Here is a 96,519-nt window from a genome sequence, read left to right on the forward strand (position 1 = left end):
CACCATGCTTGCCGACCCCTCGGGCGACTGGATCGAGGTCCTGGGCACGGCCTTCGATGCGCCGCAGGTCGGCTTCCACCGCCGCTCGCGCCGGTTCTCGGCGCTGGTCGTGGATGGGGTGGTGGAAATCTGGCACGAGGAGGCGGGCCCCGGCGTCTGCGAAGCCACCGCCGGCGAGGCGATGCTGACCGCCATGGGCTGACCTGTCGGCCCGCAAGCGGCTGCCGTTCTGGCCCGGCCGGTTGGCCGGGTTCGGGCATGGGCCGACGCCCTAGGCCGGCCCGTTGGAGTGGCCGGGGCGCTGCACCTGGCACAGGCACTGTATCTCCTGCGCCAGGTCCCGCTGCACCTCGGCCGCCCCGGCGTACCGGTCGATCACTGCGGCCATGTCGGTGTCGAGCCGCGTGAGCCCGCCCGCGTCATGCGTGGTCAGCCGCAGGTCCACGACGTTGTAGACGTTGCGCCAGTCGGGGTGATGATTCCGCTTCTCGGCCAGCAGGGCCACCCGGCTCATGAAGGCCCAGGCCTCGGAGAAGCTGCGGAACTTCCAGATCTTGCGCAGCGCGTCCGTGTCCGGGTCCGCGCCCCATCCGGCCTCGCCCAGGGGCGGGAGCAGCTCCTGACGCTCCGCCTCGCTCAGGAGGTCAGGCATTCTCGGCCTTCTTCTCGGCCAAGAGCCTGTCGTCGATCTCTGCGGCCCGCCGCAAGGCCGGACGCTCCTTGATCCGGTCCCAGTAGGTGACAAAGGCCGGCTCCGATGGCACCGAGCCGAACATCAGCCCCCAGCCGATCTGCGCGCCGACATAGGCGTCCACGACCGTGAAGCGGTCGTCGCAAAAGTAGCTTCGCCCATCCAGATGCCCGACCAGCGTCGCAATCACGTCGTCGAAGCAGCCATATCCGATCATGCCGCGCCGCTCGCCCGGCACCTCGAAGCCCAGGGCCCGGTTCGTCACCGCGTATTCCAGCGGCCCCGCCCCGAAGTACATCCAGCGATAGAAGCCTGCCCGATCCTCCGGCATTAGGTTCGCTTGCGGAAAAGCCTCGGCCAGATAGGACAGGATCGCGGGCACCTCGGTCACCACGGTCCCGTCATGGACCAGCGTCGGCACCTTGCCCATCGGGTTGATCGCCCGGTACTCCGGCGCCTTCATCATCGGGCCATAGTCGAGGATGCGGGCCTCGTAGGGCTCGCCCACCTCCTCCAGCATCCAGCGGGCCATGCGGCCCCGCGACATCGGGTTGGTGTAAAGCGTCAGAGCCATAGGTCAGTCCTGTTCGACATGGGCCTCGCGCCGGAACGGGCCCAAGGCCGTGAGCACCTCGATCTCTTCTCCCACGGCCTCCCGCTCCCGGTCCAGGAAATCCGCGATGGCGGCGCGGAACCGCTCGTCCCCGATCCAGTGGAGCGAATGGCACATCACCGGCTTATAACCGCGGGCGATCTTGTGCTCCCCTTGCGCGCCCGCCTCCACGCGGGACAGACCGTGCGCCAAGGCCCAATCGATGGCCTGATAATAGCAAAGCTCGAAATGCATCATCGGGATATGCTCGGTCGCGCCCCAGTAGCGGCCGAACAGCGTGTCCCGGCCCACGAAGTTCCAGGCCCCCGCCACGGGCCGGTCGTTCCGCGTCGCGAAGAACAGGAGGCAGTCGTCGCGCAGCCGCTCGGCCGCCAGGTCGAAGAAGCTGCGGGTCAGGTAGGGGCTGCCCCATTTCCTCGCGCCGGTGTCTTGGTAGAACCGCCACATCGCATCCCAATGGCGCTTCTCGATGGCCTCGCCGGTCAGGGCGACGATCTCGCCCCCAAAGCCCTGCGCCTCGGCCCGTTCCTTGCGGATGGTCTTGCGCTTGCGGGACGACAGGGCCCCGAGGAACCCATCGAAGCTGCCATAGCCCTCATCCTCCCAGTGATACTGCTGGGACGCGCGGGGCAGGAGGCCCATGGCTTCCCCGGCCTCGGCTTCCTGCTCGGTGCAGAAGGTGACATGGACCGAGGACAGGTGGTTGTCGGCTGCGATCTTGACCGCGGCCTGCACCAGACCCGCCCGGCCCGCCATCTCGTGACCCGGGCGGCACAGGAAGCGCCGGCCGGTCACCGGCGTGAAGGGAACCGCCATCTGCAGCTTGGGGTAGTAGCTCCCGCCCGCCCGCTCCCAGGCATTGGCCCAGGACCAGTCGAAGATGTATTCCCCTTGGCTATGGCTCTTGGCGTAGAGCGGGGCCACTGCGATGGTCTCGCCTCCCATCTGGACCGACAGGTGCCGGGGCTGCCACCCCGACCTGCCCCCGACACTGCGGCTGTCCTCCAGCGCCAGAAGGAACCGATGTGTGGTGAACGGGTCCAGCGGCCGCCCGCCATCCGCCGCCTCGGGGCAGGCGCAGGCGTCCCAGACCTCGGGCGCGATCTCGGCGATGCGGTCATGGACGCTGACTTCCAGCGTCGTCACGCGAGATAACCTTCGAAGGTCACGTTGTCCGCCAGGGCTCGCGCTTCCCGCTCCGCCTCGGCGGACCGGATCGTCCAGCACAACACCGCCGCACCGCCCGCCTTCAGCTCGCCGATCCGCGCCCGCCCCAGATCGCGGTATTGATGGCTGACAAAGCAGGCCCCCGCCGTCTCGTAGTCCGGGATCTCCCGCAGGCGCGCGCAGACCTCCTCGGGAAGCCCGGGCCAATCCTTCGGATCGTAGGCCTCGGTCGTGAGCCCGCGGGGCCTGTCGGGCGCCAGATGGCGCAGCGCGATCACTGAATGCGGGTTGAAGGACATCAGCGCCGCCGGTCCCTCGTAGCCGTGCAGGGCCCGTGCGGTCGCTTCCTCCAGTTGCCCGTCCACCGGACCCAGCACGCCGGTCTGGTCCTTGACCTCGATGAGCAGCGGCACCCGGCCCGCGACCAGTCTCAGGACCTCGGCCAGCGTCGGGATGCCCTCCTCGCCATGGTGCAAGGTCAGACGGCCCAACTCCTCGGCCGTGCGGTCCTTGACCAGCCCCTCCACCCCGGTGAGCCGCAGGAGCGCCTCGTCGTGGAAGACCATCGGCACCCCGTCGGCCGACCGCTGGAGGTCAAACTCGATGCCATAACCGGCCTCAACGGCGGCGCGGATGGCCGCGCGGCTGTTCTCGGGGCGGCTGCCCTGAATGTCGTGCAGCGCCCGATGCGCGATCGGCCGTGCGAGAAATGCATGTGGCAGCGTCATCGCAGAAGGAACACCCCTTCCACCTCGACCGCCGCGCCAAGCGGCAGGGCCACGACACCGACGGCCGAACGGGCGTGCCGGCCTGCGTCGCCCAGCACCGCGACCATTAGTTCGGAGGCGCCGTTGATCACCTTGGGCTGGTCGAAGAACCCTGGCGCGGAGGCCACGAAGCCCGTCAGCTTGACCACCTGCACCAGCCGGCCCCATTCGCCCCCGCAGGCAGCCCGAGCTTGGGCCAGAAGATGCAGCGCGCAGGACTGCGCCGCGCGCGCGCCGCTTTCGACGTCCATGTCCTGACCCAGCGTGCCCTGGATGACGCCGCCGCCGTCGCGTGCGATTTGCCCCGAGACATGGAGCAGGTCGCCGGCCCGGACGAAAGGCACATAGGCGGCCAGTGGCGCGGCGGGTTCAGGTAGGTCCAGCCCCAATCCACGCAGCCGCTCCTCTACATCGATCATGGTGGTCCCCCTGCCTGTCCGGCGGGCAAGCTAGCCCGGGGCAGGGGGCCCGTCCATCACGTCTCGTCCATCAGGTCTCGCGGAAGGACTTGGCGAAGTAGTCGGTCAGCGGCTTCGTGAGGAAGGACAGGGGCGTGCGCTCCCCCGTCCGGATGAAGGCCTCGACGGGCATGCCGGGAATGAGGCTAAGGCCCTCGGGGAGCTTGGCCATCTCGCCTTCTTCGATCGTCACCTCGGCGCGATAGTAGGACATGCGCGAGTTCTGGTCCTGGAAGGCGTCCGCCGAGACGGACATGACCCGTGCCTTGAGCTCGGGTGTCTCGCGCTGGTTAAAGGCCGAGAAGCGGAGAGTCACCTCTTGGCCGACATGAACCTCATCGACGTGGATGGGCTCGACCTGGGCAGAGATGACCAGAGGACGATCCTGCGGCACGAGATAAAGGAGCGGATCGGCCGGACGGATCACCGACCGAGGCGCAAACACGGCAAGCCCGTAGACGATCCCCGACACCGGAGCCCGGATGTCGAGCCGGTCCAGCCGGGTCAGCAGGGCCATGCGCTTCTCGGACAGTTCAATCTGGTTGAAGCCCAGATCGCGGAGCGCCGAGGAGGCTTCCTCGCGCCCTTGCGACTCGATGCGGAGGATCTGGATCTCGATCTCCGTGATCCTGCCCTCGGCCTGTGCAACAGAGGCCGTCAGCTCACCCTGCCGGCCCATGAGGTTGGCCTGCTCGCGTTCAAGCTCCAGCAAGCGCCCAGCTTGAGCAAGGCCTCGATCAAAGAGCGACCGCTGGCTGGTCAGCTCCCGCTCGATCAGCTCAAGCTGAGTCGCGGTGGCGGCCTGTTGCGCCTTGATCCCTTCGATCTGGTCGGCGGTCTGGTCGCGCTGGCGGGCCAACTGTTCGGCCTCGCGCTCGGCCGTTTCCTTGCGGGCCCGGAACAGCCGCTCGGAGCCCTGCATGAGCTCGGCCGCGACAGGGTTCTTGGAATCGCGGAGGAGAGGATTGAATACGAGCTGGTCGTGCTCGCCTTCCTCAGCCTCGAAGCGGGCGCGGCGGGCCAGGATCTCGAGCAGCTGGCCTTCGGTGACCGCGAGGTCGCTCCGGAGCTGTTCCGCGTCCAAGCGGATGAGCAGGTCGCCCTGCTCGACGCGCTGGCCTTCTTCGACCTCGATGGAGGCCACGACGCCGCCGTCCGGGTGCTGGACGACCTGCCGGTTCTGAGCGACCTCGACCCGGCCATGGGCGATGACCGCCCCGGTGATGTGCGTCGTGGCCCCCCAGGCCCCGAACCCGCCGACGAGGAGGGCGAGGACAAGGCTTCCGGTCAGGAGCGGGGAGCGCGCCGACCAGCGGGCATCGGTGGCGGCGCTCATGTCACGCCTCCCGCCGGGCCTTGGGCCGCGATCTGACGATGGTTGGCGACCATTTCGCGAAGGATCTCCTCTTTGGGGCCGAAGGCGCGGCGCGCCCCGCCCTCGATCATCAGGAGCAGGTCGCATTCCTGGATCGCGGCCGGACGGTGGGCCATGATCAGGATTGCGGCGCCCCGCTCCTTGAGGGTCTTGATGGCGGCGTTGAGCGCAAGAGAGCCATCGTTGTCGAGGTTCGAGTTGGGCTCGTCGAGCACCACGATCACCGGATCGCCGTATAGCGCGCGCGCCAGGCCGATCCTCTGGATCTGTCCGCCCGAGAGCCGTCCGCCGTTCGCGGTCACCCGCGTGTCGTAGCCATCGGGCAGGCGCAGGATCATCTCATGCGCCGCAGCGGCCTGCGCGGCGCGGACCACTTCGGCGTCGTCGGGGGCCGTCGACAGACGAGCGATGTTTTCCTTGATGGTCCCATCGAACAGGGACACGCGCTGCGGCAGGTACCCCACGTACTTGCCCAGGACGTCCGGGTCGTACTGGTCCAGCGCCGCGCCATCCAGCCGGATCTTGCCGCCGGCGACGCGCCAGGTGCCAGTGATCGCACGCGCCAAGGTGGACTTGCCCGCGCCGGACGTGCCGATCACCCCCACGGCCTGACCGGGCTCGACCTTGAAGGACACCATCCGCAGGGTGGCCTGCTGTTCACCGGGAGGGATGACGGTGACCTGCTCCAGTTCGAGCCGCCCTTTGGGGCGCGGCAGGGCAGTGCGCTTGTATTCTTCGGGCACCTCGCCCAGAAGGACGGACAGGTTGCGCCAGCCCTCCCGTCCGCGCTGAATGATTGCCCACTGGCCCACGATCATCTCGATGGGCGACAAGGCGCGGCCCAGCAGGATGGAACTCGCAATCATCACGCCGCCGGTCGCCCAGCCTTCGAGCACGAGAAAGGCCCCCAGGCCCAGCATCGCCGACTGGAGGAAGATCCGTACGGCCTTGATGATCGCCGCATAGCTGCCGCCCGCGTCCTGCGCCGCGATCGAGGCATCGAGCGAGCGGCCCCGGGCCTGCTGCCAGCGGTTGAAGGCCGCGTCGCGCATGCCGAGCGACTGAATCGTTTCGCCCTCGCTGCGAACCTGCGCGCCCATGGACTCGGCTGCCATCGTGGTCTGGGCAGCGACTTCCAAGGGGCGGCGCGTGGACGCTTGGTTGGCCAGCGCCAGCACGATCAGCACCGCCGCGCCACCCAGCCCGAGATAGCCCAGCCAGGGATGGAAGATGAAGATGCCTGCAAAGAAGATGGGCGCGAACGGCAAGTCGAACATCGCCATCATCGCCGGCGAGGTCAGGGCCTTCTGCACGCCTTCAAGATCGCGCAGGCCCGACTGGGCCTCGCGCTGGGCGCGGGCGAGGGAAGGCGCCCGCAAGGCCGCGGAAAAGACGCGCCGGTCGAGGCGGGCCTGGAACCGCGCGCCGATCCGCCCCATGACCCGGCCCCGGACATAGTCCAGCACGCCCATGCAGGCATAAAGGAAGGCCATCAGCACCGACAACGCTACCAAAGTCTCGAAGGAGCGGGAACCCAGGACCCGGTCATACACGTTCATCATGTAGAGCGGGCTGGTGAGCATCAGCATGTTCACGAAGAAGCTGAAGATCGCCACGGACCAGTAAAGCCATCGGCTTTCCGCTCGCGCTGCCCTGAGTTCAGCCGCGCCTCGCGCGGCAGCGTCGTCCTTGGCCATGTTCCCCTCAACCACCCGCGCAGTTTCAACGCAGGGTTCAATCGTGATGCCTCGGGGGGTTCCGCCCGTTGCGTGGCGCCCGCTATACCAGAGACTGACCCTGTCGTAAGCCCCGAGTAGTCAATGAACCGCCTGCTTCAAGTTTTCGTGCTTTCGCTTCTGGCGGCATGCTCCGCCGCGCCACCCAAGGGCGGGATCAACGATCCCTACGAAGGCCTGAACCGCCGGGTTCATGCCCTCAACAAGGCTGTGGACCAAGCCGTGCTGCGGCCCCTCGGCCGAACGGCATCCGGCGCTCCGGACGGTTCGCTCCAGCCGGTCGTCAACTTCTCCAACAATGCAGGACTGCCCGGGACGGTGGTCAACAACCTGCTTCAGGGGAATATCGATGGCGCGGCGCGGAATACCCTGCGCTTCGTCGTCAATACGACAGTGGGCGTGCTGGGGCTGGCCGACCCTGCGGGAGCCATCGGGCTTCGGGAGGTCGAGACCGACTTCGGCGCTACCCTGGCCGTTTGGGGCGTGCCCGAGGGAGCTTATCTTGAATTGCCGGGCTTTGGGCCCTCGACCGAGCGGGATGCCGCCGGCCGGGTGGTGGACTTTGTCATCGACCCCCTCGACCGGCTCGACGGCGTGGCCGAGTCCGTCCGGGAACTGTCCTTCCCCGCCAAGGTGGCCGAGCAGGTCGTCGAGCGTGGGCAGTTCGGCAGCACCTTCGACGAGATCCTGTACGACAGCGCGGACAGCTATGCCCAGGCGCGTTTGATCTATCTTCAGAATCGCCGCTACGAGTTGGGCGAGGCTCCCTCGGCCGCTGACGAGGACTATTACTTCAATCCCTACGAGGATCAGCAATGACCGTCTCGATCACCCGTCGCGCCCTGCTCGGGCATGGGGCCGCGCTGGCCCTGGTCATCGGCGCAGCGCCCCGCGCCATGGCCCAGGATCTTGCGACGTCGCGCGCGCTTGTGGATCGGCTGGTGGCGGAGGTGAACGCCGTGATTGCCAGCGGCGCGGCCGAGAATGCCATGATCGGGCAGTTCGCCCAGATATTCCAAGCCTACGCCGACGCGCCCACGATCGCCCGTTACTCTCTGGGCGCGGATGCCCGGGCCGCGACCCCCGACCAGCTGGCCCGCTACACCCAGGCCTTCTCGAACTACGTTGCTCGCAAGTACGGCTCGCGGTTCCGCGAATTCATCGGCGGCGACATCGTCGTGGAGGACGCCCGCGCCGTGCCCAACGGCGTGGAGGTCCAGACCACCGCCGTCTTCGTGAACGAGGCTCCCTTCCGGGTCGATTTCTGGGTGTCGACGGCGACGGGCTCCCCGAAGTTCTTCAACATCATCATCGAGGGCGTGAACATGCTCCTGTCCGAGCGGACCGAAGTGCAGGCCATGCTCGACCAGCGGGGCGGCGACCTGGAACGTCTCATCGCGGACCTGTCCCGGATGTAGGGCCGGGCTGGCGCGGCCCGCCAGATGCCCCATATCCCACGGCAGGTGACCCGAGCCGTTCCATGCCCGTTCGTGTCCTTGCGCTGGGAGCCCTGATCGCGCCGCAACTTGCGGCTGCGCTGCCCTGGGATGGACGTTACCGCCTCTCGGCCGAAGCCAACTGTTCGGACGAGGCGGGGGTGCTCCGCATCGCCGAGGGGGTGCTTCACGGCGTAGAGTCCACGTGCCGGATGACGGACCCGGTGGACGTGCTCGACCTCGATGCGACCCTCTATGTCATGGAATGCAGCGGCGAGGGCGAGACCTGGACCGAGCGCGCCATGCTGATGGATGCGGCCGAGGGCGACGGAATCTACCTGATGTGGCGGGGCTACGCCTTCCGGTATGATCGTTGTCCCGCCTCGGACGAAAAGGCCTCAGCGGAGGAGGCGCCCGGAGACGCCTCCGACTGACCTACTGCCCCGACAGGATCGACAGCAGCGCATCGAGCACCGCATCCTGCTCCTGCTGCTCGCCGGCAGGGGCCGGGGTTCCGAAGGCCGCGGCCAGCGCTGCGTCCGTCGCCGGATCGCCGGTAGGCGCGAATGGCTCGCCCGAACCGTCGGCCAGAAGGCCGTTCGGATCGACGAATCCCCCACCACCTCCGGCAGGAGGCGCCATGGGCAGGGGCCGGGGCGTCTCGCCCTCCAGCACCCGGGTCATCGTCTCGCGCCAGATGTCGGCCGGAAGGCCCCCGCCGGTCACCCCCTTGAGCGGCGTGTTGTCGTCGTAGCCCATCCAGACGCCCGTCACGTAATCGGCCGAAAAGCCGATGAACCACGCGTCTCGCGCGGCTTGGGTCGTGCCCGTCTTGCCCGCGATCTGCCAGCCGGGGATGCGGGCCCGCTGGCCGGTCCCATCCTCGACCACGCGCCACATCATCCAGGTGAGCTCGCGCGCCGCCGTTTCCTGGATCACCCGCTCGCGGATGCCGCCACCCTGGCCCATGAGCGGCGTCTCCTCGCCATGAAGCGTGAGGTCCAGAAGGCCGTAGGGCGTCACCGCCGACCCGCCGTTCAGGATGCCGGCATAGGCCCCCGTCATCTCCAGCAGAGTCGATTCGGAGGCACCCAGCGCCAGCGCCGGGCCAAGCGCGAGGTCGCCTTCGATCCCGAACTGCGCCGCAACGTTGCGGACGCTTTCGCGGCCCACCTGTTCGGACAGGCGGACGGCGGGAATGTTACGGCTTTCGGCCATGGCCTGGGTCAGGGTGATCGTGCCCTTGAACTGATGGTCGTAGTTGTCGGGGCACCAGTTGCCCGAGCCCGCGATCGACAGGCACATCGACGTGTCGGAGATCAGGTCCAGAGGATGCATCCCGAGATCGAGAGCCGCCGCATAGACGAAGGGCTTGAAGCTCGACCCGGTCTGCCGAAGGGCCATGGTGGCCCGGTTGAACTGGCCCGCACCCGCCTCGCGCCCGCCGACCATGCCGCGCACCGCCCCGTCCGAACTCATTACGACGATGGCCGCCTCGGCCTTGCTGCCGGCCCGCACCTGGGACTCGAACACATCGGCCAGCGCCTCCTCGGCAGCCCGCTGAATACGCGGGTCGAGGGTGGTGCGGATGGTCACGTCCTCGGTCGTGTCGCGGGTGAAGAACTCGGGCCCCGAGTCCATCACCCAGTCGGCAAAGGCTCCGCCCGAACGGGCCGCTGCGGCGGGCGACAACTGCGCCGGATTCGCGCGGGCTTCCTCGGCCTGCGCAGCATCGAGATAGCCCTGATCTTCCATCAGGCCGATCACGACATTGGCGCGGTCGCGGGCCCGGTCGAGGCTGTTGGTGGGCGCATAGGTCGTGGGGGCCTTGAGCAGCCCCGCCAGCATCGCCGCCTCGGCGGGAGTGACATCCTTGGCCGACACGCCGAAATAGCGCTGCGCCGCAGCCTCGAAGCCCCGCGTGCCCGCGCCCAGATAGGCGCGGTTGAGATAGATGGTCAGGATCTCGTCCTTGGAATAGCGCAACTCCATGGCCATCGCGTAGACGGCCTCCTGCGCCTTGCGCGCCAGCGTCGTCCGACGGCAGTCGGCCTCGTAGGCGGCTTCGTCCTCCCATTCGTCCGGGTCGAAGGGTAGCCCGAGGCATAGAAGCTTGGCCGTCTGCTGCGTGATCGTCGAGCCGCCGTTCCCGGACAAGGGGCCGCGCCCCTCGCTTAGGTTGATGCGCATGGCGCTCGCGATGCCCTGGGGGTCGATGCCGAAATGCCAGCGGAAACGCCGGTCCTCGGTGGCCACGACGGCGTTGACCAGATGGGGGGAAACGTCGTCCGTGGTGATCATCCCGCCGAACTGGTCGCCCCGCCAAGCAAACGGCTCTCCCGACCGGTCCAGAAGCGTGACGGAGCCGCGTGCCCGGCCGTCCACCAAGGCGCTGACCTGGGGCAGCCTTGCGGCATCATAGGCAACCGCGATCCCCAGGACGATGGCGCTCACCGCTCCAAGGCGCCAGCCCACGGCCCAGAGCGCGCGGACGACCAGCCACAAGGCTCCGCCCAAAAGGTCCAGAGCCCAGCGGATCGGGCCCCGCCTGCGCCGAGGTGCGGCGGGCGGCGCCTTCTTCCTGGCCCGCGTGCGCTCTTCTTGGGTCGGCGCGCCGCCATACCGCCGTTCCGCCACCAGCGGCGTCTTGCCTGAACCTTGTCTGCCCATGCGCCTCCGGCCGACTGGAGCGGCCACCCTCGTTTTGAGCAGCGACCATAACCCGGAACGGACTGGGTGTCGAAGGGGGGTAGCGTGCTCACCGCGACGTGATCATCCCTCAGATGCACATAAATCGTGCATCGCGCACAAAATGTGCGTTTCTGGACCGGTACTCGCAGAGGTCGCCATTCCGGTTCCGGGCCTGTCCTTGCTCCCGAAGCCCTGCGACGGTCTTGGTTCCCTTGAGCGGACATACGCAAGGGAACAGGGACGTGAAACTCATCATCGCGACCATCAAGCCGTTCAAGCTCGAGGAGGTGCGCGAGGCACTGACCACCGTGGGCGTGCGCGGGATGATGGTGACGGAGATCAAGGGATTCGGAGCTCAGTCGGGCCACACCGAAATCTACCGGGGGGCCGAGTACGCCGTCGCCTTCGTGCCCAAGGTCAAGCTCGAGATCGTGGTGCCCGACGTGCTGGTGGATCAGGTCACGTCCACCATCGCGCGCACCGCACGCACCGACAAGATCGGCGACGGCAAGATCTTCGTGGTCGACGTGGAGGCCGCCCTGCGCGTCCGCACGGGCGAGCTCAACGAGGACGCCCTCTGAGGGGCATGAGGTCAGGGAAAAAGGGACAATGACGAATCTGAAGACATTTTCCGGCCTTGCGGCCCTGGGCGCGGCCCTCGCCGCAGCCCCCGCCTGGGCTCAGGAGGCGGCCGACGCGTCCGCAACGGCGATCGCGCCCTATACCTACGAACAGATCGTGGAAAAGGGCGACGTGGCCTGGATGACGATGGCCACCGTGCTGGTGCTCCTGATGATCGTCCCGGGCCTTGCGCTGTTCTACGGTGGCCTTGTGCGCACCAAGAACATGCTGTCCGTACTCACCCAAGTCTTCGCCATCACAGCTGTGGTCTCGATCCTGTGGGTCACCTACGGCTATTCGATGGCCTTCACGGACGGCGGTGCCTGGAACAGCTTCGTGGGCGGGTTCAGCAAGGCCTTCCTGCGGGGCGTGGACGCGACCACGGTAGTCGCCACCTTCACGAACGGCATCTACCTGCCGGAGTTCACCTTTGTCGCGTTCCAGATGACCTTTGCCTGCATCACGCCGGCGCTAATCGTCGGGGCGTTCGCCGAACGGATCAAGTTCTCTTCGCTGCTGGTCTTCATCATCCTTTGGGTGACCTTCATCTACTTCCCCATGGCCCACATGGTCTGGTGGTGGGGCGGCCCGGACTTCCTGGCCGAGCAGCAGACCGCCCTGCTGATCGCCCAGGCTGCTGGCGACACCGCCGCTGCCGATACCGCCGCGGCGAACCTTGCCGCGAACGGCCTCTTGTGGAACTGGGGCGCGCTCGATTTCGCGGGCGGCACCGTGGTCCACATCAACGCGGGCGTTGCCGGTCTCGTGGGCTGCCTCATGCTCGGGCGCCGGGTGGGTTACGGCCGCGAGAACTTCGCCCCCCATTCGCTTACCATGACCATGATCGGCGCGGCGCTGCTGTGGGTGGGCTGGTTCGGCTTCAACGCCGGCTCCAACCTCGAAGCGAACTCGATCACCTCGCTGGCCGTCATCAACACCTTCGTTGCGGCGGCGGCAGCCGGCGTGGCCTGGATGTTCGCGGAATGGTTCCTCAAGGGCCATCCCTCGCTCCTGGGCCTCGTCTCGGGCGTGGTCGCGGGCCTTGTCGCGGTGACCCCGGCCGCAGGCTTTGCCGGGCCGATGGGCTCCATCGTCCTCGGGATCGTCGCGAGCCTCGTGTGCTTCTTCTTCGTGGCCTACCTCAAGGCGGCTCTCCGTCTGGACGACAGCCTCGACGTCTTCGGCATCCACGGGATCGGCGGCATCGTGGGTGCGCTGGCGACCGGGATCCTCGTGAACCCGGCCCTGGGCGGCGCAGGCATCCCCGACTACCTGAGCGTCCCCGGCACGCTGCAGGTCGGAGCTTACGACTTCGGCTTCATGATCACGGCGCAGCTCAAGGCGGTGCTCTTCACCCTGGCCTTCTCGGGCATTGGTTCCTTCATCTTGTTCAAACTGGTGGACATGCTGATGGGCCTGCGGGTGCGCGAGGACGTGGAGCGCGAGGGGCTCGACCTCGCCGAGCATGGAGAGCCCGCCTACAACATGTGACCTCCTGGTCCGGCGGGCGGAGTCCTCCCCTCCGCCCCCAGTCCAGGACTGGCGGCCCGCGCGTCTCCTCCCGCGCGGGCCGTCTCGTTCTCGGGGCATCAAAAAGGGGGCCGGTTGGCCCCCTTCGTCTTAGCGACCATCCCCGACGGTCAGAGACCCGCCGCCACCATGGCCTGCGCCAGGATGGGCATGGTCCGGGCGTTCAGCCCCGCCACGTTGATGCGACTGTCGCCCACCATGTAGATCCCGTGGTCCCGCCGCATGGCCTCGACCTGCTCTGGGCTTGCCCCCAGTCGCGAGAACATCCCCTTGTGCCGGGTCAGGAAGTCGAACCGGTCCGAATTGGTGAGCCTACGCAGCTCGGCCGCGAGCCCCTCGCGCAGGGTCAGCATCCCGGTCCGGATCTCCTCCAACTCGGCTTCCCAGTCGGCCCGCAGACCTTCGTCGCCCAGGATGGTGGACACGATCCGTGCCCCGTGATCGGGCGGAAAGGAGAAGTTCTGCCGGTTCAGGTGCGCGAGGTTGCCTTGCGCCACCTTGGCCGTGGCCTCGTCCCCGGCGACGGCCATCAGCAGGCCCGTCCGCTCCCGGTAGATGCCGAAGTTCTTGGAGCAGGACGCCGCGATCAGGCACTCGCCCGATCCGGCGATCATCCGCGTGGCGGCCGCGTCCAGCTCAAGGCTATCCCCGAAGCCCAGATAGGCCAGGTCGATGAAGGGCAGGGCGCCCCGGCTGCGCAGGAGGTCGGCCACCTTGCTCCAGGTTGCGGGATCGGGGTCGGCGCCGGTCGGGTTGTGGCAGCAGCCGTGGAGAAGCACCGCATCTCCGGCCTGCACGCCGCCCAGGTCCGCCAGCATCCCGTCGGCATCCACGGCCAGCGTGGCCTCGTCGAAGTAGCGGTAGCCCCGCACCGTCATGCCCAGATGCCTGAGGATCGACAGGTGGTTGGGCCAGGTGGGCTCGGGCACCCAGACGGTCGCGCCGGGGCTCATCATCCGGATGAGCTCAAAGCCCTGCCGCACGGCGCCCGTCCCGCCCGGCGTCGCCACAGCCGCCACTTGGGCACGCGGCACGGAGGGACCGAGGATCAGCGGCACCAGCGCGTCGGCAAAGGCCGGATCGCCCGCCAGCGCGGTGTAGGTCTTGGTCGTCTCGCCGTCCCAGATGCGTTTCTCGGCTTCGCGAACGGCGCGCATGACCGGGGTGCGTCCCTCGGCGTCCTTGTAGACCCCGACGCCCAAGTCGATCTTCTCGGGCCGGGGATCGGCGCGGAAGGCGGCCATCAGGCTCAGGATCTTGTCGGCGGGCTGGTCCTTCAACTGGTCGAGCATGGGGAGTCCTTCAGGAAGAGGATTCGACAGGCAGCTCGTCCCGCGCACCCCACTCGGCCCAGGAGCCGTCATAAAGCGCATGGGACCGCCCCAGCCGTTCGAGGGCGAGCGACAGGATCGCGGCAGTCACGCCCGATCCGCAGGTGGTGATCACGGGCCGGTCCGGGTCTACGCCTGCAGCCTCCAAGGTCCCGGCTAGCGCCTCGCGGGACTTCATCGTGCCGTCAGGATCGAGGACCGAGGCAAAGGGCAGGTTCAGGGCACCCGGCATGTGGCCCGCGCGCAGGCCGGGGCGCGGCTCGGGCGCAGTTCCCTGAAAGCGAGGGGCAGGGCGGGCATCGAGGACGGTCGCCGATCCGTCGCGCAGCGTCGCTGCCACGTCCTCAGCCGCGCGGACCAGAGTCGCGTCCGGCCTGAGGGGAGCCGGAACGACGGCCACCGGACGGGGCTCACCGCTCTCGACGGGGCGTCCTTCGGCGCGCCACTTGGGCAAGCCGCCATCCAGGACGGCCACCGTCGGGTGGCCCATCAGACGGAACGTCCACCAGGCGCGGGGGGCCGAGAAGATCCCGAGGCTATCATAGACCACGACCTGCATGTCCGGCTCGATGCCCTGATCGCCCATCCAGGCCGAGAACGCCTCCGGTGGCGGCGCCATATGGGGCAGGGGGCTGTCCCTGTCCGACAGGGCGTCGATGTCGAAGCGACGAGCGCCCGGAATATGGCCGTCGCGGAACTCTGTCCCGGCATCACGGGCCGAGGTGGGCAGGTGCCAGGACGCGTCGAGAACGACGAGATCACGTTGGCCCAGCCGTTCCGCCAGCCAATCGGTCGAGACCAGGGTTCTCGGGTCATCGCGCATGGCGCGCTCCGTAAGGGCAGGCCGCCCCCAGCGCAAGCCGGGGATGCCCCCGCATTCCAAAGGCCGAGCGGGCGCGGCCCGCGCGCCTCAGTAGCCTTGCTTGAGGAGGCGGCCCTTCTGGCGGTTCCAGTCGCGCTCGGCCTCGGCAGCGCGCTTGTCGTGCAGCTTCTTGCCTTTGGCGACGCCGATCTTCAGCTTCACCCGCCCCTTGTCATCGAAATACATCGATAGCGGCACGATGGTCATCCCTTCGCGCGCCGTCGCGGACCAGAGCCGGGCCAATTCCTTTTTCTTGACCAGCAGCTTGCGCCGACGCCGCTCCTCATGGCCCCAGGTCTTGGCGGGGTCGTAGGGGGCGATGTAGGCGTTGGTCAGCCACAGTTCCCCGTTCTCGACGCTCGCGTAGCTTTCCGCGATGTTCGACTGCCCGATCCGCAGCGACTTGACCTCGGAGCCCATGAGGATGATCCCCGCCTCGAGATCGTCCTCGATGGCGAAGTCGAACCGCGCGCGGCGGTTTTCCGAGATGAGCTTGCGGTTGGGATTCTTTTCCTGGGCCATGATCCGCCCGAGATAGGTTCTCGGATGCCCCCTGTCCATGAGGAGCCCCGATGGTCGTGCCGATTCTCTCCAACGATGCCGCACGGAAGCTCTTCCTGGCGCGGCACGGCCTGCTGGACCGGCCCCGCGCGCAGGATCTGACGCGGCTTCTCGATGGCCTCGGCTTCGTGCAGGTCGACTCGGTCCTGACGCTCGCCCGCGCCCACGACATGATCCTGTGGAGCCGGCACCCCGGCTACCGCCCGCCTGACCTCCAGGCCCTGGTTCAGGAGCGCAGGGCGTTCGAGCATTGGACTCATGACGCCGCCGTGATTCCGGTGGAATTCTGGCCGCACTGGCGGCACCGCTTCGACCGGGATCGCCAGCGGCTCGATAGGCGGTGGGAGGCGTGGCATGGCCCCGACTTTCGCGCGCAGCTCGATCGCACGTTGCGTCACATCACGGACAACGGCCCCGTGCGCAGCGGCGATCTGGCGGACGGCCCCCGGCGGGAGCCTGGGTGGTGGAACTGGCATCCGTCCAAGGTGGCGCTGGAATATCTCTGGCGTGTGGGCGAGCTGTCGGTGGCACGGCGCGACGCCTTCCAGAAGGTCTATGACCTGACCGAGCGGGTCATCCCCGAGGCCGCACGGGCGCACCGGCCGGATCTGGCCGCAACCATCGACTGGGCCGCCTGCGCCGCACTGGACCGACTGGGCTTCGCCACGCCGGGCGAAATCGCGGCCTTCTGGGACCTGCTCACACCCGCCGAGGCACAGGCCTGGGCCAAAGGGGCGCTGGAGCGGCGCGAGGTGGAGGAGATCCGGGTCGAAGGAGCCGACGGGAGTCTTCGCCGCGTCCTTGCCCGGCCCCGCGCGCTAGAACAGGCGGCGGCCCTGACCAATCCCGGCGATCGTCTGCGGATCCTGTCGCCCTTCGATCCCGCACTGCGGGACCGGGCCCGCGCCGAGCGGCTGTTCGGCTTTCGATATCGGATCGAGATCTTCGTGCCGGCAGCCAAACGGACCTATGGCTATTACGTCTTCCCGCTTCTTGAAGGAACGCGGCTCGTGGGCCGCGCGGACCTCGATTCGCGGGGCGGAGCCCTGACGCTGCGCGCGCTCTGGCCCGAGGCGGGCGTCCGATGGGGCAAGGAGCGGACCCGGCGCCTGATGGCCGAACTGGAGCGGGTTGCGCGCTTCTCGGATGTGGCCCGGATCGACCTGCGGGATGGCTGGCTGCGTCAGGCGCCCTGATACCAGGCCCGGATTGCCGCCCGCTCCTCCTCGGAGATGTCGGACAGGTTGCCGGGCGGCATGGCGTGGCTGACGCCCGCCTGAAGGTAGATGGCCCGCGCCAATCGCGCGATCTGCGCCTCGGTTTCCAGCATCACGCCCTTGGGGGGCCAGTAGAGCCCGCTCCAGCCCGGCTCGGCCGCGTGGCACATGGAGCAGCGCCCGATGACGATGTCATGCACCTCGTCGAACCCCGCGGCCTGGGCGTAGCGCAGCTCATGGGGGGTGGAGGCCTCGGCCGTCTCCTCGTCGTAGGAGAAGGCCTGCGTGGCGGACAGCCAGACGATCACCAGGAAGATGATCGCCGTCGCAGCCCAGGTCCAGTGCGGGCTCCCCTGGCGGGCATGGCGCGTGTTGAACCAGTGCCGGATCGTTACCCCCAGCAGGAACACGAGGCTCGCGATGATCCAGGTGTTCTGCCCCGCAAAGGCCAGCGGGTAATGGTTCGACAGCATCAGGAAGATGACCGGCAGCGTCAGGTAGTTGTTGTGGGTGCTGCGCTGCTTGGCGATCTTGCCGTATTTCGGGTCCGGCTTCCGCCCCGCCTTGAGGTCCGCCACCACGATCCGCTGGTTCGGCATGATGGTGAAGAACACGTTCCCCGTCATGATCGTCGCCGTGAACGCGCCCAGATGCAGGAGCGCCGCCCGGCCCGAGAAGACGTGGGTGTAGAGCAGCGACATCAGCACGATGATCCCGAACAGGGCCACCATCAGCCGGACCGGCTCGTCCCCGAAGCGGGTCCGGCAGAGCTGGTCATAGGCCACCCAGCCGAAGGCCAGCGAGGCCGCCGAGATGAGCGCACCCTGCCACACCGGGATGTCGAGGACGCGCGGATCGATCAGGTAAAGCTCGCCGCCGAGCCAGTACACGAGCACGAGGAGCGAGAAGCCCGAAAGCCAGGTCGAATAGCTTTCCCATTTGAACCAGACGAGATCGTCAGGAAGCGACTTGGGCGCCACGAGGTACTTCTGGATGTTGTAGAACCCGCCGCCATGGACCTGCCATTCCTCCCCGTCCGCGCCGGTGGACAGGTTGCGGTCACGGTGCAGGCCGAGGTCGAGCGCGATGAAATAGAAGCTCGACCCGATCCAAGCGACGGCGGTGATGACATGGAGCCAGCGGACCGCGAACTCGGCCCAATGCTCGATAACGGCGAGGTCGTACATCTCAGGACCCCCGATAGGTCGAATAGCCGAAGGGGGAAAGCAGCAGCGGCACGTGGTAGTGCCCTGCCTCCATGCCGAAGCGAATCGGGATCTCGTCGAGGAAGGCTGGGTCGCTGAGCCGCGCGCCCGTGCCCCGCAGATAGTCGCCCGCGTGAAAGGTCAGCTCGTAGAGCCCGGGCGCGAACCGTTCCCTTGGCAGGATCGGTCCATCGGTCCGTCCGTCGGCGTTGGTCACCACCTCGGCCAGCCGTTCGCGCGAGGGGCCTGCGACCCGGTCGAGCGTGATCCGCAGTCCTGCCGCCGGCACGCCCCGCGCCGTATCGAGCACATGCGTGGTCAGAAATCCCTCAACCATCCCGGTCCCCCGTTTGGTCCCTTTTGGGTCGGGCCCGCCCCGCTTGCAACCCCGCCCGGCCCGTGCCTACAGATCGTTGAACAGGAGAGCCCGATGCCCGATCGTTATCCCCGCGACATGCGCGGTTATGCAGCGACCCCGCCCGAGGCGAACTGGCCCGGCGACGCCCGCGTGGCCGTCAGTCTCGTGCTCAACTACGAGGAAGGGGGCGAGAACTCGGTCCTCCATGGCGACGCCGCCTCCGAAGCATTCCTGAGCGACATCGCCGGGGCGTCCATGTGGCCGGGGATGCGGCACTGGAACATGGAGTCCATCTACGAATACGGCGCGCGTGCCGGGTTCTGGCGGCTCCACCGGATGCTCCGCGGCCTGCCCGTGACGATCTACGGCGTGGCCACCGCCTTGGCGCGCTCCCCTGAACAGGTCGCCGCCATGAAGCAGGCCGGTTGGGAGATCGCCTCGCATGGCCTGAAATGGGTCGAGCACAAGGACATGCCCGAGGAGGTCGAACGAGCCCAGATCGCCGAGGCGATCCGCCTGCATGCGGAGGTGGTCGGGGAGCCCCCGCGCGGCTGGTACACGGGCCGCTGCAGCGCCAACACCGTGCGCCTCACGGCCGAGACCGGGCAGTTCGACTGGATATCCGACACCTATGACGACGACCTCCCCTATTGGCTGGAGGTCGGGTCGCGCGATCAGCTCGTGATCCCCTACACCCTCGAGGCCAACGACATGCGCTTTGCCGTGTCGCCCGGCTGGGTGACGGGACGCGATTTCGGCGACTACCTTTGCGACACCTTCGACACGCTGCATGCCGAAGGGGGGCGGATGTTCTCGGTCGGGCTCCACTGCCGCCTCGTCGGCCGTCCCGGCAAGGCGTCGGGGCTCCAGCAGTTCCTGACCCACGCCCGGCAGAAGGGCGGCGCTTGGTTCGCCACCCGTGGCCAGATCGCCGCCCACTGGGCCGCCCACCACCCGCACCAGCGGCGCGAGCGCCCGTCCGAGATGCATCGCAAGGCGTTCGTCCAGGCGTTCGGCGGCATCGTGGAGCATTCCCCCTGGGTGGCCGAGCGGGCCTGGGACCTGGAACTCGGCCCCGCCCATGACAGCGCCACAGGCCTTGCCAACGCGCTGGCCCGCATCCTCCGCACCGCCTCCGAGGAGGAAAGGCTCGGCGTCCTGCAAGCCCACCCCGATCTCGCGGGAAAGCTCGCCGCCGCCAAGCGGCTCACCGGCGATTCGACCGCCGAGCAGGCCAGCGCGGGCCTCGATGCCCTGACCGACGAGGAGCGCGAGCGCTTCACCGCCCTGAACTCCGCCTATGTGGAGCGTCACGGCTTCCCGTTCATCATCGCGGTGCGCGATCACACCAAGGCCGGAATTCTCCAGCACTTCGAACGACGCCTCCACAATGATCGCGCCACCGAGTTCGCCGAGGCCCTGCGCCAGGTCGAACGCATCGCCGAACTTCGCCTGAAAGCCATCCTCCCATGACCTATGCCTTCCCGCCCGGCGGCCTGCCCGACCAGTCCCAAGACCCTGCCACCAACCGCGCCGTCTTCACCACGGCCTATGCCTTCATCCCCGCCGCCGTGCAGCGCGACATCGTCACGAGTTTCTTCCCCGGCTGGGACGGCACCCGTGCCTGGATCCTGGCCCGCCCACTGTCAGGCTTCGCCGAGACCTTCGCCCAATACGCCATGGAGGTGCAGCCCGGCGGCGGCAGCGACACGCCCGAGCCTGACCAAGGCGCCGAGGGGGTGATCCTGATTGCCGAGGGCACGGGTTGCCTTCGGATCGGCGGAGCCGACCACAACCTCGGACCGGGGGGCTACGCCTATCTCCCTGCCGGGGAAGCCTGGAGCCTGAGGGCCACATCGCTCCTGCGCTTCCACTGGGTCCGCCGCCGTTTCGTGCCTGCCCAAGGCGTTCCCGCGCCCGAGGCTTTCGTGACCTCGGACCAGGACACGCCGGTCCGCTGGATGCCCAACACCGACCTTTGGGGCACGACCCGCTTCGTGGACCCAGAGGACCTGCGCCACGACATGCACGTCAACATCGTGACCTTCCAGCCCGGCGGCCGCATCCCCTTCGCCGAGACGCACGTCATGGAACACGGGCTTTACGTGCTGGAAGGGACCGCGCGCTACCTCCTCAACACCGACTGGGTGGAGGTCGGCCCCGGCGATTTCATGTGGCTCCGCGCCTTCTGTCCGCAGGCCTGCGTGGTGACCGGGGAGGGGCCGTTCCGCTACCTGCTCTACAAGGACGTGAACCGTCACCCGGCGCTGGTGCTCTGACCAGATGTCCGAGATCCAGATCGAGCCACTGACCCCGGACGCCTTCGCCCCCTTCGGCGATGTGCTGGACGCCTCGGGCGCGCCCGACCGGCTCATCAACCAGGGCCTTTGCGGGCGCTACCACGACCGGGCCCGGCTCGACTTCGGAGGGGGGCAGGCCGGGATCAGCATCTTCCACGCCGAGCCCCGGTCGCTGCCCTACAGGCTGGACCTGGTCGAGCGGCACCCGCTCGGCTCCCAGACCTTCCTGCCGATGACCCAGCACCCCTTCCTGGTAATCGTCGCAGAGGGCCGGGACAGAACGCCGGGCCGCGTCCGCGCCTTCGTGACCGCGCCGGGGCAGGGGATCAACCTGCACCGTGGCACTTGGCACGGCGTCCTGACACCGCTCCATGCGCCGGGCCTGTTCGCCGTGGTGGACCGGATCGGGGAAGGCCAGAATCTTGAGGAGCACTGGCTGCCCGAGCCGCTGACCATCCGGGCCTAGCCCCAGGTCGGGAAGAACCGGCCGCCGGGCGAGCCGGTGAAGATCTCCGCGCCGGCGGCGGTGATGCCGACCGAATGCTCGAACTGCGCGGAGAGCGACTTGTCCCGCGTCACGGCGGTCCAGTCATCGGCCAACACCTTGGTCTCGGGGCGGCCGAGGTTCACCATGGGTTCGATGGTGAAGAACATGCCCTCCTCCAGCCGCGGCCCGGTGCCGGGGCGGCCGTAGTGCAGCACGTTCGGGGGTGCATGGAACACCCGGCCCAGCCCGTGCCCGCAGAAATCGCGGACCACGGACATGCGGTTGGCCTCCACATGCGCCTGGATGGCCGCGCCGATGTCGCCAAAGGTCGCGCCCGGCCGCGCCGCCTCGATCCCCAACATGAGCGCGTCATGCGTGACCTGCATGAGCCGTTCGGATTTGCGCGATGGCGCGCCCGCCACGTACATGCGGCTCGTGTCGCCGTACCAGCCGTCCAGGATGACTGTGACGTCGATGTTCAGGACGTCGCCGTCCTTGAGCACCTTGTCACCCGGGATGCCATGGCAGACCACGTGGTTCACGCTGATGCAGGACGCGTGCTGATAACCCTTGTAGCCGATGGTCGCGGACACCGCGCCCCGCGCCTCGACCATGGCGGTGATGAGGCGGTCGATCTCGCCCGTGGTCTGGCCGGGAAACACATGGGGCCCGATGTCGTCGAGGATCTCGGCCGCCACGCGCCCGGCAGCCCGCATGCCGGCGAAGTCCGCCGCCTCGTGGATGCGGATCCCGTCGCGCGTGAGTCGGCCCCTGCGTTCGTCCACTGCTCGCATCCTTCCATGCATGCCGGGGAAATAGACATAACCACCCGGGAGTTCCAGACGCCGAGGCTGGATCGACCGGGGGCGGCAGCCTATACCTTGGCCCCAGCACATATGCGAGGGCATTCATGAACCCCACGGCCGCGATCCTCGTCATCGGGGACGAGATCCTTTCGGGCCGCACCCGCGACTCCAACCTGCACTTCCTGGCGCAGGAACTGGCGCGCGTCGGCATCGACCTGCAGGAAGCGCGCGTGGTGCCGGACCGCCATCCGGTCATCGTCCAGGCGGTGCGCGACCTGTCGGGGGCCTGCGATCACGTCTTCACGAGCGGAGGCATCGGTCCCACCCACGACGACATCACCGCCGACGCGGTGGCCGAGGCCATGGGCGTGCCGCTGGGCGTCCGCGACGACGCCCGTGCGATCCTCCAGGCCCACTACGAGCGCATGGGTGTGGAGATGAACGAAGCGCGCCTGCGCATGGCACGCATCCCCGAAGGCGCCATCCTGATTGACAACCCGGTCAGCTCCGCACCCGGCTTCTCGGTCCGCAACGTCCATGTGATGGCGGGCGTCCCGCGCATCTTCGAGGCCATGGTGGCGGGCCTGCTGCCCCGCCTGACCGGGGGCACGCCGCTCCTGTCCCAGAGCTACCGAATCCTCAGGGGCGAGGGGGAGATCGCGGGGCCGCTCGCGGATCTGGCCGCCAGCTATCCCGACCTGTCCATGGGCTCCTATCCGTTTCAGCAGAACGGGGCATTCGGAGCCAACATCGTGATCCGGGGCAGCGATAGCACCCGCCTCCACGAGGCCATGACTCGGCTTGCGGCCATCTTTCCGGAATGAGGCCGTCGCTGCGGCTCGTGGCGACGCTTGTGCTGCTGGCCCCGCAGGCCTTGGCGTTGACACTGGATCTTCCCGCCGCGGCGACCCTCGCCCTCGAGGACAGCCAGCCTCTTGCGAGCCACGGTCTGGCCACCGGTCCATGGGCGGACGGCTTCGTGCCCGAGCGCATCATCGAGGGGGCGGTGACGCGCCAGGTCTGGCAAACAGGCTCGTCCGGCCGCACGACGCTCCAGATCATCGATCCCTTGCGGGTGCAGCTAGCCGCCCAGGGATTCCAGACCCTGCTGGACTGCGAAGGGGACGATTGCGGCGGCTTCGATTTTCGGCGCGCCATCAAGGTTCTGCCGCCTCCGGCGATGTTCGTGGACCTCGTGGATTTCCGCTATGTGTCCGCCGTGTCGGAGAATGAAGGGCTCAGTCTCCTGGTCAGCCGCAGCGAAGAGCGGGGCTTCATCCAGATCATTCGCGTGGTGCTGGACGGGAACGGCGCGGAACCTCCGAAGTCGGACGTGACCGCGGGTGCCCCGACCGCGCCGCCCACAAAGGGCGATTTGGCGGAGGGATTGGGGGCCCGGCTCGAGGCTGAGGGGCGCGTGGCGCTCGATGGTCTTCGCTTCGCGACGGGTTCCGCGGAGCTGGCCGCGGGTGGTGACGCAGAACTGGCGGCGCTTGGGGCGTATCTGTCAGGCGATCCCGGGCGGCGGGTCGCCTTGGTGGGTCATACCGACGCGCAAGGTTCCCTGGATAGCAACGTCGCACTGTCCCGGCAGCGGGCACAGGCCGTCGTCGACCGGCTCGTCACGACCTTTGGCGTCGCGCCCGCCCAGATCCAAGCCGAAGGCATGGGGTGGCTTGCGCCTCGGGCCACCAATCTCACCCCAGATGGCCGCGAGGCCAACCGGCGCGTGGAGGCCGTTGTCCTTCCCCGATAGCGCCAGGCCGGATCGGTCCGGAGGATTGGGACAGCGAGTCCTGGGCCGTCGTTCCCGACAGAGCGGTGGAAAGGCTCGTCCCGTTGGGCCGGCGGGCCCAGGCATCGGGCATCCGGAACCCTTCGGAGGTCAGGCTGCCGCTACGTTGTCGTCCCCACCCGACCATATCTCGACCCGAGCGCGGCCTTCGGCCTTGGCACGGTAAAGCGCGGCGTCGGCTTGTGCCATCAGTCGGTCGAGCGACATCCCGGACCTTCCGGCTGCAGCGCCAATAGAAAGCGTGACGGACAGGGTTCCATCCCAGTCCCCGGCCACCGGGATGGGGCAGCACAGGCGCGTGCCGAAACGGCCCACATCGTCCAGGGTCGCATCGGGTAGGAAGGCCGCGAACTCCTCGCCGCCCAGGCGGCCCAGGATGTCGTGAGCGCGCAAAGTGCCGCGGAGGTGAGCGCCGATGGCGATCAGGCAGGCGTCGCCGACGCTGTGCCCCCATTGGTCGTTGATGCGCTTGAAGTGATCCGCGTCGAGCAGCAGCAGCAGCCCCGCGCCGTCACCAGCTAGGGCGGCCTGCGTCCGGGCAAGGAAGTCGCGCCGGTTGGGAAGGCCGGTCAGCATGTCGGTGGTGGCCAGGATCGACAGCGTGTCCTGGAGCCGGCGTTGATGGAACAGCGCGCCCATGATGAGCACGGTGAAGGGCAGCGCGATGGCGGTGGTGAGCGCGATTTCCGTGTGCACCACCGGAGGGGGTTGTCCTGCGGCGGTCCTCACGGCGAAGTCCAACGCATTGACCAGAACAAGGAAGCCAAGGGATTTCAGGACCGCGCTCGACAACGAGCGTGGCGCTACGATCCCGACTAGCCTGGCCATCCAATCCCGTTCCACGGGCCAAAGGTGCGGCGGAACGGATTAAGGAGTAATGACCCAGCGGCAGCTACCTTCGCATAATTAGAGGTGTCCGCGGCTCACCAGTTGTCGGGACCCCGATCGGCGAAAGCATCGACCAGGAAGTCGATGAAGGCCCGCACCTTGGGCTGGGTGAAGCGGCCTGGCGGATAGACGGCGTAGATGCCTTGCACCTCGACGGGAAGGCCGGGAATAGCTTCCTCCACAAGACCCTTGGCCATGGCGTCCGCATACAGGAACGCGGGCAGGTAGGCGATGCCCAACCCGGACACGCAGGCGTTCAGCAGCGATTGCCCGTCGTTGACGGTCAGCCAGCCCGCCGTCCGCACCTGCCGCTTCTCGCCCGAGGGTGCGGTGATCTTCCAGACGGCCGAGTTCGCCTGATTGGAGTAGTGCAGGAGCTTGTGCTCGTTCAGGTCGTCGATCTTGTCGGGTCGGCCGTACTGGGCAAAGTAGCCGGGCGAGGCGATCATCCGCCGGGTCGTTTCGGCCAGCTTGCGGGCCCGCAGGGTCGAATCCTCTAGGTCGCCGATCCGAACCGCCATGTCGAAGCCTTCGGAGATGAGCTCCACATAGCGGTTGTTGAGGACCATGTTGACGGTGATGTCGGGATAAGACTGGAGAAACTCGCCGAGCACGGGGCTCAGGTGGTTCACGCCGAAGTCGGTGGCGACCGAGATCCGCAGGAGTCCCGAGGGCGCGGTCTGCATGGAGGTGACGAGCGCGTCAGCTTCGCCCGCATCGTTGAGTACCCGGCGCGCGCGGTCGTAATAGGCCAGCCCGATCTCGGTCGGGGAAACGCGCCGCGTCGTGCGGTTGAGCAGGCGGGCCCCCAGCCGCGCCTCGAGCGCAGAGACATGCTTGGAAACGGCGGACTTGGAAATCCCCATCTTCTTGGCGGCATCCGTGAAGCCTCCCTGGTCCACAACCGTGGCAAAGGCCTCCATCTCGGTCAGGCGGTCCATGGTCGCTCCCTACAGGTCCGGCGGTGAGCGCAGGTATTGACGACGAATCCGGCACAATTGGGACTCCGGGCAGACAAATCCGGGGATTTCCATGGCATTGGCAAGAGCGCCGGAAACGGGACGTTCCGCGCCAGACCTCGTTCGGGCCCGTTACAATCCCGCGGCGAGGCGGGTTCCCTGGTCGATGGCCCGCTTGGCATCAAGCTCGGCCGCCGCATCGGCGCCGCCGATGACGTGCACGGCGTGGCCCTGGGCGATGAGGTCGTCCGCCAGCCCCCTCTCGCTTTCCTGACCCGCGCAAAGGATGATCGTGTCGGCCGGGATGAGGATGGCCTCCGCCTCCTCTCCGAGACGGGTCCAAAGGCCGTCCGTCGTGATGCGCTCGTAGCTGGCCCCTCCGACCATGCGCACGCCCTTCATCTGCAGCGACGCGCGGTGGATCCACCCGGTCGTCCGTCCCAGCCTGCGTCCTGGCCGCTCGGCCTTGCGTTGGAGAAGCGTGACCTCCCGCAGCGGCTGATCGGGGCGGGGGCCGGCCTGGGCCAGCCCGCCGGCCGTGAATGCAGGATCGCCCACGCCCCATTCAGCCAGCCACGCCGGGAGGTTCAGAGTGGGGCTCTGGCCCGTCACCAGGAATTCGGACACGTCGAAGCCGATGCCTCCCGCGCCGATCACGGCCACGCGGGGACCCGCAACGACGCGACCGGTAAGGATGTCGGCATAGCTTGCCACATGCGGCAGGTCCTGACCTGGGATCATGGGGCTGCGGGGCCGGACGCCGGTGGCCACGATAACCTCGTCGAAGCCGATCAGGTCGACTGTGGACGGCGCCACGCCGAGCTGCAGGTCGATCCGGCGCTTGGCCAGCATGGTTTCGAACCAGCCGATGAGGGGGCCGAACTCCTCCTTGCCAGGCACGGCCGAGGCAAGGTTCAGCTGGCCGCCAATCCGGGCGCCGCGTTCGAAGATCGTCACGGCATGGCCCCGCTCGGCCGCCGTCAGGGCCGCAGCCAGCCCCGCCGGGCCCGACCCGACCACCGCGACGCGCTTGGGGTGGGCGGCGGGAACCACCACAAGCTCCGTCTCGTGGGCGGCCCGCGGGTTCACGAGGCAGGTCGCCACCTTGGCCGAGAAGGTGTGGTCGAGGCAGGCCTGGTTGCAGGCGATGCAGGGGGCGATCTCGGCGGCGCGGCCTTGCGCGGCCTTGGCGACGAAGTCGGCATCCGCGAGGAAGGGCCGCGCCAGGCTCACAAGGTCGGCGTCGCCCCGCGCCAGGATCGCCTCGGCCGTTTCGGGCGTGTTGATGCGGTTCGAGGCGATCACGGGAATCGTCACCTCCTGCCGCAGCCGCGCTGTGAGCCAGGTCCAGGCGCCCCGCGGGACCGAGGTCGCGATGGTCGGCACCCGCGCCTCGTGCCAGCCGATCCCAGAGTTGAGCGCGTCCGCGCCCGCCGCCTGGACCGCACGGGCGAGCGTCGCGACCTCCTCCCAAGACTGACCGCCCTCCACGAGGTCGATGAGCGAGATACGGTAGATCAGCGCCTTGTCGGGCCCGAGGGCGGCGCGGACCCTCCGCACCACGTCCAGGGGAAAGCGCATCCGGTTTTCGAGCGATCCGCCCCAGTCGTCGGTGCGGCGATTGGTGCGGGGCGCGAGGAACTGGTTGAGGAGGTAACCCTCGGAGCCCATGACCTCTACGCCGTCGTAGCCGGCTTCCACGGCCCGCCGGGCGGCGCTGGCGATGGTGGCGGCCTGAGTCTCGATGCCAGCAGGATCGAGTTCCTTGGGGGCGAAGGGGCTGATGGGTGATTTCAGGGGCGAGGGCGCGACGCATTCGGGCCCGTAGGCGTAGCGGCCCGCATGCAGGATCTGCATGACGATCCGCCCGCCGGCCGCATGGACCGCTTCGGTCACGCGGCGGTGGTTGACGATGTCACGTTCGGTGAACAGCCCCGCCGCGCCCGGAAAGACCCCGCCCTCGCGATTGGGAGCCATGCCGCCCGTCACGATGAGCCCCGCCGAGGCGCGGGCGGTATAAAAGGCCGCGACCCGGTCCCAGTCCCCCAACTCCTCCAGCCCCGTGTGCATGGAGCCCATGATGACGCGGTTCGGCAAGGCGACCGCGCCAAGCCGGATGGGAGCGAGAAGACGGGGATACGGGCTCATGCCGCCGTTATGCCGCGCGAAGCGGGGCGGATCACGCAGGACGCCGCGTCAGCGCCCGAGCCCGAGGCGTCCGGCAGCCCAAGGATGCCGGACAATGGGACCCTTACTGGTCCATGTAGACGTGCCGCTCGGCCTGGGCGCCCGGATGGGTGACGGCACCGTGGCGGGCACTGCCGACGAGCTTGGCGAACTTCCAGAGTGCGCCCGTGGCGTACTGCGTCTCGCGCGGGCCGGCCCAGGCGGCGCGACGGGCTGCCAACTCCTCGTCCGATAGGGCCACCGACAACTCGCCCGTCAGCGCGTTCAGTGTGATGACGTCGCCGTTCCGAAGAAGCGCAATGGGACCGCCATGCGCCGCCTCGGGGCCGACATGGCCCACGCAGAAGCCGCGCGTGGCCCCCGAGAAGCGCCCATCGGTGATAAGAGCGACCTTCTTGCCCATGCCCTGGCCCGACAGAGCGGCGGTCGTGGCCAGCATCTCGCGCATGCCGGGGCCTCCGGCCGGCCCTTCGTTGCGGATGACGATGACCTCGCCTTCCCGGTACTCGCGCGCCTTGACGGCGGCGAAGGCGTCCTCCTCGCAGTCGAAGACGCGGGCGGGGCCGGTGAAGACCTGCTCGGCCTCGCTCATGCCGGCCACCTTCACGATGGCGCCGTCGGGCGCGAGATTGCCCCTGAGCCCCACGACGCCGCCGGTGCGGGTCAGGGGGGTCGTCACCGGGTAGATCACGCGGCCATCAGCCTCGGCCCGGATGTCGTCCAGCTCCTCGCCTAGAGTCCGGCCCGACGCGGTGATGCAGTCCTCGTGCAGGAGGCCCGCCTTTTGCAACTCCTTCATGACCACGGGCACGCCGCCGACCTCGTGGAGGTCTTTGGCGACGTAGCGGCCGCCCGGGCGCAGGTCGACGAAGTAGGGCGTGTCGCGCATGATGTCGGTCACGTCGAACAGGTCGAAATCGATCCCGGCCTCGTGGGCGATGGCGGGAAGGTGCAGCGCGCCGTTGGTCGAGCCGCCGGTGCAGGCCACCACGCGAGCCGCGTTCTCCAGCGATTTGCGGGTGACGATGTCACGGGCGCGGATGTTCTTCTCGATCAGGTGCATGACCGCGACGCCCGACGCCTCGCAGAACTGGTCGCGGGATTCGTAGGGGGCGGGGGCGCTAGAGGAGTTGAGCAGCGCGAGGCCGATCGCCTCGGACACGCAGGCCATCGTGTTGGCGGTGTACTGCGCGCCGCAGGCCCCCGAGGAAGGGCAGGCCACCCGTTCGAGGATCTCCAGCTCCGCATCGGACATGTTGCCGGCCTGATGCCGGCCCACGGCCTCGAACACGTCCTGCACGGTCACGTCCTGGCCATTGAGCCGCCCTGGCAGGATAGACCCGCCATAGATGAACACGGACGGCACGTTGAGCCGAACCATCGCCATCATCATGCCCGGCAGCGACTTGTCGCAACCCGCAAGGCCCACGATGGCGTCGTAGCAATGGCCGCGCATCGTCAGTTCCACGGTGTCGGCGATGGCCTCGCGGGAGGCGAGCGAGGAGCGCATCCCCTCGTGGCCCATGGCGATGCCGTCCGTGACGGTGATGGTCGTGAACTCGCGGGGGGTGCCGCCGCCCTTCTTGACGCCGTGCTTCACGACCTGTGCCTGCCGATTCAGGGCGATGTTGCAGGGCGCGGCCTCGTTCCAGCAGGTGGCGACGCCGACCCAGGGCTGGTGGATCTCCTCCTCGGTGATCCCCATGGCGTAGAAGTAGCTCCGGTGCGGAGCGCGGGCCGGGCCTTCGGTGACATGGCGGCTGGGCAGCCGCGACTTGTCGAAGCGCGTGTTGATCGTCATGGGATCCCCCTCGGTTCGGGCCAAGGGGATACGACGCCAGGGGCCATGCGTCCAGATGCCCGCAGGCTGGCCCCAGCTCGGCCGCCGTTCCATTCCTGGGGTGTGCAAGGCAGGGCCAAACGGCGCAGGACGGTCCCGCCGATTGCATTCGCGGTCCCCCCGGCTTATCTCCCCTCGCCAAAGGCTCGGAGGGCGCGCGCATGAACTGGATCTCCAACTACGTCCGCCCGCGGATCAATTCGATCTTCTCGCGCCGCGAGGTGCCCGAGAATCTCTGGTCCAAGTGCGACGAATGCGGGCAGATGCTGTTCCACCGCGAACTGGCCGAGAACCTGAACGTCTGCCCCAATTGCGGGCACCACATGGCGATCAAGCCGCGCGAACGGTTCGCGGCTTTCTTTGACGGCGGCATCTTCACCGAGGTTCGGGTGCCCGAGCCGATCCAGGACCCGTTGCAGTTCCGCGACCAGAAGAAATACGTGGACCGCATCAAGGAGGCCCGCAGGACCACCGGCGAGAAGGAAGCCATGCTCGTGGCCGAGGGCGAGGTCGGGCGCACCCCGATCATCGCCGTGGCGCAGGACTTCTCCTACATGGCAGGGTCCATGGGGATGTATGTTGGCAACGCCATCATCGCCGCCGCCGAACGGGCGGTGGAGCTGAGGCGGCCCTTGGTGCTGTTCTCGGCCGCCGGGGGCGCGCGGATGCAGGAAGGTATCCTGTCGCTGATGCAGATGCCGCGCACCACGGTCGCAGTGCAGATGCTGAAGGAAGCGGGGCTGCCCTACATCGTGGTGCTGACGCATCCGACCACGGGCGGCGTTACGGCCTCTTACGCCATGCTGGGCGACGTCCAGATCGCCGAGCCCGGCGCGCTGATCTGCTTCGCTGGCCCCCGCGTGATCGAGCAGACGATCCGCGAGACGCTGCCTGAAGGGTTCCAGCGGGCCGAATACCTGCTCGACCACGGGATGCTCGACCGGGTGACGCCGCGTGGCAAGCTCAAGGACGAGATCGTGACGATTCTGCGGATGCTCCTGCGTGAGCCCCCAGCCGTCATGGCCGACCTGCCTCCGCCCGCGCAGGTGGCATCGGTCATCGAAGCGCCGGCCGCCGCTGCGGAATGAGCGGCCCCCAAGGGTCTGACATGCTTTTGGAGCGGATGACCCGGCTCCATCCAAAGATTATCGACCTGACGCTGGCGCGCGTCGAACGACTGTGCGCCGCGCTGGGCCACCCGGAGCGCCGCCTTCCGCCCGTGATCCACGTGGCCGGGACAAACGGCAAGGGCTCCACGCAGGCGATGATCCGGGCCGGGCTGGAGGCGACGGGCGCCAGGGTCCACGCCTACACCTCGCCGCACCTCGCGTGGTTCCACGAGCGCATCCGGCTGGCCGGGGAACTGATCGACGAGGACCACCTGATGGCGGTCCTTGACCGCTGCATGGAGGCCAACGGCGAGGAGCCGATCACCTTCTTCGAGATCACCACCGCCGCCGCCTTTCTCGCCTTCTCCGAGACGTCCGCCGACTGGACGCTGCTCGAGGTGGGCCTGGGCGGACGGCTCGATGCCACCAACGTGGTCGAGCAGCCCCGGCTGACGGTGATCACGCCCGTGGACCTCGACCATCAGCAATATCTGGGCGATACCCTTGCCAAGATCGCGGGCGAGAAGGCGGGGATCATCAAGCGCGGCGTACCGGTCGTGGTGGCCCGCCAGCACCCCGAGGCGCTGGACGTCATCGAGGAGAAGGCCGCGCGCCTGGGCGCGCCGGTCCTGGCCTTTGGGCAGCACTGGCATTGCGGCGTGGAGCGGGGGCGGCTCGTCTATCAGGACGAGCGGGGGCTGCTGGACCTGCCGCTGCCGAACCTTCCGGGGCCGCACCAGATCGTCAACGCGGGCGCGGCACTTGCGGCGATGCGGACGCTTGGGCTGGATGACGACGCCTGCGAGGCGGGCGTGACCCGCGCCGAGTGGCCTGCGCGCATGCAGCGGCTGCGGGGCCTTCTGGCCGAGATGGTCGGGCCCGGGGAGCTTTGGCTCGATGGCGGCCACAACCCGGCGGCGGGCGAGGCGATCGCGGCAACGCTGCGGGCCATGCCCCCGGTGCGCACCCATCTCGTGTGCGGGATGCTGAACACCAAGGACGTCGCGGGTTTCATGCGCCCCCTGGCCGGGGTGGCGGAGCGGCTTTGGGCCGTGTCGATTCCCGGCGAGGCGAACACGCTGCTCGCCGAGGACACGGCACGCCACGCGCGTGAGGCCGGGCTGCAGGCGGACATGGCCGAGGGCGTACCCGAAGCAATCGCTGCGGCGACCGGGATGGGTGCTCACCGAATCCTGATCTGCGGGTCGCTGTATCTGGCAGGGCACGTGCTACGACAGGGCGCATGATCCGTACCGCCCTCCTCCTGGCCCTTTGGGCCCAGCCGTCCCATGCTGCGCTTGTCCACTTCTGCTGGGCCGGGTCGAACGGCTACACCATGACCGGCTCCATGGAGTTCCCCGACGACCTCGCGCAGGCCGATCTCATCACCGAACAGGATGTCACGCGCTTCCGCATCGCGGGATTCCAGAACGGTGCGCTGATCGGTACGTGGGACATGAGCACCCGCGAACCCGACGACACCTGGTATCTCCGCTACTTCCCGCGCCTCATGCAGTTCCCCACGAACAGCGAGGTGCCGGGTCTCTTCGACCAGGGCTGGAACGCGGACGGGACGGCCATGGACTGCGACGAGGGCGAGTTCGGCTTCAACGCCGGGAACTATGCGCAGGACTTCTGCCTGTCGGGTGTCTGGATCGAGGAGTCGGGGGTCGAGCCGCAGAAGCCCTTCATCGCCCAGACCACCGCGCCGACCGACCCCGCCTGCGCGGGGCCGGCGCTGCTGAGCAAGCGGCGACGGTAGGGGGAGCGGGGATCTTCAGCCCCGCTCCGACGCCATCAGGCCGCCTCGGGCAACGCCCGGGCCGCCAGCACCGACTCCTCCAGGATGCCCATCGCCTCGGCAAAGACGTCGTCCGGGATGGTGATCGGAGCCAGGAAGCGGATAACGTTGCCATAGACCCCGCAGGTCAGCAGGATCAGGCCGCGTTTCAACGCCTCAGTCCGCACGCGGTTGGTGAAATCGGCATCCGGCGTGTGGGTGCCGGGCAAGGTGAACTCCGCCGCGACCATGAACCCCGGCCCACGGACCTCAGCGATCTCGGGCACGCGGTCGCGCAGGGACTCGAGGTGCTGGCGCAGGCGCGATCCCAGGACGTTGGCCCGGTTGCAAAGGTCCTCCTCCTCGATCACGTCGAGGACGGCGTGAGCCGCCGCGATCCCCAGCGGGTTGCCGCCATAGGTGCCCCCAAGGCCGCCGGGGTTGGCCGCGTCCACGATGGAGGCGCGGCCGGTCACCGCCGCGATGGGCAGGCCGCCCCCCAGCCCCTTGGCCATGCAGACGAGGTCCGGGGCCACGTCGTAATGCTCCATGGCGAAAAGCTTGCCGGTGCGGGCGAAGCCGGTCTGCACCTCGTCCGCGATGAGCACGATGCCGTGGTCGTCGCAAAGCTGGCGCAGGCCGCGCATCAGCTCGGCCGGCGCGGGGTAGAAACCACCCTCGCCCTGCACGGGCTCGAGGATGATCGCGGCGACGCGGGCGGGGTCGAGGTCGGCCTTGAACAGGGCCTTGATGCCGGCCAGCGCATCGTCGGCGGTGGTTCCATGCAGCGCAACGGGGAAGGGCACGTGGTACACGTCAGGCATCATCGCGCCGAAGCCCGCCTTGTAGGGCTGGACCTTGCCGGTCAGCGACATGCCCATGAATGTCCGGCCGTGGAAGCCGCCGCCGAAAGCGATCACGGCGCTGCGGCCCGTGGCGTAGCGCGCGATCTTGACCGCGTTCTCCACGGCCTCGGCGCCGGTGGTGACGAACAGGGTGCGCTTCTCGAAGTCGCCGGGCACGAGGGCATTCAGCCGCTCGCCCAAGCGGATGTAGTTCTCGTAAGGCAGCACTTGGTGGCAGGTGTGAGTGAAGCTGTCCAACTGCGCATGGACGGCCGCCATGACCTTGGGATGACGATGGCCCGTGTTCACTACGGCGATGCCGGCTGCAAAGTCGATGTAGCGGTTGCCCTCGACGTCCCAGACCTCGGCGTTCTCCGCCTTGTCGACATAGATCTGGGTCTGCATCCCCACGCCCCGCGCGATGGCGGTCTTGCGGCGCTCGGCGATCTCGGCGTTCTGCATGGGAATGGGCTCCTTGGGTTGGCGGACCGGTTATAGCTTGGTGGCCGAGGGCTCCGCCACCCCCTGACCTTCGGTCACGCGGCCCCAGTCGGCTGCCTGCATCTCCATGAGGCGGCTTGCGGTGCGGGCGAACTCGAAGCTGCCCTCGCCTTCGACGTACAGCCTGTCCGGTGAAGCCGCGGCAGAGGCGAACAGCGTCACCCGCGCCTCGTAGAGCGCGTCGATGAGGGTTACGAACCGGCGGGCCTGATTGAAATTCTCGGAGGACAGGCGTGGGATCTCGTCGATGAGCAGCACGCGGACTGTCCCGGCCAGGGCGAGATAATCGGCGGGCCCCAAGGGGCGGCCGCAGAGATCGTAGAAGCTCGCGCGCGCCGATCCGTTGTGGAAGGCGGGGATCTCCACGTCGCGGCCATAGACGCGGAGCGTGGCGGGCTTGGCCTGACCATGGGCCAGGTCGGCCCAAAGGGCGTTCATGGCGGCGCGCGTCTCGGCGTTCACGGGGCAGAAGTAGCGCTGCGAACCGACCAAGCGGCCCTGGCGGTGATCGGTGGGCGAGGCGAGTTCCACCACCTCGCAGTTCTGCTCGATCATGGTGATGAAGGGCAAGAACAGCGCGCGGTTCAGGCCGTCCTTGTAAAGGTCCGAGGGCGGCCGGTTCGATGTGGTGAGCAGCGTCACCCCCTGGGACCAGAGGCGCTGGAACAGCCGGCCCAGGATCATCGCGTCAGCGATGTCGGTGACCTGCATCTCGTCCAAGGCGAGCAGCCGCGCCTCGACCGCGATCTCATCGGCCACGGGAAGGATGGCGTCCTCGGCCCCGGTTGCACGGACGCGGGCCAGCGCGGCCTGCACCCATTGCATGAAGGCGTGGAAATGCTGGCGGCGGGTTGGAACCTTACTGCCCAGCGCATCGAGGAAGAGGTCCATCAGCATGGACTTGCCCCGGCCGACCCCGCCCCAAAGGTAAAGACCGCGCACCGGCTGGGGCTTGCGGAACAGGCCCCGGCGCGGAGGATCCTCGATCTCGGCCTGCAGTCGGTCGAGATAGGGCAAGAGCGCCCGCTGGGCGCTGTCGGGCTTGAGCCGTCCCTCGCGGGCGCGGCTGTCGTAAAGGCTGGCGACATCCATGGCCGGGGGGCCTACTGCCTGGGACTGGGGAAGGGAAGACTCAGCCCCGCAGGAGCGCGAGGGCATCGGCCGCGATCCGACGCTCCTCCTCGGCTCGAAGGACATGCACGGGAACCCGGCCCGCCCAGGCGAGCCCTTCGGTGATCCTGTCCCGGACGAGAGCCGAGTTCTCACCGATCCCGCCGGTGAAGGCCAGCGCATCGAGGCCGCCCATCGCGGCGATGGCCGATCCTGCGTGGCGGATGGCCCAATGGCAGAACAGGTCCACGGCAAAATGCGCCTCCGCGTCGTCGCGGGCCAGGATGGCCGCCATGTCCGAGGTCCCCGTCAGAGCGGCAAGGCCGCTGTTCCGGTTGAGCAGTCGGGCGGCCTCCTCCACCCCGTGCAGCTGCGCAATTTCCAGCACCGCCATGCCGTCGATGCTGCCCGACCGCGTGCCCATGACGAGGCCATCGAGGGGGGAATATCCCATGGAGGTCGCAACCGACCGCCCATCAAGGATCGCACAAAGGGAGGCACCATTGCCCAGGTGGAGCGCGAGGAGACGAGGGGGCAGGGGGTCGAGCCGTTCGACTAGGCTTTGGTAGCTGATCCCGTGAAAGCCGTAACGGCGAATGCCCCGGTCGCGCAATTCGCGCGGGATGGCATAGGCCGTTGCCACCTCGGGGTTCGTGGCGTGGAACGCGGTATCGAAGCTGGCGAACTGCGGCAGGTCCGGAACGAGCCGTTCCAGCGCCCGAATGCCCGCGAGGTTCCCGGGATTGTGCAGCGGCGCCAGGGGGACGCAGGCTTCGATGTCAGCCATGACATCGGGCGTCAGGCGAGTCGCGGCGGTGAGCCGCGCGCCACCGTGCACCACGCGATGGGCGGCTGCGCGAAAGCTTTCGGGCGGGTGGTCCTCTCCTCGCAGCACGGCGAGGAGGATGCCCAAGGCGGCGGCATGGTCCGAGGCGCGCACGGGCTGGCGGAAGGACCCGAGGGTGAGTTCGCCCACGGCTCCGATCTCGGTGACGGCTCCCTTGAGCACCTCCTGCAGGTCGTCGTCGAACAGCGCGACCTTGACCGAGGAGGATCCGGCGTTGACGACCAGGATCATGCGGCGACCGCGCGTCTGGACCGTGCATCCGCGGCGAGGATGGCCCCCAAGGCGGCCGAGGCGATGCGGTCGGGGGCGCCCTGCCCGCGCGAGGTGAGAAGGATGGGCACACGTGCGCCCATCACCACGCCCGCCGCGCAGGCTGCCATGCCCAGCGACATCAGCTTGAAGAGCGCGTTGCCGGCGTTGATCTCGGGGACGAGGATGATGTCGGCGCGGCCCGCGACCTGGGACTCCACGCCTTTGATGGCTGCGGCCCGGCGCGACAGGATCAGGTCGAGCGCGAGCGGCCCTTCGACCACGGCCTGTTTCAGAGCGCCCTTGGCCCAGGCGGCGATTGCGGCGGCCTCTCCCGTGCAGGCGATGGTCGGGGTCACATCCTCGGACGGGGCCAGGATGCCGGCACGGGGCCGTTCCACCCCCACGAGCCCCGCGAGCCTGACGGCGTGCGCAAGGCAGGCCTGCCGGGTCGCGAGGTCCGGCCTGACGTTGAGAGCGGCATCCGTCAGGAACAGCGGCCTGTCGGAGTCCGGCATGGTGATATGGAAGACATGGCCGCAAGTCGCGCCCTTGTCCCGCAGCCCCATCGAGGATGGCAAAAGGCCCTTGAGAAAGGTCGAGGTGTGGATCTGTCCCTTCATGATCGCGTCGGTCTCGCCCGCGACCGCAAGGGCGGCGGCGCGAGGCGCGGCGCTGTCACCGGGCGCGGCAATCAGGCGGAACGGTCTGATGTCCCAGCCGATCGTCTCGGCGGCGGCGTGGATCTTGATCGGCTCGCCCAAAAGGATCGGCTCGGCCAAGCCCGCCTCGCATGCTTCGCGCAGTCCTTCGAGCGGCGTAGGCGCTCCGGCGTTGACAAGGGCCACGCGCGGAGGCGGCGCACCCCGTGCCTGCCTAAGGAGGGTGTCGGGCGCATGGGGCGTCCTGTTGGACAGAAAGGGATGGTCGTCGATCAGCGACATGGAAGTCTCCCGGCGGGTCGGGCCAGAGCTAGAGCGCGGCGCGGAGCAGGCCAAGCGTCGCCAGGCCCATGAGCGTCAGGATAGCGAAGCGGCGGAACTCCTCGGGCGGGGCGGCCAGAAAGCGGCGGGAGCCGAGATGCAGTCCCAGGAGCATGAGCGGTAGTCCCAGCGCCGTCAGCGCAAAGGTGGAGCGATCGATCAGGCCCTGCCAAGCCATCACCGGAAAGGTGTAAAGGTCGAGAAGCGCGAAGTAGGCGACCAGCGTGGCGCGGAAGGCGGCCGCCGGGATCGGCTGGGCGGCAAAGAAGGCGGCCACCGGCAGCCCGCCCACCGCCGCGCCGTTCGCAAGGCCGGACACCAGGCCCACCCCCAGGTGCGGCGCCGTCCCGGCCGGCCGGTCGAGCCGCCAGCCGCGCAGCATCACCGCCCCCATGAGAAGCACCCAGCCCGCCACAACCGCGCGGGCCAGATCCGGCCCCATGGCCGCGACCGCGCGCACCCCCAGCGGCACCCCCACCAGGCAACCCGCGAACAACAGGCCGACGCGGCGCACATCGATGGAGCCGCGGATGCTGGCCCATTGCGGGGCCGTCAGCACGAGGTCGCAAAGCAGAACCGCCGGCACCAAAGACACCGGGTCCATGGCGAGGGCTGCGCCCGAAATCACCAGGGCCGAGAAGCCAAAGCCCGAATAGCCGCGCACGACGGCCGCGCCAAAGACTACCAGCGCGAGCCAGCCCCAGCCGATGGGCCCGAGGTCGGGTAGCATTCTCAGACCGCCATGTCGGCGGCATCGATCCCTGCAATAGCGACAGGCTTCTTCATCGCGTCGCGGCGGAAGGGTTCGCCCAGTTCCTGGTTGATGAGGGCTTCGATCAGGGTAGTCCGGCCGTGCTCCATCTGGTCGCGGATGGCGGTGCGAAGGACCTCTGTCAACTCATCCATGGTCCGGGCCACCACGCCTTGGAGGCCGCAGGCTTGGGCGATGCCGGCGTAGGACACGCGGTCGCTCAGCTCCGTGCCGACGAAGTTGTCGTCGTACCAGAGGGTGGAGTTCCGCTTTTCCGCCCCCCACTGGTAGTTGCGAAAGACGACCATGGTGATGGCGGGCCATTCGGGGCGGCCGATGGCGGTCAGTTCGTTGACCGCGATGCCGAAGGCGCCGTCGCCCGCGAAGCCCACGACGGGCACGTCGGGCCGCCCGATCTTGGCGCCGACGATAGCGGGAAGGCCGTAGCCGCAGGGGCCGAAGAGGCCGGGGGCGAGGTACTTCCGACCTTCCTCGAAGCTCGGGTAGGCGTTGCCGATGGCGCAGTTGTTGCCAATGTCGGAGGAAATGATGGCCTCGCGCGGGAGCGCGGCCTGAATCGCGCGCCACGCCATGCGGGGGCTCATCCAGTCGGGCTTGGCCGCACGGGCGCGGGCGTTCCAGCTGGTGCCGGGGTCGTCGTCCTCGTGGTCCATGGAGGCAAGCTGCTGGGCCCAGGCGGACTTGACCTGCGCAATGCGCCCCAAGCGGTCGCGGTCGGGCTCCCGCTCCGGCAGGCGCTGCAACAGGCCCTCGGCGACGAGACCCGCGTCGCCGACGATGCCCACGCTGACCTGCTTGGTCAGGCCGATGCGGGACGGGTTCATGTCCACCTGGATGATGGCCGCGTTCTTGGGCCAGTAGTCGATGCCGTAGCCGGGCAGCGTCGAGAAGGGATTGAGGCGGGTGCCGAGGGCGAGGACGACGTCGGCCTCGGCGATCAACTCCATGGCGGCCTTGGAGCCGTTGTAGCCGAGCGGGCCCGCGAAGAGGGGGTGCGAGCCGGGGAAGGCGTCGTTGTGCTGGTAGCCGACGCAGACCGGCGCCGAGAGACGTTCCGCGAGCCGTGCGGTGGCGGGAATGGCGTTCGACAGCACCACGCCCGCGCCGTTCAGGATCACGGGGCGCTTTGCGGAGGCGAGGAGGCTGGCGGCTTCGTCGAGGGCCTGCGCGCCGCCCGAAGGCCGCTCGAAGTCAAGGATCGGCGGCAGGGTCACGTCGATCTCGCGGCTCCAGAAGTCGCGGGGGATGTTGATCTGGGCGGGGGCGGAGTGGCGCCTGGCGTTCTGGATGACTCGGGCCAGCACCTCGGCGATCCGGGCGGGGTCGCGGACCTCCTCCTGGTAGGCGACCATGTCGCGGAAGAGAGCCATCTGCTCCACCTCCTGGAAACCGCCCTGGCCGATGGTGCGGTTCGCGGCCTGCGGCGTCACCACGAGGAGCGGCGTGTGGTTCCAGTAGGCGGTCTTCACGGCGGTCACGAGGTTGGTGATGCCGGGGCCGTTCTGGGCGATCATCAAGCTCATCCGGCCCGAGGCGCGGGTGTAGCCGTCGGCCATCATCCCGCCCGATCCTTCGTGCGCGCAGTCCCAGAAGCGGATGCCGGCGCGCGGGAACAAATCCGAGATAGGCATGAAGGCCGAGCCGATGATCCCGAAGGCTTCGCGGATGCCGTGGGCCTGGAGGGTCTTGACGAAGGCTTCTTCGGTGGTGAGGCGCATGGGGGTCCCTTGGATCGTTGCACGGGACCATAGACGAGCCGTCCGGCCCGTTGCCAGAGGGAGCGCGCCGGACGCCTTTCCCTTCCGGGACCGTCAGCCGACCCGCATGGACCGGCTGACAGATGTCTTGGCTATGCCGGGGGCAGCCTGCCCTCTCCCCAGGTCAGGCCGATCCCACCACCTTCGTGATCGCCGCGTCCACCGCAGCCACCACCTGATCCAGATCGTCCGGCGTCGCGATCAGCGCGGGCGCGAAGAGCAGGGTGTTGTTGAACCCCGGCATGGAGCGGTTGGACGCGCCGATGATGACGCCTTGGGCCATGCAGTCGACGACGATGGCCTGGACCTTCTTCTCCTCCAAGGGCTCGCGCGTGGCGCGGTCGGCCACCAGCTCGGCCCCCTGGAACAGGCCCATGCCGCGCACCTCGCCAATGACGGCGTGCTTGTCCATCAGCTCGTGCAGCTTGCCCGACAGGTAGTCGCCCATGCGGGCGGAGTTGCCGAGAAGATCCTCTTCCTCGGTGATCGACAAAACCTCCAGCGCTGCCGCCGGGCCCGCCGTGCAGCCGCCGAAAGTCGAGATGTCGCGGAAGTAGCCGAGCTTGTCCGTGTCGTCCTTGAACATCTCGAACACACTCTCGGTCGTGACGCAGCAGGAGATGGCGGCATAGCCCGAGGCCACGCCCTTGGCCATGGTCACGATGTCGGGCTGGATGCCGAACTGCTGGTAGCCGAACCAGGTGCCGGTGCGGCCAAAGCCGCAGACGACCTCGTCGATGTGGAGGAGGATGTCGTACTTGCGGCACAACTCCTGCACGCGTTCCCAGTAGCCCTTGGGCGGGACGATGATGCCGCCACCCGCCGTGATGGGTTCGAGGCAGAGGCAGCCGATGGTGTCGGGGCCTTCGCGGAGGATCACCTCCTCGATCTGGGCGGCGGCGCGTTCGCCGTAGCCTTCGCCCGCGAGATCCCCGGCGCGGTATTCGAGGCAATGGGGCACCTGCACGAAGCCCGGGGCGAAGGGCCCGTACTGGGCGTTCCGCTCCTGCTGGCCGCCGGCGGACAGGGCGGCGAGCGTTGTGCCGTGGTAGTCGCGGTCGCGGTAGAGGATCTTGTACTTCTTGCCGCCGTGATGCTTGTGGGCGATCTGGCGGATCATCTTCCAGGCCTTCTCGTTGGCCTCTGAGCCGCTGTTCGCGTAATAAACGCGGCTCAGGCCCGGCATCTTTTCGATCAGGCGCTCCGCGAACAGCGCGCCGGGGATAGTGCCCGAGGCGCCGGCGAAGAAGCACATCTTCATGATCTGGTCGCGCACGGCGTTGGCGATGCGTTCGCGCCCATAGCCCACGTTCACCGTCCAGACGCCCCCGGACACGGCGTCCACATGCTCCTTGCCCTTGATGTCCCAGACGCGCAGGCCGCGGCCTTCGACGATGATGCGGGGGTCCACCGTCTCGAAGGGCTTGTGCTGGATCAGGTGGTGCCAGACATGGGCCCGGTCGGCCTCGATGACGGCGCGGGGGTCGTTGCTGCGGTCGTAGAGCGTGTCCATCGGGCGGCCTCTGGGAAATGGCGTGATCCCGGGCATCCTGCCTGCGCGGCAGGCGGCCTTCAACCCCGGGGTGGCTTGCCTCTAGTATCACGAGCGGGTTTGTCGTCTTTTTTCGCGAAAGGGGCTTTTCGACCCAGGGGAAACCGTGCTGATCTCCGCCCGGCTGACAGGCCCAACGCAGGGAGACGGGAATGACGAAGGGATCGACGCTGACTGGGCTGCTTCTTGGCGCCGCGGTGCTGGCGGGGCCGGCGGCGGCGCAGGAGGACGGGATCACTGTGGGATATTTTCTGGAATGGCCGATGCCGTTCCAATTCGCCAAGGCGCAGGGCCTGTACGAGGAGCGGCTGGGCGTACCGGTCGAATGGGTGACCTTCGACACCGGGACGGCGATGTCGGCGGCGATGGCTTCGGGCGACGTGGACATCTCGGTCAGCCAGGGCGTGCCGCCCTTTGTCGTGGCCACTTCGGCGGGCCAGGACCTTGTGGCGCTGGACATCGCGGTCTCCTATTCCGACAACGACAACTGCGTCGTTCAGCAGGCGCTGGAGATCGACAAGGCCAACGCCGGGGCCGAACTGCCGGGCAAGCGCGTGGGCGTGCCGCTGGGCACCGCGCCTTATTACGGTTTCCTGCGGCAGATGGAGCATTTCGGGGTCGACGTGGCCTCGCTCGAGGTGGTGGACATGGCGCCGGCGGACGGGGCTGCAGCCTTTGCGCAGGGGGCCATCGACGTGTTCTGCGGCTGGGGCGGGCATCTGCGGACGGCGATGGAAACCGGGAACGTCCTGCTCACCGGCACCGAGAAGGAGGAGCTTGGCATTCTGGTCTTCGACGTGACCTCCGCGCCGCGCAGCTTCGTGCAGGAGAACCCGGACCTTGTGGAGAGCTTCCTGGCCGTCACCCACGAGATGAACGACCGCTGGAACGCGGGCGGGGCCGAGGCCGAGGCGATGATCCCGGTGATCGCGCAGGAGTCCGGCATGGACGAAACCGCGACCCGCGAGACGCTGGCCTCCTTCGTGTTCCCGGGCTCGGACGAGCAACTGACGGCGAAGTGGCTGGGCGGCGGCATCCAGGACTACATGACGGGCGTGGCGGGCGTCTTCGTGGCCGCGGGGAACATCCCGGCGGCGCTGGACAGCTATGCCGACACTGTCGAGCCCGGCCCGCTGACCGCGGCGGTCGCCCAGTGAGGCCAAGGCCGGGCCGCGCCCGTCAGGCCGTTCCCCGCCCATGAGCCATCTGGTCATCAAGGATCTTTCCATGCGGTTCCGTCCCCCCGGGGGCGGGACCGTGGAAGCCCTGCGCGACATCAACCTGTCTCTGGATCGGGGTGAGCTGCTGTCCGTCCTGGGCCCCTCGGGCTGCGGAAAGACCACCCTCCTCAACATCGTGGCGGGGTTCCTGGCGCCCAGCGCGGGTCGTGTCACGCTGGATGGGCACGAGGTCCACGGGCCGGGGCCAGAGCGGGGCATGGTCTTCCAGCAAGGCGCGCTGTTCGAATGGATGAGCGTGCGCGACAACGTGGGCTTCGGTCCCCGCATGAAGGGGATGGCGCGCCGCGAACGGGCCGAGGTGGTGGACCACCTGCTGGAGACCGTCGGGCTTGGCGGCTTTGGCGAGAAAGCGGTGTACGAATTGTCGGGGGGCATGCAGCAGCGCGTGGCTCTGGCCCGGTGCCTGGCCAACGACCCGGAGGTGATCCTGATGGACGAGCCGCTGGGCGCCCTTGATGCCCTGACCCGCGAGAAGATGCAGAGTCTGGTTCTGAAGCTCTGGCGCGAGACCGGCAAGACGATCGTGCTGATCACCCATTCGGTCGAGGAAGCACTGCTCCTGGGGGCGAGGCTCGTCGTCATGGCTCCGAGGCCGGGGCGGGTCCATCGCGACTACCGGCTGCCCTTTGCCGAAGCGGGCGCGGCGCAGGATCTTCGGGCCGTCAAGCGCGATCCGGCCTTTGCCGATCGGCGCGAGGAGATCCTGTCCATGATCTGGGACATGGAGGAAGAGATCATGGGACGCGCGCCCGCCGGGGCTGTTCCGGCGTGAGCGGCTTGTGGAGCGAGGTCGGGGGCGTCCTTGGGGCGGCCGCCAAGGCGCTGCCCTGGATAGCCGCCTATGTGGGGCTGATCCTGCTGCTGCTCGGGCTGTGGCGTGGGCTCCAGCGGCTGCTCGGGCGCCGGACGCGCGACGCGATGCGGCGCACGGTGGCCTTTGGCGATGCCGGCGCGGTGCGCTCGAGCGGGGTGGCGTCAGTCCTGTCGATCGCGGCAATTTTTTTGCTGTGGGCGGCGTTCACCGGCTCTGCCCTGGTGCCGTCCTGGCTTCGCGCGCCGGGACCGTTCCTGGGAAGGGGCGGCTTCACCTATGAAGCCGAGGCCCCGGACGGAACCCGCGACGAGGCGCAGGTGACTGTGGTGGTCCATGCGGGTGGCGAGGAGCCGGACGCGCCCGCGATCTCGCCCGGTGAGGGCTGGGCCAAGGACGATGCGGCGCTGGTGCAGGCCGCCCGCGCGGTCCTTGTGCAGGCACAGGACAACGACGAGGTGACCGGCGACGACGGCGCGCGGGTCGTGGCTGTCAACGGCACGGCGCTTGAGCCGGGCGGGCCGGGGCTCGTCCTGGACTGGGGCAAGGTGAACCTGACGGCGCGCGGCACGCTCAATGTCGCGCCCGACCCGGGCTGGCGCATGGAGCCCCTGTGGCTGCCACCGCCCGAGGCGGTCGTCCAGAGACTGTCCGAGATCGCGCGGGGCGGCTACCGCGACGCGTCGCTTTGGGAGCATCTGGGCTATTCGCTGTTCCGCGTTGTCACCGGCTTCCTGCTCGGGGCTCTGGTCGGCGTGCCGCTGGGCTATGCCATGGGCCTGTCCGGGTGGTTCCGGGGCTGGTTCGACCCGATCGTGGAGTTCATGCGGCCGGTGCCTCCGTTGGCGCTGATCCCGCTGGTCATCATCTGGGCCGGCATCGGTGAGACCGGAAAGATCGTGCTGCTGTTCCTGGCCTCGCTGTGGATCATGGCCATTGCGGCGCGGTCGGGCGTGTCGGGGGTGCGGCTCAGCAAGGTCCATGCGGCCTACAGCCTGGGCGCTTCCAAGGCGCAGGTACTGCGGCACGTGATCGTGCCGAACTCCCTGCCCGACATCTTCACCGGGGCGCGGGTCGCCATGGGCGTCTGCTGGGGCACCGTGGTCGCGGCCGAGCTGGTCGCGGCGAACCAGGGGGCGGGGATGATGATCATGGCCGCGTCCAAGTTTCAGCAGACCGACATCGTCATCCTGGGGATCGTGCTGATCGGGGTGATCGGCTTCGTGATCGACCTGTTCATGCGCTGGGGCGAACGGGTGCTGGTGCCCTGGAAGGGAAGGGCCTAGCCCGTCTGCGCCTGGACGAGGTCGCGCAGCCGCTCCGCCGCGGGCGTGAGGCGCGCGCCTCGCAGGGTCATCAATCCATAGGCCGGCACCACGAACCCTAGGTCGATGGGCAGCACCACGAGCCCCCCTTCGGGCCCCGAGGCGAAGCGCCGCGACACTGCATCTGCAAGCGGGGCGATGGCGTTGGACTCGCGCAGCATGGCCAAGGTCAGCAGAAAGGATGAGGTCGAGAGCCGTCCCGGAGGCGGGGGCAGGCCCAGGGCGGCCAGACGCTCCAGAACCGTGCGGCGCAGGAGTGTTCCCGGCTCGGGCAGGACCCAGTCGTAGGCGAGCAGGTCCTCGGGCGTGATCACCGCCCTGCGGGCGAGCGCATGGCCGGGCCGCACCACCAGGCTCACCGGCTCCTCGCCCATAGCAGTCAGGTCGAACAGGGTAGGCTCGCGGCCTTCGGGCAGGCGGGCCAGGGCAAAATCCAGACGACCCGCCAGAAGGAGGTCGCCCAGGGGGTCCGACGGCGCCACGACGACGTCGGCGGTCACGTTGGGTAGGGCGACCCGCGCCGCCCGAAGGGCCGGCAGCACTCGGTCCAGCGCGGGACCGGTCACCGCCCCTAGGCGCACATGGCCGGACAGGCCGCGCCCCATCTCGGACATCTCGCGTTCCGCGGCCCCCAGTTCGGCCAAGGCGCGGACCGCCCGGCGCGCCAAGATGTCGCCCTCGGGGGTCAGGACGATGCCGCGGCCCGCTCTGGTGTGTGCGGGCCGGCCGATGATCTCCTCGATCTCCCCCAGGAGGCGCGAGGCCGCGGGCTGGGTGATGCCGACGCGGGCGGCCGCCACGCCGATGGCGCAAGTCTCTCCCAACGCTGCCATCAGCCTGAGATGGGCAAGCTTGAGGCCACGACGGAACAAAGATCCGTTAGCATTAACAGTCGTTTGCATTCATACCAGTTTTGTCATGTGGTGTCGCAATATTGCGCTTTGACCTGCCGGGCAAGCCTCGCCATGGTGCCCGGCAGCCAGGGCCCCCGACGAAGGACCCAAGGCGTTTCGCTGCGTTCGCGCGATGGGGCGCGGCGCACTGGGAGGGAACCAATGAAGATCGTCTCCGCGGCTCTTGCCGCCGCTACCCTTGCCGTGGGGTTCGCTGCCCCCGTCTTTGCCCAGGACAAGGGCACCATCGGCATCGCGATGCCGACCCAATCCTCAGCCCGCTGGATCTCGGACGGCAACTCCATGGTGGAGCAGTTCGAGGCGGCTGGCTACGACACCGTTCTTCAGTACGCCGAAGACGACATCCCGACGCAGCTGTCGCAGATCGAGAACATGATCTCGCAGGGCGTCGATGCCCTTGTGGTCGCGGCCATCGACGGGACTACCCTGTCGTCGGCTCTGGAAAACGCCGCCGCCGCCGAGATCCCGGTCATCGCCTACGACCGCCTGATCCGCGACAGCGCGAACGTGAGCTACTACGCCACCTTCGACAACTTCCAGGTGGGCGTGCTGCAGGCCAACAGCCTCGTGGCCTGCCTCAACGACCGCTTCGCGGACCAGAAGCCCTGGAACGTCGAGCTGTTCGGCGGCTCTCCGGACGACAACAACGCCTTCTTCTTCTATGACGGCGCCATGTCGGTCCTCCAGCCGATGATCGACGCCGGCGATGTCGTCGTTCCGTCGGGCCAGATGGGCATGGACGTGGTCGGCACCCTGCGCTGGGATCCCGCCACCGCGCAGTCTCGCATGGACAACCTCCTGTCCGCCAACTATGGCGACAAGTCGCTGCATGGCGTGCTGTCCCCCTATGACGGGTTGTCGATCGGCATCCTGTCGTCGGTCAAGGGCGTGGGCTACGGCTCGGGCGACATGGCGATGCCCTGCGTCACCGGCCAGGACGCCGAGGTTCCCTCGGTCAAATCCATCATCGCGGGCGAGCAGAACTCGACCGTGTTCAAGGACACCCGCGAACTCGCTCGCGTGACCGTGGGCATGGTGGACGCCGTCCTGCAAGGCGGCGAGCCCGAGATCAACGACACGGAGACCTACGACAACGGCGTCAAGGTCGTGCCGTCTTACCTTCTGGTCCCGGTGCCGGTGGACGCTTCGAACTACGAGGAAACCCTCGTGGGCTCGGGCTACTACGCGGCCGAAGACCTGCAGTGATCTGAACCATCCGGGGGCGCCTGCGGGTCCGCGGGCGCCCCCATTCTCTTTCGCGAAAGGACGCGAGCCATGACCGTCCTCCTCGAGATGCAGGGCATCTCCAAGACATTTCCGGGCGTGCGCGCCCTCGACAACGTGACGGTCCAGGTCCGCGAAGGCGAGATCCACGCCATCTGCGGCGAGAACGGCGCGGGCAAGTCCACGCTGATGAAGGTGTTGTCGGGCGTCTATCCCCACGGGTCCTACGAAGGGACGATCCTGTTCGCCGGACAGGAGGCGCGCTTCCGCGGCATCCACGACAGCGAAGCCGCGGGCATCGTCATCATCCACCAGGAGCTGGCCCTGGTGCCGCTCCTCAGCATCGCCGAGAACATCTTCCTGGGGAACGAGCGGGCCAAGGGGGGCGTCATCGACTGGCGCGAGACCTACCGCCGGACCGAGGCGCTGCTGGCCAAGGTCGGCCTGACCGAAGCCCCCACCAAACCCGTGGGCGACCTGGGCGTGGGTAAGCAGCAGCTCGTGGAGATCGCCAAGGCGCTGTCCAAGAACGTGCGCCTTCTGATCCTCGACGAGCCCACGGCGGCGCTTCAGGAGAACGACAGCCAGAAGCTTCTGAACCTCCTCTTGGAGCTCAAGGCGCAGGGCGTCACCTCCATCATCATCTCGCACAAGCTCAACGAGGTGCGGCGTGTGGCGGACCGGGTGACGGTGATCCGCGACGGCTCGACCGTGTCCACCCTCGACGCCCATGCAGGGCAAGTCTCCGAGGAGCGGATCATCCGCGACATGGTGGGCCGCGACTTGGCGCACCGCTATCCCGAGCGGGTCCGCAACCCGCGCGAGGTGCTCATGGAGGTGTCCGGTTGGTCCGCCAAGCACCCCGAGCACATGGACCGCGACTTCATCCGCAACATCGGCTTCAACGTCCGCAAGGGCGAGATCGTCGGCATCGCCGGGCTCATGGGATCGGGGCGGACCGAGTTCGCCATGTCGCTCTTTGGCCGGAGCTGGGGCAAGGACATCCGGGGCCGGGTCCGTCTTGGCGGGCAGGAGGCGGATGTCTCGACCGTGCCCAAGGCCATCGAGGCGGGGCTTGCCTATGTGACCGAGGACCGCAAGGCCCTGGGTCTCATCCTCGAGGAGCCCATCGTCACCAACATCAGCCTGGCCAATCTGGCCGGCGTGTCGAAGGGCGGCGTTCTCAACGACGCGACCGAGCAGAAGGTTGCCACGCGCTACAAGGCGGCGATGAACATCCGCACGCCGAACGTCTTCCAAAAGGTGATGAACCTGTCGGGGGGCAACCAGCAGAAGGTGCTGCTGTCCAAGCTGCTCTTCACCGAGCCCCAAGTTCTCATCCTCGATGAGCCCACGCGCGGCATCGACGTGGGGGCCAAGTTCGAGATCTACGGCATCATGAACAAGCTCGCCGACGAGGGGAGGGGGGTCGTGATGATCTCCTCCGAAATGCCCGAGCTTCTGGGCATGTGCGACCGCATCTACGTCATGGCCGAAGGCGCCTTCGTAGGGGAACTGACGGCCGCCGAGGCGAGCCAGGAAAAAATCATGTCGCTCATCGTGCGCGAGCACGAGGTGCTGGAACATAGCGAGATGGAGGCCGCGCATGGCTGACGTGGACAACGCCCGGCTAGGGCCGGGAGAGCGCGGGGTCGGCGGCCTCCGCGAGGGCGAGGGGCTGAGCGCCAACGGCCGGAGCGGGGCTGCCTACCTCAAGGACAACCTGCGCGAATACGGGATGCTTCTGGCACTTCTCGCCATCGTGACCTTCTTCGTGGTTCTGGTGCGGGTGCAGATCGGGGTCGACTTCCTCAATCCGCAGAACATCACCAACCTGTTCCTGCAGAACAGCTACGTCATCATCATGGCGCTGGGGATGCTGCTCGTCATCGTGGCGGGGCACATCGACCTGAGCGTGGGATCGGTCGCGGCCTTTACCGGGGCAGTCTCGGCGGTGCTGACCGTCAACATGGACTGGCCCATCTATGCCGTGATCCCGGCCAGCCTCGTGGTCGGCGGCCTGATCGGTGCGGCCCAGGGCTACTGGATCGCCTACTGGCGCATTCCGTCCTTCATCGTGACCCTGGCGGGGATGCTGGTGTTCCGCGGCCTGACGCTCTGGCTGCTGGGCGGACAGAACATCGGGCCCTTCCCGCCTGCATTCCAGGCCCTGTCCACCGGCTTCGTGCCCGACATCTTCGGACCGGATCGTCCGAACTACCTGGCGCTGGTCGTCGCCGTCGTTGCGGCGCTGGCCATCCTGATCCTGGGGATTCGGTCGCGGGCCCGCAACATCGCCCATGGCATGGACGCCGAGCCGTCAGGAATCTTCTGGATCCGCAACATCATCATGGCGGCGGCCCTGGTCTTTGTCGGCTGGAAGCTCGCGGGGTTCCGCGGCATCCCGAACGTCGCCGTGTCCATGGCGGTGCTGACGATCCTTTACGCCTTCCTCGCGGAGTCCACGACGCTGGGCCGCCGCATCTATGCCATCGGCGGGAACCTCAAGGCCGCGCGGCTGTCGGGGATCAATGCGGACCGGCTGACCTTCTTCACCTTCGTCAACATGGGCGTGCTGGCCGGCTTGGCCGGGATGATCGTGACGGCGCGCCTGAACTCGGCCACGCCCAAGGCGGGGACCGGCTTCGAACTCGACGTGATCGCCGCCGTGTTCATCGGGGGCGCATCCTCCACCGGCGGCTCGGGCCGCATCGTGGGGGCCATCATCGGTGCCTTCATCATGGGCGTGATGAATAACGGCATGTCGATCCTGGGGATCGGCATCGACTACCAGCAGGTCATCAAGGGGCTCGTGCTCCTCGCGGCGGTGATCTTCGACGTCTACAACAAGAACAAGTGAGGACATGATGCTTCTGTCGCAGATCCATCGGCCCGAGGGAGGGGTCGGAGTGGTCGCGCGTGACGGCTCCGAGGCCGCGCTCGTCAAGGATGCCACCTCGGTCCGTGACCTGGCCTTGGAGGCGCTGGCCTCCGGCCGGTCGCTGGCCGAGACCGTTGCGGCCCACGGCCTGGGCGAGGCCGTGGACCTGGTCGCCATGGCCGAGGAGCGGCGCCTGCTGGCCCCCATCCATCACCCGGACCCCGCGCACCTGCATCTGACCGGGACGGGCCTGACCCATCTGGGCAGCGCCTCGACCCGCAGTGCCATGCATGCCAAGGCGAACGCGGACGACGCCACCGACTCCATGAAGATGTTCCGCATGGGTCTGGAGGACGGCAAGCCTGCGGCGCTTCCGGGCGTTCAGCCCGAGTGGTTCTACAAGGGCAACGGCATTCACGTCGTGTCCCCCGGAGCGCCGCTTGTTTCGCCGGCCTTCGCGCTCGACGGTGGAGAGGAGCCCGAGATCGCGGGCATCTACGTCGTGGGTGAGGATGGCCTGCCCGCCCGCGTGGGCTGGGCCCTGGCCAACGAGTTCTCGGACCACGTGACCGAGCGGATCAACTACCTTTACCTCGCGCATTCCAAGCTGCGGCCTGCGTCCTTCGGGCCCGAGATCCTCGTGGGCGATCTGCCTGCCGACATCCGGGGCGCCAGCCGCATCAAGCGGGGCGGGCAGGTGGTCTGGGAGAAGCCGTTCCTGTCGGGCGAGGCCAATATGAGCCACAGCTTCGCCAACCTGGAGCATCACCACTTCAAGTATCCGCTGTTCTGCCAGCCGGGCGACGTGCACGTGCACATGTTCGGGACCGCAACGTTGTCCTTCGCCGATGGGATCAAGCCCGAGGCGGGCGACGTTTTCGAGATCGAGGCCCCGGCGTTCGGGCTGCCGCTGCGCAACCCGCTTGCTGTCGACGCCGACCGGGGCGTCGCCACTGTCCGTCAGCTCTAGAGGTTTCCCCATGGCGTTCACGCCCGCACCCTGGCCCCGCAAGCTCCGTTCGCAGGAATGGTGGGGCGGCACGAGCCGTGACAACATCTACCACCGCGGCTGGATGAAGAACCAAGGCTACCCGCACGACATGTTCGACGGGCGGCCGGTGATCGGGATCCTGAACACCTGGTCCGAGCTCAACCCCTGCAACGCGCACCTCGATATCCTGGCGCAGAAGGTCAAGAACGGCATCTACGAAGCTGGCGGCTTTCCCGTCGAGGTGCCCGTCTTCTCCGTGTCGGAGTCGACCTTCCGCCCTACCGCGATGATGTTCCGCAACCTCGCGGCGATGGCCGTGGAGGAAACGATCCGGGGCCAGCCGATCGACGGCTGCGTGCTGCTGGTGGGCTGCGACAAGACCACGCCGTCGCTGCTGATGGGCGCGGCCTCCTGCGACATTCCCTCGATCGTCGTGACGGGCGGGCCGATGCTGAACGGCCACTTCCGGGGCGAGCGGGTGGGCTCGGGCACGCACCTCTGGAAGTTCTCGGAGATGGTGAAGGCCGGGCAGATGACCCAGGAGGAGTTCCTGGAAGCCGAGGCGGGCATGAGCCGCTCGGCAGGTTCGTGCAACACGATGGGGACGGCCTCCACGATGGCCTCCATGGCCGAGGCATTGGGCATGGCCTTGTCGGGCAATGCGGCGATCCCGGCGGTGGACTCGCGGCGGCGGACGATGGCGCAGCTGTCGGGGCGTCGGATCGTTCAGATGGTCAAGGACGACCTCAAACCCTCGGACATCCTGACCAAGCAGGCCTTCGAGAACGCGATTCGCACCAACGCAGCCATCGGGGGCTCAACCAACGCGGTGATCCACCTCCTCGCCATCGCGGGGCGGGTGGGGATCGACCTCACGCTCGACGATTGGGACCGCTGCGGGCGGGATGTGCCGACCATCGTGAACCTGATGCCCTCGGGCCAGTACCTGATGGAGGAGTTCTTCTACGCGGGCGGCCTGCCGGTCGTCATCAAGCGGCTGGGCGAGATGGGGGTCCTGCACAACGACGCCCTGACCGTCTCGGGCGAAACGGCGTGGGAGCAGGTCAAGGACGTCCAGAACCACAACGACGAGGTGATCCTGCCCAAGGAGCGGGCGCTGACCCAGTCGGGCGGGATCGTGGTGGTCAAGGGCAACCTTGCCCCGAACGGCGCGGTGCTGAAGCCGTCCGCGGCCACCCCCGCGCTGATGACGCACCGGGGCCGGGCGGTCGTGTTCGAGGATATCGACGACTACAAGGCCAAGATCAACGACGAGGCTCTCGACATCGACGAGACCTGCGTGATGGTCCTCAAGAACTGCGGGCCCAAGGGCTATCCGGGCATGGCCGAAGTCGGCAACATGGGCCTGCCGCCCAAGGTTCTGCGCAAGGGCATCACCGACATGGTCCGTATCTCGGACGCGCGGATGTCGGGGACGGCCTATGGGACGGTGGTGCTGCACACCTCGCCCGAAGCCGCGGCGGGTGGACCCCTGGCCATCGTGCGGGACGGTGACATGATCGAGCTGGACGTGCCCAACCGTCGCCTGCACCTCGACCTGCCGGCCGAGGAGATCGCGCGTAGGTTGCAGGACTGGGTGCCGCAGGCGACCGCGCCGGAGGGGGGCTATGCCATGCTTCACCACCTGCATGTGGGCGGTGCGGACACCGGGGCCGACCTTGACTTCCTCAAGGGCTGCCGCGGCGCCCCCGTGGGCAAGGACTCTCACTGATGGCGAACCGCAAGGTCTGCATCGTCGGCGTGGGCAAGATCGCCGTGGACCAGCACGTCCCGGCGATCGACGCCTCACCCGACTGGGAACTGGCAGCGACCGTCAGCCGGAAGGGAAGCGTGGAGGGCATCCCGACCTTCCGCGACTTCGACGTGCTGCTGTCCGAGCGGCCGGACATCGAGGTGATCTCGCTCTGTCTGCCGCCGCAGCCGCGCTTCCAGTATGCGCGCAAGGCGCTCAAGGCCGGGCGGCACGTCATGCTGGAAAAGCCGCCCGGGCAGACCCTGTCCGAGGTGCACGACCTCCAGCGGCTGGCCGAGGAGGCTGGGGTGACCCTGTTCGCCACCTGGCACAGCCGGATGGGCAAGGGCGTCGCCGGGGCCAAGGCGTTCCTCGCCGGCAAGGAAGTCACGGGCGGCAAGATCACTTGGAAGGAGGATGTCCGTCATTGGCATCCTGGCCAGGAATGGGTGTTTGAGCCCGGCGGTCTGGGCGTCTTCGACCCCGGCATCAACGCCCTTTCGATCCTGACCGAGATCCTGCCCAAGCCGGTCCATGTGACCCGGGCCGAGCTTGATTTCCCGGACGGCCGACAAACCCCCATCGCCGCGCGCGTGGAGTTCTCGCGCGGGGTCACGATGGAACTCGACTGGCTCCAGACCGGGCCGCAGACCTGGGACATGGAGATCCACACCACCGAGGGCTCGGCCGTGCTGAAGTTCGGCGGCAACGAGCTTTGGATCGACGGGCAGCAACAGCCCGCGGCCGAGATCGAGGAATATCCGGCGCTCTATGCCCGCATGGCGGACCTGGTCGAAAACGGACGCTCCGACGTGGACCTGTCGCCCCTGACGCATGTCGCCGATGCCATGACGCTGGGTCGGCGCAACGTGGTGGCGCCTTTCGCCTTCTGAGGTGGTCGCCGCCGCATCCCCGGACGCGGCGGCGGGTCGGCTCAGTCTTCCATGAAGAAGTCGACCCGGCCCTCGTCGAGGTCGTAGTAGGCGCCGACCACCATGAGGCGGCCTTCGGCCAGCGGACCAGCGAGGACGGGGCTCGAGGTCCGAAGCTCGGTCACGACGCGGGCGACGTTCTCGCGGACGGCGGCGTCGAAGACCTGATCCGCTGGGGCGTCCGGACCGGCTTCGGCGCGGGCCTTGATGGCGGCGGGCAGGATCGGGTCGACCATGTGGCCAATGCTGCCCGGGAAGGTCGCGTTCTCGCCCACCACCGACAGCGCCGCGCCCACGGCCCCGCAACGTTCGTGCCCCAGCACGAGGACGAGCGGCACGCCCAGGTTGCCCACGGCGTATTCGACCGAGCCCGTCGCCGCCGTGTCGAGCACGTTGCCCGCGTTCCTTACGATGAACAGTTCGCCCAGTCCGCGGCCGAACAGGATCTCGGGCCCGACGCGCGAATCCGAGCAGCCCACCAGCGCGGCAAAGGGCGTCTGGCCGAGGGCGATCTCAAGCCGGCGGCTGTGGTTCACGGGCACGTCGAAGGGGACGTTGTTCACGAAATCCAGGTTACCCTGCTTCAGAAGGTCGAGCGCCTGCTGTGGCGTGAGATCGGTGGTGGCGCCGTGCGCCTGCGCCCGCACCGGCGCGGGCATCAGGCCCAGGCCGACCGCGGGGATCGCGAGGCCGGCGCAGCAAGCGCCGCCCAGGATGTGGCGGCGGTTGACCTTGGTCGGCATCGATTCGTTCATTGGTTCCGTTCTCCTTTGATGGTGCAGCGTTCCTTGGGCGGGCGCCGGATTCTCGCACGATCAGGGGGATAGCATGGGAAGCGTGACGGTCTGAATGGGGTTTGTGCGATGCTTGCGCCAGCCCGGCGCGGGTCAATTCAGGTGCCGCTTCCGGCGCTCGCGCCCGCACGCAGGGCCTGGGGAGTGACGCCATAAGCACGGCCGAAATGGTCGTAGAACTGGCTGAGGGACGGAAATCCCGCCTGCACCGCCACCGAGGCCACGGTCGCGTTGCTTTCCATCAGCAGCGCGCGGGCGCGCAGCAGGCGCATGCGGATGATGAACCGCCGCATAGGCATCCGCACCACCTGGGTGAACAGCGACAGGGCATAGGTCTCGTGAAGGCCGGTGACCTTGGCCACGTCGGCATTGGTCATGGGCTGCGCCAAGTTCTCGAGGATGAAGCGGAGCATAGCCACCACATGGGCTACGCGGCTGCGCTGCGGATGCTCGGCCCCTTCCGGGTCGCCCATGGGCGCGCGCAGGATGTCGAGCGGCTGCAGGAGCGCACGGCGAAGGAGCGCGTTCAGCTCCATGAGCAGGAGGTCGCGCCGCTCGGCATTGCCGGACCGGTAATCGCGGTACCAAGTCCCTACCTGCGCCTCGGTCAGCAGGGCGGGGTCGAGAGCGACCATGCCGCCCGACATGAGGGCTACCTGAAGCCGCGCAATATGCGCCATGAACAGGAAGACATCGAGCGGCAGGTAGATGTTGGCGAGCCGAACCGGGCCGTCGCCCTCGGGCGAGAGACGCACGAGCTGGTGCGGGATGTTGGCCCAGAACAGCACCAGCCGTCCGGGACCGACCTCGATCTCCTGATCCTCGACGACATAGGTCATCGATCCGCCGATCAGGAAATTGCCCTCGACATGACCGTGCCAATGCGGGGCAGGCATGAGGCGGGGCTCGAACAGCCGCATACCGAAGCGGCCGATGGCACGGTCCTCGGCATAGAAGCGCCGTTCGGCCTTGGACGTTGTAGAGCGCATGATAGCGGGACGGACCTTGGGATTCCGGAATAAAGAATGTCCTTTCCGATATTGCTCGAAACCCGGTCCGGGGTCCATCCTTCTGCGCATCGCGGCGCCCCGGGGAGGGGGACGCGGAGAATCGCCCGGAGGCGGAAGGCGCCACCAAGCGCGCCGGCACCGACCTTTCAGGGGCAGACGACATGCGGGTCCGATCCGGACCCGAGGGGAGGATACGACCGATGAGAACGCACACGCGAGCCCTGCTGGCCGCGCTGCTCCTGGGGACCGCGCCGGTGGCTCTCTGGGCGCAGATGGTTGAGCCCACCACGCCGCCGCCCGCGCCCGAGTTCGCGGCTCAGGGGCAGCCCGTCTTTGTCAACCGCGACGAGATCTACAGCTACCGCGCCCTCCCCGAATATCACGAGCCCGAGTTCGTGACCAAGTTCGTGGAAGCCGGGCAACTGCCCCCGGTGGCCGAGCGGCTGCCCACGGAGCCACTAGTCTATTCCGCCGCCAACATGCCGGACGGAGTCGGCGCCTACGGCGACGTGATGCGCCACGTGATCGGCGGCCGGCCCGAGGGCTGGAACTACACGGCCGGCCAAAGCCAGGGCTGGGGCGGCATCGACATCGGCCTCTCGGAGTGCCTGACCCGCACCGGTCCGCTGTTCCAGGTCAACCCCGAGGACCTGCAGCCCCTGCCGAACCTTGCAAAGTCCTGGGAATGGTCCGAGGATGGCATGAGCCTGACCGTTAACCTGATCGAAGGGGCCAAATGGTCGGACGGCGACCCGTTCGATACCAAGGACATCGCGTTCTATTGGAACGACGTGGTGCTCGACCCCGAGGTGACGCCGCTCAACCCGGCCTCGCAGGAAACCTTCGGCCAGGGCACGACGCTTGAGGTCATCGACGACCATTCCTTCCGCTTCGTCTTCACGACGCCCTTTCCGGAGCAGGTGCTTTATTCGCTGGCCTACGGGACCTTCTGCCCCGGCCCGTCGCATGTCCTCGAGCCGCTGCACCCGGCCCATGGCGGCGAGTCCTACGACGCCTTCAAGAACGCATTCCCGCCGGACTACTTGAACTTCCCAGTGATGGGCGCCTGGGTGCCGGTCGAGTACCGAGCCGACGACATCGTCGTGATGCGCCGCAACCCCTATTACTGGAAGGTGGACGAGGAAGGAAACCAGCTCCCCTATCTCGACGAGATGCACTACCGGCTGTCCACCTGGGCCGACCGCGACGTGCAGGCCGTGGCCGGCACGGGCGACTTCTCGAACCTCGAGCAGGCCGAGAACTTTGTCGAAAGCCTTCGCCGAGCCGCCGATGAGAATGCCCCCGCGCGGTTGCAGTTCGGGCCGAGGATCATCGGCTACTCGCTGTATCCGAACCTGTCGGGCAACGGTTGGGGCGAGCCCGACGAGCGGGCGCAGGCCGTGCGCGAGCTGAACCGCAACGAGCATTTCCGCATGGGCATCAGCCAGGCTATCGACCGGCAGCGCCTGGGCGAGAGCCTCGTCAAGGGGCCCTTCATCGCCCAGTATGCGGGTGGCCTTTATCCCGGGACGGCCTACTACGACGAGGCCTCGACGGTCTTCTATCCCTACAGCCTCGACAGCGCGAAAGCGCATTTCGCCGAGGCAGGGTTGGAGGACACCGACGGCAACGGCTTTCTGAACTTCCCTGAGGGGACGCTGGGCGGCCAGGACGTGCAGATCACGCTGCTCGTCAATGGCGACTACCAGACGGACCGGAACCTGGGCGAGGGCGTGGTCGCCATGCTGGAGGAGGCCGGGATCCAGGTCGCGCTCAACACGCTCGCGGGCAATGACCGTGACGCGGCGCGGGACGCCGGGCAGTACGACTGGATGGTCTACCGCAACGGGCCCGAGCTGATCACCGTGGTGCAGGGCACGACGCAACTCGCGCCGACCGGCCCCGCGACGTCGTGGAACCACCATGCCAACGAGGCCGGAGAGCTCGACCTGCTGCCCTGGGAGCAGGAGATGGTGGACACGGTCAACGCCTTCATCGCCAGCCGCGACCCGACCGAACGGACCGAGTTGATGAAGCAGTATCAGCGCGTGTTCACCGAGAACCTCTATCATGTCGGCCTCGTGGCCTATCCGGGTGCGCTGGTGATCAACAAGCGCTTCGCCAACATCCCGGAAGGCGCGCCGATCTTCCAGTTCAACTGGGCCGAGGACAGCATCATGCGCGAGCGGGTGTTCGTGCCTGCGGACCAGCAGCAGGACTACGAACTGCATCCCGACACGTTGCCCGGCGCACCCGGCGGCGACGGACCCGTCACGGCGGGCTGACCCTGACCGATCCCGGGCGGCATGGTCTGCCCGGGCTCCTCTCGACACGGCGGAGCCCTGCTTCGCCGCCGGGCAAAGGGCCGTGCCGGCCCAAGGCGAGGTGCCCATGATCCGTTTCCTTTTGTCCCGCATCCTGCAGGCGATCCCGGTTCTCTTCGTGATGAGCCTGATCACCTTCATGATCATCCAGGCGCCCCCCGGCGACTATGCGGACATGATCAAGAACAACATGATCACGCAGGGCGGCTCCTCGATCGCCGCCGCCGAGACCGCCGCCCAGGAGTTCCGGGAACGGAACGGCCTCAACGACCCCCTGACCGTGCAGTACATGCGTTGGATCACCGGGATCGTGACCCGAGGCGACTTCGGCTTCTCGTTCTTCTACAACAAGCCCGTGGCCGATGTGGTCGCCGAGCGGCTGCCGCGCACGATCATGCTGGCTCTGGTCTGCCACCTCCTCGCGTCGGTTCTGGGCATCGGCTTCGGCATCCTAGCGGCCACGCGGCAGTATTCCTGGGTGGATACGGTGCTGAGCTTCGTGGCCTTCCTGGGCATGACGATCCCGCGCTTCCTCCTCGCGCTCATCATCCTGTATGTCCTGGCCTTCAAGCTGAACGTCCAGGAACTGGGGAGCTTCTATTCCAGCCGATATGGGGGGCAGCCCTACTGGCAGGGGTGGTTTGACTTCAACTGGGGCAAGCTCTGGAACCTGATCCAGCATGTTTGGCCAGTGGTCGCCATCGCGACGCTGGGTGGGTTGGCCTACAACATGCGGGTGATGCGGGCGAACCTGCTCGACACACTGAACGCGCAATACGTGGAGACGGCCCGCGCCAAGGGCTTGCCAGAGCACCGGGTGATCATGCGCCATGCGGTGCCCAACGCGCTCCATCCCTTGCTGGCCTACCAGGGAGTCGTGCTGCCCTACATGCTGACCGGCGAGATCGAGGTCGCAATCGTCTTCTCGCTCGCCACAGTGGGACCGGCCATCGTGGGCTCCATGGGGATCGGGGATGTTTATGTCACCGCGACCCTGCTCCTCGTGCTGGGGGCCACGCTCATCATCGGCAACATCCTGGCTGATCTGGCGCTCGCGCTGCTGGATCCGCGCATTCGGGTGGGAAGCCAGGCATGACCGACGCCACAGACTCCCGGCTGCCGCCCCGCCGGGCCGGGGGGGACGACCCCGCCGCCCCGCGCGACCCCCGCACGACCCTTCTGCCCGCCACTGGCCCGGGGACGGCCGCCGTGGAAGCTCCGGCCCTTTCCGGCGCCCTGGCCGAAGAGGGCCTGGATACCCGGACCTCCACCGTTTCGACACGCAGCCAGAGCTATGGCTCGCTGGTCTGGCGCCGGCTGCGGCGGTCGATTCCGGGGATGCTGGGACTCGTCCTTGTGGCGCTTCTCATCCTTATGGCGATCTTCGCCGACTTCGTGAGCCCGGTGGACCCCAAGGCGCGCAACGTGTCCTTTGCGCCACCGGACAAGATCTCGTGGCACGTGCCCGGCGACGGCCCTGAGGCGGGTTGGCGGCTCCTGCCCGTGGTCTTTCCCATCGTGGAGGGGGAAGAGTTCGATCCCGTCACCTTCCAGCCCATCACCGGCCCGGACTACGACAACCCGCGCCCGATCGTGCTGTTCGCCCCGGGCTGGGAGTACAGCTTCTTGGGCATCCGCATGAACCGGCACCTGTTCGGGACAGCGGACGGCTCGCCCTTCCACCTCTTGGGTACCGATACGCTGGGGCGGGACATCTTCTCGCGCGGGGTGGTGGGAAGCCGGATCAGCCTCGCGCTCGCGCTGTCGTCCATCGCGCTCATCACCGTCATCGGCACGCTGGCGGGCATCACCTCGGGCTACATCGGCGGTCGGTTCGACGCTTGGTTCCAGCGCTTCGTGGAGATCATCCTCGCCTTCCCGCAACTGCCTCTTTACCTCACGCTGGCCACCCTGATCCCCGTGACCGCGCCGTCGGGGCTGTTCCTGACCTTTGTGGTCGTGGTCATCGTCGCGCTGGGCTGGGCGCAACTGTCGCGCGAGGTCCGGTCCAAGACCATGGCGCTCCGGCAGGTGGATTATGTCCGCGCCGCGCTGGCCGTCGGCGCGTCGGACGGTCGGATCATCACGCGGCACATCCTGCCCAACGTGATGAGCCACATCATCGTGTCGATCACGCTCGGCATCCCGAGCATCGTGCTGCTGGAGTCGTTCCTGGGCTTCCTGGGTTTTGCCGTGAAGCCGCCGCTGATCTCCTGGGGGTTGATGCTCCAGGACGCCGGGACCTTCTCCGTGATCGGCTCCTACCCCTGGATCCTGAGCCCCGTAGGCTTCGTCCTGATCACCGTCTTTGCGTTCAATGCCCTGGGCGACGGGCTGCGCGACGCCATCGACCCGTATTGAGACCGGACCATGACCGAGCTGACCCCTCCCAAGGCCCCGCTGATCGACGCCCGCAACGTCGCCGTCACCTTCAAGGTCGAAGGCGGCACCGTGGAGGCCGTGCGCGACGTGTCCTTCTCCGTCTGGCCCGGCAAGACCACCGCTCTGGTGGGCGAGAGCGGGAGCGGCAAGTCGGTGACGGCCCGCGCCGTGATGCGGCTCCTGAGCAAGCGGGCCAGCGTGTCGGACCGCACCCGCATCCTGTACGCCGGAAAGGACATGGCGCATCTGTCGCCCAAGGAGATACGACAGCTCCGCGGAAACCGGATCTCCATGATCTTCCAGGAGCCGATGTCCTCGCTGAACCCGGTCTACACGATTGGCGCGCAGATCAGCGAAGGGCTTATGCTGCACCAGAAGATGTCGCGCCGGGCCGCCTGGGCCCGCGCGGTCGAGCTTCTGGAAGAGGTGCAGATCCCCGACCCGACCGCACGGATCAACCAGTACCCGCACCAACTGTCGGGCGGGCAGCGGCAGCGGGTGATGATCGCCATGGCGCTCGCGAACCGGCCGGACGTGCTGATCGCCGACGAACCCACGACGGCGCTGGACGTCACGGTGCAGGCCCAGATCCTGCACTTGATCGACGATCTGAAGACGAAATACGGGATGGGGGTGATCCTCATCACGCACGACCTGACCGTGGTGCGGCAGTTCGCGGATCATGTGCATGTCATGCAGCATGGCGAAGTGCGCGAATCCGGGCCGACCGAGACGATCTTCAGCAATCCCCAGCATCCCTACACCAAGCGGCTGCTCGCCTCCGAACCCAAAGGGCAGGCGGACCCGGCGCAGGTGCAGCCGGAGACGGTCCTGAAGGGCGAGGACGTGCGGGTGCAGTTCACCCTGCGGCGCGGCGGCTTCTTCAAGGGGACGTACCACCCGCTGATCGCGGTGGACGGCCTGAGCCTCGATCTCAAGCGCGGCGAGACGCTGGGGCTGGTGGGCGAATCCGGGTCGGGCAAGACCACCTTCGGGCAGGCGCTGATCCGGCTGATCCGGAACGACGGCGGGCGCATCACCTTTGCGGGCGACCGGATCGAGGCAAAGGACCGCCAGGGAATGCGGCCCTATCGGTCCCGCATGCAGATCGTGTTCCAGGATCCGTTCTCCTCCATGAACCCCCGACTGTCCGTGCGGCAGATCATCGAGGAAGGGCTGATCGTGAACGGCATCGGGCGCACCTCGCGCGAGAGGTTCGGGCGCGTGCAGCAGGCGTTGCGGGACGCGGGCCTCCCCGACACCATCGCGCACCGCTTCCCGCATGAATTCTCGGGCGGGCAGAGGCAGCGGATTGCCATCGCGCGGGCCATCGCGCTCGAGCCCGAGTTCATCCTTCTGGATGAGCCTACCTCGGCGCTGGACCTGTCGGTGCAGGCTCAGATCATCGAGCTCCTGCGCAAGCTCCAGCGCGAGAAGGGGCTGAGCTACTTGTTCATTTCCCACGACCTCAAGGTCGTCCGTGCCCTGTGCCACCGCGTTATGGTGATGCAGCACGGCAAGATCGTCGAGGAGGGCCCCGTGGACGAGGTTCTCGTCAGTCCCAAGTCCGACTACACCAAACGGCTCGTGCGCGCGGCGTTCGAGATCGCGGCCTAAAGTTTCACGTCAAAGGCATCCCCATGACAACCATCACCTTCATCGGGGCGGGCTCCACCGTCTTCACCAAGAACATCGCGGGCGACATCCTGCATCGACAGGCGCTGAAGGGCGCTACCGTCCGTCTCATGGACATCAACCCCAAGCGTCTGGAGGAGTCGGAGGTCGTTGTCTCCAAACTCGCCAAGTCCATGGACGCGAACGCCACAGTCGAGACCTACTCCGACCAGCGCCGGGCGCTCGACGGCGCGGACTTCGTGGTCGTCAGCTTCCAGATCGGCGGCTACGAGCCCGCGACGGTCACCGACTTCGAGGTGCCCAAGACGTTCGGCCTGCGCCAGACCATCGCCGACACCTTGGGCATAGGCGGCATCATGCGGGGGCTGCGGACCGTGCCGCACCTGTGGTCCATCTGCGCCGACATGATGGAGGTCTGCCCCAACGCCATCATGCTCCAGTACGTGAACCCGATGGCGATCAACACCTGGGCCATCGGGGCGAAGTTCCCCAAGATCCGGCAGGTCGGCCTCTGCCACTCCGTGCAGGGCACGGCGGAGGAGCTGGCCCGCGACCTCGACATCCCGATCGAGGAGATCCGCTACCGCGCGGGCGGCATCAACCACATGTCGTTCTACCTGAACTTCGAGCACCGGCAGCCGGACGGGTCCTACAAGGACCTCTATCCGGCGCTGCGGCAGGGCTACATGGAGGGACGGTTCCCCAAGCCGTCGTCCTGGAACCCGCGCTGCCCGAACAAGGTGCGCTACGAGATGCTGATGCGGCTGGGCTACTTCGTGACCGAGTCGTCCGAGCACTTCGCCGAGTACACCCCCTGGTTCATCAAGCGCGACCGGCCCGACCTGATCGAGACGTTCGGCATCCCGCTGGACGAGTACCCCAAGCGCTGCGTGGAGCAGATCGCACGTTGGGACCGGCAGGCGCAGGAGTATCGCGACGCCGACAAGATCGTGGTGAAGCCCTCGCATGAATACGCCTCGGCCATCGTGAACTCGGTCGTCACGGGCGAGCCTTCGGTGATCTACGGCAACATTCGCAACCGCGGCTTCATCCCGCAGCTGCCGGACGGCTGCGCCGTCGAGGTGCCGATCCTCGTGGATGACAATGGCCTCCAGCCCACGACCGTGCAGGACATCCCGCCGCAGCTGATCGCGCTGCAACGGACCAACATCAACGTGCAGGAGCTGACGGTCGCCGCGCTGATGACCGAGAACCCCGAGCACATCTACCACGCCGCCATGCTGGACCCGCACACGGGGGCGGAGCTGGACTTGGAGCAGATCTGGTCGCTGGTGGATGACCTGCTGCTGGCGCATGGCGAATTCACGCCGGAATGGGCTCGTCCCGAGCCGCGCCGGAAGGCCTCGTGATGACTGCGGCGGGCTGGCCCAGACGCATCGTCGTCGTGGGCGGCGGCACGGCGGGCTGGCTCGCCGCGATGATGCTGTCGGACGTGGCGGCGAAGACGTCGCCCGGCACGTCCGTGACGGTGATCGAGTCCTCCAGGATCGGGGTCATCGGGGTGGGGGAGGGCTCCACGGCCGTCTTCCGCCAGATGCTGCGGCGCTTCGGGCTCGATGAGGAGGAGTTCCTGCGGGAAACCGGGGCCACGATCAAGTTCGGCATCCGGCACCGGGACTGGCGGCGGCTCGGGCACCACTACGATGGGCCGATCGACGACCCGCATCTGGTCGCGCCGGGGGTGCCGCTGGACGCCTACGCGGTCGCGGCGGGAAAGCCGGTGCAGGAGGCGCACCTCTTCCAGCACCTGATCTGGAAGAAGCGCGGACCCTTTGCCGAGGTGAACGGGAAGCGGGTGCCGGCGGGACCGTTCCACTACGCCTTCCACTTCGACCAGGCGCTGGTGGGGGCGTGGCTGAGGAAAAAGGCCAAGGGCATCCGGCATGTCAACGATCAGGTCACGGGGGTCGAGACGGGCGGGGAGGGCGTCGTCGCCGTCCATCTGGAGGGCGGGGAGCGGGTGGAGGGCGACCTCTTCATCGACGCTTCGGGCTTCCGGCGGCGACTGGTGAGCGAGTTGCCCTTCGAGTGGGTGAGCTTCGCCGACATGCTGCCCAACAACCGGGCGCTGCCGTTTTGGCTGGACCTGAAGGACGGGGAGGAGATCGACCCCGTGACCGGCGCCTGGGCGCAGGGGCACGGCTGGATGTGGAATATCCCGACGCAAGGGCGGTATGGGTGCGGCTACGTCTATTGCGACCAGTACATCACCCCCGAGGAGGCCCAGGCGGAGATCGAGCGGGCGCTGGGGCATCCCATCGAGCCGCGCAGCGACATCCGTATCAACCCCGGACGGCAGCGGGACGTCTGGGTAGGAAATGTCGTGGCGCTGGGTCTCGCGTCGAGCTTCCTCGAGCCGCTGGAGGCGACTTCGATCCACGGAACTATCGGGCAGCTGATCTGCCTGACGGAATGGATCGGAACTCCAAGCGGCAAGGAGCGCTACAACGCCACCGCCGCACGGCAGGTCGACGATTTCCGCGACTTCGTGCGGCTCCACTATGTGAGCGAGCGGCGCGACACGGCCTACTGGCGGGACGTGACTGCCTCCCATCCGCCCGTGGTGACGGAACGGCTGGAGAAGTGGTCGCGCAAGTTCCCGTCGCGCGAGGACTTCGAGCCGTTCCCGCTCGGCCTCGCCCATGTGCAGGAGCAGCTTTACGTGCCCGTGCTGAACGGGCTGGGGCTGCTCTCTCAGGACCTCGCCCGGGCCGAGATGGCGCGGGACCCCAAGCTGCGCCAGCGGGCGCGCGAAACCCATGCAAGCCTTGTCGCGGAATACTCCAGGGCGGCCGAGAAGTGCCTCCCGCATCGCGCCTGGCTCGAATCCCTTCACAAGGAAATGGCGGCATGACGTTCAAGGTATGCATCATTGGCGCGGGCAGCGTCGGCTTCACCAAGAAGCTCGTCTCGGACCTGCTCAAGGTGCCCGAGTTCGAGGCGGTCGAGTTCGCGCTGACGGACATCAACGGGCACAACCTCGACATGATCGCGCAAATCATCCGGCGCATCGTAGAGGTGAACGGCCTGCCCGCCAAGGTCACCGCCACGACCGACCGCCGCGCGGCGCTGGAGGGCGCGCGCTATGTCATGAACGTGGTGCGGATCGGGGGCCTGGAAGCCTTCGCCGACGACATCCGCATCCCGCTCAAATACGGGGTGGACCAGTGCGTCGGCGACACGATCTGTGCGGGCGGCATCCTTTATGGCCAGCGCGGCATCTTTGCGATGATGGAGTTCTGCAAGGACATCCGCGAGGTGGCGGAGACGGACGCGCTTCTCCTCAACTACGCCAATCCCATGGCGATGATGACCTGGGCTGCCATCGACCACGGCAAGGTCAACACCGTCGGCCTGTGCCACGGCGTGCAGAACGGGCACCGGCAGATCGCGCGGGCGCTGAAGGTGCCGATGGAGGAGCTGGACATCGTCTGCTCCGGCATCAACCACCAGACCTGGTACATCGACCTGCGCCACAAGGGCCGCAGGATCGGCAAGGACGAGCTGCTCGCCGCCTTCGAGCGGCACCCCGTCTTCTCCGAGCAGGAGAAGGTGCGGATCGATGTGCTGAAGCGATTTGGGTACTATTCCACCGAGTCGAACGGCCATCTGTCGGAGTACCTGCCCTGGTATCGCAAGCGGCGCGAGGAGATCACCAAGTGGATCTCCATGGACGAATGGATTCACGGCGAAACCGGCGGCTACCTTCGCTACACCACAGAGAACCGGAACTGGTTCGAGACCGACTTCCCCATGTTCCTGGAAGAGGCCGGCAAGCCGCTGTCCGAGTACGAGCGGACCGACGAGCACGCCTCCCACATTCTCGAAGCGCTGGAAACGGGGCGCACCTACCGCGGGCACTTCAACGTCAAGAACGCCGGCGCGATCACCAACCTGCCGCCCGACTGCATCATCGAATCGCCCGGCTTCGTGGACCGCTTCGGCATCAACATGGTCGAGGGAATCACCCTGCCGCTCGCCTGCGCGGCGACCTGCAACGTTTCGGTCAGCGTCCAGCGCATGAGCGTGGAGGCCGCGATGACCGGCGATCTCGACCTTCTCAAGCAGGCGGTGCTGCACGACCCGCTGGTGGGCGCGATCCTCAACCCCGAGGAGGTCTGGCAGATGGTGGACGAGATGGTAGTGGCCCAGGAGCAGTGGCTGCCGCAATACGCCCATGCGGTTCCAGCAGCCCGTGAACGCCTCAGGAACCCCAAGGTGAAGACGCAGGACTGGTCCGGCGCCGCTCGACTCGACGTGCGGTCGGTGGACGAACTGCGGGACGCCAGGACCCGGAAAGCCGCCGCCGAGGGTCACGGTCTCGGCACAAAGGTTATGGGCTGATTAACGTTGTGATCACAGGCTTCTGGCCTGCGATCACAACGCACGGAATGTTAGCGAAACCATTCGCTCTTGCGGCATTTTCTCCCGCACAGGCGCGTGACAGCGCCTGGAAAAGCAGGCAAAGGGGCATAGCTCCGAGGCCAAAGCTCAGGGACAGACATGCCCGATATTCCGCGCGGCAACCGGCCGCTTTCGCCGCACCTGCAGATCTACCGTCCGCAGTGGACGTCCGCGACCTCCATCCTGACGCGGATCACCGGCAACGCCCTGCTGGTCGCGACCGTGCTGATCGTGTGGTGGCTCATTGCCGCCGCCACGGGACCCGACGCTTTCGCTACTGCCGACGCCGTCCTTCGCAGCTGGTTCGGTGATCTTGTCCTGCTCGGCTCGTTGTGGGCGCTATGGTATCACACCCTGGCTGGCATCCGGCACCTCGTATGGTCCACCGGCCGCTTCATGGAGATCCACCGGGCCGAGACGTTTGGCAAGGTCATCGTGGCCTTGTCCTTTGTCCTGACCATTCTGACCGTCATCATCCTGTGGGTGACCGCATGAGCCGCTCCACGAGCTACGTCACCTCCCGCAAGATGGCCGAGAACCTGGGCGCGTCCGGCGATGGCACACAACACCACTGGCACAACATCGTCAGTTCGATCGCGCTTATCGTTCTCGTTCCCTTGTTCATCTTCACCTTTGGCTCGGTCCTTGGCCGCCCCTACGAGGAGGCTCTCGCGGCGCTGTCGCATCCCTTCGTGGCCCTTGTGATCGCGCTCACGCTTCTGGTCGGCCTGTACCACTTCCGGCTCGGGGTGCAGGTCGTGCTCGAGGATTACGCCCACGGCACGCCCCGGCGTGTCATGATCATCGCCGCCATCTGTGTCACCTATGCGATCCTGGCCATCGGCCTGTTCGCGGTGGCGCGGATCGCCCTCTGACTGGACCTGCCCGATGGTTGCCTATCCTTACGAAACGCATGCCTATGACGTGGTCGTGGTCGGCGCCGGGGGCGCGGGCCTGCGCGCAACGCTGGGCATGGTGGAACGCGGGCTCAAGACCGCCTGCATCACCAAGGTGTTCCCGACCCGCTCCCACACCGTGGCCGCGCAGGGAGGCATCGCCGCCTCGCTCGGCAACATGGGGCCGGACCACTGGCAATGGCACATGTACGACACCGTGAAGGGGTCGGACTGGCTGGGCGACATGGACGCCATGGAGTACCTCGCCCGCGAGGCGCCCAAGGCGGTCTACGAGCTCGACCACTACGGCGTGCCGTTCAGCCGGACCGAGGACGGCAAGATCTACCAGCGCCCCTTCGGCGGGCACACGACCGAGTTCGGGGAAGGCCCGCCGGTGCAGCGCACCTGCGCCGCCGCCGACCGCACCGGCCACGCCATCCTGCACACGCTCTACGGCCAGAGCGTGAAGCAGAAGGCCGAGTTCTACGTTGAATACTTCGCTATCGACCTCCTGATGGGCCCTGAGGGGGACTGCCGGGGCGTGATGGCCTGGAACCTCGCCCAGGGCACGCTGCACGTCTTCACCGCCAAGATGGTGGTGCTGGCGACCGGGGGCTACGGACGCGCCTACTTCTCGGCGACCTCCGCGCACACCTGCACCGGGGACGGCAACGGCATGGTGGCCCGCCAGGGCCTGCCGTTGCAGGACATGGAGTTCGTGCAGTTCCATCCGACCGGCATCTACGGTGCGGGCTGCCTCATCACCGAAGGCGCGCGGGGGGAGGGAGGCTACCTCACCAACTCCGAAGGCGAGCGGTTCATGGAGCGTTATGCGCCCACCTACAAGGACCTCGCGAGCCGTGACGTGGTCAGCCGCTGCATGACGCTCGAGATCCGCGAAGGCCGGGGCGTCGGTAAGCGCAAGGACCACATCCACCTGAACCTGAGCCACCTGCCGCCCGAGACGCTGCACGAGCGGCTGCCCGGCATCACGGAATCCGCTCGCATTTTCGCGGGCGTGGACCTCACCAGGGAGCCGATCCCGGTCCTGCCGACGGTCCACTACAACATGGGCGGCATCTCCACGAACATGTGGGGCGAGGTGTTGAACCCCACCGCCGAGGACCCCGACCGCGTGTCGCCCGGCCTGATGGCCGTGGGCGAAGCCGGGGTGGCGTCGGTGCATGGCGCGAACCGCCTGGGCTCGAACTCGCTGATCGACCTCGTCGTGTTCGGACGCGCTGCCGCGATCCGCACCGCCGAGATCGTCAAGCCGGGCACCCCGAATGCCGAGATCCCGGAGGAGGCGATCGACTTTGCCCTGGGCCGCTTCGATGCGATCCGACATGCCAAGGGCAACGTCGCCACGGCCGAGCTTCGGCAAGAGATGCAGCAGGCCATGCAGGAGGACGCCGCCGTCTTCCGGGACAGCAAGTCCTTGGCCCAAGGCGTGGGGCGCATGACTCAGGTGGCCGCCAAGCTCGACGACCTGAAGGTTTCGGATCGGGGCCTGATCTGGAACACCGATCTTGTCGAGACGCTCGAACTCACCAACCTGATGCCAAACGCGCTGGCCACCATCGTGGCGGCCGAGGCGCGCAAGGAAAGCCGCGGGGCCCATGCCCACGAGGACTTCCCCGAGCGCGATGATGTGAACTGGCGCAAGCACTCGCTGGCTTATGTTAACGGGACCGAGGTGCGGATGGACTACCGGCCTGTCCACACCGAGCCGCTGACGCCGCTCGATCAGGGCGGCATTGATCCCAAGAAGATCGCACCAAAGGCAAGGGTGTACTGATGCTTCGCATCGTCCTTCCACTTCTCGCGGGAACGGTCTTCCTGGCCGCCTGCGACCCTGGGCCCGTGGACCCCGAAAGTGCTGCCGTCGCTTGCGAGCGGCGGGCCCAAGGGGCGCAAGGGCCGACGGGTTCGGTCACTCTTGGCGCCAGCTCCGACGACGGTCCCTTCGTAGGAACCCAAATCGGGATCACCGGCGACTACCTGGCCGGACGTGATCCCCTCGACGTCTATGAGGCGTGCGTCTACCAGCGGACCGGCGCCGCGCCCATCCGACCGCCCCGCCTGCGGTCCTGAAAGGAGCCATCGGCATGAAACTCGCCCTGATCGTGACGCTCGGCCTCCTAGCCACCCCCGTCCTGGCCCAGACCACGGACGACGACACGCGCGCCAACGCGCTGATCACGCCCATGCTGCAGGAGCTTGCACCCGGCTACCATGGGCAGGTCCTGGCCGCCTGCGTCGTGGCGCACGCCACCTCCGACGAGAAGACCACGATGGCCAATGCCGCCGGTCCCTCGACCGAGATCGGCGCCATCATCACCGCAGTCATCAACCGGCCAGAGACGGTCGGCTGCGTCGAAGCCACGCTGAAGCAGTAACCCCCTGGCCCGGACGGACCGCCGTCCCGGCCTGTGATCCCGAGGAACCGAACGATGGTCCAGCTTCGCCTCCCCAAGAACAGCCGCATGAGCGTGGGCAAGACCTGGCCCAAGCCTGCGGGCGCGACCAACCTCAAGACGTTCCGCATCTACCGCTGGGATCCCGAAGATGGGGCGAATCCGCGCATCGACACTTATTTTGTCGATCTCGACAACTGCGGCCCCATGATCCTGGATGCCCTCATCTTCATCAAGGACCGGGTCGATCCGTCGCTTGCCTTCCGTCGCTCCTGCCGCGAGGGGATCTGTGGGTCCTGTTCGATGAACATCGACGGGGTGAACGCGCTGGCCTGCATCTCCGGCATCGATGAGGTCAAGGGCGACGTCCGCATCTATCCCCTGCCGCACATGCCTGTCATCAAGGATCTCGTCCCGGACCTGTCCCACTTCTTCGGGCAGCATGCGTCGGTGCGGCCGTGGCTGGAGACCTACACCAATGCTCCCGAGAAGGAGTGGCGGCAGTCCATCGACGACCGCAAGAAGCTCGATGGGTTGTACGAGTGCATCCTTTGCGCATGCTGCTCGACCGCCTGTCCCTCTTATTGGTGGAACGGCGATCGCTACCTTGGCCCTGCCGCCCTGCTCCATGCCTATCGCTGGATCGTGGATTCGCGGGATGAAGCCACGGGCGAGCGGCTCGACGACCTTGAGGATCCGTTCAAGCTGTACCGCTGCCATACGATCATGAATTGCGCCAAGGTCTGCCCCAAGGGGCTGAATCCGGCCAAGGCCATCATGGACATACGGGGCCTGATGCTGGAGCGGGTCGTCTGACGACCCCTCCCTCGGCCTACTCGGCGGCAACAGCCCGGTAGGTTGCTGCGTTCGCACAGAAGTCCGCGCTGCCCGTGGGGTCGTTGCTGTCGACGGCGATGCGGCAATAGCCCTCGGCGGCGCAATCCGCGCAGCACATGGCCGTGGCTATGTCGAGCGCGGGGTCCGTCTCGAGGCGCGCGGGCTCGAGACCGTTCAATTGGGCCATCCTGTTTCTCCTTTGGATCTGTTCGCACGACAGGGAGACGAGCCGCCGGATCTCGGCAGGGCTCAAGCCGTGATCCATCGCCTCCCGCACTAGCACGGCAGACGGGAAGCTCGGGGTCACGATGCGTCGCGTAGTCCAGTCCAGGCTGTTGGACCTCGGGCGCATGGCAGACCTCCCTCTGGCGCGTTCAACAAAGGCTAGCGGGGGTTCGTGCCCTCCGACATGATCCAGATCAAAACGAACTGATCGTGGGTATCAGGCAAAGGCGGCCTCAAGGGCGATCTCGATCATCTCGCCAAAACTCCGCTCGCGCTGATCGGCGGAAAGCTCTTCCCCCGTGACGATGTGGTCGCTGACGGTCAGGATGGCGAGGGCCCGGACTCCGTATCGAGCCGCGAGAATGTAAAGTTCGGCCGCTTCCATCTCTACGGCCAGGACGCCATGACGGGTCAACTGCTCGGTATGATCCGCCCGCTCCGTGTAGAAGGTGTCCGAGGAGAAGATGTTGCCGACATGAAGCCGTGTCCCCCGCGCCTGGCCTGCGCGATACGCCGCGGACAGCAATCCCCAGTCGGCGATCGGTGCGTAGTTCACCTCCCGCAGAATGGTCGAGGATGGAGTGGAGACCGAGCAGGCCGCCTGCGCCAGGATGACATCGCGAACGAGCGTGTGCGGCTGATAGCCTCCAGCCGAGCCCACCCGGATCAACGTCCTGGCCCCATAATCCCGGATGAGTTCGTTGGCATAGATGGACAGCGACGGCATGCCCATTCCAGATCCATGGATCGTGACGCGCTGTCCCCGCCAGATGCCGGTAAAGCCCAGCATTCCCCGGACCCGGTTTACGCAAACCGCATCGGTCAGGAATGTCTTGGCCGCCCATTCCGCGCGTAAGGGATCGCCGGGCATCAGCACCGTCTCGGCGATTTCGTCGGGCTTCGCTCCGATATGGATTGTCATGCCGTTCCGCTCACATTGCTTGGATCCTTGTGGCGCGTCCATGCAGCGGCGTCAAACCTGAGCGGACGGGCCGGACGCGACATGGCACGCCGTCTGGGCCCTGCATTCCGGACATGGTCTTCCCGTGCTATGCCAGCGGCAAAGGAGATCTCGAATGCGCCCATGCGTCGCTCTGACCCTTCTGGTCTTTTCGCTTCCGGAGTCGGGCCATGCGCAATCGCGTCCGGACGTCGACTTCATGATGGACCTATTCACGGATCTTCAGTCATTGTCCTTCGACAAGCATCGTGAATACTGTGGCTTCGTGGGCTATGACACAAACGGCCGATTTGTGGCCACGGAACCGAGGCCAGGAACCGAGGCTTCATGCCCACTCGATTGGCCGAGCGACATGGAAGTGGTTGCCACGTACCACACGCATGGCGCTTTCGATTTCACCTATTACAATGAATTGCCGTCGGACACCGACATGCTCAGCGACCAGAGCCTGGGTGTGAACGGCTGGATCGCCACCCCAGGGGGGCGCCTTTGGTTCACCGACTCAGAACGGATGGTCGCCAAGCAGGTCTGTGGGGTGGGATGCCTTCCAATCGCGCCCAACTTCTACAAAAGCCAAGCGGGCGAGATTGCGAAACGCTACAGCTATGACGAACTGGTGGATCGACTGGGCCGGTAATCGCCCCGTCGTTGTCCCGAAGCGCTTAGCGGACCATCAAATCCTCAAGCGGGCGCCCGGCCGCTTCGGCCTCATGGAACCAGCGGGGACGGCGACCCCGTCCCGACCATGTCTGCTCGGGATTGTCGGGATTGCGGAAACGCGGCGCGCTTGCTGGAGCTTGTTCCCCCTCCGGACGTCCCCGGCGCGTACGGCCCTGGTTCATCAGAGACATTAACTCGACCAAGGTGAAGCCATGCTCCCGCGCGGCGTCCTCGGCGGCTTTCAGCGCATTGCGCTTGTCCCGATCGCCCACTGTGGCGATCGCCTTATCGATATTGGCGCGAAGCTGCATCAGCTCCTTGCGCGACATGCTCTCGAATTCGTTCATTCTTCATTCCCTCGTTGATCTCCCGAAACCATCGACACTGGATATGAGCACCACATGGAAGATTTTTAGTCCATATAGCAGCCAATTCAATCACGCAATCGCGGCATCGCCAATCTTTTACCGATATTGCCATGACCTGCCCTAGGGTGAATTCCCGCCCTTGATGACCGACGGATGGGATTGTCGAGACCGGTCATCCCTGTCATGGCTCCGGGTCATGACCCGGACCGTCGCCATTCCCCTCTGGCTCCTGATCCTGATCCTGCTGTTCGCTGGCGTCACCTTCGCCTCGCATTTTCTTTTTCCGTCGGTGCGGTGGTTTTTCCGCCGCCGGATGGAGCGGGTGGTGGCGCGGCTCAACACCCGCCTGAAGCGTCCGATCGAGCCATTCAAGCTGGCCCGCCGCTACGACATGATCCAGCGGCTGATCTATGATCCCGCCGTTGCCCGCGCGGTGGCCGAGGAGGCCCATGCCCAAGGCATTCCCGAGAACGTGGCCTTTGAGCGGGCGCGCGACTTCGCCCGCGAGATCGTGCCGGGGTTCTCGGCTACAGTCTATTTCGGTTGGGGAACGCGACTGGCCCGGTGGCTCAGCCGATCCCTTTACCGGATCCGGCTGTCCGAGATCGATCTGGCGGGACTCGACCGGCTGCCTTCCGACGCTGCGGTCGTTTTCGTGATGAATCATCGGTCCAACATGGATTACGTGCTGGTAACCTGGCTGGTGTCCGGATCGGGTGCGCTGAGTTACGCGGTCGGGGAATGGGCTCGGGTCTGGCCGCTGTCGGGAATGATCCGCATGATGGGGGCCTTCTTCATCCGACGCCGCGACCGCGGGGCGCTCTACCGCAGGGTTCTCGCGCGGTATGTGCAATTGGCCACCGCCGGAGGCGTGACGCAGGCCATCTTTCCCGAAGGTCGGCTAAGCGTCGACGGCCGTATGGGCGAGCCTCGGTTGGGCCTTCTCAGCTACATCGTCGAAGGGGTGCCTGATCGTGCGCGCGACGTGATCTTCGTGCCGACGGCGCTGAATTACGACCGGGTGATCGAGGATCGTTTCCTCATCAAGGCAGGAGTGACTGGAGTCCGACGGTTTCGTCCCTCGCTGGCGGAGGTGATGGGCGGGCTGGGCCAGCATGTCTGGCGGCGGGTCACGCGGCGGTTCCGCGGTTTCGGCACCGCCAAGGTCGCCTTGGGGCAGCCCCTGTCGCTTCGGGCCTTTCTTGCCCAGGAGCCAGAGCATCCGACCGAGGCGCTCGCCGCCGAACTGATGAGAAGGGTGAGCGGGGTCATGCCCGTCGTGCCGGTCCCGCTCGTGGCGCGGCACCTGCTGGACGGCCTCCCCCGGACGCCGGAGGCGCTGGTTGCCGCCGTTCGAGCCGACCTATCCCATCTGGCGGCCAAAGGTCTCGATCTGCCCGGACGAGGTCCGGCCAAGATCGTGGAGGATGCGCTGGGCCTGCTTGACGACCGCGGCGTCGTCACGCGTGGGCCCGCGGGCGTCGCGCGCAAGCCGCACGAAGCCGACCTCTTTGCCTATTACGCGAGCAGCATCGCTCACCACTTCGCGACCTCGGCTGGGGACTGAATTTTTCCGTTTGGTAAAATTTTTGGCCTATGGCAGGCTCGGCCAGAATAACGCTCAACGGGGAGCCCCAGATGAACAGCCCGCAGACGCCCGGCGTCGTCCCGCACCGCCTCAATGGCGGACGGATCGCCGCCAACTTCTCGGACGCGCAACTGCCCTTCGACCAGCATGAAGCGCGTGTCGCGGCGGACCGCTGCTATTTCTGCTACGACGCCCCCTGCATCGCGGCTTGCCCGACCGAGATCGACATCCCGCTGTTCATCCGGCAGATCCTGGCCGGCAACCCCGAGGTGGCGGCCAAGACGATCTGGGACGCCAATATCTTTGGCGGCGCCTGCGCCCGGGTCTGCCCGACCGAGCAGCTGTGCGAAGGCTCCTGCGTCCGTGAGGTCGCCGAGGGCAAGCCGGTCGAGATCGGGCGGCTTCAGCGCTATGCCACGGATGCCGGTATGGCGACCAACACGCACCCTTATGCGCGTGCGCCCTCCACCGGCCGCCGCATCGCGGTAGTGGGGGCAGGGCCTGCAGGCCTGTCATGCGCGCATCGGCTGGCGATGCACGGCCATGACGTCGTGGTGTTCGACCGCCGCCTCAAGCCCGGCGGGCTGAATGAATACGGCATCGCCGCCTACAAGGTGCCCCATGACTTCGCGCAGGCCGAGGTGGACTGGCTGCTGCGGATCGGCGGCATCGAATTGCGGATGGGCGTGGAACTGGGCCGCGACATGAGCATCGACCAGCTTCGGCAGGATTTCGACGCGGTGTTCCTTGGCATCGGGCTTCAGGGCGTGAATGCCTTGCGTGCCCCGGGCGAGGACAAGGGCGAGGTGCGTGACGCCGTGGAGTTCATCGCCGGGCTGCGGCAGGCGCAGGACAAGGGCGCAATCCCCATCGGCCGCAGCGTCGTCGTCATCGGCGGTGGCATGACTGCTATCGACGCCGCCGTGCAGTCCAAGGCGCTGGGGGCCGAGAACGTCACCATCGTCTATCGCCGCGACCAGTCGCAGATGAGCGCGTCCGGCTACGAGCAGGACCACGCCAAGCATGTCGGCGTCCGCATCGTCCACGAGGCCGCGCCCGTGGAGATCCGGGGCAACGGCGTCGCCCACGAGGTCCAGTTCGCCTACACCGAGACCACGCCCGAGGGGCTGCGGATTTCCGACAACGGCTTCCGCCTCGAGGCTGATCAGGTGTTCAAGGCCATCGGCCAGACGCTTGGGGTGCTGCCCGACGGGATGTCGGCCATGGGGGGCAAGATCGATCCCACCAGCCTTCCCGCCGGAGTCTGGGTGGGCGGTGACTGCGCGCCGGGCGGGCAGGACCTGACGGTGACGGCTGCCGCGCAGGGGCGCGACGCGGCCGAGGCGATCCATGCGGCGCTGATGGGGAGGAACTGATCCATGGCGAATCTCGCGACCAACTTCATTGGGATCCGCAGCCCGAACCCGTTCTGGCTCGCCTCCGCGCCGCCCACCGACAAGGAGTACAACGTCCGCCGCGCCTATGAGGCCGGCTGGGGCGGGGTGGTCTGGAAGACGCTGGGCTCTGAAGGACCGCCCGTCGTTAACGTCAACGGCCCGCGCTACGGCGTGATCTACGGCGCCGATCGCCGCGTCATGGGCATTAACAACATCGAGCTGATCACCGACCGCCCGCTCGAGGTGAACCTGCGCGAGATCAAGTCGGTCAAGCGCGACTACCCGGACCGGGCGCTGATCATCAGCCTCATGGTGCCCTGCGACGAGGATTCGTGGAAATCGATCCTCGCCCGGATCGAGGACACCGGCGCGGACGGGGTGGAGCTGAACTTTGGCTGCCCGCACGGCATGGCCGAGCGCGGCATGGGCTCGGCGGTGGGGCAGGTGCCCGAATACATCGAGATGGTCACGCGTTGGGTGAAGACCCATTCGCGCATGCCCTGCATCGTGAAGCTGACGCCCAACATCAGCGACATCCGCAAGCCGGCCGAGGCGGCGAAGCGCGGCGGGGCGGATGCGGTTTCCCTCATCAACACCATCAACTCCATCACCAGCGTCGACCTCGACGACTTCGCGCCCGAGCCCAAGATCGACGGCAAGGGCACGCATGGCGGCTATTGCGGCCCGGCGGTGAAGCCCATCGCCCTCAACATGGTGGCCGAGATCGCGCGCTCGCCCGAGACGCGGGGCCTTCCCATCTCGGGCATCGGCGGCGTCACCACCTGGCGCGACGCGGCCGAGTTCATGGCGCTGGGGGCGGGCTCCGTGCAAGTCTGCACGGCGGCCATGACCTACGGCTTCAAGATCGTAGAGGAGATGATCACGGGCCTGTCTGCCTATATGGACAGGAAGGGTTTCACCTCGGTCGATCAACTCGTAGGCCGCGCGGTGCCGAACGTCACCGACTGGCAGTTCCTGAACCTTAACTACGTCACCAAGGCACGGATCGACCAGGACCTGTGCATCTCATGCGGGCGCTGCTTTGCGGCCTGCGAGGACACGTCCCACCAAGCTATCGCGATCAACCCGGGCCGGGTCTTCACCGTCAAGGATGAGGAATGCGTGGCCTGCAACCTGTGCGTGGACGTCTGCCCCGTGCAGGACTGCATCACCATGGTGGAACTGCCCAAGGGCACCATGGACCCGCGCACCGGGATCGTGGTCGGGGACTATGCCAACTGGACCACGCACCCCAACAATCCCATGGCCCGCGCGGCGGAATAAGGGGCCGGGTTGGCTGACCTCATCGAGCGGCTCGGGCTGTCGGGGCCCGGGCAGGCCTTTATCCTGTTCGGCGCCACCGCGGTCTTCCTGGCGGCGCCGGACATCGATCTCATGCTCCTACGGCTCCTGCATCACCGGTCCATCCTGACGCATTCGGTGCTGCTGCCGTTCCTCGTGCTCTGGTTTCTGCCGGCGCTCGGTCCTGCGGCAGCGGCCGGGGCCTTCCTGGGCGTGGCGATCCACCTTTCGGCGGACCTCCTGTCGCCCGCGCGCGGTTATGGCCAGATCTACCTGCCCGAACCGTTCCAAGTCGGCCTGGGGGGCTGGAGCCATGTCTGGCTCCTCCTCAACGCCTTGGCTGCGGCATGGCTGGCCGTGGCGATCCTGCCGGTCGGTGAAGGCTGGCGCCTCCTTGCCGCAGGGACAGGTGTGGTGGCGGCCCTCTGCTATGGCTTGGGTAACGAACGGTCGATCATGGCGGTTATCGTAGCGCTCGCCGTGGTCGGGGCCGGCCAGTACGCCTATCTCTGGCTCCAGCCGCACTAGGCGGGGTTGCACGGGCTCTCTCCCGTTCCCACCTTGGAACCTTCCGACCCCCGAGGAACGCGCATGGAACTCTCCGTTCTCGACCTTTGCCCCATCGTGGAGGGTGGTGACGCTGCGCGCGCCCTTGGCGAATCCGTGACCCTCGCCCAGGAGGCGGAGCGGCTGGGCTTCCACCGTTTCTGGCTGGCCGAGCATCACAACATGCCCGGCATTGCCTCATCGGCCACGCCGCTCGCCATCCAGCATGTGGCGGCGAACACGAGGACGATCCGCTTGGGCGCGGGCGGGATCATGCTGCCGAACCATGCCCCGCTGGTCATCGCCGAGCAGTTTGGCACGCTCGCCTCGCTTCACCCGGGGCGGATCGACCTCGGGCTTGGCCGGGCGCCGGGGACGGACATGCTGACTGCCCGTGCCCTTCGGCGTCACATGGCCGAGGAGGACAGCTTTCCCCAGGATGTGGTCGAGCTTCTGGGCTACCTGTCTAAGGAAGGGGAGGGAGCGCGCGTTCAGGCCGTGCCCGGCGCAGGGACCGAGGTGCCGGTCTGGATCCTGGGCTCCTCGCTTTATGGCGCGCAACTCGCGGCCTATCTGGGTCTGCCCTATGCCTTCGCCTCGCACTTCGCCCCGGCCCATCTGGAGGAGGCGCTGGAGGTGTACCGCGCGACCTTCCGTCCGTCCCAGTGGCTCGATGCGCCCTACGCCATGGTTGCTATGGGCGCCTGTGCTGCTGCGACGGACGCCGAGGCCGATCATCTGCGGACCTCGCAGGTCCTCTCCTTTGCCCGGCTCCGCACTGGCAAGGCGGGCAAGCTGCCCCCGCCGGGTTCGCTGGCCGAGGTATCCCGGGACGCGATGGTCGGGGTGAACCATGCCCTGTCCCTGTCGGCCGTGGGCAGTCCGGCCACCGTGCGCCGCAAGCTGGAAGAGGTGACAGCCCGCTACAAGCCCGACGAGATCATCCTGGCCGGCATGATCTACGACCTCGATGCGCGGCTCACCTCCCTTCGCATCATGGCCGAGGCCGGGCAGGAGCTTTGCGCGGCGGCCTAGAAGGCGACCAGCAGGAGCGCCAGAAGCAGGAGAATCGCCCAGGCTTGCCAGAGGACGCGGACGGAGGCATGGACCTCTGCCGCGCCGATGGCCTTGCGCCCTTGTGGGTGAACCCAAGGCAAATCCTGCATTGTGCCGTGATAGGACCGGGGACCCGAGAGGGCCACGTCGAGGACGCGCGCCATGGCAGCCTCGGGCCAGCCCGCGTTGGGGGAACGGTGCAGGCGGGCGTCGCGGATGATCGGGCCCCAGGCGGCGCGTGGCCGTGTCAGCCAGATCAGCGCCGCCGAAAGCCGCGCGGGAATCAGGTTCAGCCCATCGTCGAGCCGGGCAGCCGCCCAGCCGAACTGCTCGTAACGGGGGGTGCGGTGGCCGATCATGCTGTCGGCGGTGTTGACCAGCTTGTAGATCAGTAGGCCCGGCAGGCCCGCCACCGCAAACCAGAAAGCGGGCGCCACAACGCCATCGGAGAAGTTCTCCGCCGCGGACTCGACGGCGGCGCGCGCCACGGCAGGCTCGTCCATGGAGGCGGTGTCGCGTCCCACGATCATCGCCACTGTGCGCCGTCCCTCCGGCAGGGACAGCCGCAGCGCGCGGGCGACGGCCTGGACGTGGTCGGCCAGGGATCGCTGCGCGAGGAGGATCGCCCCGACGATCACCTCGGCCAGGCTCCCCGGCAGGGCGGCCAGCGCCCAGCCCAGCAGCATCGCCGCCACGACAAGGAGGCCGAGCGCAAGGACACCCTTCCAGCGGCGGTTCCCCCCTTCGTTGAAGCGTTCGTCGGCCCAGGCGACGGCGCGCCCCATCAGGACGGCGGGATGAGCCCAGCGATCCCAGAGGGCGCGGGGCTCGCCGAAGATGGCATCCAGGAGCAGCGCAAGGACCAGGCTCACAGCGCGGCCTCGATCCGATCCCAGCGATCCGGGGCGGGAAGGCCAAGGCGCAGCCAGGTGGCGGAGTAGGGGAAGACGCGGCTCAGCACATGCCCGCGCGCGAGGCGGTCGTGCCAGGCCTGCGCGTCATCCACTTCGTACAGGCGGAACAGTGTGGTACCTGCCGCGACCCTCGCCCCCCGAGCCGTGACAAGCGCATCCATGCGTGCCGCATCGCGGTTCAGTCGGTCGCGGGTGGCTTTGGCCCAGGTCCGGTCGGCCAGCGCCGCCGCTCCGATTGCCAGCGCCGGGCCCGAGACGGCCCAAGGCCCCAGAGCCTCGCGTAGCCGATCAGCCATGGGGCCGGGCGCCAGGATCGCGAAGCCGAGCCGAACCCCGGCTAGGCCCCAGAACTTGCCAAAACTCTTGAGCACGACAACGCCCGGCGCAGCTGCCCGCGCCACATGGGTGTCCTTGGGAAGGACATCGCAGAAACTCTCGTCGATGATGGCGAGGGGGCGGGCGCCGATCTCTCCGGGTGTCCAGAGCCGGCCGTCGGGATTGTTGGGATGGACGAAGACGCCGGGCGCATCCGGGGCGTTCGACGCTGGCACTCCGGCGGTCAGGAAGCTTGCGGCGTATTCATTATAGGTCGGGCCGGGAATGTGAACGCAAGCGGCCTCTGTGGCATGGGGCAGGCGTGCGATGATAGCGGATAGGCCCGGCGCGGGGATCACCTCTGCGCCCTCGGGGACGTTCCAAAAGCTCCGGGCCGCCGCGGTGAGCGCGTCGGCCGCGGCCCGGTCGGGCAGGGCAGTCCAGGCGTGGTCCGGAAGGGGTGGGAGGGGGTAGGGCACCGGGTTGATCCCGGTGGACAGGTCCAGCCAGTCAGCCCGCGCACCGCCCCAGCGGACCATCGCCGCATCAAGGCCCCCGCCGTGGTCGCGGGCCGTCATGCCTCCTCCGGCAGGGGCGGGTGGCGGGTGACGAAGTGGCCCTTCACCCCCTGCGGCCACAGCTTGTAGGGCACCTGGCCCGATCCGCTGCCATCGTGGAGCGCGGCCCAGGCGACGATCGCCTCAGCAGCCTCCGGCGTCGGCTCGAAGCGGCCCAGCGTGTAGGACAGCTTGCCCTGCGCCTGCACCGCGACGTTGCAGCCGTGGTCGCAACCCATCAGGCAAGCCACGCGTCGGGTCCGAAGATCGGTGCCCTCCACTGCCGCCTCGACCAGAGCGGCCAGTCGGGCACCTGGCACCTCGGCCCCCTGCTCGGGGCCGGGCCAGTCCTCGCGCTTGCAGGTTTCGCAGATGGTGATCCAAGTGGGCATGGACCGGCGTTCAACCGGATTCCGGTCGCCCCCGCAAGGGCCGCCGGATCAGGCCGCCCGCGCCAGCGCCTCGCGCCCATGCGGGGCAAGGAGATCCAGGTTCGGCCCGATGGGCACGATGCGGAACGGATTTATGCGGTCATGGCTGTAATGGTAGTGCCGCGCGATGTGGTCGAGGTGGACGGTCTCGGCCACGCCCGGCATTTGGAAGATGTCGCGCGTGAAGGCCCACAGGTGGGGATACTCGATCAGCTTGCGCCGGTTGCACTTGAAATGCCCGTGATAGACCGTGTCGAAGCGGATCAGCGTGGTGAACAGGCGAATATCGGCCTCGGTCAGCCGCTCGCCCATAAGGTAGCGTTGGCCGGCCAGCCGCTCCTCCAGCCAGTCCATCGTGTCGAACAGGGGACGGACGGCCGCGTCATAGGCCTCTTGGGACTCGGCGAAGCCCGACTTGTAGACGCCATTGTTGAGCGTGTCATAGATGCGGGCGTTCACCGGCCCGATGGCGTCGCGCAGGTCTGAGGGCCAGAGGTCGAGGGTGTTGCCCGTGATCCCGTCCCAGGCCTGGGTCAGCATCCGGATGACCTCGGAGGACTCGTTGTTGACGATCCGCTCGCGCTCCTTGTCCCACAGGACGGGGACGGTGACCTTGGTGCTCACCTGGGGGTCGCTCTTGGTGTAGATGTCCCGCAGGAAGGGCAGGCCGTAGAGCCGGTCCCCGGTCGTGCCCGGAAAGTCGGTTGAAAAGGTCCAGCCGTCCTTCAGCATGTCGGGGTGGACGACCGATACGTCGATATGGGGCTCCAGGCCCTTGAGGGCGCGAACGATCATCGTGCGATGGGCCCAAGGGCAAGCATGGCTCACATACAGATGGTAGCGCCCGGACTCGGCTCGAAAGCCGCCGTCCCCCGAGGGGCCGGCCGCGCCGTCCGCCGTCACCCAGTTGCGGAGCACCGAGTCCGGGCGGTCGAAGGCGCCCCCCTTGACGCGGGCCACCGGCGCCTCGACCCACTTGCCGTTCTCGAGTTGCCCCATACCGCGTCTCCCTGCTGAACCGTGATGCGGACCTAGCCGCTCGGGCGGGGGAGGAAAGGCGCAGAGGGGTCCGCACCCGCGCACAGAAGGCAGGCGATGTCGCAGTTCGGCGCAGGGTGACGCTTCTCCCTTTGCGCTCGCGGCAATCAGCGGTTAGGAGGACGTGAGACGAAGCCCTGCGGGGCCGGACAGGTGGCGTGAGGGGGTCGACCCAGACCGGGGGTCCCTGACGCGCATCGTCAGACGGGGCTCCGCCCCGAGGCCGGCATCCCGCTCCCAACCCGGCCCGGGAGCCCTGTTCATGCGCGCCATTCTTCCCCTCCTTGCGGTTCTGCTGCCCAGCGCGGCGCTTGCCCATCCGGGCCACCTGAACGAGTTCGATGGCCACCAGCACTATATGGCCGCCTGGGCTCTCCTGGCCGCGATCGCCGGGTCCTCTTGGCTGATCTGGACCGAGCTGCGGTCCTCCAAGACCACCAGAACCCAGCGGGCGGAGGACGACGAGGCCGGCGCATGAACGGCGACCGCATCGGGGTCCTGCTCTGCGGCCACGGCTCACGCGATGCGGGCGCGGTGGCCGAATTCGCCGAACTCGCCGCCGCACTGCCCGCCCACCTGCCATCTGACTGGCTGGTCGAGCATGGCTACCTGGAGTTCGCCAACCCCGTCCTGCGCGACGGGCTCGAGGCGCTGAAGGCCAAGGGCGCGACGCGCATCCTAGCCGTGCCTGGCATGCTGTTCGCGGCGATGCACGCCAAGAATGACATTCCGACGGTGCTTTCGACTTGGTCGGCCAAGTCGGGCCTGCCCGTCGCCTATGGGCGCGAGCTGGGCGTGGACCCCAAGATGATCGCCGCCGCGGGTGCCCGCGTGCGCGAGGCGCTGGCCCGCGCCGACGCGGAGCATGGCCCCGTGCCGCTGCACGAGACCTGCCTTGTGGTGATCGGACGCGGCGCATCGGACCCCGATGCCAATGCGAACGTCTCCAAGGTCGCGCGGATGCTGTGGGAAGGGTTGGGCCTTGGCTGGTGCGAGGTCGGCTATTCGGGCGTGACCTTCCCGCTGGTGGAACCCTGCCTGACGCACGTCGCGCGGCTGGGCTACCGTCGCATGGTCGTGTTCCCGTACTTTCTGTTCTCGGGCGTGCTGGTGGACCGCATCTACGGCTTCACCGACCGCGTGGCGCAGGCACATCCGGGGATCGAATGGGTCAAGGCCGACTACCTGGGCCTGCACCCCGAGGTGCTCCGGACCTTCGCCGAACGCGCGACCGAGCAGATCGACGGCGTGCCGCCGCCCAACTGCCAGATGTGCAAGTACCGCACGCAGGTCCTGGGCTTCGAGGCCGAGGTGGGCAGCCCTCAGGAAAGCCACCACCATCACGTCGAGGGGCAGGGGGCGTCCGCGCCCGGCGCGAACGTGGCGGATTGCACGTTCTGCGACGATTTCTGCACTGGGCTCTGCCGGCTCAAGGTCGCGGCGGTGGAGCCGTTCGGTCATGTGTCGCATTCCGCAGGTGGTCATCTGCACGACCATGGCGACGGACAGATCCACTGGCACGGGCCGTCGCACGGCCATTCGCATGACCATGGGCACTCCCACCATGAGCACTCGCATGGTCATGACCACCAGCACCCGCGCTACCCGCACGAGGATCACCCGCTGGGGCCGCTCAGCGCGCTGGCGACACTGAAGAAGCGCTGAGCCCCGTCCAGCCCTAGACATCCCCGCCGGAGGCCCGCCTCCGCCCGTGCCGAGGCTTGCCCATGCGCCGCTATCTCAAGGACCCTGCCGCGATCTATGCGGAAAGCTTCGCGACCGTGGAGCGGGAGGCGCGGCTCGACCGCTTTCCGGATGGGATGCGCCCGCTGGTCACGCGGGTGATCCACGCCTGCGGCATGGTCGAGGTCGCGGACCGGCTCGCCTATTCCCCTGACGCGGGCGAAGCTGGCCGCCAGGCGCTGTTCGCCGGGGCTCCGGTCATCTGCGACTGCGAGATGGTGGCAGCAGGCATCATCCGGTCGCGCCTTCCGGCCGGCAACGAGGTCTTGGTCACCTTGAACGAGCCCGGCGTGCCCGAACTGGCGCAACGGCTCGGCACAACGCGCTCGGCGGCGGCCGTGGAGTTGTGGGAGGGACGGATCGCGGGGGCAGTGGTCGCCATCGGCAACGCGCCCACGGCGCTGTTCCACCTGCTTGAACGCTTGGACGCGGGTTGGCCCAAGCCGGCGCTGATCCTGGCCTTTCCCGTAGGCTTCGTGGGAGCCGCTGAAAGCAAGGCCGAGATCGCTGCCGACCCGCGCGGGGTTCCTTTCGTGGCTCTCAAAGGGCGGCGCGGCGGGTCAGCCATGGCAGCGGCGGCGGTGAACGCGCTCGGGGGCGAGCGGGCGTGACCCCCTGGCTCCATGTCGTGGGCCTGGGCGAGGATGGGCTTGCGGGGCTGTCGCCAGATCTTTGCGCGCTTGTGCTGGACGCCGAGGTGCTGGTCGGCGGGGCGCGACACCACCAACTGACTGCCGGGGCGCGGGGCGAGCGGATCGCCTGGCCCTCGCCATGGGATGCGATGGAGGACAGGCTGCGCGGGCTGCGCGGTCGTTCGGTGATCGTCCTTGTCACGGGTGACCCGCTCTGGTTCTCGGCCGGAGAGCGGATCGTGGAGGCGTTTTCGGGCGAGGTGCTGATCCATCCACACCCGTCGGCCTTTCAACTGGCGGCGGCGCGGATGGGCTGGCCCCTGGATGGGACGGACTGCCTGACCGTCCATGGCCGCCCGGTCGAGCGGATCTTGCCCAGCTTTGCCCCCGGAGCGCGGCTCCTGATCCTGTCGCACGGACCGGCGACGGGGCGCGACCTCGCCCGTCTGCTGGTCGCCCAAGGCTACGGCCCAAGCCGCATGACCGCGCTCTCGCATCTGGGCGGTCCCGAGGAGGCGCGCCTGGAGGGTCAAGCCGGGGAATGGACCGGGGATGTTCCGCTCCTGACCACCTTCGCCGTGGAATGCCTGACGGGGCCCGAGACGCGGCTCCTGCCCCGGACGGGCCTGCCAGACGACGCCTTCCAGTCCGACGGCACGATGACCAAGCGCGAGGTGCGGGCGGCCACGCTGGCCAAGCTGATGCCGATGCCCGGGGCGCTCCTTTGGGACGTGGGACTGGGGAGCGGATCGGTTGCCATCGAATGGCTGCGCGCCGCCAAGGGGGCAAGGGCCATTGGCGTCGAGCCCCGGGCCGACCGCCGGGCGATGGCGGCGGCCAACGCGCTCGCGCTGGGCGTCCCGGATCTGGACATCGTGGCGGGCGAGGCGCCAACCGCCTTGGCCGGATTGCCCGCCCCCGATGCCGTGTTCCTGGGTGGCGGCCTCTCCAAGGCGGCTTTCGAGGCCGCTTGGACGGCCCTGAAGCCCTATGGCCGCTTGGTCGCCAACGCCGTCACGCTGGAGGCTGAGGCGGTGATGCTGGACCTGCACCGCCGGCAGGGCGGCGACCTGATCCGCCTTGCCGTCCAGCGGGCCGAGCCTGTCGGCCGCCTCACCGGATGGCGGCCGTCGATGGAGGTGATGCAGTGGAGCCTCGTGAAATGACCGGGCGGCTGATCGGCGTGGGCGTGGGACCGGGCGCGCCCGACCTCCTGACCCTGCGCGCCGCGCGCTTGATCGAGGACGCGCGCGTGCTGGCCTACCCGACCCTCGCCGGATCGCCCTCCTTTGCCCGCTCCATCGCCGCCGCGCATGTGCGCGAGGGAGCCGAGGAGATCGCCATCGACATCCCCATGACCCCCGCGCGCGAACCCGCGCAGGCGGCCTACGACGCCGGGGCCGCGCGCATCGCGACGCGGCTGGAACAGGGGCAGGATGTGGTCTGCCTCTGCGAGGGGGACCCTATGTTCTACGGCTCCTTCATGTATCTCCAAGCCCGGCTTGCTCCCCGTTTCGCGACCGAGGTGGTGCCCGGCGTGACTTCGGTCGCGGCGGCGGCGGCGCTGGCGCGGCTGCCTTTGGGCGCGCGGGAGGGACGGATTGCCGTGCTGCCCGCGACCCTGCCGGACGAGGCGCTCCGGGCTGGGTTCCAGGCGCATGAAACGGTCGCGCTTCTCAAGCTCGGCCGCCACTTCCCGCGCGTGCGGGCGCTGCTCGAGGCTCTCGGACTGACCGACCGTTCCACCTATGTCGCCCGTGCGACGCTCGCCGAGGAACTGGTCCTGCCGCTCGCGCAGGCGCCCGCCGAGGCGCCGTATTTCTCCCTGCTTCTCGTGTCCAAGGACTCCGACCCATGGCTCTGACCCCGGCGGTGATCGCCCTCACGACCAGCCCTGTCGCGCGCCAGGTGGCCGATGCGCTGGGCGCGCCGCTGCATGGCCGTGCGGGGCGCGTGCCGGACGCGGACGTAGCTTTCGACGACACGCTGGAGCAGGTCCGCACCCTGTTCGCCGCCGGGGTGCCCGTGGTGGGCGTTTGCGCGGCGGGCATCCTGATCCGCGCCGTCGCGCCGCTTCTTGCGGACAAGCGCGCCGAGCCGCCCGTCATCGCCGTGGCCGAGGACGGGAGCGCGGTCGTGCCGCTGCTAGGCGGGCATCGGGGCGCGAACGCCCTGGCGCGGAGCATCGCGGAGTTGCTGGGCGTGCAGGCTGCCGTGACGACGGCGGGGGACGCGGCGCTGGGTTTGGCCCTGGACGAGCCGCCCGAAGGGTGGTGGCTTGCAGAGCCTGAGAAGGCCGGGGCCGTCATGGCGGATCTCCTGTCGGGGCAGGGCGCGCGCCTCACGGGCGAGGCGGCTGGTGAGGCGCGCTGGCTCGACACCCTCCCGCCTGGGACGGACATCGAGGTCGCCTGCACGACCGCTCCCGCGCCTGCGGCATCGCTCCACTTCGCGCCGCAAAAGGCAGTGCTGGGCGTCGGCGCGTCGCGCGGATGCCCGCCGGAGGAGTTGGCCGATCTCGTCCGCGCCACACTGGCCGAGGCGAACCTCGCCCCCGAGGCGCTGGCCGGCATTGGCACGCTCGACCTCAAGGCCGACGAGCCTGCGATCCTCGACCTGTCCCGTGCGCTCAGCGTGCCCCTCCGCCTGTTCACGGCCGCCCAGTTGGAAGCGGAGGCCTCACGCCTCGCGACTCCATCAGACACCGTCTTCGCCGAGGTCGGCTGCCATGGCGTGTCGGAAGGGGCGGCGTTGGCCTTTGCCGGACCCGAGGGGCAACTCGCTGTCACCAAGCGCAAGTCGCGGAACGCCACTTGCGCCGTCGCCATTGTGCCCACCCCGATCACCGCGCTCGCCGGGCGTCCGCGCGGACGCCTGTCCATCGTGGGCATCGGGCCCGGTCAGGCGGCTTGGCGCACGCCGGAAGCATCCCGCCTCATCGCCGAGGCCGAGGAACTGGTGGGCTACGGCCTCTACATCGACCTTCTCGGTCCGCTCGCCATCGGCAAGCCCCGCGCCGACTTTCCGCTGGGCGGCGAGGAGGACCGCTGCCGTTATGCGCTGGAGCGGGCGGGGGAGGGGCGGAACGTGGCGCTGGTCTGTTCGGGCGATGCGGGCATCTACGCCATGGCCGCGCTGGTCTTCGAACTGCTGGACCGCGAGGTGCATGGCGTTTCGGACGCGGCACGGCGGGCCGAGGTCATCGTGACACCCGGCATCTCCGCGCTCCAGGCCGCCGCTGCGCGGGCGGGGGCGCCGCTCGGGCACGACTTCTGTGCCGTGTCGCTGTCCGACCTCCTCACCCCGCGCGAGGACATCCTGCGCCGGCTGACGGCGGCGGCCGAGGGCGACTTCGTGATGGCGCTCTACAACCCCGTCTCGCGCACGCGGCGCACCTTGTTGGCCGAGGCGCGGGACATCCTGCTGAAGCACCGCCCCGCCGAGACGCCCGTCCTGCTCGCCTCCAACCTGGGCCGCCCGCAGGAGCAGCTCTCCTACCGTCGCCTCGCCGATCTACGGGTGGACGAGGTGGACATGCTGACCGTGGTCCTGATCGGCTCGTCCCAAAGCCGGATCGTCCAGCGCGGCGAGGGGCCAAGGCTCTACACCCCGCGCGGCTATGCCAGGAAGGTGCCCGCATGACCGTCCACTTCATCGGCGCGGGGCCGGGCGACCCGGAGCTTCTGACCCTCAAGGCGCAGCGCCTGATCGCCTCCTGCCCGGTCTGCCTTTATGCCGGCAGCCTCGTGCCCGAGGCGGTGGTCGCGGGGGCCCCGCCCGGCGCGCTGGTGCGGGACACCGCGCCGCTGACGCTGGACGAGACGCACGCGCTGATCGTGGAAGCGCATCGGCAGGGCAAGGACGTGGCGCGGGTGCATTCGGGCGACCCCTCGCTCTATGGCGCGATCGCCGAGCAGATCCGACAGCTGCGGGCAGATGGCATCCCTTACGACATTACGCCCGGCGTGCCCGCCTATGCCGCCGCCGCAGCCGCGCTGGGACAGGAGCTCACGGTGCCCAGCGTGGCCCAGAGCATCGTCCTGACGCGCATGTCCATGCAGTCCACCGCCATGCCCCAAGGTGAGACGCTGGAGAACTTCGCGGCCTCGGGCGCGACGCTGGCCATCCATCTGGGCGTGCGGGCGCTGCGGGACATCGTGCGGCGGCTTTCGCCATTCTATGGCGAGGATTGTCCGGTGGCGATCTGCGTCCGCGTGGGCTGGCCGGACCAGATGATCCTGCGCGGCACCCTCGCCGACATTCACGCCAAGGTGCGCGAGGCCAAGGTCACCCGCACGGCGCTGATCCTGGTGGGCCCGGCGCTGGGCGAATCGGCGGACTTCCCGGACAGCGCCCTTTACGACCCGTCGCGTCCCCATGTGCTGCGACCACGGGTCCGTGTCGCCGGTGGAACGGATTGAAGGCACCCCCTGCGCCGGGCTGGCCCGATGGCAACGTCGGCTCGACCTTCAATCCAATTACTTGATTTTAACCGAGCTTCGGTCATTGTCGATTCGAGGGGAGGAGGCCCCGAGTCCATGACAGAAGACCTGCCGGAAGCTGTGCGCCTGGGGTTGGAAGCCGCACGAGCCGCCGCCACGAAGCGTTCGAATCGTCTATGCGTTCACGAGGGCGACAAGATCCACAAGGTGCTGCGGATGTGGGAAAGCGGGTTCGCCCTCGCCGCTTCCGATGCGCCGCCGCTTCGGGGCTATGTGGACCTGTACGATGGGCCGCGCCACCTGTCCTCCTGCCTTGTCGTCGCCTCGCCCGGAGAGGAAGCCGGTGAACGGCGTTACGAGTTCAAGAGGCATACGCCAGTAAGCGACCGTCCCGCCGCAGACTTCGAGCGGACCGAAACCGCCCCCGCCGCTCTGATCCCGCCGCACTTCTGAAGGCCGCAGGCACGTTCTGGAGGCCATGACGGCGTGAGCCAGCCTTGGCTAGTCCAACGCGGTCATTCCGAAGGTGCTGGCGGCTCAGGTCAGGTCGCAGGCCTGGGTTCGAGCCGCCAGCATCCCTTGGTCACTGCACGTCCGCGAAGGCCCGACGCAGACGCTCCACCGCCTCGGCCACCACGGCCCGAGGGGCTGCGATGTTCACGCGCACGAAACCTTCGCCCCCGGTGCCGAAGCTCGGCCCGTCATTGACGGCGATCCGGGCCTCCCGCGCGATGCGGCGCGTGATCTCATCGGCCGGCATGCCGAGCCCACGGAAATCCACCCAGGCCAGATAAGTTGCTTCGATGGGCATGGAGCGGACGCCGGGAATGGCGTTCACGCCGTCATCGAAAAGCTGCCGGTTGCCATCGAGATAGCGGGTCAGTTCGTCCACCCAAGCCGCGCCCTCGGGCGAATAGGCGGCGGTCGCCATACGCATCCCGAAGGCATTGGGCGAGATGCCGAGCGCGGCGAGCCGTGCCGCGAACGGCGCGCGGAGCGTGGCGTCCGGCACGATGACGTTGCCGATATGCGCCCCCGCGATGTTGAAGGTCTTGGTGGTCGCCGTCATCATCACCAGCCGGTCCTCGACCCCCGGGATCAGTGCCATGGGGGTGTGCTTCTGGTCCGGCATGACGAGGTCGTGGTGGATCTCGTCCGACACGAGCACGAGATCGTGGCGGCGGGCGAAGTCGGCGACCTGCTCCAGCTCCGTGCGGGTCCAGACCCGGCCGCCGGGGTTGTGGGGCGAGCAGAGGATCACCATCCGCTCCCGGCCGGTCATCCGCGCATCATAAGCGGCAAAGTCCATGACGTAGCGGTCGCCATCAAAGGCGAGGGGGCATTCTGTCACGCTCCGCCCCGCCGCGCGGATCACCCGCGCGAAAGCATGGTAGACGGGCGTGAACAGCACCACGGCATCGCCCGGCTTCGTCCAGGCATCCACGGCCAGGCCCACGCCGTTGACGAGGCCGTGGGTGGTGGTGATGGCCTCGGGGGCGACGTCCCAGCCATGACGCTGGCGCATCCACCACTGGATCGCGGTCAGGTAGGGGCGGTCGTCGCCGAAATAGCCGTAAACGCCGTGGGCCAGCATGGCCTCAAGTTCGCGCTGGATGGGGGCGGCGGCGCGGAACTCCATGTCCGCCACCCACATGGCGAGGCCGTCATCGGGCGGAACGCCGTAAAGCGGCTCCATCATGTCCCACTTGACGCAATGGGTGCCGCGCCGGTCGATGGGCGTGTCGAAGGTCATCTGGATCTCCCGTCTGCGGCCCAAGGGGTGCCAGCCGAGCGCGCAAGCCGCAAGGGCAAGCGGTTGCACGGATGGCGGCGCTGTCCTACATCGCGTGCCATGAGCATGCGTTCCATCCTCCTGCACCCCGACCCGCGTCTGAAAGCCGTGGCGAAGCCCGTGACCGTCCTCGACGACGCGTTGCGTTCGCTGGCCGAGGACATGCTCGAGACGATGTACGATGCGCCGGGCATCGGCCTTGCCGCGCCGCAGGTCGGAGTCCTGAGCCGTCTCATCGTCATGGACTGCGTCAAGGACGACAGGGAGCCGCCACGGCCCATCGTCCTCGTGAACCCCGAGATCGTCTGGAGTTCCGAGGAAACGGCGCCCTACGAGGAAGGCTGCCTGTCCATTCCCGACCATTTCGCTGATGTGACCCGCCCCCGAGAGGTCGAGGTGATCTGGACAGACCTCGACGGGAACGCTCAGCGGGAGCGTTTCGATGGCTTGTGGGCCGTCTGCGTGCAGCACGAGATCGACCATCTGAACGGGAAGCTGTTCATCGACTACCTGGGGCCGATCAAGCGCGGCGTCATCACCCGCAAGATGGAGAAGCTGAAGCGCGACCTCGCTCGCGAGAAGCCGGCACCCAAGGGCCACGAGGCCGCCCGGCTTTGATCCGCCCCATCGTCCAAGTCCCCGACCCTGTCCTGCGCGAGACCTGCGCGCCGGTCGAGGCGTTCGACGCCGCGCTGCGGGATCTGGCCGACGATATGCTCGCCACGATGTACGACGCGCCGGGCCGGGGCCTTGCCGCGCCGCAGATCGGGCGGCCGATCCGGCTTTTCGTCATGGACGTCGCCTGGAAGGAGGGGGAGCCCCGGCCGCAGGTGTTCGTCAATCCCGAGATCGTCGAAGCCTCTGATGAGCGCGTCACCCGTGAGGAAGGGTGCCTCTCCATCCCGGGGCGGACGTCCCGTGTGTCGCGTCCCGCCGATATCGCCCTGCGCTGGCAGGATCTTGACGGTGCGCCCCAGGAGGGCCGGTTCGACGGCTTCGCGGCCACCTGCGTGCAGCACGAGCTCGACCATCTCGATGGCGTGCTTTGCATCGACCGGGAGGAGCCGCCGTCCGAGGAGCCGGGCGCGTGACCCGCGCTGTGCTCCCCTGGCCCAACCCGATCCTGCGCAGCCCCGCCGCGCCGGTCGAGGCGATCACCGACGAGATCCGCCTGCTATGGGACGAGATGATCGAGGTCATGGAGGCCATGCCCGGCGTGGGCTTGGCCGCGCCGCAGATTGGTGTGTCTCTGGCCCTGGCCGTCGTGGATGCTTCCGAGGCACGGGGGCAGGCGGTGCGGATGGCGAACCCCGAGGTGCTGCATGCCAGCGTCCAGTTGCGCGAGCATGAGGAAGCCTCTCCCAACCTGCCGGGCGTTTCGGCGGTGATCGCCCGTCCCCGCGCCGTGACGGTGCGGTTCCTGAACGACCGCGGCGAGGTCGAGGAGCGTGATTTCGTGGGACTTTGGGCGACCAGCGTCCAGCACCAGATCGATCACCTCGCCGGCCGGATGTATTTTGACAGGCTGTCTCGACTGAAACGGGACATGCTGATCCGCAAGGCCCGCAAAGGATGAGGATCGCCTTCATGGGCACGCCCGACTTCTCGGTCGCGCCGCTGCGCGCGTTGATCGAGGCGGGGCACGAGATCGCCTGCGTTTACTGCCAGCCGCCGCGCCCGGCGGGGCGTGGCCAGAAGGAGCGGCCCTCGCCCGTGCAGGCCGAGGCCGAACGGCGCGGGCTGATGGTGCGCCATCCCCGGTCTCTGAGAACCCCCGAGGCGCAGGCGGAGTTCGCGGCCCTTGGCATCGAGGTTGCGGTGGTGGTGGCCTATGGACTGATCCTGCCTCAGGCCATCCTGGATGCACCCAGGCTGGGCTGCCTGAACATCCACGCGTCCCTCCTGCCGCGCTGGCGGGGGGCCGCCCCGATCCATCGGGCTGTCATGGCGGGCGATGCGGAGACCGGCGTCTGCATCATGCAGATGGAGGCCGGACTCGACACCGGGCCGGTGCTGCTGCGCGAAGCCATGGCGATCGGACCCACGGACACGACCGGGGACCTGCACGACCGGCTCAGCGGCCTGGGCGCGCGGATGATCGTGGACGCACTGGCCCGGCTGCCGGACCTGCGCCCGGAGCCGCAGCCCGAGGCGGGCGTGACCTATGCCCAGAAGATCGACAAGGCCGAAGCGCGGATCGACTGGACTCTCCCGGCCGCCGAGGTGGACCGCCTGATCCGGGGCCTGTCCCCCTTCCCCGGTGCCTGGTGCGAAGCCGGGGCAGAGCGCATCAAGATCCTGCGATCGCGGCGCGTGGAGGGACGGGGGGAACCGGGGCAGGTCCTCCATGGCTTGACGGTCGCCTGCGGGGACGGGGCTGTTGAGGTGCTGGACGTCCAGCGGGCCGGGGCCAAGCCCCTGCCGGCCACCGAGGCGTTGCGGGGCTGGAGCCCGGGTCGCTGCCTGGGCTGATCCCGCGCCGGGGGTGGCGGCGGCCCCGCCTTTGCGTTAGCCCCGGGCGGCCAAGAGCAGGAGGCGCCGATGAGCACCAACGAGGACACCGTAAAGGGCTTCGTCCTGGCGACCAGCGTCTATCTGCTGTGGGGCTTCCTGCCGCTTTACATGAAGGCGCTCGCCCATGTTCCCCCGGCCGAGGTCATCGTCCACCGGGTGATCTGGTCCATTCCCGTCGCAGGGCTGGTGCTCTGGGTTTCGGGACGGACGGGGGACCTTGCACGCGCGCTGCGGTCACCCCGGATGCTGGGCATGGCCGTAGTGACGGCGGCGCTGATCTCGGTCAACTGGGGGATCTATGTCTGGTCCATCCAGGCAGGGCACGCACTGGACGCGGCGTTGGGCTACTACATCAACCCGCTCTTCAGCGTGCTGCTGGGCGCCCTGCTGCTGCGCGAACGCCTGAGCCCTCTGCAATGGGCAGCCATCGCGCTGGCCGCCGCCGCCGTCGCGGTCCTGACATGGGAAACCGGTCGCCTGCCGCTGGTAGCGCTGGGGCTCACGCTTACTTGGGGGGCCTATGCCTTTCTCAAGAAGTGGCTGCCCATCGGGCCGAACCAGGGCTTCTTCCTCGAGGTACTGATCCTTCTTCTACCCGCACTAGGGTATCTCGGGTTTCTAGTCGCGCGGGGTCATAGCCAGTTCCTCGGGGGCGACACCGTGACGACCTGGCTTCTGCTGGGCTGCGGGCCGGTCACGGCGGTGCCGCTGATCCTTTATGCCAACGGGGCCAAGCTCCTGAAGCTCTCGACCATCGGCATCCTGCAGTACATCGCCCCGACGATGATCGTCCTCGTGGCGGTGTTCCTGTTCGGGGAGGAGTTCGGGCGGGCGCGCCTGATCGCCTTTCCGATGATCTGGGCGGCGCTGGCGCTCTATAGCGTGTCGCTCCTTCACCAGTCGCGGCGGAGCCGGCCCGCCGAGGCCTAACGTCTGGTTGCCTAGATCCCCGAACCGGCCTTCACCAAGTTCGGACCACCAAGCGGCGTGGAGCGGGGGCAACGAGACGGGCGAAGCCGCCGAGGGCACCGGGAACCAAGCAGCGCCTTGATGAACGTCTAACCTTGCAACGAACGGATCCTGCGTCAGCGGAAGCCGTTTCCCTTTCGGGGTCCGCCCGATCAGGCGGGAGCCTTGACCAGAGGATTGTATGAACCGCCGCACGCTCCTCATCGCCGCGCCCGCCCTTCTCCTTGCCCCCGTAGCCCGGGCCCAAGAAGGCTCCATCCGCCTGCGCGACCTGTACAACAACGATAGGAGCTTCTCGGATCTGGCGCTGTCGCTCAAGGGCGAGCACATCAAGGTGGACGGCTTCATGGCGCCCCCGCTCAAGGCCGAGTCGACGTTCTTCGTCCTGACGAAGATGCCGATGGCCGCATGCCCCTTCTGCGTGCCAGGCCGAACCTGGCCCGGCGATATCCTGGCGGTCTACGCCCGCCGGTCCGTCGATGTGATCCCCTTCAACGTGCCCATGCGGGCGATCAGCATCCCGGAGCTTGGCGATCAAACTGACCCGGAACTCGGCTTCTACTCACGCGTGCGTCTTGTTGAGGCCACGTATGAGCGTGTCTGATCCTCTTCCGCTCCGGGTCGAGGATCTCGTGATCCGGGCCCGGGATGGTCGAAGCGTCCTCGAGCTTCCGCATCTGGACCTGCCCGCTGGTGGCACGCTCGCCATCACAGGACCGTCCGGAGCCGGCAAGTCCTCGCTCCTGCATGCGCTCGCCGGGCTGCTCAGGCCGTCGAAGGGACGGATTCTATGGGGCACCACCGACATCGCATGCCTGTCCGAAGCCGCTTGCGCGTGCTTCCGTCGTGAGAAGGTCGGTCTTGTTTTTCAAGACTTCCTGCTTTTCGAAGAGTTGGGAGCTCTTGGGAACGCCGCCGTCTCAGCGACGTTTGCACCGGCTCGTGAGCGTCCTGCAATAGAAACCCGGGCTCAAGGCTGGCTCGCCCGATCGGGCTTGGGACAGCGGCCAGAGCCGAACGTGCGAACCTTTTCTGGGGGTGAGCGGCAGCGTGTCGCCGTAGCCCGTGCCATGTCTCACGCTCCTGCGGTGATCCTTGCGGACGAGCCTACCGCCAGTTTGGATAGGGCCAGCGCTGACCGCTTGATCGATGATCTCGTGGACGTTGCCGCCGCGGAGGGTCGCATGCTCATTGCGGTAACGCACGACGCTCGGCTGGCGGAGCGCCTCGGGCGAGAACTGAAGCTTGTGGATGGCCGAGTCGTGGAACAGCGGCATGGATGACCTTTGGCTCTCGCTCCCGGTCGGGGCTCAGGATGCCCTTGTGTCGCTGGGGCTCCTTCTGCCGGGCCTGCTCCTGGGGGTGCTCGTGGTGCGGGGCTTCCAGCCCTGGCCACTCGTGCGGGCAATGCTGGGACGGTTCCGGGGGGCCAACGCGATCTTCGTGCTTCTGATCGCCGCGGCGGTGGCGCTTGGGGCTGGGCTCACGGCGCAGGAGCGGGCGCTCCGTCAGGGCAGCGCGCGGGCGGCCGAGCGCTTCGACCTCGTACTGGGCGCGCCGGGCAGCGAGATCTCCCTAGTGCTGGCGGCCGTGTACCTCCAGCCCATGGACCTGCCGCTCCTGTCGGGCGAGGTCTTCGCCGAGGTCGCGGCCGACCCCGAGGTGGACCTCGCCGCTCCCATCGCTTTCGGGGATAGCTGGAACGGAGCGCCGGTCGTGGGCACCACGGCCGGCTTCGTGACCCACCTGGCCGGAGATCTGGCCATGGGTCGCATGTTCGCGGACCATGGCGAGGCTGTCGCGGGCGCCTTCGCCCCTGTCGGCATGGGAGACGCGGTGGAGCCCGCCCATGGTCAAGGCGAGGTGGCCGAGCACGACGCTCACGGCGGCACGGCCTATGTCGTCGTCGGGCGTATGGCCCCGACGGGCAGCCCGTGGGACCGCGCCATCCTTGTTCCCGTCGAGGCTGTCTGGGAGGTCCATGCCCTCCCCACCGGCCACGCGCCCGAGCGGGCCGAACAGATCGGGCCTCCCTTCGATCCCGAGTGGTTCCCCGGCACGCCGGCCATCCTCGTGCGTGCCGACGAGGTCTGGGCGAACTACGCGCTTCGGGACAGGTACACGCGGGCGGACGTGATGGCTGTCTTTCCGGGCAGCGTGCTCGCAAGCCTGCACGGCCTGCTGCGCGACATGCGCGAGGCGATGTCGCTGATGGCCCTCGTGACTCAGGGCCTTGTTGTCGTGGCGGTCCTCGCTGGCCTGAGCCTTCTTGTTCGTGTGTTCGCCCGCGGCCTCGCGCTTCTTCGGGCGCTCGGGGCTCCGCGCCGTTTCGTCCTGGCGGTGGTTTGGAGCTATGCGGCGTCCCTTGTGGGCTTTGGTGCGTCGTTGGGACTGGCCTTGGGGTGGATGGTCGCGGCCGTGCTGTCCGGCCTCGTGACGGCTCGCACGGACGTCCTTGTTCAGGCTCGGATCGGCTGGACCGAGGTGCAACTCGTGACGGGGTTCATGAGCTTGGCCCTGCTGCTCGCACTGCTTCCCAGCATCCTCGCGAGCCGCAGATCGCCCCTGAACGACCTCAGGGCCTAGCAACGCCGAGGAGCGAGTCGAGCAGTTCGTCCGCGACGTTCCCGAGTTCAAATGTATGCCGGTGCGGTCGGACATTCGGCTGGTCAAGGATTGGCTGGGCTGGGGGCCTCATGACCGCGTATGTCAGATCGAACCTCACCGCCTGTGTCATGCTCCTGTTGCGCCACATCGGTAAAGAAGCCGCATTTGAATGTTGATATTGAAGCGGGTGTCCCTCGGGACACCCTTTTCCTTAGAGCCTGACCCGAAAAGAGTTGAGCGGCATCAGCGGGCTGTGACTCCGTCTGGCGGCCAAGCACGACGGA

95 protein-coding genes (1 of these 95 cut by a window edge) are annotated in these 96,519 nt (G+C 67.8%); 59 read left to right on the forward strand and 36 right to left on the reverse strand.

Annotated elements, in window-relative coordinates; translation table 11 throughout:
- Positions 1–202 carry the end of a peroxiredoxin gene (locus FHG66_RS09895; RefSeq protein ID WP_139076593.1) on the forward strand. 290 nt of this gene lie to the left of the window's left edge, so only the last 202 of its 492 coding nucleotides appear in the window; the start codon falls outside the window, past its left edge; its stop codon occupies positions 200–202.
- A gap of 69 nt (positions 203–271) precedes the next feature.
- On the opposite strand, the gene FHG66_RS09900 is transcribed toward FHG66_RS09895, so the two are convergent.
- From FHG66_RS09900 to FHG66_RS09930, 7 genes are all read right to left on the reverse strand, one after another.
- Positions 272–652, reverse strand: coding sequence for a 4a-hydroxytetrahydrobiopterin dehydratase (locus FHG66_RS09900; protein ID WP_139076594.1), 381 nt, complete (start codon positions 650–652; stop codon positions 272–274).
- Complete coding sequence (locus FHG66_RS09905) at positions 645–1,265, reverse strand: glutathione S-transferase family protein (protein ID WP_139076595.1); 621 nt, start codon at positions 1,263–1,265, stop codon at positions 645–647. The genes FHG66_RS09900 and FHG66_RS09905 overlap by 8 nt, the downstream gene beginning before the upstream one ends.
- A gap of 3 nt (positions 1,266–1,268) precedes the next feature.
- Positions 1,269–2,450: a GNAT family N-acetyltransferase gene (locus tag FHG66_RS09910; protein WP_139076596.1), complete on the reverse strand. Its 1,182-nt coding sequence runs from the start codon at positions 2,448–2,450 to the stop codon at positions 1,269–1,271.
- Complete coding sequence (locus tag FHG66_RS09915) at positions 2,447–3,199, reverse strand: glycerophosphodiester phosphodiesterase family protein (RefSeq protein ID WP_139076597.1); 753 nt, start codon at positions 3,197–3,199, stop codon at positions 2,447–2,449. Before FHG66_RS09915 ends, FHG66_RS09910 begins: the two co-directional genes overlap by 4 nt.
- Positions 3,196–3,657, reverse strand: a complete 462-nt coding sequence (locus tag FHG66_RS09920; RefSeq protein WP_139076598.1) for a RidA family protein — start codon at positions 3,655–3,657, stop codon at positions 3,196–3,198. The genes FHG66_RS09915 and FHG66_RS09920 overlap by 4 nt, the downstream gene beginning before the upstream one ends.
- Positions 3,658–3,727: 70 nt before the next feature.
- A complete protein-coding gene (locus FHG66_RS09925) occupies positions 3,728–5,032 on the reverse strand; it encodes an HlyD family type I secretion periplasmic adaptor subunit (protein ID WP_139076599.1) in 1,305 nt (434 codons plus the stop codon).
- Positions 5,029–6,768: a type I secretion system permease/ATPase gene (locus tag FHG66_RS09930; protein WP_139076600.1), complete on the reverse strand. Its 1,740-nt coding sequence runs from the start codon at positions 6,766–6,768 to the stop codon at positions 5,029–5,031. The genes FHG66_RS09925 and FHG66_RS09930 overlap by 4 nt, the downstream gene beginning before the upstream one ends.
- Before the next feature lie 123 nt (positions 6,769–6,891).
- Here FHG66_RS09930 and FHG66_RS09935 point away from each other — a divergent pair, with 123 nt between their 5' ends.
- The 3 genes from FHG66_RS09935 (at position 6,892) to FHG66_RS09945 (ending at position 8,677) form a co-directional block, all read left to right on the forward strand.
- The gene (locus FHG66_RS09935; RefSeq protein WP_139076601.1) at positions 6,892–7,626 is read left to right on the forward strand and encodes an MlaA family lipoprotein; all 735 of its coding nucleotides are present in this window, start codon (positions 6,892–6,894) and stop codon (positions 7,624–7,626) included.
- Positions 7,623–8,225, forward strand: coding sequence for an MlaC/ttg2D family ABC transporter substrate-binding protein (locus FHG66_RS09940; protein WP_139076602.1), 603 nt, complete (start codon positions 7,623–7,625; stop codon positions 8,223–8,225). The genes FHG66_RS09935 and FHG66_RS09940 overlap by 4 nt, the downstream gene beginning before the upstream one ends.
- 62 nt (positions 8,226–8,287) lie before the next feature.
- Complete coding sequence (locus FHG66_RS09945) at positions 8,288–8,677, forward strand: hypothetical protein (protein ID WP_139076603.1); 390 nt, start codon at positions 8,288–8,290, stop codon at positions 8,675–8,677.
- Between the two features lies 1 nt (position 8,678).
- On the opposite strand, the gene FHG66_RS09950 is transcribed toward FHG66_RS09945, so the two are convergent.
- The gene (locus FHG66_RS09950) at positions 8,679–10,913 is read right to left on the reverse strand and encodes a transglycosylase domain-containing protein (RefSeq protein ID WP_139076604.1); all 2,235 of its coding nucleotides are present in this window, start codon (positions 10,911–10,913) and stop codon (positions 8,679–8,681) included.
- Positions 10,914–11,176: 263 nt separating this feature from the next.
- Between FHG66_RS09950 and FHG66_RS09955 the strand changes: the two genes are divergently transcribed.
- Positions 11,177–11,515, forward strand: a complete 339-nt coding sequence (locus FHG66_RS09955) for a P-II family nitrogen regulator (RefSeq protein WP_139076605.1) — start codon at positions 11,177–11,179, stop codon at positions 11,513–11,515.
- A gap of 28 nt (positions 11,516–11,543) precedes the next feature.
- Positions 11,544–13,046: an ammonium transporter gene (locus tag FHG66_RS09960; RefSeq protein ID WP_139076606.1), complete on the forward strand. Its 1,503-nt coding sequence runs from the start codon at positions 11,544–11,546 to the stop codon at positions 13,044–13,046.
- A gap of 149 nt (positions 13,047–13,195) precedes the next feature.
- Here the strand turns inward: FHG66_RS09960 and FHG66_RS09965 are convergent, their stop codons facing one another.
- The 3 genes from FHG66_RS09965 to smpB all read right to left on the reverse strand — a co-directional run bounded on the left by FHG66_RS09965 (position 13,196) and on the right by smpB (position 15,800).
- Positions 13,196–14,377 (reverse strand): amino acid aminotransferase, encoded by a 1,182-nt coding sequence (locus FHG66_RS09965; RefSeq protein ID WP_139076607.1) that lies wholly within the window; start codon positions 14,375–14,377, stop codon positions 13,196–13,198.
- Positions 14,378–14,387: 10 nt separating this feature from the next.
- A complete protein-coding gene (sseA, locus tag FHG66_RS09970; protein WP_139076608.1) occupies positions 14,388–15,239 on the reverse strand; it encodes a 3-mercaptopyruvate sulfurtransferase in 852 nt (283 codons plus the stop codon).
- An 87-nt stretch (positions 15,240–15,326) separates the two neighbouring features.
- On the reverse strand, positions 15,327–15,800 hold the full coding sequence (gene smpB / locus FHG66_RS09975; protein WP_139076690.1) for an SsrA-binding protein SmpB: 474 nt from the start codon (positions 15,798–15,800) through the stop codon (positions 15,327–15,329).
- Positions 15,801–15,850: 50 nt separating this feature from the next.
- Here smpB and FHG66_RS09980 point away from each other — a divergent pair, with 50 nt between their 5' ends.
- Positions 15,851–17,035, forward strand: a complete 1,185-nt coding sequence (locus FHG66_RS09980) for a winged helix-turn-helix domain-containing protein (protein WP_139076609.1) — start codon at positions 15,851–15,853, stop codon at positions 17,033–17,035.
- Here the strand turns inward: FHG66_RS09980 and FHG66_RS09985 are convergent.
- A complete protein-coding gene (locus FHG66_RS09985) occupies positions 17,023–18,243 on the reverse strand; it encodes a urate hydroxylase PuuD (protein WP_139076610.1) in 1,221 nt (406 codons plus the stop codon). The genes FHG66_RS09980 and FHG66_RS09985 overlap by 13 nt on opposite strands.
- 1 nt (position 18,244) lies before the next feature.
- Entirely contained in the window at positions 18,245–18,598 is a 354-nt protein-coding gene (uraH, locus tag FHG66_RS09990) for a hydroxyisourate hydrolase (RefSeq protein ID WP_139076611.1), read from the reverse strand.
- Between the two features lie 93 nt (positions 18,599–18,691).
- On the opposite strand from uraH, the gene puuE reads away from it, so the two are divergent.
- From puuE to FHG66_RS10005, 3 genes are read left to right on the forward strand one after another with little or no spacing between them, the layout of a single operon-like run.
- Positions 18,692–20,092, forward strand: coding sequence for an allantoinase PuuE (gene puuE / locus FHG66_RS09995; protein ID WP_139076612.1), 1,401 nt, complete (start codon positions 18,692–18,694; stop codon positions 20,090–20,092).
- Positions 20,089–20,898 (forward strand): bifunctional allantoicase/(S)-ureidoglycine aminohydrolase, encoded by an 810-nt coding sequence (locus FHG66_RS10000; RefSeq protein ID WP_139076613.1) that lies wholly within the window; start codon positions 20,089–20,091, stop codon positions 20,896–20,898. The genes puuE and FHG66_RS10000 overlap by 4 nt, the downstream gene beginning before the upstream one ends.
- Positions 20,899–20,902: 4 nt before the next feature.
- Positions 20,903–21,385 carry an ureidoglycolate lyase gene (locus tag FHG66_RS10005; RefSeq protein WP_139076614.1) on the forward strand — a complete coding sequence of 161 codons (483 nt, stop codon included), beginning with the start codon at positions 20,903–20,905 and terminating at the stop codon, positions 21,383–21,385.
- Here FHG66_RS10005 and map read toward each other — a convergent pair.
- Positions 21,382–22,200, reverse strand: coding sequence for a type I methionyl aminopeptidase (gene map / locus FHG66_RS10010; RefSeq protein WP_176556187.1), 819 nt, complete (start codon positions 22,198–22,200; stop codon positions 21,382–21,384). The two genes, FHG66_RS10005 and map, sit on opposite strands and share 4 nt — an antisense overlap.
- A gap of 116 nt (positions 22,201–22,316) precedes the next feature.
- Between map and FHG66_RS10015 the strand changes: the two genes are divergently transcribed.
- Together FHG66_RS10015 and FHG66_RS10020 are read left to right on the forward strand one after the other, a co-directional pair.
- Positions 22,317–23,036 carry a competence/damage-inducible protein A gene (locus FHG66_RS10015; RefSeq protein ID WP_139076616.1) on the forward strand — a complete coding sequence of 240 codons (720 nt, stop codon included), beginning with the start codon at positions 22,317–22,319 and terminating at the stop codon, positions 23,034–23,036.
- Positions 23,033–23,968 (forward strand): OmpA family protein, encoded by a 936-nt coding sequence (locus tag FHG66_RS10020; RefSeq protein WP_139076617.1) that lies wholly within the window; start codon positions 23,033–23,035, stop codon positions 23,966–23,968. Before FHG66_RS10015 ends, FHG66_RS10020 begins: the two co-directional genes overlap by 4 nt.
- A 129-nt stretch (positions 23,969–24,097) precedes the next feature.
- Here the strand turns inward: FHG66_RS10020 and FHG66_RS10025 are convergent, their stop codons facing one another.
- From FHG66_RS10025 to ilvD, 4 genes are all read right to left on the reverse strand, one after another.
- Complete coding sequence (locus tag FHG66_RS10025; protein ID WP_139076618.1) at positions 24,098–24,835, reverse strand: GGDEF domain-containing protein; 738 nt, start codon at positions 24,833–24,835, stop codon at positions 24,098–24,100.
- Between the two features lie 95 nt (positions 24,836–24,930).
- A complete protein-coding gene (locus tag FHG66_RS10030) occupies positions 24,931–25,836 on the reverse strand; it encodes a LysR family transcriptional regulator (protein WP_139076619.1) in 906 nt (301 codons plus the stop codon).
- Between the two features lie 150 nt (positions 25,837–25,986).
- A complete protein-coding gene (locus FHG66_RS10035; RefSeq protein ID WP_139076620.1) occupies positions 25,987–28,002 on the reverse strand; it encodes an NADPH-dependent 2,4-dienoyl-CoA reductase in 2,016 nt (671 codons plus the stop codon).
- A gap of 103 nt (positions 28,003–28,105) precedes the next feature.
- Positions 28,106–29,842 (reverse strand): dihydroxy-acid dehydratase, encoded by a 1,737-nt coding sequence (gene ilvD / locus FHG66_RS10040; RefSeq protein WP_139076621.1) that lies wholly within the window; start codon positions 29,840–29,842, stop codon positions 28,106–28,108.
- A 200-nt stretch (positions 29,843–30,042) separates the two neighbouring features.
- Between ilvD and accD the strand changes: the two genes are divergently transcribed.
- Genes accD through FHG66_RS10055 form a run of 3 tightly spaced genes read left to right on the forward strand, consistent with a single transcriptional unit; the run spans position 30,043 to position 32,752 of the window.
- Positions 30,043–30,969: an acetyl-CoA carboxylase, carboxyltransferase subunit beta gene (gene accD / locus FHG66_RS10045; RefSeq protein ID WP_139076622.1), complete on the forward strand. Its 927-nt coding sequence runs from the start codon at positions 30,043–30,045 to the stop codon at positions 30,967–30,969.
- Positions 30,966–32,237, forward strand: coding sequence for a bifunctional folylpolyglutamate synthase/dihydrofolate synthase (locus FHG66_RS10050; protein ID WP_139076623.1), 1,272 nt, complete (start codon positions 30,966–30,968; stop codon positions 32,235–32,237). The genes accD and FHG66_RS10050 overlap by 4 nt, the downstream gene beginning before the upstream one ends.
- A complete protein-coding gene (locus FHG66_RS10055; RefSeq protein ID WP_139076624.1) occupies positions 32,234–32,752 on the forward strand; it encodes a hypothetical protein in 519 nt (172 codons plus the stop codon). The genes FHG66_RS10050 and FHG66_RS10055 overlap by 4 nt, the downstream gene beginning before the upstream one ends.
- 35 nt (positions 32,753–32,787) lie before the next feature.
- Here FHG66_RS10055 and FHG66_RS10060 read toward each other — a convergent pair whose 3' ends face one another.
- The 7 genes from FHG66_RS10060 to FHG66_RS10090 all read right to left on the reverse strand — a co-directional run bounded on the left by FHG66_RS10060 (position 32,788) and on the right by FHG66_RS10090 (position 41,347).
- Positions 32,788–34,077: a 4-aminobutyrate--2-oxoglutarate transaminase gene (locus FHG66_RS10060; RefSeq protein ID WP_139076625.1), complete on the reverse strand. Its 1,290-nt coding sequence runs from the start codon at positions 34,075–34,077 to the stop codon at positions 32,788–32,790.
- A gap of 30 nt (positions 34,078–34,107) precedes the next feature.
- Complete coding sequence (zapE, locus tag FHG66_RS10065; RefSeq protein ID WP_139076626.1) at positions 34,108–35,208, reverse strand: cell division protein ZapE; 1,101 nt, start codon at positions 35,206–35,208, stop codon at positions 34,108–34,110.
- A 40-nt stretch (positions 35,209–35,248) separates the two neighbouring features.
- Positions 35,249–36,304, reverse strand: a complete 1,056-nt coding sequence (locus FHG66_RS10070) for an acetate/propionate family kinase (protein ID WP_139076627.1) — start codon at positions 36,302–36,304, stop codon at positions 35,249–35,251.
- Entirely contained in the window at positions 36,301–37,266 is a 966-nt protein-coding gene (locus FHG66_RS10075) for a phosphate acyltransferase (RefSeq protein WP_139076628.1), read from the reverse strand. Before FHG66_RS10075 ends, FHG66_RS10070 begins: the two co-directional genes overlap by 4 nt.
- Before the next feature lie 28 nt (positions 37,267–37,294).
- Positions 37,295–38,035, reverse strand: coding sequence for a sulfite exporter TauE/SafE family protein (locus FHG66_RS10080; RefSeq protein ID WP_139076629.1), 741 nt, complete (start codon positions 38,033–38,035; stop codon positions 37,295–37,297).
- A gap of 2 nt (positions 38,036–38,037) precedes the next feature.
- The gene (xsc, locus tag FHG66_RS10085) at positions 38,038–39,795 is read right to left on the reverse strand and encodes a sulfoacetaldehyde acetyltransferase (protein WP_139076630.1); all 1,758 of its coding nucleotides are present in this window, start codon (positions 39,793–39,795) and stop codon (positions 38,038–38,040) included.
- A gap of 163 nt (positions 39,796–39,958) precedes the next feature.
- Entirely contained in the window at positions 39,959–41,347 is a 1,389-nt protein-coding gene (locus FHG66_RS10090) for an aminotransferase family protein (RefSeq protein ID WP_139076631.1), read from the reverse strand.
- A 191-nt stretch (positions 41,348–41,538) separates the two neighbouring features.
- Here FHG66_RS10090 and FHG66_RS10095 point away from each other — a divergent pair, with 191 nt between their 5' ends.
- The 3 genes from FHG66_RS10095 (at position 41,539) to FHG66_RS10105 (ending at position 44,724) form a co-directional block, all read left to right on the forward strand.
- Positions 41,539–42,543: a taurine ABC transporter substrate-binding protein gene (locus tag FHG66_RS10095; protein ID WP_139076632.1), complete on the forward strand. Its 1,005-nt coding sequence runs from the start codon at positions 41,539–41,541 to the stop codon at positions 42,541–42,543.
- 40 nt (positions 42,544–42,583) lie between these two features.
- Positions 42,584–43,399 carry a taurine ABC transporter ATP-binding protein gene (locus FHG66_RS10100; RefSeq protein ID WP_139076633.1) on the forward strand — a complete coding sequence of 272 codons (816 nt, stop codon included), beginning with the start codon at positions 42,584–42,586 and terminating at the stop codon, positions 43,397–43,399.
- A gap of 98 nt (positions 43,400–43,497) precedes the next feature.
- Entirely contained in the window at positions 43,498–44,724 is a 1,227-nt protein-coding gene (locus FHG66_RS10105) for an ABC transporter permease (RefSeq protein ID WP_246082545.1), read from the forward strand.
- Here FHG66_RS10105 and FHG66_RS10110 read toward each other — a convergent pair.
- Positions 44,721–45,665 (reverse strand): LysR family transcriptional regulator, encoded by a 945-nt coding sequence (locus FHG66_RS10110; protein ID WP_139076634.1) that lies wholly within the window; start codon positions 45,663–45,665, stop codon positions 44,721–44,723. The two genes, FHG66_RS10105 and FHG66_RS10110, sit on opposite strands and share 4 nt — an antisense overlap.
- A 153-nt stretch (positions 45,666–45,818) precedes the next feature.
- On the opposite strand from FHG66_RS10110, the gene chvE reads away from it, so the two are divergent.
- The 6 genes from chvE to FHG66_RS10140 all read left to right on the forward strand — a co-directional run bounded on the left by chvE (position 45,819) and on the right by FHG66_RS10140 (position 53,419).
- Positions 45,819–46,883 carry a multiple monosaccharide ABC transporter substrate-binding protein gene (gene chvE / locus FHG66_RS10115; RefSeq protein ID WP_139076635.1) on the forward strand — a complete coding sequence of 355 codons (1,065 nt, stop codon included), beginning with the start codon at positions 45,819–45,821 and terminating at the stop codon, positions 46,881–46,883.
- Between the two features lie 69 nt (positions 46,884–46,952).
- Entirely contained in the window at positions 46,953–48,515 is a 1,563-nt protein-coding gene (mmsA, locus tag FHG66_RS10120; RefSeq protein ID WP_139076636.1) for a multiple monosaccharide ABC transporter ATP-binding protein, read from the forward strand.
- Positions 48,508–49,761 (forward strand): multiple monosaccharide ABC transporter permease, encoded by a 1,254-nt coding sequence (gene mmsB, locus FHG66_RS10125; RefSeq protein WP_139076637.1) that lies wholly within the window; start codon positions 48,508–48,510, stop codon positions 49,759–49,761. Before mmsA ends, mmsB begins: the two co-directional genes overlap by 8 nt.
- 4 nt (positions 49,762–49,765) lie before the next feature.
- A complete protein-coding gene (gene araD1, locus FHG66_RS10130; protein ID WP_246082541.1) occupies positions 49,766–50,752 on the forward strand; it encodes an AraD1 family protein in 987 nt (328 codons plus the stop codon).
- A 10-nt stretch (positions 50,753–50,762) separates the two neighbouring features.
- Entirely contained in the window at positions 50,763–52,505 is a 1,743-nt protein-coding gene (araD, locus tag FHG66_RS10135) for an L-arabinonate dehydratase (RefSeq protein ID WP_139076638.1), read from the forward strand.
- Positions 52,505–53,419, forward strand: a complete 915-nt coding sequence (locus tag FHG66_RS10140) for a Gfo/Idh/MocA family protein (protein ID WP_139076639.1) — start codon at positions 52,505–52,507, stop codon at positions 53,417–53,419. The genes araD and FHG66_RS10140 overlap by 1 nt, the downstream gene beginning before the upstream one ends.
- Before the next feature lie 41 nt (positions 53,420–53,460).
- Here FHG66_RS10140 and FHG66_RS10145 read toward each other — a convergent pair whose 3' ends face one another.
- Together FHG66_RS10145 and FHG66_RS10150 are read right to left on the reverse strand one after the other, a co-directional pair.
- Entirely contained in the window at positions 53,461–54,213 is a 753-nt protein-coding gene (locus FHG66_RS10145) for a carbonic anhydrase (protein ID WP_218013816.1), read from the reverse strand.
- Positions 54,214–54,350: 137 nt separating this feature from the next.
- On the reverse strand, positions 54,351–55,241 hold the full coding sequence (locus FHG66_RS10150) for a helix-turn-helix domain-containing protein (RefSeq protein WP_176556189.1): 891 nt from the start codon (positions 55,239–55,241) through the stop codon (positions 54,351–54,353).
- 221 nt (positions 55,242–55,462) lie between these two features.
- On the opposite strand from FHG66_RS10150, the gene FHG66_RS10155 reads away from it, so the two are divergent.
- The 13 genes from FHG66_RS10155 to FHG66_RS10215 all read left to right on the forward strand — a co-directional run bounded on the left by FHG66_RS10155 (position 55,463) and on the right by FHG66_RS10215 (position 70,157).
- Positions 55,463–57,547 (forward strand): ABC transporter substrate-binding protein, encoded by a 2,085-nt coding sequence (locus FHG66_RS10155; protein ID WP_139076641.1) that lies wholly within the window; start codon positions 55,463–55,465, stop codon positions 57,545–57,547.
- Positions 57,548–57,653: 106 nt separating this feature from the next.
- On the forward strand, positions 57,654–58,682 hold the full coding sequence (locus FHG66_RS10160) for an ABC transporter permease (RefSeq protein WP_139076642.1): 1,029 nt from the start codon (positions 57,654–57,656) through the stop codon (positions 58,680–58,682).
- On the forward strand, positions 58,679–59,947 hold the full coding sequence (locus tag FHG66_RS10165; protein ID WP_139076643.1) for an ABC transporter permease: 1,269 nt from the start codon (positions 58,679–58,681) through the stop codon (positions 59,945–59,947). The genes FHG66_RS10160 and FHG66_RS10165 overlap by 4 nt, the downstream gene beginning before the upstream one ends.
- Positions 59,948–59,956: 9 nt before the next feature.
- Complete coding sequence (locus FHG66_RS10170) at positions 59,957–61,585, forward strand: ABC transporter ATP-binding protein (protein ID WP_139076644.1); 1,629 nt, start codon at positions 59,957–59,959, stop codon at positions 61,583–61,585.
- Positions 61,586–61,608: 23 nt separating this feature from the next.
- Entirely contained in the window at positions 61,609–62,973 is a 1,365-nt protein-coding gene (gene melA, locus FHG66_RS10175) for an alpha-glucosidase/alpha-galactosidase (protein ID WP_139076645.1), read from the forward strand.
- A complete protein-coding gene (locus FHG66_RS10180; RefSeq protein ID WP_246082547.1) occupies positions 62,973–64,478 on the forward strand; it encodes a tryptophan halogenase family protein in 1,506 nt (501 codons plus the stop codon). Before melA (FHG66_RS10175) ends, FHG66_RS10180 begins: the two co-directional genes overlap by 1 nt.
- On the forward strand, positions 64,475–65,968 hold the full coding sequence (gene melA, locus FHG66_RS10185; protein WP_139076647.1) for an alpha-glucosidase/alpha-galactosidase: 1,494 nt from the start codon (positions 64,475–64,477) through the stop codon (positions 65,966–65,968). The genes FHG66_RS10180 and melA (FHG66_RS10185) overlap by 4 nt, the downstream gene beginning before the upstream one ends.
- Positions 65,969–66,127: 159 nt before the next feature.
- Complete coding sequence (gene sdhC, locus FHG66_RS10190; RefSeq protein WP_139076648.1) at positions 66,128–66,523, forward strand: succinate dehydrogenase, cytochrome b556 subunit; 396 nt, start codon at positions 66,128–66,130, stop codon at positions 66,521–66,523.
- Positions 66,520–66,903, forward strand: a complete 384-nt coding sequence (sdhD, locus tag FHG66_RS10195) for a succinate dehydrogenase, hydrophobic membrane anchor protein (protein ID WP_139076649.1) — start codon at positions 66,520–66,522, stop codon at positions 66,901–66,903. Before sdhC ends, sdhD begins: the two co-directional genes overlap by 4 nt.
- 13 nt (positions 66,904–66,916) lie before the next feature.
- Complete coding sequence (gene sdhA, locus FHG66_RS10200) at positions 66,917–68,722, forward strand: succinate dehydrogenase flavoprotein subunit (RefSeq protein WP_139076650.1); 1,806 nt, start codon at positions 66,917–66,919, stop codon at positions 68,720–68,722.
- Positions 68,722–69,018 carry a hypothetical protein gene (locus tag FHG66_RS10205; protein ID WP_139076651.1) on the forward strand — a complete coding sequence of 99 codons (297 nt, stop codon included), beginning with the start codon at positions 68,722–68,724 and terminating at the stop codon, positions 69,016–69,018. Before sdhA ends, FHG66_RS10205 begins: the two co-directional genes overlap by 1 nt.
- Before the next feature lie 14 nt (positions 69,019–69,032).
- Complete coding sequence (locus FHG66_RS10210) at positions 69,033–69,323, forward strand: hypothetical protein (protein WP_139076652.1); 291 nt, start codon at positions 69,033–69,035, stop codon at positions 69,321–69,323.
- Between the two features lie 54 nt (positions 69,324–69,377).
- Entirely contained in the window at positions 69,378–70,157 is a 780-nt protein-coding gene (locus FHG66_RS10215) for a succinate dehydrogenase iron-sulfur subunit (protein WP_139076653.1), read from the forward strand.
- Positions 70,158–70,173: 16 nt separating this feature from the next.
- Here FHG66_RS10215 and FHG66_RS10220 read toward each other — a convergent pair whose 3' ends face one another.
- Both FHG66_RS10220 and deoD read right to left on the reverse strand, forming a co-directional pair.
- Entirely contained in the window at positions 70,174–70,365 is a 192-nt protein-coding gene (locus FHG66_RS10220) for a hypothetical protein (RefSeq protein ID WP_139076654.1), read from the reverse strand.
- Positions 70,366–70,620: 255 nt separating this feature from the next.
- Entirely contained in the window at positions 70,621–71,325 is a 705-nt protein-coding gene (gene deoD, locus FHG66_RS10225; protein ID WP_139076655.1) for a purine-nucleoside phosphorylase, read from the reverse strand.
- 154 nt (positions 71,326–71,479) lie between these two features.
- Between deoD and FHG66_RS10230 the strand changes: the two genes are divergently transcribed.
- The gene (locus tag FHG66_RS10230; protein ID WP_139076656.1) at positions 71,480–72,001 is read left to right on the forward strand and encodes a DUF4329 domain-containing protein; all 522 of its coding nucleotides are present in this window, start codon (positions 71,480–71,482) and stop codon (positions 71,999–72,001) included.
- 25 nt (positions 72,002–72,026) lie between these two features.
- Here the strand turns inward: FHG66_RS10230 and FHG66_RS10235 are convergent, their stop codons facing one another.
- On the reverse strand, positions 72,027–72,371 hold the full coding sequence (locus tag FHG66_RS10235; RefSeq protein WP_139076657.1) for an H-NS histone family protein: 345 nt from the start codon (positions 72,369–72,371) through the stop codon (positions 72,027–72,029).
- Between the two features lie 217 nt (positions 72,372–72,588).
- Here FHG66_RS10235 and FHG66_RS10240 point away from each other — a divergent pair, with 217 nt between their 5' ends.
- The 5 genes from FHG66_RS10240 to FHG66_RS10260 all read left to right on the forward strand — a co-directional run bounded on the left by FHG66_RS10240 (position 72,589) and on the right by FHG66_RS10260 (position 78,260).
- On the forward strand, positions 72,589–73,959 hold the full coding sequence (locus FHG66_RS10240) for a 1-acyl-sn-glycerol-3-phosphate acyltransferase (protein WP_139076658.1): 1,371 nt from the start codon (positions 72,589–72,591) through the stop codon (positions 73,957–73,959).
- Between the two features lie 71 nt (positions 73,960–74,030).
- Positions 74,031–75,356 (forward strand): NAD(P)-dependent oxidoreductase, encoded by a 1,326-nt coding sequence (locus FHG66_RS10245; protein WP_139076659.1) that lies wholly within the window; start codon positions 74,031–74,033, stop codon positions 75,354–75,356.
- A 3-nt stretch (positions 75,357–75,359) separates the two neighbouring features.
- The gene (preA, locus tag FHG66_RS10250) at positions 75,360–76,661 is read left to right on the forward strand and encodes an NAD-dependent dihydropyrimidine dehydrogenase subunit PreA (RefSeq protein WP_139076660.1); all 1,302 of its coding nucleotides are present in this window, start codon (positions 75,360–75,362) and stop codon (positions 76,659–76,661) included.
- Positions 76,662–76,670: 9 nt separating this feature from the next.
- Positions 76,671–77,207, forward strand: coding sequence for a hypothetical protein (locus tag FHG66_RS10255; protein ID WP_139076661.1), 537 nt, complete (start codon positions 76,671–76,673; stop codon positions 77,205–77,207).
- Positions 77,208–77,270: 63 nt separating this feature from the next.
- Positions 77,271–78,260, forward strand: a complete 990-nt coding sequence (locus tag FHG66_RS10260) for an LLM class flavin-dependent oxidoreductase (RefSeq protein WP_139076662.1) — start codon at positions 77,271–77,273, stop codon at positions 78,258–78,260.
- On the opposite strand, the gene cbiB is transcribed toward FHG66_RS10260, so the two are convergent.
- Genes cbiB through FHG66_RS10280 form a run of 4 tightly spaced genes read right to left on the reverse strand, consistent with a single transcriptional unit; the run spans position 78,257 to position 81,497 of the window.
- On the reverse strand, positions 78,257–79,153 hold the full coding sequence (gene cbiB / locus FHG66_RS10265) for an adenosylcobinamide-phosphate synthase CbiB (protein WP_139076663.1): 897 nt from the start codon (positions 79,151–79,153) through the stop codon (positions 78,257–78,259). The two genes, FHG66_RS10260 and cbiB, sit on opposite strands and share 4 nt — an antisense overlap.
- Positions 79,150–80,088 carry an aminotransferase class I/II-fold pyridoxal phosphate-dependent enzyme gene (locus tag FHG66_RS10270; protein ID WP_139076664.1) on the reverse strand — a complete coding sequence of 313 codons (939 nt, stop codon included), beginning with the start codon at positions 80,086–80,088 and terminating at the stop codon, positions 79,150–79,152. The genes cbiB and FHG66_RS10270 overlap by 4 nt, the downstream gene beginning before the upstream one ends.
- The gene (locus tag FHG66_RS10275) at positions 80,085–80,459 is read right to left on the reverse strand and encodes a DUF1636 family protein (RefSeq protein WP_139076665.1); all 375 of its coding nucleotides are present in this window, start codon (positions 80,457–80,459) and stop codon (positions 80,085–80,087) included. The genes FHG66_RS10270 and FHG66_RS10275 overlap by 4 nt, the downstream gene beginning before the upstream one ends.
- A 48-nt stretch (positions 80,460–80,507) precedes the next feature.
- Entirely contained in the window at positions 80,508–81,497 is a 990-nt protein-coding gene (locus tag FHG66_RS10280; protein WP_139076666.1) for a glutathione S-transferase family protein, read from the reverse strand.
- Positions 81,498–81,798: 301 nt separating this feature from the next.
- Here FHG66_RS10280 and FHG66_RS10285 point away from each other — a divergent pair, with 301 nt between their 5' ends.
- The 8 genes from FHG66_RS10285 (at position 81,799) to FHG66_RS10320 (ending at position 88,806) form a co-directional block, all read left to right on the forward strand.
- The gene (locus tag FHG66_RS10285; protein WP_139076667.1) at positions 81,799–82,014 is read left to right on the forward strand and encodes a DUF6732 family protein; all 216 of its coding nucleotides are present in this window, start codon (positions 81,799–81,801) and stop codon (positions 82,012–82,014) included.
- Complete coding sequence (locus FHG66_RS10290) at positions 82,011–83,201, forward strand: sirohydrochlorin chelatase (protein ID WP_139076668.1); 1,191 nt, start codon at positions 82,011–82,013, stop codon at positions 83,199–83,201. The genes FHG66_RS10285 and FHG66_RS10290 overlap by 4 nt, the downstream gene beginning before the upstream one ends.
- Positions 83,202–83,263: 62 nt before the next feature.
- On the forward strand, positions 83,264–83,890 hold the full coding sequence (locus FHG66_RS10295) for a precorrin-8X methylmutase (protein ID WP_139076669.1): 627 nt from the start codon (positions 83,264–83,266) through the stop codon (positions 83,888–83,890).
- The gene (cbiE, locus tag FHG66_RS10300) at positions 83,887–85,077 is read left to right on the forward strand and encodes a precorrin-6y C5,15-methyltransferase (decarboxylating) subunit CbiE (RefSeq protein WP_139076670.1); all 1,191 of its coding nucleotides are present in this window, start codon (positions 83,887–83,889) and stop codon (positions 85,075–85,077) included. Before FHG66_RS10295 ends, cbiE begins: the two co-directional genes overlap by 4 nt.
- A complete protein-coding gene (cobI, locus tag FHG66_RS10305) occupies positions 85,074–85,775 on the forward strand; it encodes a precorrin-2 C(20)-methyltransferase (RefSeq protein WP_139076671.1) in 702 nt (233 codons plus the stop codon). The genes cbiE and cobI overlap by 4 nt, the downstream gene beginning before the upstream one ends.
- Positions 85,766–87,553 carry a precorrin-3B C(17)-methyltransferase gene (gene cobJ / locus FHG66_RS10310; protein WP_139076672.1) on the forward strand — a complete coding sequence of 596 codons (1,788 nt, stop codon included), beginning with the start codon at positions 85,766–85,768 and terminating at the stop codon, positions 87,551–87,553. Before cobI ends, cobJ begins: the two co-directional genes overlap by 10 nt.
- Positions 87,550–88,332 (forward strand): precorrin-4 C(11)-methyltransferase, encoded by a 783-nt coding sequence (cobM, locus tag FHG66_RS10315; protein WP_139076673.1) that lies wholly within the window; start codon positions 87,550–87,552, stop codon positions 88,330–88,332. The genes cobJ and cobM overlap by 4 nt, the downstream gene beginning before the upstream one ends.
- Before the next feature lie 117 nt (positions 88,333–88,449).
- The gene (locus tag FHG66_RS10320; RefSeq protein WP_139076674.1) at positions 88,450–88,806 is read left to right on the forward strand and encodes a hypothetical protein; all 357 of its coding nucleotides are present in this window, start codon (positions 88,450–88,452) and stop codon (positions 88,804–88,806) included.
- Positions 88,807–88,936: 130 nt separating this feature from the next.
- Here the strand turns inward: FHG66_RS10320 and FHG66_RS10325 are convergent, their stop codons facing one another.
- Positions 88,937–90,106 (reverse strand): MalY/PatB family protein, encoded by a 1,170-nt coding sequence (locus tag FHG66_RS10325; RefSeq protein WP_139076675.1) that lies wholly within the window; start codon positions 90,104–90,106, stop codon positions 88,937–88,939.
- Between the two features lie 99 nt (positions 90,107–90,205).
- Between FHG66_RS10325 and def (FHG66_RS10330) the strand changes: the two genes are divergently transcribed.
- The 8 genes from def (FHG66_RS10330) (at position 90,206) to FHG66_RS10365 (ending at position 96,214) form a co-directional block, all read left to right on the forward strand.
- Positions 90,206–90,763, forward strand: coding sequence for a peptide deformylase (gene def, locus FHG66_RS10330; RefSeq protein WP_139076676.1), 558 nt, complete (start codon positions 90,206–90,208; stop codon positions 90,761–90,763).
- Positions 90,760–91,236 (forward strand): peptide deformylase, encoded by a 477-nt coding sequence (gene def / locus FHG66_RS10335; RefSeq protein ID WP_218013817.1) that lies wholly within the window; start codon positions 90,760–90,762, stop codon positions 91,234–91,236. Before def (FHG66_RS10330) ends, def (FHG66_RS10335) begins: the two co-directional genes overlap by 4 nt.
- On the forward strand, positions 91,233–91,721 hold the full coding sequence (gene def / locus FHG66_RS10340; protein ID WP_139076677.1) for a peptide deformylase: 489 nt from the start codon (positions 91,233–91,235) through the stop codon (positions 91,719–91,721). Before def (FHG66_RS10335) ends, def (FHG66_RS10340) begins: the two co-directional genes overlap by 4 nt.
- Entirely contained in the window at positions 91,718–92,617 is a 900-nt protein-coding gene (gene fmt / locus FHG66_RS10345; RefSeq protein WP_139076678.1) for a methionyl-tRNA formyltransferase, read from the forward strand. Before def (FHG66_RS10340) ends, fmt begins: the two co-directional genes overlap by 4 nt.
- 69 nt (positions 92,618–92,686) lie before the next feature.
- Positions 92,687–93,589, forward strand: coding sequence for an EamA family transporter RarD (gene rarD / locus FHG66_RS10350; protein ID WP_139076679.1), 903 nt, complete (start codon positions 92,687–92,689; stop codon positions 93,587–93,589).
- 220 nt (positions 93,590–93,809) lie between these two features.
- Positions 93,810–94,232, forward strand: a complete 423-nt coding sequence (locus FHG66_RS10355) for a hypothetical protein (RefSeq protein WP_139076680.1) — start codon at positions 93,810–93,812, stop codon at positions 94,230–94,232.
- Positions 94,219–94,911 carry an ABC transporter ATP-binding protein gene (locus FHG66_RS10360; protein ID WP_139076681.1) on the forward strand — a complete coding sequence of 231 codons (693 nt, stop codon included), beginning with the start codon at positions 94,219–94,221 and terminating at the stop codon, positions 94,909–94,911. The genes FHG66_RS10355 and FHG66_RS10360 overlap by 14 nt, the downstream gene beginning before the upstream one ends.
- The gene (locus tag FHG66_RS10365) at positions 94,904–96,214 is read left to right on the forward strand and encodes an ABC transporter permease family protein (RefSeq protein WP_139076682.1); all 1,311 of its coding nucleotides are present in this window, start codon (positions 94,904–94,906) and stop codon (positions 96,212–96,214) included. Before FHG66_RS10360 ends, FHG66_RS10365 begins: the two co-directional genes overlap by 8 nt.
- Positions 96,215–96,519 lie beyond the last annotated feature (305 nt).

It is taken from the genome of Rubellimicrobium rubrum (assembly GCF_006152115.1).
Lineage (GTDB): Bacteria > Pseudomonadota > Alphaproteobacteria > Rhodobacterales > Rhodobacteraceae > Rubellimicrobium > Rubellimicrobium rubrum.

Excerpts from the sequence above, each read along its gene's own strand:
- FHG66_RS10260 (WP_139076662.1), top strand. The coding sequence starts at position 77,271 with ATGGAACTCTCCGTTCTCGACCTTTGCCCCATCGTGGAGGGTGGTGAC.
- FHG66_RS10275 (WP_139076665.1), bottom strand. The coding sequence starts at position 80,459 with ATGCCCACTTGGATCACCATCTGCGAAACCTGCAAGCGCGAGGACTGG.
- sdhD (WP_139076649.1), top strand. The coding sequence starts at position 66,520 with ATGAGCCGCTCCACGAGCTACGTCACCTCCCGCAAGATGGCCGAGAAC.
- cobM (WP_139076673.1), top strand. The coding sequence starts at position 87,550 with ATGACCGTCCACTTCATCGGCGCGGGGCCGGGCGACCCGGAGCTTCTG.
- sdhA (WP_139076650.1), top strand. The coding sequence starts at position 66,917 with ATGGTTGCCTATCCTTACGAAACGCATGCCTATGACGTGGTCGTGGTC.
- FHG66_RS10210 (WP_139076652.1), top strand. The coding sequence starts at position 69,033 with ATGAAACTCGCCCTGATCGTGACGCTCGGCCTCCTAGCCACCCCCGTC.
- FHG66_RS10015 (WP_139076616.1), top strand. The coding sequence starts at position 22,317 with ATGAACCCCACGGCCGCGATCCTCGTCATCGGGGACGAGATCCTTTCG.
- FHG66_RS09930 (WP_139076600.1), bottom strand. The coding sequence starts at position 6,768 with ATGGCCAAGGACGACGCTGCCGCGCGAGGCGCGGCTGAACTCAGGGCA.
- FHG66_RS09950 (WP_139076604.1), bottom strand. The coding sequence starts at position 10,913 with ATGGGCAGACAAGGTTCAGGCAAGACGCCGCTGGTGGCGGAACGGCGG.
- FHG66_RS09945 (WP_139076603.1), top strand. The coding sequence starts at position 8,288 with ATGCCCGTTCGTGTCCTTGCGCTGGGAGCCCTGATCGCGCCGCAACTT.
- FHG66_RS09965 (WP_139076607.1), bottom strand. The coding sequence starts at position 14,377 with ATGCTCGACCAGTTGAAGGACCAGCCCGCCGACAAGATCCTGAGCCTG.
- FHG66_RS10055 (WP_139076624.1), top strand. The coding sequence starts at position 32,234 with ATGATCCGTACCGCCCTCCTCCTGGCCCTTTGGGCCCAGCCGTCCCAT.
- FHG66_RS10290 (WP_139076668.1), top strand. The coding sequence starts at position 82,011 with ATGAACGGCGACCGCATCGGGGTCCTGCTCTGCGGCCACGGCTCACGC.
- FHG66_RS10145 (WP_218013816.1), bottom strand. The coding sequence starts at position 54,213 with ATGAACGAATCGATGCCGACCAAGGTCAACCGCCGCCACATCCTGGGC.
- FHG66_RS10095 (WP_139076632.1), top strand. The coding sequence starts at position 41,539 with ATGACGAAGGGATCGACGCTGACTGGGCTGCTTCTTGGCGCCGCGGTG.
- deoD (WP_139076655.1), bottom strand. The coding sequence starts at position 71,325 with ATGACAATCCATATCGGAGCGAAGCCCGACGAAATCGCCGAGACGGTG.
- chvE (WP_139076635.1), top strand. The coding sequence starts at position 45,819 with ATGAAGATCGTCTCCGCGGCTCTTGCCGCCGCTACCCTTGCCGTGGGG.
- FHG66_RS09925 (WP_139076599.1), bottom strand. The coding sequence starts at position 5,032 with ATGAGCGCCGCCACCGATGCCCGCTGGTCGGCGCGCTCCCCGCTCCTG.
- FHG66_RS10100 (WP_139076633.1), top strand. The coding sequence starts at position 42,584 with ATGAGCCATCTGGTCATCAAGGATCTTTCCATGCGGTTCCGTCCCCCC.
- FHG66_RS10205 (WP_139076651.1), top strand. The coding sequence starts at position 68,722 with ATGCTTCGCATCGTCCTTCCACTTCTCGCGGGAACGGTCTTCCTGGCC.
- FHG66_RS10025 (WP_139076618.1), bottom strand. The coding sequence starts at position 24,835 with ATGGCCAGGCTAGTCGGGATCGTAGCGCCACGCTCGTTGTCGAGCGCG.
- FHG66_RS10220 (WP_139076654.1), bottom strand. The coding sequence starts at position 70,365 with ATGGCCCAATTGAACGGTCTCGAGCCCGCGCGCCTCGAGACGGACCCC.
- FHG66_RS10160 (WP_139076642.1), top strand. The coding sequence starts at position 57,654 with ATGATCCGTTTCCTTTTGTCCCGCATCCTGCAGGCGATCCCGGTTCTC.
- FHG66_RS10165 (WP_139076643.1), top strand. The coding sequence starts at position 58,679 with ATGACCGACGCCACAGACTCCCGGCTGCCGCCCCGCCGGGCCGGGGGG.
- mmsB (WP_139076637.1), top strand. The coding sequence starts at position 48,508 with ATGGCTGACGTGGACAACGCCCGGCTAGGGCCGGGAGAGCGCGGGGTC.
- preA (WP_139076660.1), top strand. The coding sequence starts at position 75,360 with ATGGCGAATCTCGCGACCAACTTCATTGGGATCCGCAGCCCGAACCCG.
- FHG66_RS09935 (WP_139076601.1), top strand. The coding sequence starts at position 6,892 with ATGAACCGCCTGCTTCAAGTTTTCGTGCTTTCGCTTCTGGCGGCATGC.
- FHG66_RS10285 (WP_139076667.1), top strand. The coding sequence starts at position 81,799 with ATGCGCGCCATTCTTCCCCTCCTTGCGGTTCTGCTGCCCAGCGCGGCG.
- FHG66_RS09920 (WP_139076598.1), bottom strand. The coding sequence starts at position 3,657 with ATGATCGATGTAGAGGAGCGGCTGCGTGGATTGGGGCTGGACCTACCT.
- rarD (WP_139076679.1), top strand. The coding sequence starts at position 92,687 with ATGAGCACCAACGAGGACACCGTAAAGGGCTTCGTCCTGGCGACCAGC.
- smpB (WP_139076690.1), bottom strand. The coding sequence starts at position 15,800 with ATGGCCCAGGAAAAGAATCCCAACCGCAAGCTCATCTCGGAAAACCGC.
- FHG66_RS10360 (WP_139076681.1), top strand. The coding sequence starts at position 94,219 with ATGAGCGTGTCTGATCCTCTTCCGCTCCGGGTCGAGGATCTCGTGATC.
- mmsA (WP_139076636.1), top strand. The coding sequence starts at position 46,953 with ATGACCGTCCTCCTCGAGATGCAGGGCATCTCCAAGACATTTCCGGGC.
- uraH (WP_139076611.1), bottom strand. The coding sequence starts at position 18,598 with ATGGTTGAGGGATTTCTGACCACGCATGTGCTCGATACGGCGCGGGGC.
- FHG66_RS10000 (WP_139076613.1), top strand. The coding sequence starts at position 20,089 with ATGACCTATGCCTTCCCGCCCGGCGGCCTGCCCGACCAGTCCCAAGAC.
- FHG66_RS09980 (WP_139076609.1), top strand. The coding sequence starts at position 15,851 with ATGGTCGTGCCGATTCTCTCCAACGATGCCGCACGGAAGCTCTTCCTG.
- FHG66_RS10170 (WP_139076644.1), top strand. The coding sequence starts at position 59,957 with ATGACCGAGCTGACCCCTCCCAAGGCCCCGCTGATCGACGCCCGCAAC.
- cobI (WP_139076671.1), top strand. The coding sequence starts at position 85,074 with ATGACCGGGCGGCTGATCGGCGTGGGCGTGGGACCGGGCGCGCCCGAC.
- FHG66_RS10280 (WP_139076666.1), bottom strand. The coding sequence starts at position 81,497 with ATGGGGCAACTCGAGAACGGCAAGTGGGTCGAGGCGCCGGTGGCCCGC.
- FHG66_RS10110 (WP_139076634.1), bottom strand. The coding sequence starts at position 45,665 with ATGCAAACGACTGTTAATGCTAACGGATCTTTGTTCCGTCGTGGCCTC.
- FHG66_RS09940 (WP_139076602.1), top strand. The coding sequence starts at position 7,623 with ATGACCGTCTCGATCACCCGTCGCGCCCTGCTCGGGCATGGGGCCGCG.
- ilvD (WP_139076621.1), bottom strand. The coding sequence starts at position 29,842 with ATGACGATCAACACGCGCTTCGACAAGTCGCGGCTGCCCAGCCGCCAT.
- FHG66_RS10030 (WP_139076619.1), bottom strand. The coding sequence starts at position 25,836 with ATGGACCGCCTGACCGAGATGGAGGCCTTTGCCACGGTTGTGGACCAG.
- araD1 (WP_246082541.1), top strand. The coding sequence starts at position 49,766 with ATGATGCTTCTGTCGCAGATCCATCGGCCCGAGGGAGGGGTCGGAGTG.
- FHG66_RS10150 (WP_176556189.1), bottom strand. The coding sequence starts at position 55,241 with ATGCGCTCTACAACGTCCAAGGCCGAACGGCGCTTCTATGCCGAGGAC.
- FHG66_RS10365 (WP_139076682.1), top strand. The coding sequence starts at position 94,904 with ATGGATGACCTTTGGCTCTCGCTCCCGGTCGGGGCTCAGGATGCCCTT.
- FHG66_RS10070 (WP_139076627.1), bottom strand. The coding sequence starts at position 36,304 with ATGATCCTGGTCGTCAACGCCGGATCCTCCTCGGTCAAGGTCGCGCTG.
- FHG66_RS10295 (WP_139076669.1), top strand. The coding sequence starts at position 83,264 with ATGCGCCGCTATCTCAAGGACCCTGCCGCGATCTATGCGGAAAGCTTC.
- FHG66_RS10235 (WP_139076657.1), bottom strand. The coding sequence starts at position 72,371 with ATGAACGAATTCGAGAGCATGTCGCGCAAGGAGCTGATGCAGCTTCGC.
- map (WP_176556187.1), bottom strand. The coding sequence starts at position 22,200 with ATGCGAGCAGTGGACGAACGCAGGGGCCGACTCACGCGCGACGGGATC.
- melA (WP_139076647.1), top strand. The coding sequence starts at position 64,475 with ATGACGTTCAAGGTATGCATCATTGGCGCGGGCAGCGTCGGCTTCACC.
- FHG66_RS10035 (WP_139076620.1), bottom strand. The coding sequence starts at position 28,002 with ATGAGCCCGTATCCCCGTCTTCTCGCTCCCATCCGGCTTGGCGCGGTC.
- def (WP_139076676.1), top strand. The coding sequence starts at position 90,206 with ATGAGCATGCGTTCCATCCTCCTGCACCCCGACCCGCGTCTGAAAGCC.
- xsc (WP_139076630.1), bottom strand. The coding sequence starts at position 39,795 with ATGCGCCTCACCACCGAAGAAGCCTTCGTCAAGACCCTCCAGGCCCAC.
- FHG66_RS09985 (WP_139076610.1), bottom strand. The coding sequence starts at position 18,243 with ATGTACGACCTCGCCGTTATCGAGCATTGGGCCGAGTTCGCGGTCCGC.
- FHG66_RS10140 (WP_139076639.1), top strand. The coding sequence starts at position 52,505 with ATGGCGAACCGCAAGGTCTGCATCGTCGGCGTGGGCAAGATCGCCGTG.
- melA (WP_139076645.1), top strand. The coding sequence starts at position 61,609 with ATGACAACCATCACCTTCATCGGGGCGGGCTCCACCGTCTTCACCAAG.
- FHG66_RS10240 (WP_139076658.1), top strand. The coding sequence starts at position 72,589 with ATGACCCGGACCGTCGCCATTCCCCTCTGGCTCCTGATCCTGATCCTG.
- FHG66_RS10080 (WP_139076629.1), bottom strand. The coding sequence starts at position 38,035 with ATGCTACCCGACCTCGGGCCCATCGGCTGGGGCTGGCTCGCGCTGGTA.
- FHG66_RS10325 (WP_139076675.1), bottom strand. The coding sequence starts at position 90,106 with ATGACCTTCGACACGCCCATCGACCGGCGCGGCACCCATTGCGTCAAG.
- FHG66_RS10230 (WP_139076656.1), top strand. The coding sequence starts at position 71,480 with ATGCGCCCATGCGTCGCTCTGACCCTTCTGGTCTTTTCGCTTCCGGAG.
- FHG66_RS10355 (WP_139076680.1), top strand. The coding sequence starts at position 93,810 with ATGAACCGCCGCACGCTCCTCATCGCCGCGCCCGCCCTTCTCCTTGCC.
- FHG66_RS10075 (WP_139076628.1), bottom strand. The coding sequence starts at position 37,266 with ATGTCGCTGATCGACGACCATCCCTTTCTGTCCAACAGGACGCCCCAT.
- zapE (WP_139076626.1), bottom strand. The coding sequence starts at position 35,208 with ATGGATGTCGCCAGCCTTTACGACAGCCGCGCCCGCGAGGGACGGCTC.
- FHG66_RS10155 (WP_139076641.1), top strand. The coding sequence starts at position 55,463 with ATGAGAACGCACACGCGAGCCCTGCTGGCCGCGCTGCTCCTGGGGACC.
- cobJ (WP_139076672.1), top strand. The coding sequence starts at position 85,766 with ATGGCTCTGACCCCGGCGGTGATCGCCCTCACGACCAGCCCTGTCGCG.
- FHG66_RS09915 (WP_139076597.1), bottom strand. The coding sequence starts at position 3,199 with ATGACGCTGCCACATGCATTTCTCGCACGGCCGATCGCGCATCGGGCG.
- FHG66_RS10050 (WP_139076623.1), top strand. The coding sequence starts at position 30,966 with ATGAGCGGCCCCCAAGGGTCTGACATGCTTTTGGAGCGGATGACCCGG.
- FHG66_RS09900 (WP_139076594.1), bottom strand. The coding sequence starts at position 652 with ATGCCTGACCTCCTGAGCGAGGCGGAGCGTCAGGAGCTGCTCCCGCCC.
- FHG66_RS10060 (WP_139076625.1), bottom strand. The coding sequence starts at position 34,077 with ATGCAGAACGCCGAGATCGCCGAGCGCCGCAAGACCGCCATCGCGCGG.
- sseA (WP_139076608.1), bottom strand. The coding sequence starts at position 15,239 with ATGCGCGATGACCCGAGAACCCTGGTCTCGACCGATTGGCTGGCGGAA.
- sdhC (WP_139076648.1), top strand. The coding sequence starts at position 66,128 with ATGCCCGATATTCCGCGCGGCAACCGGCCGCTTTCGCCGCACCTGCAG.
- FHG66_RS10180 (WP_246082547.1), top strand. The coding sequence starts at position 62,973 with ATGACTGCGGCGGGCTGGCCCAGACGCATCGTCGTCGTGGGCGGCGGC.
- FHG66_RS09905 (WP_139076595.1), bottom strand. The coding sequence starts at position 1,265 with ATGGCTCTGACGCTTTACACCAACCCGATGTCGCGGGGCCGCATGGCC.
- FHG66_RS10005 (WP_139076614.1), top strand. The coding sequence starts at position 20,903 with ATGTCCGAGATCCAGATCGAGCCACTGACCCCGGACGCCTTCGCCCCC.
- FHG66_RS10320 (WP_139076674.1), top strand. The coding sequence starts at position 88,450 with ATGACAGAAGACCTGCCGGAAGCTGTGCGCCTGGGGTTGGAAGCCGCA.
- FHG66_RS10245 (WP_139076659.1), top strand. The coding sequence starts at position 74,031 with ATGAACAGCCCGCAGACGCCCGGCGTCGTCCCGCACCGCCTCAATGGC.
- FHG66_RS09960 (WP_139076606.1), top strand. The coding sequence starts at position 11,544 with ATGACGAATCTGAAGACATTTTCCGGCCTTGCGGCCCTGGGCGCGGCC.
- FHG66_RS10215 (WP_139076653.1), top strand. The coding sequence starts at position 69,378 with ATGGTCCAGCTTCGCCTCCCCAAGAACAGCCGCATGAGCGTGGGCAAG.
- puuE (WP_139076612.1), top strand. The coding sequence starts at position 18,692 with ATGCCCGATCGTTATCCCCGCGACATGCGCGGTTATGCAGCGACCCCG.
- araD (WP_139076638.1), top strand. The coding sequence starts at position 50,763 with ATGGCGTTCACGCCCGCACCCTGGCCCCGCAAGCTCCGTTCGCAGGAA.
- fmt (WP_139076678.1), top strand. The coding sequence starts at position 91,718 with ATGAGGATCGCCTTCATGGGCACGCCCGACTTCTCGGTCGCGCCGCTG.
- FHG66_RS10090 (WP_139076631.1), bottom strand. The coding sequence starts at position 41,347 with ATGGACACGCTCTACGACCGCAGCAACGACCCCCGCGCCGTCATCGAG.
- accD (WP_139076622.1), top strand. The coding sequence starts at position 30,043 with ATGAACTGGATCTCCAACTACGTCCGCCCGCGGATCAATTCGATCTTC.
- FHG66_RS10270 (WP_139076664.1), bottom strand. The coding sequence starts at position 80,088 with ATGACGGCCCGCGACCACGGCGGGGGCCTTGATGCGGCGATGGTCCGC.
- FHG66_RS10020 (WP_139076617.1), top strand. The coding sequence starts at position 23,033 with ATGAGGCCGTCGCTGCGGCTCGTGGCGACGCTTGTGCTGCTGGCCCCG.